Raw genomic sequence first — 115,343 nt, 5'->3', positions numbered from 1 at the left:
TGGGGGATCCAGCCACCATTTTCCGCATCCGTGCCCATATACCCCACAAGCGCACCCGCCTCCAGGCGATCACCGGGTTTGAGCCGCGCCAGCGCTTCATGGGCCATGTGCCCCCACAGCGTCAGGAATGGCGGACAAGCTTCTGGCGAATGCTCGAGCATGATCAAACCACCGTAGCCCAGCGGGTCGCCCTCGACTTCGACGCTGCGCACCACCCCGGCAACAGGGGTATACAGAGGCGTCCCCGCGGGCATGAGCAAGTCGACACCAACGTGAATGATCCGACGCTGCCCTTCAATGAACCGCGATTCGAACGCCGTATCGGTATAGATGGTTCTGGCCTCGCCCCATGGCCCGATGCCCAGCGGCACCTTATGCCCGGCAGAAAATTCATTCCACCACCTGGCGGCCTCTGCAGGACGCTGCTCGGCGGAAGCGATGGTCATCACGTGGGATGCATCTGCAAACGGCGCAATGGCCTTGTTCATGGTCGCCGCAGACGGATGCACGATATCCGCGAAGGATTTGCTGTTTTCGCCCATCCAGCGGCGAACCGCACCGGCGCCCTCGATCGCATCAAACCCGCAGGCTTTGCGCAGGATCGCCGTCGCCAGGCGCGGGTTCATCCGGTCCATTCGCTCCAGAAGGCGCCAGGCCGGCGCTTCGCTGATGGCCAGGTAGGGATTGTCCTCGGTCTGGCCGCAGCGCAAAGCCGACAAGGTGACGCTTGTCACCAGGCGCATGGCAATCAGATTGAAGAGAACATCAAGCTCTTGCGGTTGCAGCGGGTACTTCTCATGGAAACCGGCAGTCAGGGCAGCTGCTGCGCCGACCGGATCTTCCATGTCGAGAATGGAATACGCGCAGGTGATGGCGACTTCGGCAATCAGAATGGTATGGACCGCATCGCCAAAGTCGATGATGCCTGAGACCTTCTGCGGGTTCCGCGGATCGACCAGGATGTTCCAGTCATTACCGTCGTTGTGAATGACCTGGGTGCGCAGACGCGCAAGCCGGGGTTGCACGGAATGTTCAAAACGATCGATGAAGCGTTCCAGAATGGCTCTTCTGGCAGGGTCCTTGATGAAGTGCAGGCGTGAACGCGAACGTGCGGCGTGACGCAGATCCCAGTCCAGATCCCGTACCGCGCCGGGATGTATGAAGCCTTGAAGGGCCCGGTCTATATCACCGAACGATTGGCCCAGGCTGCGCATCAATTCGAACGTGCGCGGAACCTCGGCCAGGGGCGTGCCGTGCAACCAGCTAACCATGCGCACTGCATGGGTTTCACCGGAGGGCGCCACTACAGAGGCCAGAAAGTCACCTGTCAGGCTTTTCTTGAGTGAAGGCACGGTGAGTTCAGGGCTGTAGCTGGCGAGGTGGCTGAGAATGGCGGCCTGAAACTCGCTTTCGACTCGCGGTTCAGTCGAGTTGACCACTTTCAGAATCCATCCCGCACCGGTTCCTGTCTGCAACCGGTAGTTGCGGTCGCGCTCGCCATCCAGAGGCGCAGCCGTACCTGTAACGTTGAAAAGCTGCTCGCCGAGCTTTTCGGCATCAGCCATCGAGAACCGGGGGGCGGGATGGGAAAGATTAGTCATGGTAATTGTTTTCCAGGCCATTTTTTTCAGATAGCTTGGCATGCGAAACCTTGCAGGACAGTAGGTATGCGGTCGGCTTTGGCCTGCATATTGCCGGAATCAACCGGCACAAATTCGGTAGCAGAATCGGGGAGTTCCAATGCGCGAGCTGGACACGAAAGATCGCGAAATACTCGAAATTCTTTCTAAAGAGGCTCGAATTGCCCTGAAGGCCCTGGCAGCGAGAATCGGTCTTTCAAGAAGTGCTACCAGCGAGCGGGTCATCAACCTTGAACGCAACGGGGTGATCAGAGGCTACCGGGCCGATATCGGCGAAATCGATGCCAACGTGATTCGCGCAATCCTCCTGGTGTGCCTCAAGCGCACGCCTGCAATGGGCCTGCTTGACCTGCTTGCACAAAACTCCCAAGTGCGACGCATCTCTTCGGTCAGCGGTCAGCTCGACCTGGTGATTGAGGTCGAGTCACGCACCATTGATGATCTGAACCGGGTGCGGGATGCAGTCGCCAGCCATGAATCCGTTGAAGACATCACCACCGCCGTGGTGCTTCGCCGCGATATTGACCGGCAGTCCTGAGGCGTCAGCGACTCCAGATTCAAACCGTTACCCGGGGTCTCATAGATGACCCCACGTCATCTGTCCCTTGAGGATCCATCCTTTGTCAGCCCCCTGAGATGTAACTTCTAATTGCTGGAAGCAAAGTGACTCCGATCACTGATTTCAACAATAAAAGCGCTTCCAGGAGATTCCATGCACAGTGCTACCACTCTATTGCTGGTGTTGTTTTGTGCCATTGCTCTGATTGTTTTTCTGATCGTCAAAGTCCGCGTCCACGCCTTTCTGGCCCTGACTGCCGCCAGCTTTGTGGTGGGTATTGGTTCAGGCATGCCGCTGACGCAACTGGCTGCTTCCTATGAAAAAGGTGTCGGCGGCACGCTCGGGTTTCTGGCAACCATCATTGGTCTGGGCGGGATTCTCGGCAAGATGCTGGAAGAGTCAGGCGGCGCCGAGCGCATCGCTCAGACACTGCTCAAGGCCCTGGGTAAGGAGCGCGCCTCCTGGGCCATGATGCTCGTAGGATTCATAGCCGGCATCCCGGTGTTCTTTGAAGTAGGTTTTGTTCTGTTGATTCCGTTGATCTATGTGGTCGCGAAAGAAACCAGAATCAATCTTTTGTACCTGGGCGTGCCCCTAGCCGTGTCGCTGATGGCCGTGCATTGCATGTTGCCGCCCCACCCGGCCGCGATGGCAATTACCGGGTTGCTGGGTGCCGATGTCGGCAAAGTGATCATCTATGGCCTGATTGTCGCCCTGCCGACCGCCATGATCGCCGGACCGCTGTGGGTCAAGCTGGTCTGCAAGCGCGATGCGCCGGACTCTCAGGAAGCGTTTTTGAACGAGCATTGCGATGACAGCAAAACCCGGGAGCTGCCAGGCCTTGGCCTGACCCTGCTGACCATTATGTTGCCCCTGCTGCTGATGGTGGGGAAAACCTTCGCTGCCGGGCTGCCCCACGACTCCATGGCATTCAGCGTTATTTCATTTCTGGGCACTCCCCTGATCGCCCTGTCCATTGCCGTGGTGTTTGCCTATTGGTCGCTGGGCTTGCGCCGCGGGCTGAGCATGGCTGAGCTGCTGGCTCACACCCAGAAGAGCTTCCCGCCTCTGGCCAGCATTCTGCTGATCATCGGTGCCGGCGGGGCCTTCAACGGCATTCTGGTGGACAGCGGCGTGGGTGACGCACTGTCCGCCACCCTGACCCAATTGAATATGAACCCCATCGTTCTGGCATGGCTGGTGGCCGGCCTGATGCACTTCGCCGTCGGTTCGGCAACGGTGGCCATGATCAGTGCGGCGGGCATGATCCTGCCCATGCTCGGTGCCCATCCCACGGTGAGCAAGGAAATCATCTGCGTAGCCATCGGCGCCGGTGCCATGGGCTGGACCCATGTCACGGACTCGGCCTTCTGGGTGGTCAAGGAGTACCTGGGGGTCTCGCTGACCGACGCACTGAAGATATTTACCACCGCCACGGTACTGGCCTCGTTGATCGCACTGGGCCTGACCCTGGTGCTGTCGCACTTTGTTTGATCCAACCCGTATTTTTCAGCCTTATTGTTTAAAGGGACCACGTCATGATTTTGGGAAAAACCCTTGAAAGCTGGTGTGCCAGCTACCCTCTGATTCGCGATCTGGTCGCGCTGCAAGAAACCACCTGGTTCAATCCCGGCGTGGCCCCGGTCGCCCAGGCCATTGGCGATGTGGGACTGACCGAAGCCGATGTCGCCGATGCCAGCGCCCGGCTCACGCGATTTGCTTCTTACCTGCGCCAGGCGTTCCCGGAAACGGCCAGCAGTGGCGGGATTATCGAGTCGGACATTGTGCCGGTGAGCCATCTGCAGCAACTGCTCGGCGAGCGCTACAACCAGGTATTGACGGGCTCGCTGTGGCTCAAGCGCGACAGCCATCTGCCCATTTCGGGTTCGATCAAGGCGCGCGGCGGGATCTATGAAGTGCTCAAACATGCCGAAGATCTGGCACTGGCCGAGAATTTCCTGACCCTCGAAGACGACTACGCGGTGCTGCACAGCGACAAGGCCCGGGCGTTTTTCGGGCAGTACAAAATAGCCGTCGGCTCCACCGGAAACCTCGGCATGTCGATCGGGATCATGGGCGCAGCCCTGGGCTTCCAGGTCACCGTGCACATGTCGGCCGATGCCCGCCAATGGAAGAAAGACAAATTGCGCGCTCACGGCGTAACCGTCATCGAATACGCCAGCGATTACAGTGTGGCCGTGGCCCAGGGCCGTGAACAGGCAGAGGCCGACCCGGCCTGCCATTTCGTCGACGATGAAAACTCGGTCAATCTGTTTCTGGGTTACGCCGTCGCCGCCGAGCGTCTGAAGCAACAATTGGCAGCAGCGCAAATTACCGTGGATGCGCAACATCCGCTGTTTGTGTATTTGCCCTGTGGCGTGGGCGGCGCACCGGGTGGTGTGGCTTTCGGCCTGAAGCTGGCGTTCGGTGATGCCGTGCACTGCATCTTCGCCGAACCCACCCATTCACCCTGCATGATGCTGGGCGTCTATACCGGCCTGCACGATGAAGTCAGCGTGCAAGACTTCGGCATTGATAACGTAACCGCTGCAGACGGCCTGGCGGTTGGCCGCGCTTCCGGCTTTGTGGGCAAGGCCATGCAGCGCCTGCTTGATGGCTTTTACACCGTCAGCGATGAAGAAATGTACAGCCTGCTGGCACTGATGGAGCGCAGCGAAGGTCTGCGCCTTGAGCCCTCCGCGCTCGCCGGCGTACCCGGGATTGCCAGGGTGCAGGCCGATCAGCAGGGCTACCTGGCCCGCGCAGGCCTGGACGCCCATGCCATGGCCAACGCCACTCACCTGATCTGGGCTACGGGCGGCAACATGGTGCCTGGCGACGAGATGGACGCTTATCTGGGCAAGGGCCGTGAATTGCTCGCCAGGGGCTGATCCTGCCCGCTGACTCAAAGGCTGGACCGGATGTGGCAAAATGCACCCATTGCCACATCCGGCAAGCCTTACCGGTTTTTGGCTTGAGGGGAAACAGCCGTGCTCAACCTTCCGCCCCGCATCAGTTCCAGACTCAACAGCAGCCAGTTCGCCAATTTGCATACGTTTCTGGTTGCCGCACGCCATCTGAGCTTCGCCCGCGCCGCAGAGGAACTGTGCCTGACCGCCAGCGCCGTCAGCCACCGTATCAGCCGGCTGGAAACAGCCCTGAACATGAAGCTGTTCCAGCGCCTGACCCGCCAGGTCAGTCTGACCGACGAAGGCGAACGCATCTTCGAAATACTGCAGAACGCGATGGGCGAACTGTCCGAGGCCCTTGAACAATCGTCACAGGCAGAAATTGCCGGCTCCATTGCGCTTTATGTCCGGCCTTCGGTCGCCCAATGCTGGCTGGTGCCCAGACTGGCGGATTTCGTCGAGCGTTACCCGCTGGTCTCACTGGATCTGCGGGTGGGCAATGACAATGTCGACTTCCGCACCCGCAAAATTGATCTGGCCCTGTATTACGCCAACGGTGAATTTCCCGGCCTGACCAGTCACCGCCTGATGCAGGAACGTCTGGCCCCTGTATGCAGCCCGCAATACGCGCAACGCCACGGCCTGCTGCAAAGCCCGGAGAACTTGAGACACTGCACGACCCTGCACGACTCCCTGGCCTGGGATCATGCCGCCTTCGATGCCGAGTGGACGTTGTGGGCCGAACAACACAACATGCTTGCAGCCCTGCCCAAGCGAACCCTGACCTTCGATCGCTCCGACCTGAGCGTGACCGCAGCCATGAACCACGCCGGCATCGCCATCGGCCGCCAGCAACTGGTCCAAAAACGCGTTGATCGTGGCGAACTGGTGCTGCCCTTCGCCGACTTCAGCGTGTGCGGCCACTACGATTATTATCTGGTTCACCCTCCCCTCAGCACCCTCCCCAAGCGCTTGCTGGTGTTTATGAACTGGCTCAAAGAATGTGCGCGGCAGTCATCGCCACCACTCTGACCCGCGCGCCGGGCTCGCGCATCATGGCGCCCGTCCTGAATCGAAGGACGCCGGGCCGCTGTCTGCAAGCGCCGCCACACAGCGACCCGATCCATCCCGTCAAAAACGCCCTTGCATAAACAGCGTGCCATCACGACAATGCGATCGATTACCATTTACTCACTGGTGGCATTCTCATGTCGGCGCTCGATCGCTCAGCTCTTCATCAGTTGTACAACGACCACAACAGTTGGTTGAAGGGCTGGTTGCGCGTGCGCCTGGGCAATGCTGCCGACGCCTCTGATCTGGCTCAGGATACGTTCCTGCGGGTCATGACCGCTCGTAACGCGGCCCCGATTCGCGAACCACGAGGCTACCTGTGTGCCATCGCACGTTCACTTTTGATTGATAAATCTCGCCGGCGCACCATTGAGCAGGCTTACCTTCACGCGCTGTCGCAAAGGCCGGAGCCCATGGATGTTTCACCAGAGATCCGTTTGTCGATCATCGAAATGCTGGTCTCCATTGATCGCCTGCTCGATGAACTAGGTGCCCGTACCCGGGAGATTTTCCTCGCGGTCCAGCTTGAGGGATTGACCTATGTAGCGGCGGCCGAACGGTTCGGTGTGTCGGTCACGACGGTGAAAAATCATTTGATTCGCGCCATGACCCGGTGCCTGTTGCTGGTTGATAACTGATGAGCGGTAGCCTGGACCTGAAAACACTTGAGGCTGCCGCCACGTGGTACGTGCAGCTCAATGACGGTGAACTCAGCGAAGCCAGGATCCGTGCCTGGCAAGTGTGGATGCAATCCGGTCCACAGAACGCGGCAGCCTGGGCCCGGGTCGAGAAGCTCCAGCAGCAATGGGCCCTGATACCCCGCCGGGCAGCCTTGTCCAGCCTCGGTGCAGCCAGTACGCAACGCCGCGATGTATTGAAAATACTTGGCCTGCTGCTGGCCACCGGCGCCTGTTCATGGCTGGCCGTTGAACAATTGCCCTACCGCCCGATGCTGGCTCAGCAACGCACGGGCTTGGGCGAACGTCGCTCGCTGCAACTGGAAGATGGCTCGCAACTGCAGCTGAACGCGGACACGGCGCTGGATATCCGCTTCGACGCAGAGCAACGGCTTATCCAGCTGTGGCGTGGCGAAATTCTGATCGAGACCGCCAGGGACCCCGCACGGCGTCCATTCATCGTGGATACCGGCGAAGGGCGCGTGCGGGCACTTGGCACCCGTTTCAGCGTCCGCCAATTGGCCGGGCGCACGCGAGTCGGGGTGCTGCAAGCCGCGGTGCAGGTCTGTGCAAACCGGCATCCCGATCGGGTCGTGCGGCTGGAGGCAGGCCAGCAGGTCTCGTTTGACCGCGATGCGGTGCATGACATTCACCTTTTACCCGCCGGCTCGACCGCGTGGGTACAAGGCATGCTGAGTGTCGACAACTGGCGCCTGGGCGACTTTATCGAGGAGCTGGACCGCTATCGGCCGGGTGTTGTGCGCTGTGCGCCAGGGGTGCAGAACTTGAACATATCAGGCGCTTTTCGTCTCGATGACACGCAAACAGTGCTGGATAACCTGAGCAAAACCCTGCCGGTGAAGGTTCGCTACCTGACCCGCTACTGGGCAAGTATCGAACCGGCATAAGCCCGGCGACAAATGACTGGACGGTTAACCTTGCTGATTTCGATTCTCATCCGTCAATGACATAAGCCGCGATCGCAGCGAGTTTCTGACATGACAACGCAAGGATCCCCGAATGCCCCTGCTCGCCCCCAACCCCACAACTAAAATAACCCGCGCTGTTCGCCTGGCGGTGTTTGGCGTAACCCTTGCCAGCCTGTCCGGCCTGGCGCTGGTGCCCACCCGGGTTTGTGCCCAGAGCCAGGCGACGTACCAGATCAGCGCTGGCCCGCTGGGTAGCGCCCTTACCCAATTTGGCATACAGGCGGGGGTCACGATTTCGTTCGATCCCAAACAGACCGGCCACCTCAATAGCGCTGGCCTGCAGGGCCAATACAGCGTCGATGAAGGCCTGCAACGGTTGCTCGCCAACAGCGGATTGCAAGCAGAGCGCCAGAGTAACGGAGGCTATGTGCTGGTCGCCGGCAGCCCTGAAACGGCACTGGAACTGGGGGCAACTCAAGTTTCCACCAACCAGCTGGGCACTGTTACCGAAGGCACCGGTTCTTACACGCCGGGCTACATCGCCACCGCCACCCGCATGGTGCTCAAGCCCCGGGAGACGCCGCAATCGATCAGCGTGATCACCCGTCAGCACATGGATGACTTCGCGCTCGACAATGTCGACGACGTGATGCGCCACACACCGGGCATTACCGTATCGGCCTACGACACTGACCGCACCAACTACTACTCCCGCGGTTTTTCGATCAACAACTTCCAGTACGACGGCATTCCTTCTGCCGTGCGCAACGTCGCCTATTCAGCGGGCAACACCCTGAGCGACATGGCGATCTATGACCGTATCGAGGTGCTCAAGGGCGCTTCAGGCCTGCTCAGCGGAGCAGGTTCGCTGGGTGGCACCATCAACCTGGTACGCAAGAAACCGACCAGCGATTTTCACGGCCATATCACCACGGGAGCAGGCTCCTGGAACAATTACCGCACTGAAGCGGACGTCAGTGGCCCCTTGACCGAATCCGGTAATGTGCGCGGGCGCGCAGTGGCGGCCTATCAGGACCGACAGTCGTATATCGACCGCTACTCGAATCAGAGCTCGGTGTTCTACGGCATCCTCGAAGTCGACCTGTCGCCCGACACATTGCTGACCGTGGGCGCCGACTACCAAGACAATAAACCCCAGGGTTCGACCTGGTCAGGCAGCTTTCCGCTCTACAACTATGCGGGTGAGATCAACAGTGCCAAGCGTTCCTTCAGCAACGCCACCGACTGGAGCAGCTGGCAGCAATACACCCGCACCGTCTTCGCCACCCTGGAACAGGATCTGGGCAGTGGCTGGGTAGGCAAGTTGCAGCTGGACCACAAGCTCAATGGCTACGATGCGCAGTTGGGAGCCATCCAGTTCGACCAGCCCGCGGCTGACGGCACCGCCAAAATCAACGCCCAACGTTACAAGGGCGAAACCACCAGCGACGCAGCCGATCTGTATGTCAGCGGCCCCTACGAATTTCTGGGCCGTGAACACGAACTGGTGCTGGGCGGCTCGATCAGTACCGCGAACTGGAAAGGCAAAGGTTACTGGGACGTGACATTCGGCACGCCGAACATTGTCGATTACTTCAACTGGAACGGGCACCTGGCCAAACCCGACTGGGGCAATGCGTCGCAAATCAGCGATGACACCGTGCGCCAGACGGGCATATACGCGACCACGCGCCTTAACCTTACCGATGAGCTGAAACTCTTTGTGGGCGGGCGGGTAGTCGACTACACACTGACGGGCACCACCAACACTTACCGCGAGTCGGGGCGCCTGATTCCCTACGCCGGCCTCACCTACGACCTCACCGACTATCTGACCGCGTATGCCAGCTACACCGATGTGTTCATGCCCCAGGAGTTCTACAACCTGGACCGCCACAGCAAGATGCTTGACCCGGACCAGGGCGAGAACTATGAAGTCGGGCTCAAGAGCGAGTTTTTCGATGGCCGCCTGAATGCCAGCCTGGCGTATTTCGAGGTCAAGGAAAGCAATCGCCCCATCCCCGACGATGCCTGGAACAACCTGTCACCCACCCCGCCCAACTACGCCTTCAAGGGCACAGCCGCGAGAACCAAGGGCTACGAGCTGGAAATATCCGGAGAGCTGAGCCCTGGCTGGAGCCTGCAGGCCGGGTACACCCACAAGGTGGTGCGCGATGACAGCGGTAAAAAGATTTCGACCTTTGAACCCGAGGATCAACTGAGCTTCTACACCATCTACAAACTCAAGGGCGACCTGAACAAAGTCTCGGTGGGCGGTGGCGCACGCTGGCAGAGCACTGCCTGGCAAGAGATGTACAACAGCCCCAAGGACAGATACGAAGATTTTTCGCAGAAACCCTACTGGGTGGTGGATCTGATGACCCGTTATCAATTCACTGAAAACCTGTCGACCACCCTCAACGTCAACAACGTTTTCGACAAGTATTACTACACCAACATCGGGTTCTATAACTCTGCGATTTATGGTGAACCGCGCAACTTCATGCTGACCACGCGCTGGGACTTCTGACCCCAATGCGTCTGCAGGAGCGAGCTTGCCTTGCGACAGGTGCCAACGACAATCTGTGTGTCGTTGAGAACACCACGAGGCACGCTCGCTCCTGCAATTTGTGGGTTGAGGAAGAAAACACGACCCATCGTTTCAAATTACACAACTATCGTATCGAATCCGGCCTCATGAACAAATTCCATATCAATATTGCCGAGTCTGATCAACCACGTACTGTTTTGCTGATAAACAATGGCACTGTAATTCTTCGGCAAAGCATTGCCCCCGCCAAGCGCGACCTTACTTATACAATCAATGGCGAACAGGTTTTTTACAACATCTGTACACCGCCCCCCAAAAAAGCAGGAAACCTTTCCTCTCGTTGTGGGGGGCTCAAGACTCGACACGCACAATAACTCACGCTGAAACTAAAACGCCCCGAACATCAGGACCTGATGTTCGGGGCGTTTCTTGTTCAGATGTCCGGCCTGTTCAGCAGACCGGTGGCATCAGAAAATGCTGATCGGGTAATCAACAAATACCCGTACTTCGTTACCGCCGACGTTGTAGTCGCTGGCGTTGTTCGAGACACGCAACCACGAACCGCGCAGACGCACGCTCAGGTCCTTGACCGGGCCGCTTTGTACGACGTACTTGGCCTGGTTGAAGATTTCACGCTCGGTACCACGGCCACGGTCGGAACCGTCGTCGATATTGGTGCCGCGCACGTAGGCGATGTTGTAGGTCAGGCCTGGAATGCCAACGGCACCGAAGTCGAAACCATAACCCAGCTGCCACGAACGTTCGTCCTTGGCGTTGAAGTCGGACCAGTAGGAGTTGGCCAGCAGGATGGTGTTGCCGCCATCGCCCACGCCGCCTGCATTGCGGTAGCCGCCATACGGGTAGCCGATTTCGCCGGTGCTGCTCTGGTAAGCCAGGGTCAGGGTGTGTGCGCCAAACGCGTAGGTGGTCGCCAGGCTCCAGATCTTGTTGTCCTGACCGTCTACTTTCAGCACGTCGCGAGCGTAGTCCTCTTTGACGTGGGTACGGTAGCCGTTGAAGTCAAACGTCAGGGACTGTTTGTCTTGCAGCGGCATGACGTAGTTAACACCCACGTACTGCTTGTTCAGCTCGTCTTCCATCTGCGAGCCGTACAGCGAAGCCGACAGGTTGTCGGTGAACTTGTAGCTACCGCCGAACACATTGATGCTTTTCAGGTCGCCGCTGTCTCGTGCGTCAGCGCTTTTACGCGATTCGGCGGTGAAACGGCCGACGTTGAGCTCAAGGCCGTTGATTTCCTTGGAGGTCAACAGTGTACCGGTGAAGCTCTCTGGCATCAGACGCGAGTTGTCGTACATCAGTACCGGCAGAGCAGGCATCTGGTCGCCGTACTTGAGCACAGTGTTGGATACCCGGAACTTCACTGCAGCGCCAGCCTTGGAGATATCGTCAGCGGCTTTGCCGTCGGCACCCTGCTTGAAGAAGTCGATGCCGCCCGCGCCGCTTTTGCCACGGCCGCCATCCAGACGCAGTGCGTAAATGCCGAAGGCATCCACACCCACACCCACTGTGCCCTGGGTGAAGCCCGAGCTGAACGTGCCGAGGAAGCCCTGGCCCCATTCAGCCTTGTCCTGTTTATGGTTTTTGTAGTCACGGCTGATGTAGGCGTTGCGCGCCAGTACATTCAGGTGGCTGTCTTCTACAAAACCTTTTGCATCAGCTTGATCGTTAGCCATGGCCTGGGTAGCACTAAGTACGCCCAACGCGAGCAGGCCTATCCGTTTGTTCAACATATTATTTTCCTTATTTCTGAATACGAAGCGCGCTGTGGGTATCAAGCTGAAACATTGAGTGGTGGTTGCTTCACATAAACAAAAAAGACCCGCGCGAAGACTCGTGCGGGTCTTTCGAAAAGTTGGTGTATGGCTAGTCGCCACAGGCGTTGGCGGGAATCCTATCCGGCGTGAAGGCAAAGTGTCAATTTCGTGAAAAATTTGTTAATTGCCAAAGTTTTCCTGAAGTTTGACCAAGACGTCAGCAATTACTCATCACAGCCATTCAGGCCGCAGGCGGGAGCTGAAACGTTTGAGTCGCACACAGCTACACCATCCAGCTGGCGCAACCAGTCGGCAAAGGCCCGGGGCTGGCCCAGATACTTACCTGAATCGATCACCTGATACTGACCGGACTGCTCCAGTACGAGCGTCGGGAACCCCTGAGCACCGACCCGCGCCAGCAGCGCCCGACTGTCTTTGAAGTGTGCTTGTGTCATGTCACCCCTGGCCGCAATAAAAGCCGCCTTGAATGCCTCGGCATCCAGTCCGATTTCAGCCGCCAGCTCCAGCAACAGATTTTCATCGGCAATACGCCGGCCTTCCACGTAGTGAGCCGTTTGCAGACGCCCCAACAGCTCAAGTCCACTCCCTGCCACTTGCTGCGCTGCCAATATGGCGGTGGTCGGCGGCTCTGAATCAAAAACCGCCGTGGTATCACGCAGCAGACCGTCAAAGTACGCCTCGCCAAAGGGCTGGCCAGTCAGTTCGGCAATCCGCCGATCGTGGGGCATCACGTAGTCCCGCAACTGGGCCGTCACCGGGCGGCGATGGGCACCGGTCATCATGCCGCCGCCATGGGCCACAACCGGCAAGATGCCGCGTGCAGCTTCAATCAAGGGTTTGGCGCCATAGCACCAGCCGCACAAAGGGTCGTAGATGTAATGCAAGACAGGGGTGGTGCTCACGGGTCGCTCCAAATGTTCAACAAGACAGGGCGCCAGCTTAGCTTTGGCTCACAAGAGGAAAAACGCCGGTATGGCTTTTAGTGTGTTTCGCGAATCGGGCGAATCAGATACAGCAAGGGCCTGGTGCTGGCGAAACAAATTGATACATATCTGCCGGGCGGGCGAATGGCAATAATTAACATTAAGCAACAAGAACCATTACCATTCGCACCCTAAAAAATATAACCCCCGATCCCACCCGCCCGGACACTTCTCAACCATGCTCTCCCCTTGCCGCTTCACGCCTCTGAATCTGGGGCTGTGTGCCTTGCTGTACGCCGGATTTGGCACGGCTGCCACCACCCTCCCCGAGCTGTCGATTAACGCCAGCGAAGCCGAGGCCGATGACCCCCGGGTCAGAGATGTCACCACTGCCACCCGTACCTCGACCCCTGCGCGTTATGTGCCGCAAGCCATCGATTCGGTGAAAACCAGCAATGTGCTGGATTACGGAATCAACACTCTGGGCGAAGCCCTGAGCGGTATTCCCAACGTCAGCAGCACGGCTGATACCCGTTTCGACAGCCTGCGCATTCGCGGATTCGACGCCAGCAACGACTTCTATCTGGATGGTATTCGCGACGACAGCCAGTACGTTCGCGACCTGCATAACATCGAGCGCATTGAAGTGCTCAAAGGCCCGGCAGCGGTACTGTACGGGCGTGGCAGCCAGGGCGGGATCATCAACCGCGTGAGCAAGATGCCGCAATTCGGGCGTCAATCAAGCATTCAGGCCCAAGGTGGCAGCGAAGACTTGCGCAGCCTCTATGCCGACCTCAGCGCGGACCCGAGTGACACCGTCAGCCTGCGTTTGAACATGGGCAACGAAGACAAAAACAGCTTCCGTGATCACGTCAGCGGCAATCGCCAATTGTTCGCGCCATCGATGAACTGGCAGATCACCCCGGACCTGAACTGGCTGGTGCAATACGAATACAGCCGTTACAACCGCACCCCGGATCGCGGCATCCCGAGCATCAACGGCCGGCCGGCAGATGTCAGTCGCGGCACATCCTATGGCGGGCAGAATGATTTTATCGATGACAAAACCCAGAATCTGCGCTCACGCCTGAGCTATGAATTGAGCGACAACTGGCAACTGCGCCACACCTTGGGCGTGTTCAAGCTCGACAGCCAGTTCGAGAACACTTACCTGGTGGGCTACGACCCGAAAACGGACAAGGTCAATCGTCAGAGCTGGCAGCAGGACATGACCACCCGCAACCTTTTCAACAACCTCGAAATCGAAGGCGGTTTTGACACCTTTGGCCTTGAGCACCGCCTGTTGACCGGCCTGGAAATCGGCAGCCAGCGCCGTGACCCGAAGCTCTATAGTGCCAAGGACGTACCCGCAGTCGACGTCTACAACCCGGATCGAAACCTGCGCCCGAGCGGACCGATGCTGATTTCCAGCGACAACCACACCGAAGTCGAAAGCCAGGGCCTCTATGTTCAGGACCAGATTCGTCTCAACGATCAATGGCAAGTGCTGGCAGGCTTGCGCTATGACCGCTTTGAGGTCGAGTCCACCAGCAATCTCAAGGACATCACCGAAGAACGCAAAAGCCACAGCACCAGCCCGCGGCTTGGCGTGGTCTGGACACCGCTGCAAAACCATTCGTTTTACGCCTCCTGGACCAAGACCTTTTCGCCAGTGGGTGGTGGCCTGATCGGCATCACGCCGGGCGCAGCAGGGAACGCCAACGATCTGAGCCCGGAGCTGACCAAGCAGAAGGAAATCGGGGTCAAAAGCGACTGGCTGGATGATCGTTTGAGCACCACGCTGGCCGTCTACGAACTGGAACTCTACAACCGTCGGACCAAGGATCCGGATGACCCGACCATCACCCTGCTCTCGGGCCTGCAACGTTCACGGGGCATTGAGCTGACCGCCAGCGGCAAACTGGGGGGCAACTGGTACATGCGCGGTGGCATTGGCCTGCAGGATGCAACGGTGGTCAAGGACAACAACGGCTTTGAAGGCAAGCGCATCAACGGCGTAGCCAAGCACAATGGCAGCGTGTTTTTGACCTGGAAACCGGAAATGGGTTGGTACGCAGAAACAGGCCTGACCCTGGTGGGCCAGCGTTATGCGGACAACCAGAATACCGTGGTATTGCCGGGGTACGGCCGCTGGGATGCACTGGCGGGCTATCGCGAAAAGGACTGGGATGTAACCGGTGCGCTGACCAACCTCACCGACCGTTACTACTACGCCTCAGCCACCAGCGGCTCCCAGATCATGCCGGGCGAGCCCCGCAGTCTGGTGATGACCGGGACCTATAAGTTTTAAACCCTGTAGTCGCTGACGAGGCTGCGATCGGGCCTCATCCGCGGCTACAGGAGCCGTGCATTACGCCTTGCGCGGCGCCGGTTGTTGCTGGGTCAGGCAATGGATATTGCCACCGCCCAGCAGCAATTCGCGGCCCGGCACCATCACTACTTCGTGTTGCGGGAAGAGGTTTTGCAGGATGACTTTGGCCGGCGCGTCCATCGGGTCGTCAAAGCTGGGGGCGATAATGCCGCCGTTGACGATCAGGAAGTTCACGTAAGACCCGGCCAGACGTTCTGACGGGTTGCGGTCCTGACTGCCTGCCACTTTATCCACGCCGTCGCATTCTTCCTGGGTCGCAAACATCGGGCCCGGGATCGGCATTTTGTGCACGACAAAAGGGCGACCCTTGGCATCGGTACTGCTTGCCAGTACGTCCATTGCGGCGTGGCAGCGCGCATAGTTGGGGTTCTGTTCATCGTCAGTCCAGGCCAGCAACACTTCGCCCGGAGCAACGTAGCAGCAGAAGTTATCCACATGGCCGTCGGTTTCGTCGTTGAACAGACCGTCCGGCAGCCAGATGATCTTGTCCACCGCCAGATGCGAGCGCAGCACGTCTTCGATCTCTTCACGGGACAGGTGCGGGTTGCGGTTACGGTTCATCAGGCACTCGGTCGTGGTGATCAGCGTGCCTTCACCATCCACGTGGATCGAGCCGCCCTCAAGCACGAAACCTTCGGTGTGATAACGCGCACTGCGTTCGATTTCGAGGATCTTGCTACCCACCTGGCGGTCGCGGTTCCACGGGGAGTACAAACCGCCATCAAACCCGCCCCAGGCATTGAAGTCCCAGTTAACGCCGCGCACTTCACCGCTGTCATTGATGACAAAGGTTGGCCCGCTGTCACGCACCCAGGCGTCGTCGCTGGACATCTCCACCACTCGAATATTCGGCACATCGAGGTGCGCGCAAGCATTTTCGTACTGGCCGGCCGACACGCCGACGGTCACCGGCTCGAAACGCGCAATGGCCTTGGCCACGGCGACGTGTGCCGCCTGTGCCGGTTTGCCTCCCAACCGCCAGTTGTCCGGACGCTCGGGCCAGATCATCCAGGTCTGGGTTTGCGGAGCCCATTCGGCCGGCATGTGAAAACCGTCAGCGCGGGGCGAACTGTGCAAAGTGGTCATCGGGATCTGGACTCCAGGGAGGCGGTATAGGGGAAATCGAACACGACTAATTCTGAAACAGTGGACACAGGGCAACCATGCGTCAACCACAGGTGCTTTTATAATCGATAAATATCGGCAATAAAACGTTTATTTAATTATTTTCAAAAACCTCGATAGGCGGTTCATCCGGGGCTTTGGCCCTCCCCTTGTCGCGCTCTGCAGGCCAATGCCACCAAGCACGTAGCCATTGCCACCCAGTTTGTGGGCGGCGCTCAGCGCCATGCCCCGTGAATGTTGCTGGCCAGAGAACAGGATTAGACATAAATACCGATATAAATCGATATTCATAAATACCTCCCGTTCAGGCGCGGCCCTGCCCGCAATGACTGCTGTCAACTTGTACTTGCACCACCTCGCACCTGCCCACAAGCTACGTGCCATACGTTTGAAGTCCATCTGGGAATAAGGGATATCCACATGCGCATTTTAGTCACCGGCGGCGCCGGATTTATTGGTTCGGCACTGATCCGTCATCTGATCCGGAACACTGCGCACGAAGTGCTCAACCTCGATAAGTTGACCTACGCCGGTAACCTTGAATCGCTGCAAAGCATTGCCACCGACAGCCGCTACGAATTCGTCCAGGCCGACATCGTCGACCAGGCCGCGGTCAGTGCAATCATCGAACGTTTCCAGCCCCAGGCCATCATGCACCTGGCTGCGGAGTCCCACGTTGACCGTTCCATCGACGGCCCGTCGGATTTCATCCAGACCAACATTGTCGGTACTTACAGCCTGCTGGAAGCCACCCGCGCCTACTGGCTGACCCTCCCGGAGCCGGCCAGGAGCGAATTTCGTTTCCACCATATTTCGACTGACGAAGTGTATGGCGACCTGCATGGCGTCGACGATCTGTTCACCGAAACCACGCCTTATGCGCCAAGCTCGCCGTACTCGGCCAGCAAAGCGGCCTCCGACCACCTGGTCCGCGCCTGGAACCGCACTTACGGCTTGCCGGTGTTACTGACCAACTGTTCGAACAACTACGGTCCTTTCCATTTCCCGGAAAAACTGATTCCGCTGGTCATTCTCAATGCGCTGGCCGGTAAACCGCTGCCGGTGTATGGCAACGGCCTGCAAGTGCGTGACTGGCTGTTCGTTGAAGACCACGCCCGCGCCCTGCTTAAAGTGGTGACCGAAGGTGTGGTCGGCGAGACTTACAACATCGGCGGCCACAACGAGCAAAAGAACATCGACGTGGTGCGCAGTATTTGTGCCCTGCTCGAGGAACTGGCGCCAGAGCATCCGCCAGGGGTTGCACAGTTTGCCGACCTGATTACCTTCGTGACTGACCGCCCTGGCCACGATCAGCGCTACGCCATCGATGCCAGCAAAATCGAACGTGAACTGGGCTGGGTTCCTGAAGAAACGTTCGAAACCGGCCTGCGCAAAACCGTGCAGTGGTACCTGGATAACCTGGAGTGGTGCAAGCGCGTTCAGGATGGCAGCTACCAGGGCCAGCGCCTGGGGTTCACCGAGGCCAAGGATCTGCTGGCATGAGTAACGGCGCAGCGCCCTTGAAAATCCTGATCAGCGGCAAAACAGGCCAGGTCGCCATCGAACTGCAGAAGCACCTTGCCGGCCTGGGCCAGCTGATAGTGCTGGGTCGTGACGAGCTTGATCTGAGCAAGCCCGAGCAAATCCGCGCGCAGGTTCGGGCCCACCAGCCTGACCTGATCATCAATGCGGCCGCGCACACCGCGGTGGATCTGGCCGAAAGCGAGCCTGAGCTGGCATTTGCCATCAATGGCATCGCGCCCGGAGTGTTTGCTGAAGAAGCGGCGGCCCTGGGCATTCCGCTGATTCACTACTCCACTGATTATGTGTTCGACGGCAACAAGCCTGCGCCCTACACCGAAGACGATGTTCCCAACCCGTTGGGTGTCTACGGCAAGAGCAAGCTGGCGGGCGAGCAGGCAATTGCAGCGACCGGTGCTGACTGTCTGATTTTGCGCACCAGCTGGGTGTACTCCACCCACGGCAAGAACTTCCTGCTGACCATGCAGCGCCTGCTGCAAGAAAGACCGGAGCTGCGGGTGGTGGCGGACCAGGTCGGGGCGCCTACCTGGGCGGGCACCATTGCCCGCAGCACGCGCCTGTTGATTGAGCGCTGGCAAGCCGCAGAAGCCGGAGCATGGGGGATTTACCACCTTACGGCCCAGGGCGAAACCTCGTGGTTTGGTTTTACCCAGGCCATTGCCGAACACCTGTCAGCCCAGGGCAAGCCTTGCGCAACCCTGGAGCCGATCCCGGCCAGCGCCTATCCGACACCGGCTGCCCGGCCACAAAACTCGCGTCTTGATTGCAGCCGCCTTGAGCGCGAGTGGCACGTCGCTCAGCCCGCCTGGCAAAACGCATTACGTGAGTGCCTGGCCGCGCAGCACTGACCTGCACAGAAACTGCTGCCAGCATCGCTGGCAAGCCAGTTCCTACAACAAAGGCCGGGTATAACTGCCCTGCGCAAACCCTGTGGGAGCTGGCGCTACAACAAAGGCTGGGTTTACTGTGGGAGCTGGCTTGCCAGCGATAGCCGCAACACGGTCCGCCAGTGCACCCTCGCCGTCTGCATCGCTACAACAAAGGCCGGGTATAACTGCCCTGTGCCAACCCTGTGGGAGCTGGCGCTACAACAAAGGCTGGGTTTACTGTGGGAGCTGGCTTGCCAGCGATAGCCGCAACACGGTCCGCCAGTGCACCCTCGCCGTCTGCATCGCTACAACAAAGGCCGGGTATAACTGCCCTGTGCCAACCCTGCGGGAGCTGGCGCTACAACAAAGGCTGGGTTTACTGTGGGAGCTGGCTTGCCAGCGATAGCCGCAACACGGTCCGCCAGTGCACCCTCGCCGTCTGCATCGCTACAACAAAGGCTGGGTATACTGCGCCGTACTCTCGCGGCGCATTATTCGATGATCACGACCCCTTCAGTTCCTCGCAGACCCCGATGGCGCAGCCTGGCCTTGCTGGCATTGTGTCTGGCGCCTTTGCTGTGGCCGCTGCAACACCTGGCCGAGCGCTATTACCGCAGTGAACTGGCCGGGCAAAATCGCCAGACCCTCGATCTCTATGTCGCCAACCTGCTGGGCACCCTGCATCGTTATGAAGTGCTGCCGCAGATCCTCGGCGAGCTGCCTGCGTTGCGTGCCGTGCTGGCAAATCCGGAGGACCCGCGGGCCCAGGCCAGGGCCAATGAGTTGCTCAATGACATCAGCACCCAGACCGGCGCGGTGGTGATGTATCTGCTGGACACCCATGGCGACACCCTGGCCACATCGAACTGGGATAAAAACGACAGTTTTATCGGCCGCAATTTCGCCTTCCGCCCCTATTTCAGCGAAGCGATGGAAGGCAAGCTGGGGCGTTTCTTCGGGCTGGGTACCACCTCCGGCAAACGCGGCTATTACTTTGCCGCACCGGTCCTGGAAGGCGATAAAAAAATCGGTGTACTGGTGGTCAAGGTCGACCTCGATCACACCGAACAGCTGTGGGGCAAGACCCCCGAACAACTGCTGATGACCGACCACAACGGTGTGGTCATTCTTACTTCTCGTCCGGAATGGCGTTTCCGCGCCACCCGCGATCTGTCACCAGAAGAGCGCGAGGCCATTTTCGCCATCCTGCCCTACCCGACCCGCGACCCGCAGCCGCTCAAACTCGACTTGAGTGCCTGGCTGGTACAGACCCAGAAAATCGACGAAACCGGCTGGAGCGTCAACATTCTTGCCCCACGTACCCTGATCGACCGGCCGGTACGCACGGCACTGGCCATCGGCGGCGCAACCTTGCTGGTGGTGATGCTGTTGATCAGTTTGATGATGCAGCGCCGGCGCCATTACCTTGAACGCATCGCCTTCGAGGGCAAGGCGCGCCGCGAGCTGGAAATGCGTGTGGCAGAACGTACCAGTGATCTCGAAGGCCTCAACCAGCGGCTGCGCAAGGAAGTGCTGGAGCGCGAACAGGCGCAACAGGAGCTGGTGCGCGCTCAGGACGATCTGGTGCAGGCGGGCAAACTGTCAGCGCTGGGTACCATGTCCGCCAGCATCAGCCACGAACTCAATCAACCGCTGGCGGCCATTCGCAGCTATGCCGAAAACGCTGAAGTGCTGCTCGATCACCAGCGCATCGAAGACGCGCGCGGCAATCTCAAACTGATCAACGAACTGACTGGCCGCATGGCGTCGATTATCGCGCACCTGCGCGCCTTCGCCCGCCGTGATCGGCATGCGCCGGAAAGCGTCGCCCTGCAACCGGCGCTGGACGATGCCCTGGCGTTACTGGCCAAGCGCCGGCGCAGCATGGAGGTGGAGCTGATTCGCGACTTGCCTGCCGCCACGCTGTGGGTCGAGGCCGGTGAAACACGTTTGCGCCAGGTGCTGGGCAACTTGCTGGCCAACGCGCTCGATGCCCTGACCGAGAAAGGTCCGCCCCGGCGTTTGTGGCTAAGTGCCCAATCCACCCCGGAAGGCGTCACCCTGTACATTCGCGACAATGGCCCGGGGTTTTGCATGGAAGCCCTGGGCCGCGCCGGCGAGCCTTTCTACACCACCAAAACCCGTACTCAGGGGCTGGGGCTGGGGCTGGCCATCTGCGACACGCTGATCCGCGCGTTTGGCGGCGAGTTGTTGTTCGCCAACCACAAGGAAGGCGGTGCCTTAATTACCCTACGTCTGCGCGCAGGTGCGCCGGGCGTCAGCTTGCAAGCTTCCGAGGACTCCAGGTCATGAGCCAGCCCATCGATCCCCACGTACAGATCATCCTGATCGATGATGACCCGCATCTGCGTCAGGCCCTGTATCAAACCCTGGACCTGGCGGGCCTCAAGGTCTTGCCACTGGCACAGGCCAGCGGCCTGGGTGAGCGTATCGGCCGGGACTGGCCCGGAGTGGTGGTCAGCGATATTCGTATGCCGGGCATGGACGGGCTTGAGTTGCTGGCCCAACTCCACGCCCAGGACCCGGAACTTCCAGTGCTGCTGATTACCGGCCACGGTGATGTGCCGCTGGCAGTGCAGGCGATGCGTTCAGGGGCCTATGACTTCCTGGAAAAACCCTTTGCCAGCGATGCACTGCTCGACAGCGTGCGCCGGGCACTGGCCCTGCGCGCCCTGGTGCTGGACAACCGCAGCCTGCGCCTGGCCCTGAGCGATCGCCAGCAACTGAGTACCCGACTGGTGGGCCATTCACCGGCCATGTTGCGCCTGCGCGAGCAAATCGGCGCACTGGCAGCGACCAAAGCCGATGTACTGATTCTGGGCGAAACCGGTTCTGGCAAAGAAGTGGTCGCACGGGCACTGCATGATCTGTCGAGCCGGCGCAATGGACCTTTTGTGGCAATCAACGCCGGCGCACTGGCGGAGTCGGTGGTTGAAAGCGAGCTGTTCGGCCATGAACCCGGGGCGTTTACCGGTGCGCAAAAGCGTCGTATCGGCAAGTTTGAGTTTGCCAATGGCGGCACATTGTTCCTCGATGAAATCGAAAGCATGAGCCTGGACGTGCAAGTCAAACTGCTACGCATGTTGCAGGAACGGGTGGTTGAGCGCGTGGGGGGCAATCAGTTGATCCCGCTGGATATCCGGGTGATCGCCGCCACCAAGGAAGACCTGCGCCAGGCCGCTGACCAGGGCCGGTTCCGCGCCGACCTGTATTACCGGCTCAATGTCGCCCCCTTGCGCATAGCCCCCTTGCGCGAGCGCGGTGAGGACGCCTTGATGCTGTTCCAGCATTTCGCCGACGAATCCAGCAGTCGCCACGGCCTCACACCCAATGTGCTGCAGCCGGCGCAACGCGCACTGTTATTGCGTCACAACTGGCCGGGCAACGTGCGCGAACTGCAAAACGTGGCCGAACGCTTTGCCCTGGGTCTTGAGCTGGCGCTGGACGATGACTCTGCCGATGGCTCGCCCTCGTCCGCCGGTGAAGTTTCGGGAGGCTTGAGCGAGCAGGTCGAACACTTTGAAAGAAGCCTGATCGCCGCCGAACTCGAGCGCTCCCACAGCTCCATGCGCAGCCTGGCTGAAGCGCTGGGTGTACCGCGTAAAACCTTGCACGACAAACTGCGCAAACACGGGCTGAACTTCGAGAGTGGCAGTCACCCGCACACCGATGAACTTGATTGAAGAGGCCATGGCATGAATCGCGACAGTCGTTATCTGGAATCCGTCCTCCATCACGACATTCCGCTTACCCGTGAAATGGGCCTGAAGGTCATAGGCTGGCACCAGCACCAACTGCGCCTGCAGATGCCGCTGGCGGCCAACATTAACCACAAAAGCACCATGTTCGGCGGCAGCCTGTACTGCGGCGCGGTGCTTGCAGGCTGGGGCTGGCTGCACTTGAGCCTGCGCGAGGCGGGGATTGAAGACGGGCATATCGTGATTCAGGAAGGTCACATCAGCTACCCGCTGCCCGTGACCCGGGACGCTATCGTGCTATGCGATGCACCGGCCGATGCGGCCTGGAACAAGTTTCTGGCCATGTACCAACGCCATGGCCGCGCACGCCTGACCCTCGAGACCCGGGTCATCAATGCCGAGGGTGCAGAGGATGCGGTGAGGTTCAGCGGGCAGTATGTGTTGCACCGCTAAATCACTGATCCTGTAGGAGCGGGCTTGCTCGCAAGCTGGCAGAAGATCGCCGGCAAGCTCGCTCCTACAGCTTGTTTTGCGCCAGGGCCAGCAGCTGTTGGCGCCACGGCGCCCTGGCCGGCAATGCCAGAAAATGGTCATTGAGCAGCGACTCACGCGGCGGATAGCAGAACGGTTCGCCATCCAGTTGCAGTACCACCCCTCCTGCACCTTCAAGCACGCCTTGAGCCGCCGCCGTGTCCCACTGTGAAGTCGGCGCCAGACGCGGATAACAATCGGCGGCTCCCTCGGCCAGCAAGCAAAACTTCAACGAACTGCCTACGCTGGTCAGCTGCAACTCGCCCAGCTGCTCGCTTAAACCCGCCAACAAGCGCTCTTGCTGAGGGCTGGAATGCCGGCGACTGGCGACCACCGTTAACGGCTGGCCTGCAGGCGGGGTGTTGCGCACGCTGATGGGCGAGCTCACGCCGCCATCCTCACGCCATGCACCCAGCCCTGCACCACCGTAGTAACAACGACCGCTGGTGGGCATTGAGACCACGCCGAAGACCACACGACCGTGTTCGATCAGCGCAATATTGACGGTGAATTCTTCACTGCCTGAAATAAATTCCTTGGTGCCATCCAGCGGATCAACCAGCCACCAGCTGGTCCAGCCGGCGCGCACGCTCTGTGCAATATTGGCGTCTTCTTCAGACAGTACCGGGATCTGCGGGGCCAGCGCCGTCAAGCCATCGAGCAGCACATGATGGGCCGCCAGATCAGCAGCGGTAACCGGCGAATCATCCGCCTTGGCGGTCACGGCAACGTCGGCACGCCAGAACGGCAAGATCGCGTCCCCTGCGGCATGGGCCAGGGCGATGACGCCTGCAAGCAACGGGTGGGGAAAATCGCTCACGGCACGAATACTCCGCGCTGGGTCAACAAATCCCGCGCCAGATACAGTGCAGCCAGAGCACGGCCTTCGCTGAATTGCGGGTTTTGCACCAGACTCGACAGCTCACGCAGATTGACCCGCTCAACCCGCATCGGCTCGGGTTCATCACCTTCCAGACGCTCTTCATAGAGGTCGGTGGCCAGCACCACCTGGATCTTCTGACTCATGTAACCCGGCGACAGCGACAGCTCGGTGAGGTGTTCCAGCTGGCGGGCGCCATAACCGGCCTCCTCCTTCAGTTCACGCTCGGCGGCGGCCAGCACATCTTCGCCCGGCTCAATCAGGCCTTTGGGCAAAGACACTTCGTACTCATCGGTACCGCCGCAGTACTCTTCAACCAGAATCGCGTGTTCGGAATCGATCATGGCCACAATCATGACCGCGCCATAGCCGTTGCCACGCCCCACCAGCCGCTCGTAAGTGCGCTCGACACCATTGGAAAAGCGCAACTGCACTTCTTCGACGCGAAACAATCGGCTACTGGCAACAATTTCACGGGCAAGTACGGTGGGTTTTTGGCGCATAGCGGCTCCTCAATATGAACGGGTTACTATACCCCGGCTTTTCCGATTGTCTGTGTCGGAAGTTTTTCAACTGCGGGAGAAGTTTTGCATGACAGCGTTACCTTGGGGCGACATTGATACCGTACTGCTCGACATGGACGGCACCCTGCTCGACTTGCATTACGACAATCACTTCTGGCTGGAACACCTGCCCCAGCGCTATGCCGAGTTGCATGGCATCAGCCGGGCAATGGCCGACCTGGAGCTGACGCCGCTGTTTGAGCGCAATGCTGGCCAGTTGCAGTGGTATTGCCTGGACTTCTGGAGCACCGAGCTGAAGATCCCGGTGCGCGAACTCAAGCTCGAAACCGCCAACCTGATTGCCTTGCGGCCCGATGCCGACACCTTTCTGGCAGCGACCAGACAGGCCGGCAAGCGGGTGATCATGATCACCAACGCGCACCGCGATTCGTTGTCGTTAAAAATGGAGCGGATCGAGCTGGCGCCGTACTTCGAGCGCCTGATCAGTTCCCACGATTATGGGTTCCCCAAGGAAAGCCCGGCTTTCTGGCATGCCCTGCAAGCCGATATCGGCTTTGACCCATCCCGCAGCCTGTTTATCGATGACACCTTGCCGATCCTGCGCAGTGCCCGTGATTTTGGCGTGGCCCACTTGCTGGCGGTGAAACAGCCGGACAGCAAAAAGGGCCCGAAAGATACCGAGGAGTTTGCTGCGCTGGGGGATTACCGGGATTTGCTGCAAGGGCTTTGAGAAATTACGCCCTGTCCATGCAGGAGCGAGCTGTTAAAGGCTCGCGAGCAAGCTCGCTCCTGCAAATGAGTGACGGGGTTACTCAGGAATCCGCAGTGTCTGCCCCGGATAGATTTTGTTGACGTCTTTGAGCAGTGGCTTGTTGGCTTCAAAAATCTTGTTGTACTGGTTGGCATTGCCGTACACCCGCAGCGAAATCGCGCTGAGGGTGTCACCTTTTTCTACCACTACAAATTTGGAAGCCACAACCACCGGCCCGGTGACGGTGATCTTGTCTTCAACACTGGCTACACCGGCAATGTTGCCCGCGGCCAGAATGATTTTTTCTTTCTCTTCCTGAGTGGCCACTTCACCGCTCACCGTCACTTTGTCGCCGTCAACGGTGGCCGTAATGTTCGGGTTGCCCAGACCTACCTGTTCAACGTGTTTCTTGAGCTCTTCACTGGCATTGGCATTGCCCGGGGTCAGCAGGTCGATCAATTTCTCGCCGGCTTCTTTCACAAAGCTAAAAATACTCATGAATCACGCTCCAAGGGTTGAGATATCCAGATCCACTAGCGTAGACCATCATTGGCGAAGCAGGCTGCGAACCAGGCGCGCTAGAATCGGCCCGTGAATAGCGCGTGGAGCGACGATGGACATCAAACAGCTGAAATTCCTCATAGCCCTGGACGAAACCCGGCACTTCGGCCAGGCCGCCGCCCGCTGCCATATCACCCAGCCCACCCTGTCCATGCGCCTGCGCAGCCTTGAGCAAGAACTCGACCTGCAACTGGTCAACCGCGGCCAGCGTTTCGAGAGTTTTACCGCTCCCGGCGAGCGGGTGCTGGCCTGGGCCAGAACTGTTCTGGCCGCCTACGACGGCTTGCAGGCAGAGGCCGCTGCATGTCGCGGCAATTTGATTGGGACGTTGCGTCTGGGTGTGGTGCCGCTCTCAAGTTTTGATCCGCTGCCTTTATTACAGCGCCTGCATCAGGAGCACCCCGAACTGCGTTTTGAGCTGTCAGCCCTGAGCTCCGAGCAAATCCTTGAACAGCTCGCCAGTAACAGGCTGGACGTGGGCGTGTCCTATCTGGACCGCCTGGATCAGGAGCGCTTTGATTTTCAGGCCCTCGGGGAAACACGCATGGGGCTGCTTTACGACCAGCGGCACTTCAACTTCGGCGAGCAACCCCTGAGCTGGGAGGCACTGATTGAATTGCCCCTTGGCCTGCTGAGCAGCGGTATGCACTTTCGCCAGTCCATCGATCACAACTTCCATAGTCGTGGCCTCACGCCCCGGCCCATCCTGCAAACCGATGCCGTTCATCAACTGTTGCAGGCCGTACACGGCGGTTTTTGTTGCGCGGTAATGCCGCTGGAGGGCGGGCTTGAAGCTCTGACCGACAACCTGCGCCTGCACCCGATTCAGGACGCCAATACCTTGTCCCGCCTTGGCCTGATCATGCGCCGGGCCGCCCCCCGTTCGGCGCTGGCCGAGGCCTGCTTCGGGATGTACCAACAATCAGCCAAGCCTTCTTGATCGACGCTATCTATCAATAGATAAGGACTAGCGATTAGACGTGACACTGTGTCGCGCCTAGGCTTGTACTGACCCAAATGTCGGTACTGCCCTATGAACGCCAAGCGCCCCCAGTGCGCGGCACCCGCCTCTGTGACTCCCGCTGCCAGCCAGAACTACCACTACGTCACGCTGGACCACAGCAGCGGCGCTGAAACCGCACTGGCCGAAGAAGTTGCCCTGGCCATCGCCTATAACGGCATCAGCCAGGCCGTGATGCTGGTCACGCCCACTGACCTTGAAGACTTCATCGTCGGCTTCAGCCTGGGCAGCGGAATCATTAAAGACGCCAGCGAAATCTACGACCTCAAGCTCACCGGCGCAGGCCCGGCCCAATACGCACAGGTCGAAATCGCCAGTCGGGCGTTCTGGAATCTCAAGCAGCAGCGCCGGCAACTGGCGGGCACCAGCGGCTGCGGGCTGTGTGGGGTGGAAGCGGTGGAACAAGCCCTGCCCGAGCTCAACGTACTTGCAGGGGCGCCCTTGCCGCCCGCCCAATGGCTTGAGGGTTTGCGCCAGCGCATCAGTGAATTCCAGCCGCTGGGCCAACACTGCGGTGCGGTCCACGCAGCTGTTTATATGGACGCGCGGGGTGAGTTGCTGATGGGTCGCGAGGACATCGGCCGACACAACGCCCTCGACAAATTGATCGGCGCACTGGTACGCCAGAACATCGACTTCAGCGGCGGTGCGGCAATAGTTACCAGCCGTTGCAGCCTTGAACTGATTCAAAAAGTGTTGCGCGCCGGTATCCAGACCCTGATCAGCCTGTCCTCGCCTACCGGCCTGGCGCTGCAATGGGCCCGACGCCACAACCTCAACCTCATTCATCTGCCACAAAAAAGCGCACCACGGGTGTACAGCCCGGCGCAGGAGAGTCAAGCGTGAGCACTCATCATCAAGCCGACCAGACCCCTACCCCACGCTACAAGCCCTACAAAGGCCCGGCAGGTGGCTGGGGCGCGCTGATCAGTGTGGCGCAGGCCTGGTTGACCAGCGACAACGCGCTGAAAAACCTGCGCATGATGCTCAAGACCAACCAGAACGGCGGTTTCGACTGTCCGGGTTGTGCATGGGGCGACTCGCCGGAAAGCGGCCTAGTCAAGTTCTGCGAGAACGGCGCCAAGGCGGTGAACTGGGAAGCCACCAAGCGCCGGGTGGATGCCCCGTTCTTCGCCAAACACAGCGTAACGGCCTTGCTCGAGCAGAGCGATTACTGGCTGGAATACCAGGGTCGTCTGACCGAGCCGATGGCTTACAACGCTGAGACCGACCACTACACGCCCATCAGCTGGGACGCTGCGTTCGCATTGATCGCCAGGCACTTGCTGAATCTCTCCAGCCCCAATCAGGCCGAGTTCTACACCTCGGGCCGGGCCAGCAATGAAGCGGCGTATTTGTATCAACTGTTCGTGCGCGCGTTCGGCACCAACAACTTCCCGGACTGCTCGAACATGTGCCACGAGGCCAGCGGCGTAGCCCTGGCGCAAAGTATCGGGGTGGGCAAAGGTACAGTGACGTTCGACGACTTCGAGCACGCAGACGCTATATTCGTGCTCGGGCAGAATCCGGGCACCAACCACCCGCGCATGCTCGAGCCATTGCGTGAAGCGGTTAAACGCGGTGCCCAGGTGGTCTGTGTCAACCCGCTCAAGGAGCGCGGTCTGGAACGTTTTCAACATCCGCAGCATCCACTGGAAATGCTCACCAACGGCGACCGGCCAACCAACACCGCCTACCTGCGCCCTGCACTGGGCGGTGATATGGCGCTGTTGCGCGGTATGGCCAAGTTTCTGCTGCAATGGGAGCGCGATGCCCAGGCGGCTGACCTGCCTGCCGTGTTTGATCACGCTTTTCTGAATGAACATACCGATGGCGTGCTCGACTACATCGCCAGCCTGGATGCCACCTCGTGGGATCACATCGTCGAGCAATCGGGCCTGCCCCTGGTCGACGTCGAACGTGCTGCGCGCATGTACCTCAAGGGCAAAAACGTAATCATGTGCTGGGCAATGGGTATCACCCAGCACCGGCATTCGGTGCAGACGATCCAGGAAATCGCCAACCTGATGTTGCTGCGCGGCAATATCGGTCGCCCGGGTGCCGGGCTGTGTCCGGTACGTGGCCACAGTAACGTGCAGGGCGACCGCACCATGGGCATCAACGAGCGCCCGCCGGTGGCTTTCCTTGACTCCCTGGAGCGTCGCTTCAAGTTCAAGGTACCCCGTGACAATGGCCACAACGTGGTCGAAGCCATTCACGCCATGCTCGAAGGACGCGCCAAGGTGTTTATCGGGCTGGGCGGCAACTTTGCCCAGGCCACCCCGGACAGCCCGCGCACCGCCGAGGCGCTGCGCAATTGCGACCTGACGGTGCAGATCAGCACCAAGCTCAACCGCAGCCATCTGATGCACGGCAAGCAAGCGCTGATTTTGCCGTGCCTGGGCCGTACCGATATCGACATCCAGGCTGAAGGCCCCCAGGCGGTCACAGTGGAAGACTCATTCAGCATGGTCCACGACTCCAACGGCCAGTTGCAGCCATTGTCGAATCAGATGCGCTCGGAACCTTCGATCATTGCCGGTATCGCTGCCGCCACCCTGGGCACCCATCCGGTTGACTGGAACTGGGTGGTGGCCGACTACAGACGCATTCGGGAGCTGATTGCCGACACCATCCCCGGTTTCAAAGATTTCAACACCCGGATTCAGCACCCGGGCGGCTTCTACCTTGGCAACTCTGCCGGGGCGCGGCAGTGGAATACCCCGACCCGGCGCGCCAACTTCCGGCCTAACGTGCTGCCCCAGGATCTGGTGGATGCCCGCACCCGTGCGACCGGGAAACTGCCTGACCTGATCCTGCAATCAATGCGCTCCCACGATCAGTACAACACCACCATTTATGGTCTGGATGACCGCTATCGCGGGGTTAAAGGTCAGCGTGACGTTCTGTTCGTCAACGAAGCCGATATCATTCGCCTGGGCTTCAAGCCGGGGCAGAAAGTCGACATCGTGTCGATCTGGAACGACGACCGTGAGCGCCGGGTCAAAAACTTCACGCTGCTGGCTTTCGATATACCCGCAGGCCAGGCTGCCGCCTACTACCCCGAGGTCAATCCGCTGGTGCCGCTTGAAAGCACGGGGGATGGCAGCCATACGCCGACTTCCAAGTTCGTGGCAATATGCCTTGAAGCAGCGAGCCCGTCGAAGCTGATCATGGCCAGGACGGGTTAACCCGACCTGAATCTGCAAAGCTGGATTGCTCGCCCCTGCAGAGCGGCTGAGGAATTCCAGGCACAAAAAAGGCCGTTTCCTGTGAAAACGGCCTATGCCAACTAATTAAAAGACCCCCGAAAACCCATTAAGTTCCCGATAAAAAACAACAAGTTATATAATTGTGTACAACTCGTGTTACTGGTCGGAATTCGATTGTCACCACTCCCCGGCAGCCTCAGGATCGCGTCGTCATCCCTTTGAGGCTCACTTATGAAGCTCACCTCGATTCTCTTGTTGTCCCTTGGCCTGGTCAGTGGCGTAGCCTCGGCCGGTGGCACCACCGAAGCCGGTGTAGGCGGCGCATTAGGCGGGGTACTCGGTGCCGTAGTCGGTCAACAACTCGGCGGCTCGACCGGATCAGCGATTGGTGCTGGCGTCGGCGGCGCAGCGGGTAGTGCCGTAGGCGCCGACAAACGCAGCCGTGGCGAAGCGGCCATTGGCGGCGCCCTCGGCGCAGCTGGCGGCAACGTACTGGGCCGCAGTGTCGGCGGCAGCACTGGCGGCCTGGTCGGTGCAGCGGCTGGCGGCGGCGCCGGTGGCGCGCTGGGTAACTACATGGGCAATAAAAGCGACGCCGATGATCGCCGCTACAACAGCCGCGATAACCGCCGTTACTACCGTGACGACAACCGTGGTCGCGGCCATGCCTATGGCCATCGCAAGAAAAACAAGCATCGTCATCATTGATCGACCGCTTGAGAACGGGAGCCGCAAGGCTCCCGTTTTTCGTTTCGGTTCAGCCCTATCCCGCAAAATTGTTTCAATGCATTACGCCCGCCTGTTTACCCCCAATCATGCAACCTGCATGACCGTGCATTTCGTTAAAACTTCTAACTAATTGAAAAATATGAAACTGCTGCCAAATATTTAATTGGCATATCCCCTGCAATCTCTTGAATGAACGCTGCACTTCCTTCCATTCAGGAGCACAACAACAATGATCGGGACAACTGAGCACTATCCCGCTGCCCTGCAAGACTCTTCTGGCCACTCAGGTGTTTCCTGGGCCGCCATTTTTGCCGGCGCAGCAGCAGCTGCCGCACTCTCCTTGCTACTCATCATGCTGGGTGCCGGCCTGGGCTTCTCGGCGGTTTCACCTTGGGCGAATGAGGGAGTGGGAGCAAAAGGTCTGGGCATTACTGCCATCATCTGGCTGGCCGTGACGCAGATCATCGCCTCAGGCATGGGCGGCTATCTGGCAGGCCGGCTGCGGGTCAAATGGGCCAACATGCATGGCGATGAGGTGTACTTTCGCGATACAGCCCACGGCTTTTTGGCCTGGGCAGTAGCCACGCTGGTTACCGCCATGTTAATCGCCAGCTCGGTCAGCAGCGTGATTGGTAGCGGCGTTCAGGCCGGAGCCAGCGTTGCCTCGGGCGCCGCCACCGCCATGAGCAGTGCCGCCGGCAGCGCTGCAGGCAGCAACGCCAGCCACGGTTCGGGCAATAGCTCGGACTATTTCATCGACACGCTGTTTCGCGATGATCGTGGCACCGCCGTCAGCGAAGACGCGGCCCATGGTGTGGTGACCCGCATCTTTGTCCGCAGTCTGGGCAACGACGGCCAACTGAGTGCAGAGGACCGTACTTACCTGGCACAAATTGTCGCCCAGCGTACCAACCTCAGCCAGCCTGAAGCCGAACAACGGGTTGACCAGGTCTATGCCAAGGCCCATCAAGCAGTTGCAGACGCCAAAGTAAAAGCCAAGGAAGCAGCAGACACCGCTGCCAAAGTAGCGGCCTGGACCACCCTGTGGATGTTTATCAGCCTGTTGCTCGGTGCGTTCTTCGCCAGCCTGTGCGCCACCTTTGGCGGCCGTCGCCGCGATGCAGTGACGTATCTGACCACTACCACCACACCCCTTGTTTAACCCCGGACCTTTTGCTTACTGGAGAATAAAATGCGCTCACTTCTGCTGCTATTTCTCGGCATTCCCATCCCGATCATCATCCTGATTGCGCTATTTGTTCACTGATTCAGCGGATCAACCTGACAACGGCCTTCCTTGTGAAGGCCGTTTTTTATACCGGCAAGCAAGTGGTGGATTTGATCTCGGACAAGGCAACAATCGAGTTCACCTCTTGAATGCCGGGCACCATCGACAGCTTTTCGAAGAAAAACCGTTCATAGGCTTCAATGTCAGCGGTGACGATACGCAGTAGAAAATCCACCGCGCCCATCAGCACGTAACACTCAAGGACCTCAGGAAAGCCGCGAATGGCATCGGTAAACTCGGTGAAGTTGGAACGACCGTGGGCGTTGAGTTTGATCTCGGCAAAAATCTGCGTATTGAGGCCGATTTTCTTACGATCGAGCAGGGTCACCTGGCCGCGGATAATCCCTTCGTCTTTCATCCGCTGAATCCGCCTCCAGCAAGGCGATTGCGACAACCCTACCTGCTCCGCGATTTGCGCACTGGACAGCGAGGCGTCCTCTTGCAGCAGCGCGAGAATGCGCCGGTCATAAGCATCCAGCTCGATTCGCATAGAAATACCTCTTTATGACGTATTTAAGACTTGATCCAGTCTTAATTTCGTTTAACTCCTGCATCTTAGATAAAAAATTCCCGCCCTGGCGTGTAAATATTTCTCCAGCCTAATCAGGAGTTTTAGCATGCCGCCTCTGCAAGCCGTCAGCCACTCAGTCCGCCCAGACGTCTGGGCCAGCAACGCCGCCCCATGTCCGGTGCACTTTTATATTCAGGCCGAGGCAGAAGCCGATGTGCTGTGCCGCGTACTGAATCTGTTTGCCTTGCAGCAACTGACTCCCCGATCGGTCAACGTAGAGCGCGACAACGACAGGTTAAGCATTGAAATTCTGAGTGATGAGCAAAGCTGGCACCGGGCTCAGGTGATTGGCGAAAAACTGCGCAACCTGGTCAGTGTCTTCGAAGTGCAATTGCTACCGGCCAAATCCCGGGACGCTGATTTCAAGGGTGGCGCCATGAGCCACCAGCGCGTTGCCGGGTAATAGCTCGCAACCATTGGCCAGGCCTGGGTGATGGGCCAGCAACTAGGCTTTGGACTTCACGGCCCGGACAGGGATATGTCGGGCCGATGCTTTAAAGCCCAAGGAGCTTGTATGCACTTCGCCCCCGCCCATGACCACTGGCTGGATCTCAACGACCTGGTCACCGCACTCCTCGCCCAAGGCCGCCTGCACAAAGGTGGCGCAGAGCAGGCATTGAACGCCGGCCGCGAGCCTCGTCACAACGCCGTGCATCCACTGGTGTTGCTGGCCAGCCTGCAGCTCATCGACCCCGGTCGCCCCGGCAAGGCCCTCGACCTTGAGACCCTCACCGCCTGGCTGGCGGAGCAATGCCAGCAGCCTTACATGCGCATAGATCCACTGAAAATTGATGTCGTGACGGTTACCGGACTGATGTCCCTGGCATTTGCCCAACGGCATGAAATCCTCGCGGTGGCGGCAGATCAACAGTCCATTACCATCGCCAGCGCTCAACCCGGGGTCAGCCGCTGGGAAGCGGATCTCAAGCAAGTGCTCAAACGGCCCATCAAGCGTGTGGTTGCCAACCCTCTGGATATCCAGCGCCTGAATGTGGAATTTTTTCAGCTGGCCAGATCGGTCAACGGCGCCACGCTAAATGATCATAAAACCAGCAAGCAGGCCAACCTCGAACAACTACTCACCCTCGGCGGCGGCCAGACGCCCGATGCCAACGACGCGCATATTGTGAATATCGTCGACTGGCTGTTTCAGTACGCCTTCGAGCAACGCGCCAGTGACATCCACATCGAGCCGCGTAGTGAGCAGGGCGGCGTACGCTTTCGCATTGATGGCGTGCTGCATAACGTTTACCAATTTCCGACACAGGTGACGACGGCCGTTGTCAGCCGCCTCAAGAGCCTGGGCCGGATGAATGTCGCCGAAAAGCGCAAACCCCAGGATGGCCGGATCAAAATCAGAACCCCGGCCGGGGCACAGGTTGAACTGCGGCTCGCCACCTTGCCCACCGCCTTTGGCGAAAAAATGGTGATGCGTATTTTTGATCCGCAGGTGCTGCTCAAGAGTTTCGACCAGCTCGGTTTTACCCCGCAAGACCTGCAACGCTGGCAGCACATGACCCGCCAGCCCCACGGCATTATTTTACTCACCGGCCCCACCGGTTCGGGTAAAACCAGCACCCTCTACGCAACCCTCAAACAGCTGGCCACAGAACAGATCAACCTGTGCACCCTTGAAGACCCCATCGAAATGATTGAGCCGGCGTTCAATCAAATGCAGGTGCAACCCGGCATCGACCTGACTTTCGCCAGTGGCGTACGCGCCCTGATGCGCCAGGATCCGGACATCATCATGCTCGGCGAGATACGCGATCTGGAAACTGCCGAAGTCGCGATTCAGGCCGCCCTGACCGGCCATCTGGTGCTGTCGACCCTGCACACCAACGATGCTCCCAGCGCCATCAGTCGCCTGCAGGAACTGGGCGTCGCGCCTTATTTGATCAAGGCCACGCTGCTGGGGGTCATGGCACAACGACTGGTGAAAACCTTGTGTCCCGAATGTAAAAACGAGGAGCCATTGACGCCGGACGACTGGCAGAGTTTCGTCAAACAATGGCCGGGACCAGCACCGGAGGGTACCTGCAGGGCGACGGGCTGTGCTGTGTGCCGGGATACGGGCTACCGTGGCCGGGCCGGTATCTACGAAATAATGCTGATGAATGACAGCCTCAGAACCCTGATCGATTCCCGGACCGACTTGAACGCCGTACATCGCGCAGCGTGCGCCGCAGGCATGCAGCCCTTGCGACTGGCGGCAGCCCATAAAGTGGCCACAGGCATGACCACGCTGGAGGAAGCTTTGCGCGTTACACCTGCGTGATGATTCGTTTTGACTAAAATCTAAACAGTTGCACCGTTTACATGCAGGAGTGAGCTCACGAGCCTTGGCCGTTGAGTCCATACAATCAGGTCGGTTCTTTCCCCTTACACCTCGAACAAGGAATTGTCATGCAAGTGGGTACAGTGGTCCTGTTATTTGTCGCCTTGGCTATCGCCGTGCTTTTCATGGGGTTCAAGGTCGTGCCCCAAGGTTATCAGTGGACAGTAGAACGCTTCGGCCGCTACACCAACACCCTGAAACCGGGCCTGAATATCATCATTCCGGTCATGGATCGCATCGGACGCAAGATCAACGTGATGGAAAGCGTGCTGGATATCCCGCCCCAGGAAGTCATAACTGCCGACAACGCCACCGTACAAATCGATGCCGTGTGTTTCTTCCAGGTGGTCAACACGGCCCAGGCGGCATATGAGGTCAATAACCTCGAGCATGCCATTCGTAACCTGCTGCAAACCAACATCCGCACGGTGCTCGGCTCCATGGAGCTGGATGCCATGCTGAGCCAGCGGGACGGCATCAATGAAAAACTGCTGCGCACTGTTGATGAAGCCACGGCGCCATGGGGGATCAAGATCACCCGTATCGAGATCAAGGACATCAGCCCGCCTGCAGACCTGATGGCCGCCATGTCCGGCCAGATGAAAGCCGAGCGCATCAAGCGTGCGCAAATCCTTGAGGCTGAAGGCCTTCGGGCCTCGGCAATTTTAACCGCCGAAGGTAAAAAGCAGGCGCAGATCCTCGAAGCTGAAGGCGGCCGCCAGGCGGCTTTTCTCGAGTCCGAAGCCCGGGAGCGCCAGGCCGAAGCCGAAGCCCGGGCGACCCAGGTAGTGTCCGAAGCCATTGCCAATGGCAACGTGCAGGCGATCAACTACTTCGTCGCGCAAAAATACATCGATGCCCTGGGCAAGCTGGCCTCTGCCAATAACAGCAAGGTCATCCTCATGCCGCTGGAGGCCAGCCAGGTCATCGGCGCGGTGGGCGGTATCGGCGAAATCGTTAAAGCCACCTTCGATAACAAAAAGGTCTGAGGCATGTGGGAGTTCCTGCAAAACCTGAACTACTGGGACTGGCTGGCACTGGGTACGGTGCTGCTGATTCTGGAAGTGTTCGGCGCCGGTGGTTATCTGCTTTGGGCAGGCATTGCCGCGATCATCGTCGGGGCCGTGACCTTCCTGATACCGGGTCTGACCTGGACCCTGCAGTTCCCTCTGTTTGGCGTACTGGCGATTCTCACCGCGCTGTACTGGTGGAAACGCCAGCGTGGCGCTATCGCCAGTAGCGATCAACCGGACCTGAATCGCCGGGGACACGAGCTGATCGGTCGCACCTTTGTCGTTCAACAGGCGATAGTCGGGGGAAGGGGTAAAATCAAGGTCGGTGACGGGGTATGGATGGTGACAGGGCCCGATGCTGACGTCGGCACCCGGGTTCGGGTAACAGCCCAGAACGGGACGGTGCTAAGCGTAGAAGTTACTGCATGAGGTTACGGAACTCCCGGCCGTTAACTAGAATCAAAGTTGGTAATTAACCTATTCGGAGTCACTGTCATGCGTCTCAAATATGCTGTCGCCGCGATCGCCCTGCTATCCCTTCCTGTTGGTTCTGCAATGGCCGACACTTTTTGGCGCAATGTGCTGTCTTCCGGCGCGACCACCGGCTCCACCTACCTGACCTTCAAAAAAGACCGCAAAGTAATCGCCGCCCAGGATGACGCCGGGAGCTTTGTTGCCAGCAACGGTTCGATCCGCGGCCCTTATCTGGAATCCGCCATGCAGCAAGTGCGTGCCGATAACCCGCAACTGAAAGTCAGTGACATGGATCTGGCCAACGCCATCCTGGCGAAAAACGCGACTGTCGAGTAACGCCTCTAGCCACTGGCGCTGGTTGCCATGGAATTGCTGGGCCGCTGCCCCTGGCGGCCCTGAAGACCAGGCACCCGGGCCAGCAGCTCAGGACTGGTCATTCAGCCCCTAGACAGAAATTTCACCCGATGTGAGCCATGCTATGGGTATGCTTTGCCCACCCAAACTCACATCGGACGTATTGCTTCCATGAGCTCACTGCCTTTCCTGCCGTTTTCCAAACCCACCATTGATGAAGCCACCATTGCTGCGGTTGGCGACGTGCTGCGCTCAGGCTGGATCACCAGCGGGCCCAAGGTTCAGGCTTTCGAAGCACAGCTGTCCGAGTACTTTGGCGGTCGCCCGGTGCGTACCTTCAACTCCGGCACCTGCACCATGGAAATCGCTCTGCGCATCGCGGGTATCGGTGCCGGTGATGAAGTGATCACCACTTCTATTTCATGGGTCGCCACGGCCAATGTGATCCTCGAAGTAGGCGCCACACCGGTGTTCGCCGATATCGACCCGGTTACACGCAATATCGACCTGGCCCAGGTCGAGGCCGCCATCACCCCGCGTACCAAGGCCATCATTCCGGTGTATTTGTCGGGCTTGCCGGTGGACATGGACGCGTTGTACGCGCTGGCCAAAAAATACAACCTGCGCGTAGTCGAAGATGCCGCCCAGGCTCTGGGCTCCAGCTGGAACGGGCAACGCATCGGCGCACGCGGCGATTTCGTTTCTTTCAGTTTTCAGGCCAACAAAAACATCACCTCGTCCGAAGGCGGGTGTCTGGTGCTGAACAATGAAGAAGAAGCGCGGCTGGCCGAGAAATATCGCCTGCAAGGGGTTACTCGTACCGGTTTCGACGGTCTGGATGTCGACGTGCTTGGTGGCAAGTTCAACATGACCGATATTGCAGCGGCTATTGGCTTGGGCCAGTTTGCCCATATCGAAGCCATTACCGCCCATCGCCGGCAATTGGCAAAACATTACTTCGAATGTTTTGGCCCTGACTTTGAAGCCGAATACGGCGCGCAACTGCCGGTGGCTGACTTCAACAATACCAACTGGCATTTGTTCCAGCTGGTGCTGGCGGAGCGCAAAGATGGCGAACCTGCCCGTGCCACCTTCATGAAAGACATGCAGGCACTGGGCGTCGGCGTGGGCTATCACTACCCGCCGATTCATTTGCTGAGTTTGTATCGTGCGCAAGGCTTCAAGGAGGGGATGTTGCCGATTGCCGAGCGCGTGGGCCGGCTGATCGTGTCGCTACCGATGTTTACCGCCATGACCAAGGCCGATGTGGAACGCTCTGTAGCGGCGGTCAAAGCGGTGTTGAAAGACGCTTGAGTATTTAGAACAACTGCAGGAGCGAGCTTGCCTTGCGCTCTTTTGATCTTCTGAAAGATCGCGAGCAAGCACGCTCCCACAGTAACAGGCCGGGGTTACTCGCCGATTGCGGCTTTGTAACCGGCAGCATCCAGCAGTTTTTCCAGTTCCGCGGTGTTGCTTGGCTTGAGCTTGAAGATCCAGCTGGCGTAGGGTTCGCTGTTCAGCGACTCAGGGCTATCGGCCAGTGCTTCGTTAACGGCAATGACTTCGCCCGACACCGGCGAGTAGATATCCGAAGCAGCTTTTACCGACTCCACGACTCCCGCAGTATCACCGGCGGCAAACACTTTGCCGACTTCGGCCAGCTCAACAAACACCACATCCCCCAAGGCTTCCTGAGCGTGATCGCTGATGCCGACAGTAACCGTACCATCAGCTTCCAGACGGGCCCACTCATGACTTTCAGCAAAGCGCAGGTCAGCAGGGATATCGCTCATATTCAGTGTCCTCAAGAAGAAATTTCAGCGGCTCACACAGCGTGTTTGCCCGCCAGTAAACATTAGATCAAGGCTTTGCCAAGACGCACAAAAGTCGGTTTAACCACGCGAACCGGATACCACTTACCACGAATTTCGACCTCGGCACGATCGGCCGTTGCCACTGGAACCCGTGCCAAAGCAATCGATTTGCTCAGCGTAGGAGAGAAACTACCACTGGTTATCTCTCCTTCGCCAACATCAGCGATACGAACCACCTGATGAGCCCGCAGGACACCCCGCTCTTCGAGTACCAGACCCACCAGTTTGAGCTTCACTCCGCTGGCCTTTTCGGCCTCCAGCGCTTCGCGGCCAATGAATTTTCGCGAGGACGGTTCCCACGCGATGGTCCAGGCCATGTTGGCGGAAAGTGGCGAGACAGACAGATGAATATCCTGTCCGTAGAGATTCATGCCGGCTTCAAGACGCAAGGTATCGCGAGCGCCCAGGCCAATAGGCGAGATACCGGCGCCCACCAGGTCGTTAAAGAAAGCCGGTGCCTGATCGGCCGGAAGCAGAATTTCCAGACCGTCTTCGCCGGTATAGCCGGTGCGCGCGATAAACCAGTCACCACAGCTCTGCCCTTCGAAGGGCTTGAGTTGCTGGATCAACTGGCTGCGGGCCTGATTCACCAGCTCGGCCACCTTATGCCGGGCCTGAGGTCCCTGAATTGCCAGCAAAGCCAGTTCGGAACGCTCGTGCAGCTCAACGGCATAGCCTTGAGCCTGAGCCGCCATCCAGGCCAGATCCTGATCACGGGTAGCGGCGTTGACAATAAGCCGATAGCCCTCGGGCATGAGGTAGACAATCATGTCGTCGACCACACCGCCCTGCTCATTGAGCATGGCGCTGTAAAGAGCACGGCCGGGCGTGTTCAGACGTTCGACATCGTTGGCCAATAAATGCTGGAGCCATTCCTTGGCCTGATTACCGGTGACGTCAATCACGGTCATATGCGAGACATCAAAAACTCCACAGTCGCGGCGCACCTCATGGTGTTCCTCGACTTGCGAGCCGTAATGCAAGGGCATATCCCAACCGCCAAAATCGACCATCTTCGCGCCAAGGGCGAGATGCAGGTCATACAGAGGCGTACGCTGTCCCATGGGTTTCTCCTTCCGGGCTTGGCGAAGGTGCGGACAGGCTTGTTTTGGGCCCCAGCCCTCTTAAAGAGGGCTTGATGCGTTTAACAGAGAACCTGGCCTGACAGACAGACCGCACCGAATGCCGCGCATTGTATCCACATGGGGAGGGACTGGCACCTAACCGATTCGATGTGCCGAGCGACGGATCAGCCCGATGACCGGCAATAAACCGACCAGCACCAACGTCAGCGCCGGTAACGAGGCCCGCGCCCACTCACCTTCACTGGTCATCTCAAAGATCCGAACCGCCAGCGTGTCCCACCCGAACGGGCGCATCAGCAAGGTAGCAGGCATCTCTTTGAGCACATCGACAAATACCAGCAGCGCAGCACTCAGGGTGCCCGGCAGCAATAACGGCAGATACACTTTGATAAACAGTCGCGGGCCACTCACTCCCAGACTGCGGGCCGCTTCCGGCAAAGAAGGCCGGATGCGCGCCAGGCTGTTTTCCAGCGGGCCGTAAGCCACAGCAATAAAGCGCACCAGATATGCCAGCAGCAAGGCCGACAGGCTGCCCAGCAAGAGCGGCTTGCCTGCTCCTCCGAGCCAGCCTGATACCGGGATCACCAGTTCACGATCCAGATAGCTGAAAGCCAGCATGATCGATACCGCCAGCACCGATCCCGGCAATGCATAGCCCAGGTTCGCCAGACTGACCCCGGCGCGGATAGCCGGAGTGGGCGCCTGTCGTCGGGCAAACGCCAGCACCAGCGCCACGCTGACGGTGATCAGGGCGGCCATGGCGCCCAGATACAGGGTGTGCAGAATCAGGCCGGTATAACGCTCATCAAGATCAAAGCGTCCGCGCTGCCAGAACCACACCACCAATTGCAGCATCGGGATCACGAAAGCGCAGGCGAACACCAGCAAGCACCAGCTGCTGGCCAGCCACGCCTTGGCCCCCCGCAAGTGATACAAGGCCTTGGCCCGGGGCCGCTCGTTACTGGCGCGGCTGGCACCCCGGGCCCGGCGTTCGCCATAGAGCACGAGCATCACCACCAGCAGCAGCAAACTGGCCAGTTGCGCAGCGGTGGACAGGCTGAAAAAGCCGTACCAGGTTTTGTAGATGGCCGTGGTAAAGGTGTCGAAGTTGAACACCGACACGGCGCCGAAATCGGCCAGGGTCTCCATCAGTGCCAGCGCCACCCCCGCACCAATTGCCGGGCGTGCCATTGGCAGTGCCACACGCCAGAACGCCTGCCACGGACTCTGGCCCAACACCCGGGCCGCTTCCATCAGGCCTTTGCCCTGAGCGAGAAATGCGCTGCGCGCCAACAAGTAAACGTAGGGGTAGAACACCAGAATCAGCACGATAATCACGCCGCCGGTGGAGCGCACCCTTGGCAGCCGCAGGCCCATGCCGAACCATTCCCGCAGCAGGGTTTGCACCGGACCGGCAAAGTCCAGCAGGCCGACAAAAACAAATGCCAGCACATAGGCAGGAATCGCGAACGGCAGCATCAGCGCCCAGTCCAGCCAGCGCCTGCCGGGGAACTCGCACAGGCTGGTTAACCACGCCAGGCTCACGCCCAGCAGCGTCACGCCTATGCCGACCCCCACAATCAGGGTGAGGGTATTGCCCAGCAGGCGCGGCATCTGCGTATCCCACAGGTGGCTCCAGATCTGTGCATCAATGCTTTGCCAGGACAACAGCAGAACGCTCAGCGGCAACAGCACCAGAGCGGCAATGACAAAAACCAGTGGATACCAGCGACGTTGGGCAGGATGGGCCACGAAAAACTCTCGGAAGTTGTTTGGAAGTACCGATAACAAATATGGGAGCGGGCATGCTGGCGATAGCCTCAGCCCGGTCTCCTACAGAAACCACGCTGATGCTATCGCGGGCAAGCCCGCTCCCACAGGTAAAACTTCAGTTTTTTATCAGTTCCAGCCAGCACGATCCATCATGCGGATAGCTTCTGCCTGGCGCTTGCCTGCGACTTCAACCGGCAGTTCATCGGCCTTGAAGTTACCCCAGCTGGCCACTTCGGCTGAAGGTGCAACAGTCGGGTTGGCCGGGAATTCCTGGTTGGTCCCGGCAAAAATCGCCTGGGCTTCAGGGGTGGTCATCCACTCCACCAACGCCTTGGCCGCTTCAGGATGCGGAGCGTATTTGGTCAGGCCAATACCCGACAGGTTGACGTGAACGCCGCGGTCAGCCTGGTTCGGCCAGAACAGTTTCACCGCCAGATCCGGCTTCTGCTTGTGCAGGCGGCCATAGTAGTAAGTGTTGACGATGCCGACGTCGCACTGCCCGGCGTTGATCGCCTCCAGCACTGCGATGTCATCCGAGAACACATCGGTAGACAGGTTATTCACCCAGCCCTTGAGGATTTCTTCAGTTTTCTGCGGGCCATTCACTTCGATCATGGTGGCGGTCAGCGACTGGTTATAAACCTTCTTGGCGGTGCGCAGGCACAGGCGGCCTTCCCACTTTTTGTCCGCCAGGGCTTCGTAAGTCGACAGTTCTTCAGGTTTGACCCGGTCAGAGGCGTAGGCAATGGTTCGCGCACGCAAACTCAAGCCTGTCCACTCGTGGGAGGAAGAGCGGTATTGAGGCGGGATATTTTTATCGATCACGTCAGATTTGAGCGGCTGCAAAATGCCCATTTGCTCGGCCTGCCACAGGTTGCCGGCATCCACAGTCAGCAACAGGTCAGCAGTAGCGTTCTGCCCTTCGGCCTTGATGCGCTGCATCAGCGGCGCTTCCTTGTCGGTGATGAACTTGACCTTGACTCCGGTTTTGGCGGTGTATGCGTCAAATACCGGCTTGATCAGCTCGTCGATGCGCGAGGAGTAGACCACCACTTCATCGGCAGCAAAGGCGCTGCTCCCGAAAATAGTAAGGGCCAGGGCAGTCAGTAGACGCTTGGGTACCAACATGGAGGGCGGTCTCTCTTAATGCGAATCGGGCGTAAATGGTAGTGAATCACATTTGCCATCTCAACCTAACTCGCCCTAGAGCCGTTACCAGATGTTGCAAGAAACGCCTTCTGCAGGTCTCAGGCTTTGGCCAGCGGCGGCAAGTCGCCGGTCAGGCCCAGCGCCTGACGCACAAACAGCGCTTTGGCTTCGGGCATTTGATTGACCCATTTCAATCCGCTGTTACGCAGCAAGCGGGCGGTCAACGAATCTGACTGGAACAGGCGCTCAAAACCTTCCATCGCCGCCATCAACGCCAGGTTGTGCGGCATGCGGCGGCGCTCGAAACGGCTCAGTACCCGCACATCCGCCAGCCGTTCGCCGCGATCCACCCCATGCAACAGCACATCTGCCAGCACCGCTGCATCGAGGAAGCCCAGATTCACCCCCTGCCCGGCCAAGGGGTGGATGGTGTGTGCCGCATCACCGATCAATGCCAGGCCTTCGGCCACATAACGCTTGGCGTGACGCTGGCGCAGAGGCACGCAGACCCGCGGGTCTGCACTCACAACCTTGCCCAGCCGGCCTTCGAAGGCCAGCTCCAGCTCGCGGCAGAATCCCTCGTCATCCAGCGCCATCAGGTGCGCGGCCTGCTCAGGGGTGGTCGACCAGACGATTGAGCACCAATCCTGCTGGCCATCACGCTGCAGTGGCAAAAATGCCAGTGGCCCGTGATCGGTAAAACGCTGCCAGGCGGTCTGCTGATGGGGTTCTGCGCACCGCACGCTGGTGACGATGGCGTGATGCTGGTAATCCCACTCACGGGTCTCACAGCCGGTCAGGCGGCGCACAGCCGAGTTGGCACCGTCGGCGGCAATCACTACCGGTGCCCGCAGGGTGCGTCCATCTGCCAGGGTCAGCAGCCAGTCGTCAGCGGAACGACGCATTTGCTCCAGCCGTGCATTGGCCAGCAGTTGGATATCCGTGGCTTGCAGGCACTCCAGCAGCGCATCCTGGATCACCCGGTTTTCAACGATATGGCCCAGCACCTCGGCATGCACACTGGCCGCCGAGAAGTGGATCTGCCCCGTGCCGCTGCCATCCCACACGTGCATGTGCGAATACGGACTGGCACGCCGCCGGGCAATCCCGTCCCAGGCTCCCAGGCGTTGCAGGATGCGCTGACTGGCGGCCGACAAGGCACTGACCCTGGGTTCAAACGGGGCCTGCGGGCTGAACGGTTTGACATCCAGCGGGCTGCCATCGAGCAGCAGAATTTTCAGTCCGCTGTCCTTGAGCGCCAGTGCCAAAGCACTACCGACCATTCCGGCCCCGACAATCAGCAGATCTGCGCGCATTTCCATGCTTTAAGCCTGTCTCGCTAGCGGCATACGCCGCACTTGAAAAATGGTCCGACACGGGGCATGCCCCGGCCGTCATTATTAACTGTCGGCGCGGGTGCCCAGCCCCATCGCCTGGCGGGCAAACCAGCGTTTGGCCGGCGGCAACAAATCGAGGCCGAGCAAGCCAAGGTTACGCCCCAGCGAGACCAATGGCTGCTCACTGCCGAACACCCGGGTTACCTGGTCCGAGAAGCCAATTGTCAGTTGCTGGTCGAGTTTTTGCCGCTGTTGATAACTCAGCAGCGTGGCAAAATCACCGGGCTTTTTGTCGCTCGCCAACAAGGCGTCGGCCAATGCCTGCGCATCGCGCAAGGACAGGTTGAAACCCTGGCCGGCAATCGGGTGCAGGCTGTGAGCCGCGTTGCCCAGAATAGTCAGGTGCGGGCGTACCTGCTCTTCGGCTTCGACCAGCGAAAGCGGGTACAAATGCCGTGCGCCGACCTGCTTGAGGGTGCCCAGGCGGTAGCCGAATACAGCCTGCAACTCGCTGAGGAAGCTGCGCTCATCCAGTGCCGCCAGGCGCCGGGCATCCATCCCAAGACGGGTCCATACCAGCGCACAACGGTTGTCGGGCAATGGCAGCAAGGCCATCGGACCTTCATCGGTGAAACGCTCGAACGCCATTCCGGCGTGGGGCTGGCTCGGGGTGATGTTGGCAATTAGCGCACTTTGATCGTATGGCCGCTTGCGCACATGAATCCCCAACTGCTCGCGCAAGCCCGAGCGACCGCCATCGGCCAGCACTGCCAGGTCGCAGTCGAGCGTGGTTTCGTCATTGAGCGTCAAGCGGTAGCCATCTTCGAGCGGCTGCATGTGGATAACTTCAGCCGGGCAACGCCAGCTGATCACGTCCGGGTCCAGACTTTTCCACAGGCTTTGGCCGAGCCAGGTGTTTTCGACCACATACCCGAGCGCCGGAACCCCTTCTTCGCTGGACGACAAACGAGCCGTGGAAAAACGCCCGCGATCGGACACGTGAATGTCCTTGATCGGCTCGGCACGCTCGGCAATGGCTTGCCAAAGCCCCATCCGCTCGTAGATTTGCCGCGCACCATAACTAAGCGCCGACGAGCGAGCATCGTAGCTCGGCTGATAACTGTTGCCGGGAGCAAACGGCTCGATCAATACGATTTTCCAGCCCCGGGCCTTGGCCCCGGCCTGCAGCGCCAAGGCAAGACTGGCACCGACCAGTCCGCCACCGATGATCGCCAGACTGACCCGGTTCATACCGCGCCCGCTCGTGCTGCAGCCATCAAGGCTTCGATATCTGCGACGGTTTTCGGCACGTCGCCGGTCAAGACCTCACAGCCCTGTTTGGTGACCACTACGTCGTCCTCAATGCGCACCCCGATGCCGCGCCATTTTTTGGCGACATTCAGATTATTCGGGCTGATGTAGATGCCGGGCTCAACCGTCAGGGTCATGCCGACTTCCAGCACGCGCCATTCACCGCCCACCTTGTATTCACCCACGTCATGCACATCGAGCCCCAGCCAGTGGCCAGCGCGATGCATGTAAAAGGGTTTATAGGCTTCGCTGGCGATCAGTTGATCCACATCGCCCTGCAACAGGCCCAGTTCAACCAGCCCCGCCGTGATCACCTGAACCGTGGCTTCGTGGGCCTGGTTCCAGTGTTTGTCGGGCGCGATCTGGGCAAACGCGGCTTCCTGGGACGCCAGCACCAGTTCGTAAATGGCTTTTTGTTCAGGCGAGTACTTGCCGCCGACCGGGAATGTACGGCTGATATCACTGGCGTAGCAGTCGATCTCACACCCGGCATCGATCAATACCAGGTCGCCATCCTTGAGCAGGGCGTCATTTTCCTGGTAGTGCAGGATGCAGCTGTTATCGCCAGAGGCGACGATCGAGCCATAGGCTGGCATTTTTGCCCCGCTTTTACGGAATTCATAATCCAGTTCGGCCTCGAGGCTGTACTCATGCAAACCGGCACGGCTGGCCTGCATGGCGCGCACATGGGCGCGAGCCGAGATTTGCGCCGCATGGCGCATGACCTTGATCTCTGCCGCCGATTTATACAGGCGCATGTCATGCAGCAGATGATCCAGAGCAACGAATTCGTTGGGCGGCTGAGCACCGAGGTTCGCCTTGGAGCGGATCGTGTTGATCCACTCCATCAGGTTGCGATCAAAATCGGGGTTGCTGCCCATCGCCGAATACACCCGGTCACGGCCTTCAATCAGCCCCGGCAGGATGTCGTCAATGTCAGTGATGGGAAACGCATCGTCTGCGCCGAAGTCGCGGATCGCGCCTTCTTGCCCGGCCCGCAAGCCGTCCCACAGCTCACGCTCGGCATTGCGCTCGCGGCAAAACAGTACGTATTCACCGTGAGCCCGGCCCGGAATCAGGACAATCACCGCCTGGGGCTCTGGAAAGCCGCTCAGATACTGGAAATTGCTCTCCTGGCGGTAAACATGTTCGACATCGCGATTACGAATTGCCACTGGCGCAGCAGGAAGAATCGCAATGCTGTTGGACTCCATCTGCGCCATGAGCGCCTTGCGGCGACGTGTGTATTCCGATTTCGGGATATGGATCATGGGCAGACGGGTTCCCTCTTGACGATCAATCAGTGCAGCGAAGGCTTGGCAGCCGCAGGCTCAGCAGTTTTTTTGGTTTCAGTGAACAGCAACAGCGGCGCGACGCGCAGGTATTCCATCACTTCCATGTAGTCGCTTTCGCCGTCTTCGGATTCTTCCAGGGCATCTTGCACCTGGGAAATGGCCGCCAGATCGTTCAGCACTTCTTTACCTTCAAGACTCAAGGCATTGTCACGGTAGTTCAGGCCGAAACCGGCCAGGAAACCCTGACACCACTCACCCAGGGCGATGGCGCGTTCAGTCAGCGGCGCATCATCGGTAGGCAACAGCAACACGACGGTCATGTCGTCGCCGGTCAGTTCGCCTTTAACCATTTCTTGCAAACCGATCAGGGCATTGCGTACGTTGTCACTGATTTCATTTTCGCTTTGGAACAGCTCTTTGGCATCCGCCAGCCAGCCGTCGTGGTCAAAGCCGGCGCCAGCAGCGCTGCGACCCAACAACAGGCCGTGCAGTTCTGCAGGCGAAACATTATGGCCGCTGGAGGTCAGCAGGGTGGCAAAGGCTTGATACGGGGAATTCTGAATAGGCATGGTCAGCTAGGCGCCAAGCGGCGCTATGTCTAGAATGGAGGCCTTGTATCCTAGCATCGGCAGACGTGCCAGACCATCGAGGCGTCAACTCGTTTGACGGTTACCATCCATCAGAAAATACACAGTAGGACACAATGGAAGACACCGACCTGCATGCACTGATGGCCAGGCTCGAGCTGCTGATCAGCCGCGTCGAGCAACTTAACCGTCAAAACGGACTCTTAGTAGCTCAGGAAAAAACTTGGCGCGAGGAACGCGCGCACCTCATTGAAAAAAACGAAATCGCCCGACACAAGGTGGAATCGATGATTTCGCGCCTCAAAGCCCTGGAGCAAGACTCATGAGTACTAGCAGCAGCGTCACCGTGCACATCCTCGATAAAGAATATTCGATCATGTGCCCCCAGGAAGAACGCACCAATCTGGTGAGTGCCGCCCGCTATCTGGATGGCAAAATGCGGGAAATCCGCAGCAGCGGCAAAGTTATTGGCGCCGACCGTATCGCCGTAATGGCCGCCCTGAATATCACCCACGATCTGTTGCACAGACAGGAAATCGCCGAAGTTCAGCCCAACGGCTCAACTCGCGAACAGGTGCGCGACCTGCTGGAGCGCGTCGATCTGGTGCTCGCCACTGATCCGAACGAACGTCAGAGCTGATTCAAAAGGTTTCTTTGGGGTATACTCGCGCCACTCCCTGGAGTATTCGCCAGTTAGCGATGTCCCTGAGCCGATTCGCACTACCCTGGAGCTTGCACGTTGGACCGGTGTGCATGTCCGCTCGACGGAAAGCCTTAAGGTCTACTGCAACTTCCACCTTGAACTTTCGGGTTCAAGGGCCAAGCCGACAGCGGTACGTCGGGGAGCCTGATTTCCAGCGCAATGCCGGCCATGAGCTGGCATTGCCTTTCACGAGCCAACCGTCCGGTGAACTCGATCTTGAACAGCACCATGACCGAACCTGCGACACGCCCGCAACTTCGACGACTGCTGCGCAAAGCCCGCCGCGAACTTTCGCCCTGCGAGCAACGCCAGGCTGCCCGCGGCCTGTACCGGCAACTGGCGCAACACCCGCTGTTTCGCCGCGCCAGACATATCTCGCTGTACCTGCCCACTGACGGTGAAATCGATCCGCGCCTGCTGCTGCGTGAAGCACAGCGTCGGGGCAAGATTACTTACCTGCCCGTGCTCAGCGCATGGCCACGAACCAAGATGGTGTTTCAGCGCGTTGCACCCGGTGAAAAACTGATCCCCAATCGCTTTCGAATTCTCGAACCCCGAATCAACCGCGCACGCCAGCGCAAGGTCTGGGCACTGGACCTGGTGCTGTTGCCGCTGGTGGGGTTTGATCAAGCCGGGGGACGACTGGGCATGGGCGGCGGTTTTTATGACCGCAGCCTGGCCTATCTGGCCCGTCGCCAAAGATGGCGCAAGCCGACACTGTTGGGGCTGGCCCACGAATGTCAGAAAGTAGAGAGTCTGGCCCAGGCCAGTTGGGATGTGCCGCTACAGGGTACGGTCTCGGACAAGCAGTGGTACGTAGCCCACTGACTGCCAGGGCGTCTCTGTCAAATTGACTGGAAGTGTCTAGCGCTTGAAAGGTTGTACCTGTTGCTGCGCCAGTTCCATCGAGGTGTCGGTCGAAGTTGACCAGAGGCTTTGCGCATAACCCGTTGTAACCACGCCCAAACCGAACAAAATAACCAAAATCCACAGTAAATCCGGTTTGCGTTTCATCGATTGCCCCCCTTCAGGCAAATCAACACGATGACAGCAACGGTTTTTGTTATAGGCCGTGCAGCAGCGTCAAGCTTAAAATCCCGGCATTCTGAGGCAACACGAACTGACACGCAAACGCTGGCGTCAACCGACTGTCGGTTTACAAATATCTTGCCAGACAAAATGACCAGGCAGCATTTGAGGAGCAGTGAAAATGGCCTATTGGTTGATGAAATCCGAGCCCGACGAGTTCTCTATCAAGGATTTGCAGAAGATTGGCGAAGCGCGCTGGGATGGCGTGCGTAACTATCAGGCGCGCAACTTTATACGGAGCATGAGCACCGGCGACGAGTTTTTCTTCTACCATTCCAGCTGCCCCGAGCCTGGGATTGCCGGGGTTGGCCGAATCGTCCAGTCCGCGTATCCGGACCCCACGGCCCTGGACCCCGAAAGCCACTATTTCGACCCCAAGGCCAGCGCCGAAAAAAACCCGTGGAGTGCATTGCAAGTGGCACACGTGCAAACCTTCCCCAGGGTCATCAAGCTCGACTACCTGAAACAACAAAGCGCGCTGGCCGAAATGCCACTGGTACAAAAAGGCAGCCGCCTCTCAGTCATGCCCGTAACTGCCGAGCAATGGGCAGTGGTGCTGGGCCTGCTTTAGTAACACCCGGCTCCCGGGTTGAATCCGCCCCGGCTCCGGCAACATCCTGTATTAGCGTCTAGGCTCTCAACTTCCTTTGACTGGCATCAAGCCTGCGCGGCCTTGAAACAGTCAAACTAGAGCGCTCTGTGACACAGGATGTCGGCATGTCTAAGAATCACCGTCTTTCCCATTACTTCGTTATTCCTTTGGCAATATTGCTGATTGCCGCAGGCGGGTTCGGTTACTGGAAATCCCTGCACGACCGCCTCCCTGAAGGGATCAGCATGGGCAACGGTCGACTCGAGTCCACGGAAGTGCAGATCGCCGCGAAGATTCCGGGCCGCCTGGCCGAGGTTCTGGTCGATGAAGGTGATCACGTGACCAAGGGCCAGTTACTGGCCCGCATGGACACCCGCACCCTTGAAGCCACCCGCGCCCAGGCCCAGGCCGAAGTACAGCGCGCACGTGAGGCCCTGGCGGCCAATGAAGCCAACGTGCAATTGCGCCAAAGCGAAAAACTGCTGGCCAGTCAGGAGCTCAAACGCTTTCGCCAACTGTCCGAACGCGGTTTTGCCAGCGCCCAGCTGCTAGATCAGCAACAGGCAAAATTCAATACCAGCAACTCCGCGGTGGTTGCCGCACAGGCTCAAGTTGCCGCCGCCAAAGCCGCCATCGTGTCCAGCGAAGCGCACGTCGCGCAACTCACCAGTGAAATAGAAGACAGCAGCCTGCGAGCGCCAATCAACGGGGTGATCCAGTTGCGCCTGGCCGAGCCCGGCGAAGTGCTGGGCTCCGGTGGGCGGGTATTCATGCTGATCGACCCGAGCGACCAGTACATGAATCTGTACTTGCCCGCCTCGGTGGTCGGCAAGCTGGCGGTTGGCGCTCAAGCCCGCATCGTGCTCGACGCCCTGCCCGATCAGCCACTGCCGGCAAAAATCTCCTTTGTCGCCGCCAAATCGCAGTTCACCCCCAAAGAAGTCGAAACCCGTGACGAGCGGCAAAAACTGGTGTTCCGGGTCAAGCTGCGCCTGACCGACCCGGCCGCCGTACCTCAAGCAAAACCGGGTATGCCGGGAGCCGGTTATGTTCGGACCAGCGACGTGAACTGGCCGGCTAACCTGCAATGAGCGACCTGGCGCTCAACGCCAGTGGCATCAGCCACAGGTACGGCAAACAACAAGCTCTGCTAGACATTGCCTTCAGCCTGCCAAAAGGCACGCGCTGCGGGCTGATTGGCCCGGATGGCGCGGGCAAGTCGAGCTTGCTGGGGCTGATTGCCGGGGTCAAAAAACTACAGCAAGGCTCACTGCAAGTGCTTGGCGGCCCCATTGACGACCGTCGCCATCGCAACACCCTGTATCCGCTGATTGCCTTTATGCCCCAGGGCCTGGGCGGCAATCTTTATCCGGAATTGTCGATCAGCGAGAACATCCGTTTTTTTGGCACTCTGTTTGGCTTGTCCAGAGATGACTGCGAACAGCGTATGGCGCAGTTGCTCAAAGCTACCGACCTTGAGCGCTTTGCCGAACGCCCCGCAGGCAAGCTGTCCGGCGGGATGAAGCAAAAGCTCGGGCTATGTTGCGCGCTGATCCACGAACCGGACCTGTTGATCCTCGACGAACCCACCACCGGTGTCGACCCGCTGTCACGGCGACGTTTCTGGGAGCTGGTGGATGACGTACGCAGTCAACGCCCACAACTCACATTGCTGGTCGCTACGGCCTACATGGAAGAGGCCGAGCAATTCGAACACTGCCTGATGCTGGATCGCGGCAAGTTGATTGCGGCCGGATTGAGCCGGGAACTGGCAGCCGTCACCACTACCGGCAAGCTGGATGAAGCCTTTACCCACTACCAGGGCGACAGCGCTCATAACAATGAACCGCTGGTGATCCCGCCACGCACCAGCGACAACAGCGACATCGCCATTGAGGCCCACAACCTGACCCTCAAATTCGGCGACTTCACCGCGGTCAACAACGTCAGCTTTGCCATTGGCCGGGGCGAGATTTTCGGCTTTTTGGGCTCTAACGGCTGCGGCAAGACCACCACCATGAAAGTGCTGACCGGCCTGATGCCCGCCACGCAAGGCAGCGCCAGGCTGCTGGGTAATCCGGTTAACGCCAAAGACCTGGCCACCCGCAAGCGCGTAGGTTTCATGTCGCAGAGCTTCTCGCTGTACGGCGAATTGAGCGTACGCCAGAACCTGGTATTGCATGCCCAGCTCTTCGACTTGCCCAAGGCGCAAAGCCAGACCCGGATCGAGGAGCTGATCCAGCGCTTCGACCTCGCAGAGGTTGCCGAGCAACAATCCGGCGAACTGCCATTAGGTCTGCGCCAGCGCTTGTCCCTGGCAGTGGCGGTGTTGCATCGCCCCGAAGTGCTGATCCTCGATGAGCCCACCTCCGGCGTCGACCCCGCCGCGCGGGATGACTTCTGGCGCCTGTTGATCGAACTGTCCCGCGAGCAGGGGGTGACGATCTTTCTGTCCACCCACTTTATGAACGAGGCGCAACGCTGTGACCGGATTTCGCTGATGCACGCAGGCAAGGTACTGGCCTGCGACACCCCGGATGCGCTGCAAAAACAGTTCCACGGCGACACCCTGGAGGCGGCATTTGTCACCTGCCTGGAAGAAGCGCAAAACGATCCGGCCGCCAACGTGGCAACCCAAGCCGAGCCGCCACCGGCAGCTGCCGTGAATGCACCACCGCCACCGGGCAAAACCGGCTTCAGCATGGCCCGGCTGATTGCCGTCGCCAGCCGCGAATCCAAAGAATTACTGCGGGACAAGGTGCGCATGGCGTTCGCCCTGCTGGGCGCGGTGTTCATGATGGTCATTTTTGGCTACGGTATTTCCCTGGATGTGGAAAACCTCGCCTTCGCCGTGTACGACCAGGATCAAAGCCCCCAGAGCCGCGCCTACCTTGAAGCCTTTCGCAGTTCGCGTTATTTCGAGGAGCACGCGCCCATCCAGAGCGCAGACCAATTGCACGAACGCCTGCAGCGTTCCGAAATCAAGATCGCCCTGGAAATCCCGCCGGGCTTCGGTCGTGATCTTTACGCCGGACGCCAGCCCACCGTGGCCGCCTGGCTCGACGGCGGCATGCCGTTTCGGGCCGAAACCAGCCGCAACTATGTCGAAGCCGTACACTCGGCCAACCTTGAGCAACTGGCCGCACAAAGCAGCCTGGCGCAAAACAAGCAGGTAATGGCCAGGCTGGAAACCCGGTTCCGCTATAACCAGGACGTGATCAGCGTGAATGCCATCGGCCCCGGGGTGATGGCGCTGATTCTCGCGTTTATCCCGGCGATGCTCACGGCACTGGGCATCGTGCGGGAAAAAGAACTGGGCTCGATCACCAACTTTTACGCCACGCCGCTGACCCGGCTGGAATTTCTGCTGGGCAAACAGGCTCCCTACCTGGCGGTGAGCCTGGTCAACCTGGCATTGCTGGTGGCGATGAACCGCTGGCTGTTCGGCGTGCCGTTTAAAGGCAGCGGACTCACACTGGCATTGGGCGGACTCTTGTATGTACTGGCCACCACCAGCATGGGCCTGCTGATCTCCGCATTCACCCGCACCCAGATCGCGGCAATCCTGGGCACCATGATCATCACCAGCCTGCCGACCATTCAGTTCTCCGGGCTGATCGTGCCGCGCTCCTCCCTCGACGGATCTGCGGCGCTGATGGGCATGCTGTTCCCGGCCGGACACTTTCTCGACATAGCCGTAGGCACCTTCACCAAAGCCCTGGACCTTCGCCAGCTGTGGCCGCAATGCCTGGCACTGCTGGGGTTCTTTGTCGTGTTCACCGGACTGAGCCTGATCATGCTCAAGAAGCAGGAGGTTTGATGCACAAGCTCTCGCACATCCTGCGCCTGGGTCTTAAAGAACTCACCAGCCTGCGTCACGACAGTGTCTTGCTCCTGTTTTTGCTCTATGCCTTCACCGTAGCTATCTATATGCCAGCGGCCGGCTCGATCATCGGCGTGCATAACGCCAGCGTGGCCATCGTCGATGAAGACCACAGCCAGTTATCGCGCAAACTGGCGGAGTCGCTGCTACCGCCCGAATTCCAGGCACCGCAGGACTTGCCTTACGATCAGCTGGACCAGTCGATGGACAGCGGCCGCTACACCTTTGTGATCAACCTGCCGGCCAACTTCCAGGCCGACTTGCTGGCCGGACGCGAACCGGGCGTACAGGTCAACGTTGATGCCACGGCCATGAGCCAGGCATTTATGGGGGCGGGGTATATCGGCCGGATCTTCCAGCGCGAACTGCTCAACTACACCGGGCAGGCCGATGCCGCGGCCAATACGCCGGCGCTGCTCAGCAGCCGCGCGTTGTTCAACCCCAACCTGGAGGGCGGCTGGTTTCTGGCGGTGATCCAGATCGTCAACAACATCACCATCCTGGCCATCGTCCTGACCGGCACTGCGCTGCTGCGCGAGCGTGAACACGGCACCCTCGACCACCTGCTGGTCCTGCCACTGACGGCACTGGAAATCATGCTCGCAAAAATCTGGAGCAACATGCTGGTGGTGGTGCTGTGTACCTGGATATCGCTGGAAGTCGTGGTGAAATGGGCCCTCGGCGTGCCGCTGGCGGGGTCGTTGACCCTGTTTTTACTGGTAACGGCACTTTACCTGTTTGCCAGTACCGCACTGGGAATCTTCCTCGCGACCCTGGCCCGCTCAACGCCGCAGTTCGGTTTGCTGGCGATCCCGGTGATCATTCCGATGCTCCTGCTATCGGGCGGGAGCACCCCGCTGGACAGCATGCCCGAGTGGTTGCAATGGGTGATGCAGTGCTCGCCCTCAACGCACTTTGTGAGCCTGAGTGCGGCGATATTGTTTCGCGATGCGGGGGTAGAAGTGGTGTGGCCGGACCTGTTGGCACTGACCACTATTGGCCTGGTATTTTTCGCCATTGCCCTTGCGCGGTTTCGCAAGAGCCTGGCGTCTTAGTCATGGGACTGAACACATGCCTGCAGACGCCAGGCCCGGGCACTTACTGAACGATTAAATTGTTAAACAGCAAATCCTCGATCATCGGCTTGCCGGTCTCTTCGAGCATCACCTGCTGAATCTGTTTCAAGGCCTCCTGGCGCAGCTTCTCCTTGGCTTCAACACTGCCCAGGCTTTCGCTGGTCTGCTGGGTAAACAAACCCACCAACTGATTACGAATCAACGGATCATTGGCTTTCACCGCCTTGGCCGCCTCGGCTCCGGACACGCGCAACGAAATGTCCGCCTTGTACACCTTGAGCCTGGAACTGCCATCGAGCCCGTAGTTACCCACGAACGGCGGGTTCAGGGTGACATAGCTGACCTTGGCCGCGCCCTCTTCGGCTTCTTCTGCAAGCGCCACCATCGGCCAGGACAGGGCCAGCATCAATACAATCCACGCTTTCACAATTCGCTCCTTGGTACGGGTTGAAGAAGCAGCCGGGGCTGCTTGCACATCTATTTCTGGTTATCGGCCAGTTAGCGCAAAGCCGTAGGGCTCCGATCCTGGCGTGAGACAGATCCGAATAAACGGACAGACCTGCCCTTTAATTTTTTATCCACAGCCCGTTTCTCCAGGCCTGTGGACAGTTTGACCCGTTGCGTCTGCCAAGCGGGCTGTGGAAGGTTTCACCCCCGGGCAACAGGTTCACAAATGAAAGTGCTCTATGGGATTTTTCCTATAACAGCAGAAAGTAAGGCCTGTCATTTTCAGTAACGAAAATGTAACGTTCGCGCTCGCTGATATAACAAGAAATTTGGAGCTCTTGAATGTTTGCTTTCTTTCGACCTGCCGCACACCAGGCGCCCCTGCCTGAAGAAAAAATCGACAGTACTTATCGACGTCTGCGCTGGCAGATTTTCGCGGGTATTTTCTTTGGCTACGCGGGTTATTACCTGCTGCGCAAAAACTTCTCGCTGGCCATGCCGTACCTGATTGACGAGGGTTACACCCGGGGTCAACTGGGTCTGGCCATGTCCGCGATTGCCATCGCTTATGGTTTGTCCAAGTTCCTCATGGGGCTGGTGTCCGACCGCTCCAACCCGCGCTTCTTCCTGCCCTTCGGCCTGCTGATTTCAGCAGGCGTGATGTTCATTTTCGGTTTCGCACCCTGGGCCACCTCCAGCGTCACCATGATGTTCATTTTGCTGTTTATCAACGGCTGGGCCCAGGGCATGGGCTGGCCGCCAAGCGGTAGGACCATGGTTCACTGGTGGTCGCAGAAAGAACGCGGCGGTGTAGTGTCAGTCTGGAATGTGGCGCACAACGTTGGCGGAGGCTTGATCGGGCCGCTGTTTTTGCTGGGTATGGCCTGGTTCAACGACTGGCACGCGGCATTCTATGTACCGGCTACCGTTGCCCTGCTGGTCGCGCTGTTTGCGTTTATCACCATGCGCGACACCCCACAGTCCGTGGGCTTGCCACCGATCGAGCAATACAAGAATGATTACCCGGCCGGTTACGACTCCAGCCACGAAGACGAATTCAGCGCCAAAGAAATTTTCGTCAAATACGTGCTGCGTAACAAAATGCTGTGGTACATCGCCCTGGCTAACGTGTTCGTTTATTTGCTGCGCTACGGCGTCCTGGACTGGGCTCCGACTTACCTCAAGGAAGCCAAGCACTTCACCGTGGACACCACTTCGTGGGCGTACTTCTTCTATGAGTGGGCAGGTATTCCGGGCACGCTGCTGTGCGGCTGGATGTCAGACAAGATCTTCCGCGGCAATCGCGGCCTGACCGGCATTGTGTTCATGTCGCTGGTGACCGTCGCCACGCTGGTTTACTGGCTCAACCCGCCGGGTAACCCGAGCATTGACATGATCGCGCTGTTCTCCATCGGCTTCCTGATTTACGGCCCGGTGATGCTGATCGGCTTGCAGGCCCTGGAACTGGCGCCGAAGAAAGCAGCCGGTACTGCCGCAGGCTTTACCGGGCTGTTCGGCTACCTGGGCGGTTCGGTGGCAGCCAGTGCGGCCATGGGCTATCTGGTTGACCACTTCGGCTGGGATGGCGGCTTTGTACTGCTGATCAGCGCATGCCTGTTGGCGATTGCGTTCATGATCCCGACCCTGCGCCACAAGAATGTCGCCAGTGCCGAGCGGGCAACCGACGCTTAAGACAACGACATGCAACGCTTGAGCCGCGCCTCCAGATTCAGATCTGGCATGGCGTGGCTACGCAGGGCGCTTACGGTCTGCTCGACATAATCGCGAGTAGTGCCGTAACGCCCGTTGGCGTTGGCCAGTACCTGGCTGAGTACACCGTCCGACAGGTTGCCCGCATAGCTGGGTAGATGTCGCTCCAGCACAAACCCCAATGCCTGCACCTGACTGCCATCCTCCAGCCGGCAAGTGAGCCAGTGCGGCCGATAAGACGGCACCGGCATTTCACGCAGCCACAGGGCATAGAGCGAGGCATCGAGGTTGTCTTCAGGCAGCCGATAGGCAAAACCGCTGCACGAACCGCCCCGGTCCAGACCAAACACCAGCCCCGGCCATTGCGGCGTGCCACGATGTTCGTGGGACCACAGATACAGCCCGCGATGATAGCCATGCACCCGCCCGCGCTTGCGTTCGACCGCCGAACACTCGGGGCGCCAGATCAGTGAGCCATAGGCGAATAACCAGACGGGGCCGCCTTGATGACAGGCCATGGTGGCTTGCAAGGATTGCTGAAGTTGTTCTGGGGTCAACGGCGCCCCAAGATCGAGTCGCGGAGGGTAATCCGGGTTTAAACACACAGATTCAATAACAGTCATAACTAAGGCTTTTGGATCCTGCTCGCATTACATGATGTAAACGAAAGTAACGACCTGAATGGTATAGCACTAAAAAGCAAATGACTTGCAGGTCCGGACCTGTGGCAACCTAGAAAAACCGGCCTGGCTTATTACACTTGTGTAAGGCGCAGGTTCAGGTAACTGGCACCACAGATCTCTATAGTGTTGCGCCCCAATATAATGACAGAGGCCACCCTATGAGAAAGTCAGGAATCTGTTGCCTGTTTATGTTGGCTCATGCCAGCTTTGCGCTGGCCCAGGATGACACGCAGCAAAAAGACAAAGACTTCTGGTACGTGCAGACCAGTGTCTATACCAGACACTTTTCGCCAGACCCCGAGCACAATAACAATCAGGATCTGATCGGCCTGGAATATAACGACGCTTCAGGCTGGCTTGCGGGCGGAGCAACTTTTCGCAATTCATTTAGCCAGCGCTCTTATTACGCCTATGCCGGCAAACGCTTTGACAGTGAAAACTACCCGGTCTATTTGAAGCTGACCGGTGGCTTGCTGGAAGGCTATCACGGCGAGTATCAGGACAAGATCCCGCTCAATCGCTTCGGAGTTGCGCCGGTGATTATCCCCTCGGTCGGGGCCTATTACGGGCCCGTGGCGGCCGAGCTGGTGTTGCTCGGTTTCAATGCCGCCATGATCACCGCCGGACTGCGGATCTAAGGCTTAAAAACCTGCAGGAGCGAGCTGTTGGAAGCTCGCTCCTGCACAGATTTCAAGGGCGCGGGCAGTAGGCAAATACATCCGCGCGCATCTGGTGCGGGTCCATCCCGGCATTGACCAGTGCATCGAGGGTTCCATAGATCATCGCCGGGGAACCGCTGGCATAGACATGCACCGCCTTCAGATCGCTGATGTCTTCACACACGGCTTCATGCAACAGACCACAGCGGCCCTCCCAGCCACACAGGTCACTGACGACCTTGTGCAGGAACAGGTTGGGAATCTTCTGCCAGGCGTCCCATTCCTCCAGGGTGTAGAAGTCTTCAGGGCGACGCACCCCCCAATACAAGTGCACCGGGTGCTGGAAGCCCTTCTCACGGCAATGCTCGATCAGGCTGTGCATTTGCGCCATGCCGGTACCGGCTGCGATCAGGACCAGCGGGCCGTCCGGCAACTCGGACAGGTGCGTGTCGCCAAACGGCAGCTCAAGGCGGACCATCCTGTTGCGCTGCAACTGCTCGATCAGGCTGCGGGCGCTGTCTTCGCGCACCAGTACGTGCAGCTCAAGATCACGCCCGGAGTGCGGGGCACTGGCCAGGGAAAAAGCCGATTTCTCGCCATTTTCCCGCTCCAGCATCACGTACTGTCCTGCGTGATAACGCGGCGGTTTGCCCGCCGGCGCACGCAAACGTACGCGCCAGACATCGCCGCCCATATCGACACATTCAATCAACTGACACGCCAGGCTACGCACCGGTAACTCTCCCAACGCAAGCACCCCGTCCCACAACACCACGCAGTCTTCAAGCGGCGCTGCCAGGCAGGTATAAAATTCGCCGTGATCGCGGACTTCTCCCGCCTGCTCCACCTGGCCTTCAACCAGCAAGGCCGCACAGACATGACAATTACCATTGCGGCAACTTTGCGGGCATTCATAGCCCAGGCGTTGCGCCGCATTCAGAATCCGCTCTCCAGGCAAAGTTTCCAGCACCGCGCCTGAAGGCTGCAAGGTTACACGCATCAATCTATTCCTAATTGATTCCAGATGTCATCGATCCGGCGTGTGACCGCCTCATCCTTGACGATGACCCGACCCCATTCACGGGTGGTCTCACCCGGCCATTTGTTGGTTGCATCCAGCCCCATTTTCGAACCCAGACCGGAAACCGGCGAAGCGAAATCGAGGTAATCGATTGGAGTGTTGTCGATCATTACCGTGTCACGCTTGGGATCCATGCGCGTGGTAATGGCCCAGATCACGTCATTCCAGTCCCGGGCATTGATATCGTCGTCTGTCACGATGACGAACTTGGTGTACATGAACTGGCGCAAGAACGACCACACACCCAGCATGACGCGCTTGGCGTGGCCCGGATATTGTTTCTTCATGGTCACAATGGCCATGCGGTACGAACAACCCTCTGGCGGCAGATAGAAATCGGTGATTTCCGGGAACTGCTTTTGCAGAATCGGCACGAACACTTCATTGAGCGCCACACCTAAAATCGCTGGCTCATCCGGTGGCCGGCCAGTGTAGGTGCTGTGGTAGATCGGTTTGATCCGATGGGTGATGCGTTCAACGGTGAACACCGGGAAGCTGTCGACTTCGTTGTAGTAGCCGGTGTGGTCGCCGTAAGGACCTTCGGGGGCCATCTCGCCAGGGTGGATCACGCCTTCAAGGATGATTTCGGCAGTGGCAGGCACTTGCAGATCATTGCCACGGCACTTCACCAGCTCGGTGCGATTGCCCCGCAGCAAGCCTGCAAAGGCGTACTCGGACAGGCTGTCAGGCACCGGCGTTACGGCACCGAGGATGGTCGCCGGGTCTGCACCCAGGGCCACCGCTACCGGGAACGGCTGACCCGGGTGTTTCTCGCACCAGTCACGATAGTCCAGCGCGCCGCCACGATGGCTCAGCCAGCGCATGATGACTTTGTTGCGGCCAATCACCTGCTGGCGATAAATACCCAGATTTTGACGGTCCTTGTTCGGACCCTTGGTCACGGTCAGGCCCCAGGTAATCAGCGGCGCCACGTCGCCCGGCCAGCAATGCTGAACCGGCAGCATGGCAAGGTCGACATCGTCACCTTCAATGACCACTTCCTGACACACCGCGTCCTTGACGACTTTCGGGGCCATGGCAATGATCTTGCGAAAGATAGGGAGCTTGGACCACGCGTCTTTCAGACCTTTAGGCGGCTCAGGCTCTTTGAGGAAGGCCAGCAGCTTGCCAATTTCACGCAACTCGCTGACCGACTCGGCCCCCATGCCCATGGCCACGCGCTCAGGCGTGCCAAACAGGTTGCCGAGTACCGGGATCGTATGTCCTGTCGGGTTTTCGAATAGCAGCGCCGGGCCCTTGGCCCGCAGCGTGCGGTCGCAGATTTCTGTCATCTCCAGCACAGGAGACACGGGAATCTGGATGCGTTTCAACTCTCCGCGCTGCTCTAACTGCTGCACGAAATCCCGAAGATCCTTGAATTTCATTGACGTTGGCACCCTCAAAATAGGCGTACATCCTACCTGCTATGGCGTGAGCTGGCAGCTTATCGCTGCTCAGCGGGCCGTATTCACCTCACTCACGCCGGTCAACTCTTGAGCTGCCGCCTCTTCGAACACCGGCGCCAACACTGGCAGCATTAACCGGGCACCCGCCTCTGACAGATGATTGTCGTCGGTGTACAACGAATGACCATCGCGCTGCGCACGACACAGACCCGAGGCGTCGCAAAGCGCCGGGGTCGGATCCAGCACCATGACACCGGCGTCAGCTGCTGCAATTTGCGCGAACAAGCGGTTAATGAATGCTTTTTGCTTGAGGTGGTCGGCCAATGGAAATCCAACGTCGGCTGTCGGTTTATGCAGCATGGCCAGGCGGCTTAGTCGGTACGGCGGATTGAACGGCTGCAGCGGTACATCTTTCATGAGCCAGACCCGATAGCCGGCCTTGCGCAACTGCTCCACCCTGGCCCGCACGCCGTCAGCAAGCCTCTGCTCGGCAGCTGCAGGGTCATAACGGCCATCGGCACCCTTCAATGCATGGCCGTGATCGCCCTTGGCGTCGCCATACAGGTACAGGCCCCAACGGGCCACCAACAATACATCCGTGAACGGTTCCGTCTTCAGGGCCTGCTCCACACGACGGTTGTAATTGGCACAGCGCTCGCCATGTTCCAGCCCCTCAAGGGGCAAACAGCCCGCCGAACTGGCCAGCATCACGTTAACCCCGTGCTGCCGGGCGTTGGCGTCCAGCGCCGGAATCAATGCCGTGGCATGACTGTCCCCCCAAACCAGCAACTGCGCGGGCTCGAACCCGGAAGCGCTATTGCCGTAGCGGCAAAAAGGCGTATCGGCGGGGCTCTTGTCGTCGGTGATACAGGCCATCAACTCAGGACGCCAGTGGCTGGCATTGGCGTACTGCAACGCATGCTCGGACAAGCGGGACGGCAAACCGTCAGTCCAGCGCAGCGTTTGCCCGGCCAGCCCCAGAACCAGGATACCCAGACCCGCAGCGAGCAGAATCTGACGCCGCCCTGCCAACAATCGACGCTCACGAAACGGGGTTTCGATGTAGCGCCAGGACAAATATCCAAGTACCAGTGTCAGTGCGATCAACGCACCGGTGAGGACGGGACCTGGCTCATCCACGTCGGCATAGCTGGCGAAAACAAACACCGGCCAATGCCACAGGTACCAGGAATACGAGATCAGGCCGAGCCCTACCAGCAGGCGGGAACTCAAAATACGCCCTACCCAGGTGCTGTGATGCTCATTGGCCCAAATCAGGGCAACCACACCCAGCACCGGCAACAGTGCTGCTGCTCCAGGGAACGGGGTGTTTTTGTCGTAAGCGAAAACCGCGATAAGGATCAGTCCGAGCCCGAGCAAGCTTATGCATTGCGCGGCGGCGGCTGTAAGGCGCGTCTTACTGACCGGTGCGACCGCCAGCATCGCGCCAGCCAACAGCTCCCAGGCCCGCATCGGTAACAGGAAAAAGGCCTTTTCAGGGTGTTGCGCAACAGCCCACACGCTTAATCCGAACGAGATCAGCAACACACCAAACAAGGCCAGACGCCAATGCCTGAAGCGACTGGCCAACAGGGTCAGTAGCAGCGGGAAAACAATATAAAACTGTTCTTCAACCGCCAGCGACCAAGTATGAAGCAGCGGTTTTAAATCGCTGGCCACATCGAAATAGCCATCCTGGCGCATGAACAACAGGTTGGAGGCGAACATCACCTGGTATCGAACTGACTGGCCCAGTTGCTCGTAGTCCTTGGGTGCCATCAAGAACCAGCCCACCGCGAGCACGACTGCAATCATGGCGAACAGTGCGGGCAGGATACGCCGCGCACGCCGGGTCCAGAACTCGACGAAACTGAAGCGACCGGCCTCGCGCTGGCGCCAGATGATCGAGGTGATCAGATACCCCGAGATCACGAAGAATACGTCGACCCCGACGAACCCGCCGGTCAGCCCCGGCACCCCGAAGTGAAACAAGACGACAGCAATGACGGCAATGGCGCGCAAGCCATCGATGTCCCGGCGATATACAAGAGAGCTCATCAATGTCCAAATCCAGAAATATTGTTTTTATTGACCGGTACCAGCCCAAAAGCTTCCTTTTAAATGCAAAAAAATGGCGCCCCTAGGGACGCCATTTTTTAAGACCCGAAAACGTATTACTTACGCTTCATCGACAAGAAGAACTCATCGTTGGTCTTGGTCTGCTTCAACTTGTCGATCAGGAACTCGATGGCTGCAACTTCGTCCATCGGGTGCAACAGCTTGCGCAGGATCCACATGCGTTGCAACTCGTCATCGGCAGTCAGCAACTCTTCGCGGCGAGTGCCGGAACGGTTGATGTTGATCGCCGGGAAGACGCGCTTTTCAGCGATCTTGCGGTCCAGAGGCAGTTCCATGTTGCCGGTGCCTTTGAACTCTTCGTAGATCACTTCATCCATCTTCGAGCCGGTTTCAACCAGCGCGGTAGCGATGATGGTCAGCGAGCCGCCTTCTTCGATGTTTCGCGCAGCACCGAAGAAACGCTTTGGCTTCTCAAGGGCGTGAGCATCGACACCACCGGTCAGTACCTTGCCGGAGCTAGGGATAACGGTGTTGTAGGCACGAGCCAGACGGGTAATGGAGTCGAGCAGGATCACCACGTCTTTTTTGTGTTCGACCAGGCGCTTGGCCTTCTCGATCACCATTTCAGCAACCTGCACGTGGCGGGTTGGTGGCTCGTCGAACGTGGAAGCAACCACTTCGCCGCGAACGGTACGCTGCATTTCGGTAACTTCTTCCGGACGCTCGTCGATCAACAGAACGATCAAGTGCACTTCTGGGTTGTTACGCGAGATGTTGGACGCGATGTTCTGCAGCATGATGGTCTTGCCCGCTTTTGGCGGAGCAACGATCAGACCACGCTGACCTTTACCGATCGGGGCGCACAGGTCGATCACACGACCGGTCAGATCTTCGGTGGAACCGTTACCGATTTCCATCTTCATGCGTACGGTCGGGAACAGCGGGGTCAAGTTCTCGAAGAGAATCTTGTTTTTCGCGTTCTCTGGACGATCGTAGTTGATCGTGTCGACTTTCAGCAGGGCGAAGTACCGCTCGCCTTCTTTTGGCGGACGGATTTTACCGACGATGGTGTCGCCGGTGCGCAAGTTGAAGCGTCGAATCTGGCTTGGCGAGACATAAATATCGTCTGGGCCGGCCAGGTAAGAAGCGTCAGCGGAACGGAGGAAGCCGAAGCCGTCCTGGAGAATCTCCAGCACGCCATCACCGGAGATTTCCTCGCCGCTTTTCGCGTGCTTTTTGAGCAGGGAGAAAATCACGTCCTGCTTGCGCGAACGGGCCATATTTTCTATGCCCATCTGTTCGGCCAATTCGAGCAGTTCGGTAATCGGCTTTTGCTTGAGTTCAGTCAGGTTCATATAGGAATGACGTAATCATTTATGGAGGGGGAAATTAAGCTTTTGGCTTAATGAGGCCGCGCCGCAGAGAAGGCGACAGGATCGCGTACTAATTCGATAAGGAGTGCGTCGGCGACGGCTTGCAGGGGGCAGTGGAGAAACCAGTGCGGGGCCGAATGTACCACTTGAGTTTCATAGCGTCTAGTCCCTGAGCCATGAAAAAGCCCCGCATTTTGCGGGGCTTTTATCGACGCTTAAATGTTGGCGTCGAGGAATGCTGCCAGCTGCGACTTCGACAATGCACCAACCTTGGTGGCTTCGACGTTGCCGTTCTTGAACAACATCAGCGTTGGAATACCACGTACGCCGTGCTTGGCCGGGGTTTCCTGGTTCTCATCGATGTTCAGTTTGGCAATAGTTAACTTGCCTTTGTAAGTCTCGGCGATCTCGTCCAGAACTGGCGCGATCATTTTGCAAGGGCCACACCATTCAGCCCAGTAGTCGACCAGTACAGCGCCTTCAGCCTTGAGAACATCGGCCTCAAAGCTAGCGTCGGTGACGTGTTTAATAAGATCGCTGCTCATGGAAGTCTCCGTGGTTGTAAGCAAAAACGTAGCACATCATAGCTGTCATCACCGCGTTCAGGAAGCTGACCCTTGATTGACTCTTACTATAGAGCTGCTTGAGCAAAGGTATCGCCCGTACCTTTGCCCCGGCGCCATCGACGGGACGGGCCCGATTGCGGCGACCCATGAAATGCGCTTCGCCCGGGAAGTCGGGGACAAACGGGGGGTTTATGCATCGGGGTAAAGCCCACGGAGCTGGCGAATTTCATCGGCACCAACCCGCTGCAGGAACGAGCCTGCTCGCGAGCCGTGCAAAGGGATTAACAGCACGCTTCTACAAAAAAGAAGAATCGCACAGCAAAATACGAACCCGCCGGGAGCAGCTAACGTCATTGCTTACGTGCGCCACATCAATGCATCTGATACTACGCGTTGGCGCGAGCGTTTGATCGTGGCACGATGGCGAAGTTATCGACCGAGACCCTTCAACCATGCCCCAATCCCAAAGCAAGAATCCATCCCTGATCGCCGCTATTGATCTGGGTTCTAACAGCTTTCACATGGTGGTGGCCAAGGCCCAGAACGGAGAAATCCGTATCCTGGAGCGACTTGGTGAGAAGGTTCAATTAGCTGCCGGCATCGACGAAGAACGCAAACTCAACGAAGAATCCATGCAGCGCGGGCTTGATTGCCTGAAGCGCTTTGCCCAACTGATCAACGGCATGCCGTTGGGCGCCGTGAGAATCGTGGGCACCAACGCCCTGCGAGAAGCCCGCAACCGCAACGAATTCATCGTGCGCGCAGAAGAGATCCTGGGTCACACCGTCGAGGTCATTTCTGGCCGAGAAGAAGCGCGCCTCATCTATTTGGGCGTATCGCACACCCTCGCCGATACTCCGGGCAAACGCCTGGTCGCTGACATCGGCGGCGGCAGTACCGAATTCATTATCGGCCAACGCTTTGAACCGCTGCTGCGCGAAAGCCTGCAAATGGGCTGCGTGAGTTACACCCAGCGCTATTTCCGCGACGGTAAAATCACTCCGGCCCGTTACGCCCAGGCCTATACCGCTGCCCGCCTCGAAATCATGAGTATTGAGCACGCGCTGCACCGCCTGACCTGGGACGAGGCTATCGGCTCCTCCGGCACCATTCGCGCCATCGGCCTGGCCCTCAAGGCTGGCGGACACGGCAACGGTGAAGTCAACGCCGAAGGGCTGGCCTGGCTCAAGCGCAAACTGTTCAAACTGGGCGAAGCGGACAAAATCGACTTTGAAGGCATCAAGCCTGACCGTCGTACCATTTTCCCGGCGGGCCTGGCGATTCTTGAGGCCATCTTTGACTCCCTCGAGCTGCAGCGCATGGACCATTGCGACGGCGCGCTACGTGAGGGCGTGCTGTATGACCTGCTGGGCCGTCATCACCATGAAGACGTGCGTGAGCGCACCCTCAGCTCGCTGATGGACCGCTACCACGTAGATCGCGAACAAGCCGCAAGGGTCGAGCGCAAAGCGCTGCGTGCCTTCGATCAAGTGGCCAAGTCATGGGAGCTCAAGGACGGGATCTGGCGTGAACTGTTGAGTTGGGCGGCCAAGGTGCATGAAGTCGGGCTGGATATCGCCCACTACCACTACCACAAACACGGCGCCTATCTGATCGAGCACTCCGACCTCGCCGGGTTCTCCCGCGAAGACCAGCAAATGCTCGCGCTGCTGGTACGCGGCCATCGCCGTAATATTCCCAAGGACAAATTCGCCGAGTTCGGCGCCGAAGGCATCAAGCTGATTCGCCTGTGCGTGTTGCTGCGCTTTGCGATTTTGTTCTACCACATCCGTGGCAATCAGGAAGCGTCGCAGGTGAAGCTGCGTGCCGAGGGCGACCATCTCGAGGTGATCTTCCCCGAAGGCTGGCTGGAGCAAAACCCCTTGACCCAGGCCGACTTCGAGCAAGAAGCCCAATGGCTGACCCGGGTCGGGATTGTTCTGACAGTGTCCTGATCAAACAAACACTTCTGCAGAAACCAGCTTGCCTGGCGATGGTATCAACGCGGTGCTAAAGAATAACCGCGGCGTATTCATCGCCAGGCTGGCTGGCAGGCTGCTGCAGGGCCGGGGCTTACACCGACGGGCCGGTGCTCACTGTCAACACCGGCAGGCTCAGACGCTCCAGCAGGGTTGCCTGGGCACTGCGCGGGTTTTGATTCCCGGTGGGCGTGTTACGAATGTAACGGCCGTCCGATTGCAGGCTCCAGCTGTGGGTGTTGTCCGTCAGATAGCATTCCAGCTCCTTCTTGACCCGCAGAATCAGCTTTTTGCCCTCCACCGGGAAGCAGGTTTCGACCCGCTTATCCAGGTTGCGCTCCATCCAGTCAGCGCTCGACAGGAACATCTGCTCTTCGCCGCCATTGAGGAAGTAGAACACCCGCGTGTGCTCCAGGAAGCGACCAATGATCGAGCGCACATGAATGTTATGCGAGACCCCCGGAATACCCGGCCGCAGGCAACACATCCCGCGCACTACCAAATCGATCCGCACCCCGGCCTGGCTGGCCTTGTACAGCGCCCGGATGATTTTCGGGTCGGTCAGGGAGTTGAACTTGGCGATGATATGCGCAGGTTTGCCCTCCGACGCGAACTGGGTCTCACGGGCAATCATGTCGAGCATGCCCTTCTTCAGGGTGAAGGGTGCATGCAAGAGCTTTTTCATGCGCAAGGTCTTGCCCATGCCGATCAACTGGCTGAACAGCTTGCCGACGTCTTCGCAGAGCGCGTCATCCGATGTCAGCAAGCTGTAGTCGGTGTAGAGCTTGGCGTTGCCCGCGTGGTAGTTACCAGTACCCAGGTGCGCATAACGCACGATCTCCCCCGCCTCACGGCGCAGAATCAGCATCATTTTGGCGTGGGTCTTGAAACCGACCACGCCATAGATCACCACGGCACCGGCAGCTTGCAGGCGGCTGGCCAGCTGCAGGTTGGACTCTTCGTCAAATCGCGCACGCAGTTCCACAACGGCAGTCACTTCTTTGCCGTTACGCGCAGCATCCACCAGCGCATCAACGATTTCAGAGTTGGCACCGCTGCGATACAGGGTCTGGCGCACAGCCAGTACATGCGGGTCTTTGGCGGCCTGACGCAACAAATCAACCACAGGGGTGAACGACTCAAACGGGTGCAGCAGCAAAATATCCTGCTTGCTGACGACGCTGAAAATGTTCTCGCTGTTCTGCAACAGCTTCGGAATCGCCGGAGTGAATGGCGTGTATTGCAGCTCGGGATGGCTGTCCAGACCGGTGATGCTGAACAGGCGCGTGAGGTTTACCGGGCCATTGACCGTATACAGCTCGGTCTCATGCAGGTTGAACTGCTTGAGCAGGTAATCGGACAGATGTTTGGGGCAAGTGTCGGCCACTTCCAGACGCACCGCATCGCCATAGCGACGCGAGAACAACTCGCCGCGCAGGGCGCGGGCCAGGTCTTCTACATCTTCAGTGTCCACCGACAGGTCAGCGTTGCGGGTCAGGCGGAACTGGTAGCAGCCCTTGACCTTCATGCCCTGGAACAGGTCATCGGCGTGGGCATGAATCATCGAGGACAGGAACACGTAGTTGTCCCCTGTACCGCCGACGTCTTCAGGCAACTTGATCACCCGCGGCAACAGGCGCGGGGCCGGGATAATTGCCAGACCCGAATCACGGCCGAAGGCGTCGATGCCTTCCAGCTCGACGATAAAGTTCAGGCTCTTGTTGACCAGCAACGGGAAAGGATGCGTCGGATCAAGGCCGATCGGGGTGATGATGGGCGCAATTTCGTCGCGGAAAAACTTGCGCACCCAGGCTTTGATCTTGGTGTTCCAGTGGCGGCGGCGAATGAAGCGCACCTGATGCTTTTCAAGCTCGGGCAACAGGATATCGTTGAGGATCGCGTACTGGCGGTCGACATGGCCATGTACCAGCTCACTGATCCGCGCCAGCGCCTGATGCGGCTGCAGGCCGTCAGCGCCCGCCTGCTCACGGGCGAAGGTAATTTGCTTCTTCAAGCCCGCGACACGAATCTCGAAAAACTCATCCAGGTTGCTGGAGAAGATCAGCAGGAACTTCAATCGCTCCAACAACGGATAGGACTCATCCAGCGCCTGTTCCAGCACGCGAATGTTGAACTGCAACTGCGACAGCTCGCGGTGGATATACAGACTGCTGTCATCCAGACCCGGAATGGCAATCGTCGGGTGCGCCGCAGGCGCCTCAGGCACGACAGCGACGTGACCTTGCGGCACGGGCGGGGTCTGAGCGACCGGTTCAACAACCGGCTCGGCCTCTGTAGCAACGAGTTCTGTCTGTCCTTCGGTATTCATTGAGTGTTCCTGTAAGAGCGGGTTTGACTCTCGTAACAGTTAAGCGGCGCGTGCAATCGAGCTGCCAGAATGCCACCAACGCCAGTGGGTTTAAACCGCTCGAAGTCGCTTTATGCGGGCTGGAGCCGAGTTAGAGGGTGATTTGTCGAAATTGTTCTGAGCTATGGCCGCGATCTTCAGTGAGCCGGCCTGCCGGCGACCGTGACTGCCCGGCGTTGCAGGATCGTGGGCCTGCCAGCCGCCACAGGTTGAGCACTCAAAACAGCTACGCGCGATGGTTATATCCACCCGCCATGAACACTAGATGACAACACCAATGATGTAAGTCAAATACACACCATTTGTAGGAATTGTTAACGCCAAGACACATTTCGATACTTTCCTGAATGTCCCTTAAGGCGTAGGCTGCGCGTTCATTTCGCCAGCATCCAGACAATGCTCCAACAATTTCTTCAAGAGTTTGGCTACTTCGCCCTGTTCCTTGGGACGTTCTTTGAAGGTGAGACCATTCTGGTTCTCGCAGGCTTCCTGGCGTTCCGCGGATACATGGACCTCAAGCTGGTGATGATCGTGGCATTCCTCGGCAGTTATGCCGGCGACCAGCTGTGGTACTTCCTGGGGCGCAAGCACGGCCGCAAATTACTGGCGCGAAAACCGCGCTGGCAACTCATGGGCGACAAGGCACTGGAGCACATTCGCAAGCACCCGGATATCTGGGTCTTGAGTTTCCGCTTCGTCTACGGCCTGCGTACCGTCATGCCTGTAGCCATTGGTCTGTCGGGCTACCCGCCGGGCCGCTACTTGCTGCTCAACGGTATTGGTGCAGCCATTTGGGCCATTGCCCTGGCAACCGCCGCCTACCACTTCGGTGCCGTGCTTGAGGGCCTGCTGGGCAGCGTCAAGAAGTATGAGCTATGGGTGCTGGGCGCCTTGCTGGTACTGGGCCTGGGCTTGTGGGCGCGTCGGCGCTTCAAAAATGCCCGTCTGACCAAAAAGGCTGCTCTCGAAGAAAAAATCCGGGCCGCTGAAGAAGCTAACAACCCGCCAGCTGAGTAACCCGGTTTCTGCACATATAGAGACCGGCCACGCTTAACAGGCTGTAGCTGAACAGGCCGGCCCAGCCCAGTGCGCTGGCCGGCCATAGTCCCGCCCACGGGGCGAGCCACAGCAGTGGCAGGTTCAGCGCCAGGCGCAGCCATTCAAGCTTCAGTGCCCAGGGCCGGTTCTCCAGCCCGGCCCCCAGCACAAACAAACCCAGCCCCATATATCCCCACCCCAAAATCAACGCCGGCGGCGGCAAAGTCTCGCCCAAATTCAGCAGATAACTGCCGAGCGCCACATAGACCACAAATTGCAGCGCGATATACAGCTGCTGGCGAGGCGGCAATGCCACTTCGAATTTCTCGAACTGGCTCAGGTCCGACTTGTGCAGCGGGTACCTCGCGGCGACATCCGCAGGCCGCCAACCGGTGGGCATAAACCAGATACGCAACTTGTCCCGCCAGCGTTGGGTGCGCCGCGCATCCGCCAGCAACTGACCATAGAACTGCCAGTTGGCCCACAGCGGATTCCAGCTCTTGAGCGGTGTCGTGACCCCGAAAATCACTGGCTCGGCGTCGTCCTCTTCCTGAAAGGTGCCAAACAGGCGATCCCAAAAAATGAACACCCCGCCGTAATTGCGATCCATGTAGAGAGCATTTTGCGCATGGTGAGCCCGGTGATTGGACGGCGATACAAAGAACCACTCGAACCAGCCCAACTTGGGGATATGCCGCGTGTGGACCCAGAATTGATAGAGCAGATTGAGGGTCGCCACCGTAACGAACACCAACAACGGCACCCCCAAAACGGCCATTGGCAGGTAGAAAATCCAGCCAAATATAAAGCCGGTGCTGGTTTGGCGCAGGGCCGTGGACAGGTTGTAGTCCTCACTCTGGTGATGCACCGAGTGCGCGGCCCACAGCACGTTGCGCTCATGCCCCAGACGGTGATGCCAGTAGTAACAGAAGTCGTAGAATACAAAGGCAAACAGCCAGACCCACAGGCTGTCTTCAGGCAGTTCGGTAATTGCCAGATATTTCAGGGCGACGCCGTAAGTAACCAGTCCTACACCCTTGGTCAACAACCCGGTGGTGGTCGACAGCACCCCGGTGCTCAGGCTGTTGATCGTGTCTGCAAGGCGATAGGTAGGCATTGCACGCCAGCGGTCGACCAGCAACTCCACCGCGATCAGCACAAAGAAGAACGGCACTGCATACAGAATCAGCTTCATTGCACACCTCACCCCAAGATCAACCAAGCGTAGGCGTTCCCGGGACAACCCCCTATGGCGTCAAACGCCAAATCAGGCGACATTAACGCCACGAACAAGGAGACCCAACATGACCCACAAAAAAGTTGCCGTGATTCTCTCTGGCTGCGGCGTCTACGACGGTGCCGAGATCCACGAAAGCGTCATCACCCTGCTGCGCCTGGACCAGCGCGGCGCCAAAGTGCAGTGTTTCGCACCCGACATCGCCCAGCATCATGTGATCAACCACCTGACCGGCAACGAGATGCCCGAGTCGCGCAACGTGCTGGTGGAGTCGGCGCGGATCGCGCGCGGTGAAATCAAGGATATTCGTGAAGCCAATGTCGATGACTTTGATGCGCTGATCGTCCCGGGCGGGTTTGGCGCGGCAAAAAATCTTTCTGACTTTGCCGCCAGGGGCGCCGAATGCACCGTGCAACCTGACGTGCTGGCCCTGGCCGAAGCCTTTGCCCAGGCCTGCAAGCCAGTGGGGTTGATGTGTATCTCTCCGGCCATAGCCGCCAAGATCTACGGCCCTGGCGTGACCTGCACCATCGGCAAGGACCCTGAAACAGCAGCAGCCGTGGGCAAAATGGGTGCAACCCACAAAGAGTGCGAAGTGACTGACATTGTTGAGGACAAAGCCCGCAAACTGGTCAGCACCCCGGCCTATATGCTCGCCCAATCGATCAGCGAAGCAGCTTCAGGCATCAACAAAATGGTCGACCGGGTACTGGAACTGACCCACGAGGCCTGATCAGCCCCGCGCCAGCCGGGTCAGGATCCGGTCCAGTGAATTGGCGAACGCCTGTTTTTCGCGTTCGCCATAGGCGCCCTGCCCGCCGCCCATCTGGCCTTGCTCGCGCAGATCAGTAAACAGATTACGCACCGCCAGCCGCTCGCCCATGTTTTGCGGGTCAAACTCCTTGCCCCGCGGGTCCAGCGCGGCCACGCCCTTCTTCACCAGCCGGTCGGCCAAGGGCACATCGCTGCAAATCACCAACTCACCGGGCACCGCGTGCTCCACCAGATAATCATCCGCCGCATCCGGGCCGCTGGGCACCACAATCAGTTTGACCAGCGCGTACGTCGGCTTGACCTGGCTTTGCCCCGCCACCAACACCACCTCAAACTGACGTTTGAGCGCGAATTTGATTACTTGATCCTTCGCGGCCTTGGGGCAAGCATCTGCGTCAATCCAGACACGCATGGGGAAACTCCTTTATCAAATGACTTGCAGGCGCGAGCTGTTGAAAGCTCGCGTCTACAAGATATGGGGGCAATTACGCGGTGTGCACGGGGCGCTTGCCACCCGGCTTGCTGCGGCCGTAGAGCACAATAATCGCCACGATTGCCAGCGCCTGCGCGCCCAGCGAGTAAGCGTCGGCATGAATGCCCAGCCAGTCAAACTCGAAGAATGCCACTGGCCGCGTGCCAAAGATCCCGGCTTCTTGCAGTGCTTTGACGCCGTGACCGGCGAACACCACCGACAGTGCGCACAGCAATGCGGCATTGATGCCGAAGAACAGGGCCAGCGGCAATTTGGCCGAGCCGCGCAGGATAATCCACGCCAACCCCATCAACAGCACCAGCGCCGTGGCACCGCCCGCCAATACCGCGTTGTGGCCTGCCGGACCTGCTTGGAGCCACAGGGTCTCGTAGAACAGGATCACTTCGAACAACTCCCGGTAAACCGAGAAGAACGCCAGGATCGCAAAACCGAAACGCCCACCACCACCGACCAGGCTGCTCTTGATGTAGTCCTGCCACGCTGCCGCATGGCGGCGGTCGTGCATCCACACCCCCAGCCACAGCACCATGACGCTGGCAAACAAGGCCGTGCAGCCTTCCAGCAGTTCGCGCTGGGCGCCACTGACATCAATCACATAGGCCGCCAACGCCCAGGTCGCAAGGCCTGCAACCAGAGCCAGGGCCCAGCCCGCATTGACGCTGCGCACCGCCGATTGCTGGCCGGTGTTACGCAGGAAGGCGAGGATCGCCGCCAGCACCAGAATCGCTTCCAGGCCTTCGCGCAGCAGAATCAGCAAGCCCGAGATAAAGCTCAGGGACCAGCTCAGACCATCGCTGCCCAATAGCCCGGCGGACTGCTTAAGCAAGGCTTTGGCCGCGTCCAGACGCTGCTCCACCTGTTCGGTGGGCAAGCCGTCCTGCAACGATTGCCGATAAGCCATCAAGGCTTTTTCGGTACTTTTACGCACGTTGCTGTCGACGTTATCCAGCGAACTTTCGACCAGCTCAAAACCTTCCAGGTAAGCCGCTACCGACAAGTCGTAGGCTTGTTCGCGATCACCGGCACGATAGGCCGCCAGGCTTTTGTCGAGGGTTTGCGCGGTGTAATCGAGCAACTGCGCCGGGCCGCGCTTGACCTGTGGTGGCACGGCGCGCTGAGCACGGAAAGTGGCGGTCGCTTCAGGCCCCTCAGCAACCAGCACCTCGTTAGGTGTGAGACGGGCAAGGTCTGCCAGGTTGTACGTCTTGTCCGCTTTGGCAGCCGCCGGATTGACACTCAACCCCGCGATATAGGTCGCCAGGTCCCAACGCTGACGCTCATCCAGCTGATCGGCAAACGACGGCATATCAGTGCCTTCAATGCCCAGGCCCAGGGTGTTGAAAATCCCATAGAGGCTGAGACGATCAAGGCGTTGTGCATCGCGCAGGTTGGCCGGTGGTGGCGTCATGCCGACGCCTGCCGGGCCATCGCCAGCCCCGGTCGGGCCATGGCACACCGAACAATGCTGGGCAAACAATGGTGCACCGCGGGTCGGATCCGGGGTGATGACAGGGGCCTGGCTGACCTCGTAGGCCAGTGCCAGTCTGGCGCCCAACTGGCGCGCCTCGCGGGCCACGCTCGCACCATCGGTACGCTGCTCAATGGCTGACTGCAAGGCACTGACGCCCTGCACCAGTTCCGCACGCTCAGGGCGTTGCGGCAAGTCTGCGACCAGACCCTTGAGAACCGTCAAAAACTCCAGCTGTTCGCGGTACTCGGTGTCATCGATGACCTTGCCATCTTCAACTGTAGGCGGGTAGTCCGCACCGATGTAGTCGATCAGATGCAGCGCTTGTGAGGCGCCTTCCGGGGAGTTGGCAGACACAGCAAGGCTGCACAACGCGAACACTGGCACTATCAGCCAGGCTAAAAAACGCGAGCGGGCGGTCATTAATAAATCCGGATGGAAATGAGAAGTAACACATTGTTCACTTCCAATGACCGTGACTCAAGATCTTTAGCTGGTGGCGCGGTGCAGCGTCGCCAGAAAGCCTGCCGCACCGACGAACAAACCGGCAAAAGTGCGGTTCATGCGCCGCTGTTGTGTGGGCGTGCGCAGCAAGCGCAGGACTTTCGAAGCCAGACCGGTGTAGCCGGCCATGACAATAAGGTCGACACAAATCATGGTCACACCCAGGGTCAGGTACTGGCTCACCAGAGGTGCACTCGGGTCGACGAACTGCGGCAGGACCGCAAGCATGAATACCAGCGCCTTGGGGTTGCTGACATTCACCAGAAATCCTCTGAAGATCAGCGCCAGCGGCTTGCCAATGGGGCGCACGGCAGCGTTATCGCTGAGGTCCGCCGGCAATGCACGCCATTGTTTGACCGCGAGGTAAACCAGGTAAGCCACGCCAAACCATTTGATCGCATAGAAAGCGGTGGACGAGGCGGCGAGCACTGCGCCAACACCGGCGGCAATAATCGCAATCTGCAATGCCAGACCCAGTTGCAGGCCCAGGGCGTTCCAGTAACCACGCCAGAAACCGTATTGCAGGCCACACGACATCGAAGCAATAGCACCCGCACCGGGCGACAGGCTGATGACCCAGCAAGCAGCGAAAAAGGCCAACCACGTTTCCAACGACATCCCACACCTCGGACAAATGCTGTAACAAGTCCTTAAGCTAATGCGCTGGCTGAAAATTGACCACTGATTTTTGTAGTTGGCCGCTTCCTGTGGGAGCAGGCTTGCCGGCGATGCTCACGACACGGTCTGACCGGGCTGCTGCAGGGTGCTATCGCTGGCAAGCCAGCTCCCACATCGGGCAGGGTCAAAGATCGCCTTCGCGCCAGCGCCGTACAGAGCGCTGGAAGAACAGGCTGTTGGGCACTTGCACCATGCTGCTGCCACTGCCGGATTCTGCAGGCTCGATCAGGGTGGTGTAGAGCAGGTTGATGGCCACGACCCGGCCTTTGACCCCTGGCTTGTCCAGGGTGTCGAGCAGTTCCACCACGTCGCCAATCCGAAACGGGCCCACGGTGAAGATCAACACCGCACACAGCAGGTTGGACAGCACGCTCCACATGGCGAAGAAGGCAATCGCCGCAACCGCGACAAAACCCGAGAGGGCCGTCCACAGCACCGTGGCCGAAACGCCGAGGCGCTCGAGAACGAAGATCAAGGCACTGCCCATGATGAACCAGCGCAAGCCGCCCCGCAGCGGCATCAGCAGCTGCGGCGGGAACGGATAACGCTCGCTCAGTCGGGTCAGGAACCGGGCCACGATGCGCTGCGAGAAGTACCCCGCCAGCAGGATCAGCAAGATCTGCAGGGCAAGCCACAGCGGTGCTATCAGCTCGGCGGGGACTGGCAAATGCAGGGCTTCCATCAGGACAGTGCTTCCAGCTCGGCCTGCAGGGTTTCCAGCAGCTCCAGGGCTTCCATCCAGCGCTCTTCGAGCTGACCTTCCAGCTGTTTGAGCTTGGCCTGATCGGCCAGCAACTCGCGCAATTCGTCTTTGCGCGCGGCTTCGTAGACGCCGCTGTCGCCCAGACTGGCTTCAATTTTGGCCAGCTTTTCATTGACCTTGCCCAGTTCGCTTTCAAGCTTGTCAGCTTCGCGCTTGTGCGGTGCCAACTGCTGACGCAGCGCTGCAGCAGCCTGACGCTGAGCCTTTTTATCGGTCTTGTCAGGATTGACCGGCGTGTTGCTGGCCGGCGCGTTGCGCAAGCGATAATCAGCCAGCCAGCGGGCGTAGTCTTCGAGGTCGCCGTCGAATTCCTGCACCTTGCCGTCTGCCACCAGCAGGAACTCATCCGTGGTGCTTTTGAGCAAATGCCGATCGTGGGACACCACCAGTACCGCACCGCTGAACTCTTGCAGAGCCATGGTCAGCGCCAGACGCATTTCGAGGTCAAGGTGGTTGGTGGGTTCGTCGAGCAGCAGCAGGTTCGGCCGGCCCCAGGCGATCAGCGCGAGGGCCAGACGGGCTTTTTCGCCACCCGAAAAATTCAGTACCGGCTCGTCGATGCGCGCACCACGGAAGTCAAAACCGCCCAGGAAGTCGCGCAGGGTTTGCTCGCGCTCGGCCGGCGCCAGACGCTGCATGTGCAACAACGGGCTGGCTTTTGAGTCCAGCGAGTCGAGCTGATGCTGGGCAAAATAGCCGACAACCAGGTTCTCGCCTCGGGCCAGACGGCCCGACAACGGCTCCAGCTCGCCTGCGAGGTTTTTGATCAAAGTCGATTTACCGGCGCCGTTGGGGCCGAGCAAACCGATACGGGCGCCCGGGACCAACTGCAGCTTGACCTTCTCCAGGATGGTTTTGTCGCCATAGCCCAACCGGGCATCGGACAAATCCAGCAGCGGGCTGGACAGTTTGACCGCCTCGCGGAACACGAAATCGAACGGCGAGTCGACATGGGCCGCGCTCAGCTCTTCCATGCGTTCCAGGGCTTTGATCCGGCTCTGGGCCTGACGTGCCTTGGTGGCCTGGGCCTTGAAGCGGGCAATGTAGCTTTCCATGTGCGCACGTTGCGCCTGCTGCTTCTCGTAGGCCTGTTGCTGCTGGGCCAGACGCTCGGCACGGGCGCGTTCGAAGGCGCTGTAACCACCGCGGTAAAGGGTGATTTTGCGCTGGTCAACGTGGGCGATGTTGTCGACCACGGCATCGAGGAAGTCCCGATCGTGGGAGATCAGCAGCAAGGTGCCCGGATAATTCTTGAGGAAGTCTTCGAGCCACAGGATGGCGTCGAGGTCCAAGTGGTTGGTCGGCTCATCGAGCAGCAACAAGTCGGACGGGCACATCAAGGCCTGCGCCAGGTTCAGGCGCATCCGCCAGCCACCGGAGAAATCGGCTACCGGCCGATCCATCTGTTCGTTGGTGAAGCCCAGCCCGGCGAGCATTTTGCGGGCGCGGGCATCGGCGGTGTAGCCGTCCGCGCTGTCCAGCTCGGCATGCAGGCGCGCCTGTGCGGCGCCATCCTCGTCGGCTTCGGCCTTGGCCAGATCGGCCTGCACCTGGCGCAGGCGCAAGTCGCCATCGAGCACGTAATCGATCGCGATGCGGTCGAGGGTGTCGATTTCTTGCCGCATGTGGGCAATCCGCCAGTCGGCCGGCAGCAGACAATCCCCGGAATCAGGCGTCAACTCACCCAGCAACAAGGCGAACAAAGTGGATTTACCGGCGCCGTTGGCGCCGACCAGACCGGCTTTGTGGCCGGCGTGCAGGGTCAGCTCGGCGTCTTCTAGCAGACGTTGCGGGCCACGCTGTAAAGTCAGGTTCTGAAGTCGGATCATAATGGCGGCGGAGTCTACCAGCTTCCCTCTCAACTGGCGCGAATTGCACTATGCAGAATGACCTGTGGAATTACTGTTTGAACCTCTATGCCCGGCCCGGGGTAGAGCAAGCGTGTCTGAGCCTGCAAGCGCAGGGCCTGGATGTGTGCCTGTTGCTCTGTGCGGCCTGGTTGCAAGAGCGCGGGGTGGCTTGCAGCGAAGCGCGCCTTGAACATTTAAAAGTCTGCGCCGGACCATGGCAACGCGAAGTGGTGCAACCGTTACGCCAGCTGCGGATCCGGTGGCGCGATGCGGCCGCACAGGATGATTCGCTGAGCGCGCTACGCATGCAAGTCAAGGCTTTGGAGCTGGAGGCTGAGCGTACGTTATTGCAACGCCTGGAGGCGGCGACACAAGGCTGGTCGTCAACCCGGTCCGGGGACAATTGCGACTGGTTGAACAAGATGGCGAGCAGTGCCAGCCATCCTGATTGCGACGCGCTGCACAGGCTGCGCGCCGCAATCAACCGCGCTTAGGAAGCGCTGGAGGGGGTTGTAGCCGGGGTTGCTGCAGGTGCCGGAGTTGGCGCCGGCGCAGTGGCCACTGGTGCCGCAGCGGGGGTTGTAGCCGGTTTGGCAGCAGTGGCGGCCGGCTTGGCTGCCACAGGCTTTTTAACAGCCGGTTTGGCTGGTGCCTTGGCGGCCGGTTTAACCACAGGCTTGGCCGGCGCTTTGGCGGCTACGGCAGGTTTGGCGGCAGCAGGTTTTGCGGCGGGCTTGGCCGCTACGGCAGGCTTGGCTGCTGGTTTGGCCGCAGGCTTGGCGGCAGCGGTTTTGACCGCAGGTTTGGCCGCGACTTTGGCAGGGGCTTTAGCCGGTGCTTTGGCCGCAACCGCTTTGGCCGCTGCCGGCTTGGCCGCAGGTTTTGCAGCAGCTGTTTTGGCGGCTGCTGGCTTGGCGGCAGGGGCTTTGGCTGCTACCGGCCTGGCCGCAGGCTTCACTGCCGGCTTTTGTGCAGGCGCTTTGGCGGCAGGTTTGGCGGCTGCTTTGACCGGAGCCTTCGCGGAGGATTTTGCGGAGGCTTTTGCTGCCGATTTTTTGCTCGACGCTGCAGGCTTGGCATCGCGAGTCGACAGGGCTTTGCTTACTGCCTCTTTGACCCGGCCAATGCCCTGGGCCAGTTTCAGGCTTTCCTGGGCATCGCGTTTGAGCTGCAAAATGTAGGTACGGGTTTCGGTCTGACGATCCTTGAGTGTATCGAGCAGATGCTCGAGCTCTTTAACCCCAGCCTTGGCTTTGGACTGCGCCTTGGACTTGCCTGCGTTAGCAGCGTCCTGCAGTTTTTCACGCGCCTTGTGCAGTTTTTCCTGAGCTTTGCCGCGCTGTTTTTCAAGCTTGGCGAGCAGTTTCTCAGCATCAGCCAACGCTTGAGAACAAGCGTTTTCCAAATGCTCAAGCAGACTGCCTGAGAGCTGTTGGAGCAGGTGCAACGGCGTATTAACAGGCTTCTTGTTGGCCGACATGGTTTACCTCCTGGCTGAAGTGAGTGCGGCTCATACTAGACCTCTGTAGTAAGCGCCGCTAGGGCATGTTGACACTAACGATAGCTGTGGGTTGCATGGCACTGAGAAACTTGTGCCAGATCAATCTTTAAGCTGCGCCCCGAGTAATTCTGTCGGGTGGCCAAACGTTTTTAAACCCCGAATAAAATCCGGAGTGCGCGCGTCAGCGCTGGCATAATCCCCCGCACTTCAGGCCGGAGAGTGCCCATGCCGCGTTACCTATTCTTGACGTTGTTGTGCCTTGCCCCTTTGACCCATGCGGCCACAACGCCAGGCTCCGATGCTGCCCATGACCTCGCTTACAGCATGGGCGCAAGCCTGGGTGAGCGTCTGCGTCAGGAAGTCCCCGAACTGCAACTGCAGGCGTTGATCGAAGGTCTGCGTACGGCTTACCAGGGCAAACCGCTGGCCTTGAGTGATGAGCGCATCGAGCAGATCCTCACCCTGCATCAGGCCCAGGCCGAAACCGCGTCAGCCCGCCCGCAGAGTGAAATGGCACTCGGCGCCGAGCGTGACTTTTTGTTGAAGGAAAAACAGCAACCACAGGCACGGGAGCTGGCTGACGGCATCATCCTCACCGAGCTCAAGCACGGCACAGGAGCCAGACCCGGCGTACAGGATTCGGTGTTGGTGAACTATGTGGGGCGGCTACCGGACGGCACAATATTCGACCAGAGCACTCAGCCTCAGTGGTTTCGCCTGGACAGCGTTATCGCGGGCTGGCGCAGTGCGCTGGTGCAGATGCCGGTCGGCGCCAAGTGGCGGCTGGCAATACCTTCCAGCCAGGCTTACGGCACAGAGGGTGCGGGAGATTTGATCGCGCCCTACACGCCCCTGGTATTTGAAGTCGAGTTGCTCGATATCAGAAAGTGAGCGGCCCATAACGAAAAATGGCGCGCCATGCGCACCATTTTCAACCCCGCCCCACCTAAGCCTCGATGGCTTGAACTTCTTCTTTTTGCTTGTGCGCGTTGTGCAGCACTTCAATCAGACAGTCTTCGAGTTCAAACCGCTCATGTAGCAGCTCTCCAAGCACCTGGAATTTCGCCGCCAGCTTTTCGCAGTCCGGACGGTGGTCCTTGCCATCGCATTGGTCGTTAAAATCCAGCGCGGCCTGTGTAATGGCTTCAAGTCTTGGGTAAATGGTACTGGCGACTTCAAGGCCTTTATCGTCTTCGAACGCTTTGGCTTCGTCGTTCAGCTGCTCATAAATTTCGAAATGGCCTGCCGAAACGTAATCTACCAATACCTGGCAAAACTCCTTTTGGGTTTTACGCTTGGGATTGGAAGACCTTTGCTCTACATCGACGGCATCGTAAGCCTTCACAAGTTCGCGGCGCTCATGCAACCAGTTATCAATTAGCTTGTGGACGCCATTAAAACGTTCCTGAGCACTCTGACATCTTTCTAGCATGACGGTCTCTCTTCCCTTGTGGGCCCACGCCGCCTGACTGTAGCCAGGCCTGTCTGAACCCAAATGTGCAAAGCGCACCGGTATTGGGCGGCATAATTCCAATAATGCGTGCGGGCCAGATTATGCCCGCACGGCAACTGCTTCAAGGTACCCACGAGAGAATGTTCATACAAGCGTTTAATACTTACTGCTACTCCGGGTCGCAGGCGCACGGGGTTTGCGATAGTAAATCGAGCTGACGACCTGAAAGCCGCCAGCAATACTCAAGCCGACAAAGGCCAGCAGGCTTAGCTCGGGAATGCTCAGATCAAGCACCGTCCAGCTAATGTGTGCGCATACATCGTTTCCCCGATAGATCATCGAGAATATTTCATTCAGGGACAGGTCGCGCCAGATACTGGCCAGATCGGGTTGGCAAAACATCAGCTGTTCGGGCGCCAGACGTTGCATCAGCACCTGCCTCAGTGCGCTCGCAGCGCCACCCAGGGCCAGCAGCATGGACGCAATGGAATAGCCCCACATGCCCGCACGACGCGGGCCATGCACATAGCCCATCAGGTTGACCAGGCATATCCCCAGCAAAAAGCCGCGTTGCGCCTGGCATAACAGGCAGGGCTCGAGCCCCACCCCGTATTCCAGGAACAATGAAGCGCCCATGGTCAAAGCCGCGGCCAGAAACACTAAAAGAAAAATGAACCGTGAGCATGCCAGGGACATGGCTTTTCCGTAACAAAATAGACAGTCGATTACGGTAGATGAAAGCCATCAGCCCTTTCAAGGTCGCCCGCTAGGAACTGTCCGAAAGAACGTACGCAATTGCCAATAGATCAGGTAATCCTTACGAATGGGCTTCGTAAGACATGTCAGCCAGTGTCACGCTATCTGACCTGCAACGTCCGGCTTGCGCCCATGCGCAAGCCGGACTGCGACATTTACAGGCTGGTGGCCGTAGCCGGCAAAGGCAGCGCCAGCAAACGCTCATCCAGCAGATTCAAACCTTCCTGAAACAACTGGTTGCTGCGTGTCGTGTCGCCCAATTGCGCCAACAGTCGCGCCAGCTCGGCACAGGCTTCAGGGTTGCGCTCGATTTTCAGGCTGCTTTCAAGATAGTCCCGCGCCTTGCCCCACAGACTGTTTTGCAGACACAAACGACCCAGGGTGAGCAGTAAACTGGCGTCGCCGGGATGCGTCTTGAGCCAGCCTTCTGCAGTCTGCAACTGCTTCACTGGATCGCTGCCCCGCAGCAGGCCATAGAGGCGCACCAGATGGCTGTCGTAGTTGCGCTTGAGCGCTCCACGCAGGACTTCTTCGGCCTCGGCTTGCGCACCCAGACGGCGCAATTGCTCAGCGTATGCCAGCACCAGAGCGGGCTCCTGGCGCTGGGCTGAGGTGAGTTGTTGCCAGGCGCGCTGAAGCGATTGCAGCCCTGCTTCGCCTTCGGTTTCGCGCTGAGCCGCGAAGCTGAGATTCTTGCCCCAGGCACGACGCTCCAGTTCCGCCAGCTCACTGGCCGGCAGCACTTTGTCTTTGCGTAACTCGGGCAGTAACCGGATCAGTGCCGTCCAGTCACCACGCTGTTGATACAGGCGCTGCAACTGACGCAATACCTGAGCATTGTGCGGATGGCGCTCATGCATGGCCTGCAAGGTGGTCAATGCACCTTGGGTGTCAGCGCGATCCATCTGCAACTGGGCATGACTCAGCGCTATCGCCAGTTCGGCCTGGGGTTGACGCTCCAGAGCACGCTCAAGCAAGTTGTCGCTCTCTTCGTAGTGCCCCAGCTCGCTGGCTGCCCGTGCCGCCCCCAGGTAGTACAGCAAAGGCTGGCGCTCGGCTTCGGCGGCGCGTGTCAGGTGTTTCTGGGCACTGGCCCAGCGCCCTTCAGCGAGGTCAATTTGCCCATTCTCGATGGCAATCTGCGTGCGCCGGCTGCGGTTGCGCCGCGACCACGGATTGACCAGACCGGTCGACGCCGTGACCAGCTCGACCAGCAGCTTGATGCCCCAGACCAGCAACCAGAGCACCACCAGCAGCGCCAAAGTGGCCCATAGGCTGGATTCGTAACGGAAGCTTTTGTAGGCGATTAATACGTAGCCCGAGTCTTCGGCGATTGCCAGGCCGATGCAGGCCGCAGCTGCAATCAACAAAAACACAATCACATAAAAGCGTCTCATGGGCTGGTCTCCTGCGCCGGGTTGGCAGCCGCCTTGCCCGGCTCATCAGCATTCACGTTGCGACGCTCAAGATAGGCCTGTACCGCACTCAAGGTGCCAGCAAGATCCGGGGTTTTCACCGTGACCGGTTGCTTGCTCAGCTCAATCACCTGTTCAAGGATTTTTTTGCTTTGCGTATTGTCCGGATTGAAGTTGCCCTTGAGCACTTCTTGCGCTTGCGCCAAAGCCTGGGCGTAGACCGCTTCCTGGCCGTTCAGGGCGGCCCACTGGGCCTGTTCCAGCGCCAGACTCAGGGCCAGGCGCACCTGCGTCAGGCTCTGACCTGCCAGCAGCGGCCGCACATTTTTATCGGCGTTGAAATCAATGCGGATGTAGTGCGAGATTTCATCCCACCATTGCGCCCAGCGGCTCGCACCATCGCCATCGGCCGTAAGGCCCAGCAGCGAGTCGCCAGCATCCTTGTATTGCGGAGCCAATGCATTGAGGTCTGCCACCTGATCGCGCAAGGCGCCCAGCTTCAGGAACAGCCCGGTACGGTCCGGCTGCTCAACGCTGCGCAATGCGGTCAAGCTTTTGGCCAGCTGTTCACGTGCGGCGAAAGAGCCGGGGTCATTCTGCTCGCGAAGAATGTCATCGGCGCCCTGCACCAGTGCCTGTGCGCTGCTGATGTCCTGCAATGCCGACAAGCGCAGGCTGGCCAGGCGCAGCAAGTGCTCGGCCTCGGCCAGACGCCAATCCTTGCGGCTGGCGCCCAGTACCGTCTCCAGGCGCTGATTGAGGCGCTGTTGATCGCCTTGCAACTGCACGACCAACTGGCGCTGGTTATCCAGCTCGCTGGCGGATGGCAGCTGGTTAAGGCGCGTCAGCAGGACTTGCTCGGTTTGCTTGATCGACAGTGTTTGTGCCGCCAGGGCCTGGACTTCGCCCAGTTGTTGTTCGGTGTTGGTTTGCAGGTGACGCACCTGCCACACCCCCCAACCGCCGACAGCCACACCGGCGGCACCCAGCAGCAGTGCAACCACGGCCAGGCCATTGCCCCGACGCTCCGGCGTCGTAACAGGCTTTTGAGCCAACGCTTCCGGCGCCGGCTGCACGTGTTCTTTTGGCACGACTGTATCGCTATCGCTCACGTATCCATCCTTTGCATTAGAAAGCGGGTACGGGATGCTCCCGTAGCGCCGCCAGCAAAGCCGTGGCACTTGCGCCACGACAATCCACAACGTTTTTCGCCCCTGCGCTGCGCGCTATCTCGGCAACCCGAGGGCTTGGAACAAACAACGGTAAACGTGCCAACCCGGGCCAGGCAAGGCCCGACAAGCGGTGTAAATGTTCAAAGCCCTGCCCACTGCTGACCACCAGACCGTTCAGGCGTTCCACTTTGACCCGCTCGGGCAGTACCTGCGCCGGGTATGACGGCAACTCTCGACGGTAAAGTTCAAGGTAGTCGACCCGGGCACCCAGACCTCGAAGGCGGTCAGCCAGCAGCTCTCTGCCGCCCTCGCCACGCAGGATAAGAACCCTGGGATCAGCACACCCGACTGCCTGGATAAACACCGGCAGCGCCAACAGGGCTTCGCTGTCGTCACCGCTTTGAGGGTAGCTAACATCAAGGCCGTGGTCGGTGAGAATCTGCGCCGTGGCGGCACCGACGCTGAACCACTTTTGAGCGGGCGCTTGCCGCCAGTACTGCTTGACCAGCGCAACGCCAAGGCGGGCCGCCGGCTTGCTGACCACAATCACCGCGCAATAGCGGTCAATATTGGCAATCAGCTCCAACTGCTCATCAGTCAGCGCCAGCGGATGGATTGCCAGCAAGGGCAAGCTGCTGCTGAAAACCCCGGCGGCGGCCAGCTCGCTCGCCAAAACCGCCGACTCGTCAGCGGGCCGGGTCAGTAACAAGCGCCAGCCTGTCACTCGTGCCCTGCCTCACCGTAGACCGCCTGCAGAATGGCACCCGCTCCTTGAGCCAGCAGATCTTCAGCCACCTGTACCCCAAGCTCCGTAGCGGCACTTTGCGGGCCACGCGCCTCGGCGCTCAGGAGCAGTCCTCCGCCAGGGTCGCCCACCAGGCCCCGGAGCCAGACTTGCTCACCTTCGAGCACCGCATAGCACGCAATCGGGACCTGACAGCCACCGTTCAAATGCTTGTTCAGCGAGCGCTCGGCAGTGACCCGCACAGCCGTGTCGGCATGGTGCAGCGGCGCCAGCAAGGCGTGAATTTCAGGGTCGCTGCTGCGGCACTCAATACCGACCGCGCCCTGCCCACCTGCCGGCAGACTGTGCTCAATGCTGATTGGCGAAGTGATGCGATCTTCAAAGCCCAAACGAATCAGGCCCGCAGCAGCAAGGATGATGGCGTCATATTCACCCGCATCCAGCTTGGCCAGACGGGTATTGACGTTACCGCGCAGGAAGCGGATTTCGAGGTCCGGGCGACGGGTTAAAAGCTGGGCCTGGCGGCGCAGGCTCGAGGTGCCGACAACACTGCCCTGGGGCAAATCGTCGAGGCTGGCAAAGGTATTGGAGACAAAGGCATCGCGCGGGTCTTCGCGCTCACAAATGCAAAACAGGCCCAGACCTTCAGGGAAGTCCATGGGCACGTCTTTCATCGAGTGCACTGCGATGTCGGCTTCGTTTTCGAGCAAAGCCGTTTCAAGCTCCTTGACGAACAGACCCTTGCCGCCGATTTTCGACAGTGGCGAGTCCAGCAGCTTGTCGCCACGGCTGACCATGGGCACCAGCGTCACCACAAGAGCCGGGTGAGCCTGCTCCAAACGGGCTTTGACGTATTCGGCCTGCCACAGAGCCAGGGCGCTTTTACGGGTAGCGATGCGGATTTCGCGAGAGGACATGGATCAATCCGTACTGAAAAGATACGGCTGATAATAACAGCTCAGCCAAAACAGCTTTGACTTGTATCAGAAGTACCCGGCCTCCCTGGCCCAAAACCCGGCCCCGCGCCTGTTGGCGCGGGTTAGAGTTGCTGCATCATTTTGCGAACACCCGCGACATGCCGGCGGCTGACAATCAGCGCATCGCCATTCAAGCCCCTGAGAAACAACTGGAAGTGCCCCAGCGGCGTTCGCTGCAGACGCTCGATCCGGTCACGGGCGACCAACGCATTACGGTGGATCCGTACGAAGCGCTGACCAAACTCGTCCTCAAGGGCTTTGAGTGGTTCGTCGAGCAGGACTTCGCCGCCTTCGTGGCGCAAGGTCACGTATTTATGGTCAGCAATAAAGTAAATCACCTGGTCGATAGGAATCAGCTCAATCCCTTTACGGGTTCTGGCACTGATGTGACTGCGTGGGCCACTGCCGGTTTGCGCGGCAGGACGGGTGAGGGCCGCCAGTTGAACGCGGTTGGGCCGGTGCGCCTCTTTCAATGCAGCACCCAGGGCTTCGGCGGTTGCCGGCTTGAGCACGTAGCTGACACCGCTCTCTTGCAGGGCCTGCAGGGAAAATTCGTCAGGGGCCACGGAAAAGACAACCGAGGGCGGTAATTCGCGCTCACATAATTTGGCTGCAACCTGCAGCCCATCGAGCCCCGGCAGGCGGATATCAAGTAACACGACATCCGGCTTGAGGTTTTCGATCAGGCTCAATGCCTCTTCGCCATGAGAGGCGCCAGGCTCCAGCAACGTGTAACCCCCGAGCGTACGGAGCACATCGCTCAAGTGCTCGCGGGCCAGAGGTTCGTCATCAACGATCAGGACATTCATATAGCGCTGTATTCCTGCGTGAGTCTCGCACAAGGATAGCGTAGACAGGTGATGTGACGGCTGTCACGGCGATCCACGCTAAGACTAGCGAAAAGGCCAAAAAGTGCCGCAAACCTCGCAGCAAAAAATCACCTGCATCTGTTGCTCGATTTAATACCGGATGCGTCTGGCATTCTACAAAGACATGCAATGACTCATCCATACGAGCAACTGTAGACGGTTGCCAAGACGAAAGTACTCAATCAATACATTTCGTTCCGGTATTTGTTTATACCTTACTTCCCCTGAAACCTGCCGACCTGGGTCAACGCCACGATTGGCAACCCTGTTATGATCTGCAGTAACTTTCTGTGTAACTCCCCTCAGCCGATTACGAGCGAATCCATGAGCACCGACAAGACCAATCAGTCCTGGGGCGGCCGCTTCAGTGAACCCGTCGACGCCTTCGTTGCGCGCTTCACTGCCTCCGTCACTTTCGACCAGCGCCTTTATCGTCACGACATCATGGGCTCCGTGGCCCACGCCACTATGCTGGCCAAGGTCGGCGTGCTGACTGATGCCGAGCGTGACAGCATCATCGAAGGCCTGAAAACCATCCAGAGCGAAATCGAAGCCGGCACCTTTGACTGGCGCATCGATCTGGAAGACGTGCACATGAACATCGAAGCGCGTCTGACCGACCGCATCGGCGTAACCGGCAAGAAACTGCACACCGGACGTAGCCGCAACGACCAGGTCGCCACCGACATCCGCTTGTGGCTGCGCGACGAGATTGACCTGATCCTGTCTGAAATCACACGTCTGCAAAAAGGTCTGCTGGAGCAGGCCGAGCGCGAAGCCGAGACCATCATGCCCGGCTTCACTCACCTGCAAACCGCCCAGCCGGTGACATTCGGTCACCACATGCTGGCATGGTTCGAGATGCTCAGCCGCGACTACGAACGTCTGGTCGACTGTCGCAAACGCACCAACCGCATGCCGCTGGGCAGCGCGGCACTGGCCGGTACCACCTACCCGATCGACCGCGAATTCACTGCTCAGTTGCTCGGCTTTGATTCCGTGGGCGGTAACTCGCTGGACAACGTGTCCGATCGCGATTTCGCCATCGAGTTCTGCGCTGCGGCCAGCATTGCAATGATGCACCTGTCACGCTTCTCCGAAGAACTGGTGCTATGGACCAGCGCCCAGTTCCAGTTCATTGATCTGCCAGACCGCTTCTGCACCGGCAGTTCGATCATGCCGCAAAAGAAAAACCCGGACGTACCGGAACTGGTTCGTGGCAAAAGCGGCCGTGTCTTCGGCGCTCTGATGGGCCTGCTGACCCTGATGAAAGGCCAGCCACTGGCCTACAACAAGGACAACCAGGAAGACAAGGAACCGCTGTTCGACGCGGCTGACACCTTGCGCGACTCGTTGCGTGCGTTTGCAGACATGATCCCTGCGATCAAGCCCAAGCACGCGATCATGCGTGAAGCGGCATTGCGCGGCTTCTCGACCGCCACTGACCTGGCCGACTATCTGGTTCGCCGTGGCCTGCCGTTCCGCGACTGCCACGAAATCGTCGGCCACGCCGTGAAGTACGGCGTGGAGACCGGCAAGGATCTGGCTGAAATGAGCCTCGAAGAACTGCGCCAGTTCAGCGATCAGATCGAAGACGACGTCTTTGCCGTACTGACCCTGGAAGGCTCGGTCAATGCCCGCGACCACATCGGTGGCACTGCACCTGCACAGGTCAAGGCTGCGGTTGTTCGTGGCAAGGCACTGCTGGCCACTCGCTAACGCTATAACCGCTGCTGCAGGCAGCGGCTACAAGGTTTTGCGGGTTATAAAAAAACGGGCGCCATTTGAGCGCCCGTTTTTTATTGCCCTGCAAATCCCGGCAGGGTTATTTCTTGCTGCTGATCCAGGCCAGAAATTGCGGCATGGCCGCTTCCTTGTCGGCCACAATCCGCTGCACGTGGGGGTTGCGCTGCAGACGCTCCAGCAGTGCCCGGGCTGCCGGATGCTCTGCCAGCAGGTCCAGGCCGAACACCTTATGGCCAACAGCACAGGCCAGATCGACGCTGAACACAAAGTAAATGTCCGCCAGACTCAGCGTGTCACCTGCCACATAAGGCGCGAACTTGCCGTGTCGGCCCAGAGCAGCAATGCCCTCCAGCAACTCGACCCGGGCTTTGTCCCTGATCGCCTCGGGCACTTGCATGCCAAAGAAGGCTTCTCCATAACAGGCGCGCGCCGGCAATTCGATATACAACTCGATTTCCTTGGTCAGCGCCAACACCTGGGCACGCTCAAACGGATCGGACGGCAGCAGTTTTTCCCCCTGCTGGGTCTGTTCCAGGTATTCAAGAATCACACTGGTTTCGTTGATGAAGCCCTGATCGACGCCCAGCACCGGGACCTTGCCACGCGGACTGATCGCAAGTGCCTGCGGGGTCTGTTCGGCAAAAAACGGGACTTCTTCGAATGGGACGCCCTTCTCCAGCAACGCCAGCTTGACCATGTTGTAGTAGTTGCTGACTGCGAATCCATAAAGCTTGATCATTACAAAGCCTCCAGGCCGTATCGGGGTTGGCAGCCGTTGTTATAGAACTTCGCCGCTACACTGGCTAGCAGCATCAGCCACGTGAATACAGTTAGACTGCCCGCCTTTACTTGAGGAGCCTGCCCATGAGCGAGCCAGTTGATATCGATAACGACGAAGAAGAGTTCGCCGAATCCACACTGATCCAGGCGATTGAAAACCAGATCGAAAGCGACAACCCGCCTGCAGCCAAAGCCACGTTCAACAAGTTGACGCTGGTGGGCTACGAACGCGAAGAAATCCTGCAGATGATGGCCCACGTGCTGGCCGTAGAGATTGACGCGATCCTCGAAGAAGATCGCGCCTTCAACACCGAGTGGTACGAAGCAGCCCTGCGTGCACTGCCGACCCTGCCACCCGAGAAAAACTGAGTCGCGGCTCAGGGCCCAATGGCGGGGGCTCGCTGCCAGTCCAGTTCACTGGCAGGCATCGGGCGCCCAAACCAGTAGCCCTGGCCCAGATCACATTTCAAGTCGAGCAGGAACTTCGCCTGCGCGGCTTGCTCGATACCCTCGGCATGTACTTGCAGGCCCATGCTTTGCGACAACGCGATGACCGCCCGGACAATGGCCACATCGTCATTGTCATCCGGCAGCCCCGCGACAAACCCCTGATCGATCTTGAGTTTCTGCACAGGCAATTGCTTGAGCCGCAGCAGTGATGAAAAACCCGTTCCAAAATCATCGATGGCCAGTCTCAAACCCAGCTTGCGCAAACGGTGCATCTGCTCAAGGGCCCCCTGGGAGTCCTCCATCACGGCACTTTCAGTGACTTCCAGCTCCAATAGCGCCGGGTCCAGACCGGTATCGGCCAGCACCGTGGAGACCAGGTTGTACAGCTCGGGACGGGCAAACAACCGGCTGGAAATATTGACCGCGACAAACGACAACTCTACCCCGGCAGATTGCCACTGACACATCTGCCAACAGGCCTGTTCCAATACCCAGGCGTCGATTTCGGCAATCAGCCCGGTACGTTCGGCAATGGGAATAAATTCCCCCGGCGCCACCAGCCCGCGCAGTGGATGTTGCCAGCGCACCAGTGCTTCGACGCCGATCAGTCGACTGTTCTGCAGGTCGTGAACCGGCTGGTAGTACACACGCAGCTCTTGCTGCTCCAGGGCCCGGCGCAGATCGCTGGCCACCTCGATCCGGTACTGCGCATGGACGGTCAACTCTTCGGTGTACAGGGCGTAGCCTTCGCGGCCCGATTTTTTGGCCTTGAACAGGGCCGAGTCGGCGTTGCGCAGCAGTTGTTCAGCGTTCACTGCATCATTGGGAAACACACTGATGCCAACACTGGCACTGACAAACAACTGATGTTTATCGATCTCGAACGCGCCCTTCATCAGCTCCAGCACCTGCTGTGCCAGTGCGGCAGCCTGAGTCACCTGGGGACAACTTTCGACCAGCACGGCAAACTCGTCACCGCCCAGTCTGGCCACGGTGAAACCTTTGCCAAACACGCTCTGCAAACGCTCGGCAACAGCCTTGAGCAACAGGTCGCCGACGTTATGGCCTAGGCTGTCATTGATGATTTTGAAATGATCGAGATCGATCATCAGCAACGCACAGCCCGATGCGTGACGTTGTGCCGAGGCCAGCGCCTGTTCGGTACGATCGGTGAACAACAGTCGATTGGGCAGCTCTGTCAGTGGGTCGTGGTGCGCCAGCCGCGCCAGTTCGGTCTGGGATTTTTTAATCGCCGAGATATCGGTAAAGACCGCGACGTAATGGGTGACTTGCCCCTTGGAATCGGTGAGCGCACGCACGATTTGCCACTGCGGGTAGATCTCGCCACTTTTGCGCCGGTTCCAGATCTCGCCTTGCCAGTCACCGTTTTCCTGCAATGACTTGAACACCGCCTGATAGAACTCGGGGCCATGGCGCCCCGACTTGAACATGCTGGGCCGCTGGCCCAGAACTTCTTGTGCCGGGTAGCCGGTGATTTCAACCAGTGCGCGATTCACATGCACAATCACGCCATTGCGGTCGCTTACCAGCACTCCTTCGCGGGTACAGTCAAACACCACTGCGGCTTGGCGCAGACGCTCTTGATCCTGCCGTTGACGCTTCAAGCTGACGCCCTGCCCCAGAAAACCGGACAGGCGGCCAAGGGCGATAAAAATCAGGAAGGTGCTTATAAATGCCCAAACGTAACCATTTATGAGCTGCCAGTGGGCCAACTGCGCTGAATCATCGAAATAACTGTTCAATAAATGATCAGTTATTTGCAGCCATAAAACCGATAACAGCCCGTATGACAAGGCCGCGCGCAAGGCATCGCGATAAGAAACCGACATAAGAAAGTCAAAGTACCTACAAAAAAAGGGGGATTATAAAGTAAGAAACATCAAGGCACTCTTATCTGAAAGGGCGACTGGTTTTATCTGGCTGCATGGGGATAATGCGTGTTGCAGTTTTTTTTATCTTCCCGAGGGCCAAACAGCCTATGTGGTACAACGGTTTTCTCGACTTGTCAGCCTGGCAGCTGGTTGCAGTCACCCTGTTGATGACCCACGTGACCATTATCGGCGTCACGGTTTATCTACACCGCTATTCAGCGCACCGCTCCCTGGAGCTTAACGGTGGCCTGAAACACTTCTTCCGTTTCTGGCTGTGGCTGACCACGGCACAAAATACCCGCGAGTGGACAGCCATCCACCGTAAACACCATGCCAAGTGCGAAACCGCTGATGACCCCCATAGCCCGGTCATCAAAGGGTTATCGACCGTTTTGCGAAAAGGTGCAGAGCTATATCGCGAAGAGGCGCAGAACCCCGAGACGTTGCGTATTTACGGCAAAAACTGCCCTGAAGACTGGATTGAGCGCAATCTTTACTCGCGCTACAAAATGCTGGGTGTCAGTTTGATGCTGGTCATCGACCTGCTGCTGTTCGGTGCCATCGGCCTGACAATCTGGGCCATCCAGATGATGTGGATCCCGGTATGGGCAGCGGGCGTGGTCAACGGCCTGGGCCATGCAGTGGGCTATCGCAACTTTGAATGCCGCGATGCCGCGACCAATCTGGTGCCATGGGGCATCATCATTGGCGGCGAAGAACTGCACAACAACCACCATACCTACCCCAACTCGGCCAAGATGTCGGTCAAGAAGTGGGAATTTGACCTGGGCTGGGCCTGGATCAAAGTCTTCAGCTTTTTGCGTCTGGCCAAGGTTCAGCGTGTTGCTCCGATCGCCCACCGGGTTGAAGGCAAGGGCAGTCTGGACATGGACACCGCGATGGCGATCCTCAACAACCGTTTCCAGATCATGGCCCAGTACCGCAAGCTGGTGATCGCGCCGCTGGTGCAACAAGAACTGGCCAAGGTTGATCATTCGGTTCGCCACCAGTTCCGCCGCGCCAAGCGCCTGCTGTCGCGCGAAACCAGCCTGCTGGAAGAACGCCATCACCAGCGTATCGAAACCATGCTCGAGCACAGCCACTCGCTTAAAGTGATCTACGAGAAGCGTCTGGCCCTGCAACAGATCTGGCTCAAAACCAGCACCAATGGTCACGACATGCTGGCGGCGATCAAGGAATGGGTACATGAGGCAGAAGCCAGCGGAATTCAGTCGCTGCGCGAGTTTGCCCATCAGCTGAAAACCTACTCGCTGCGCCCTGCAGCGGTGTAAAGGCTACACAGCTCCCGCATGTCCCTGTGTGGGAGCTGGGTTGCAGCTCCCACAAGGGGTTCGATGACTCAGACGCAGCCCTCTGGCGCCTGGATCAGCCGCAACAACTCTGGCGTGCCGATTCTCAGCAAACGTGCCGTTTTGCAGTTGGCCAGTTCACTGATCTCCTCTTCAGTCGTCAGTTTCACCATCTGGCCCACAAGGTTCATTACCAGCGCCTCACGGGAATAGACCCCTCCGCCCAAGTGATAAATCGCCGCAATCAACTCTCGCAGTTCCAGCGGCAAGCGCCAGCGTGTGCGCAAGGCCGAGCCATAGGCTGCTCCGAATTCGGCCAGTGACTCGTCAATGACCCTGGTGTCGAGCGCACCACCGGCCAGCTGCCACTCCTGCAAGCAGCGCAACACCGCCAGGTCACCCAGGCGGTGCAGCAGCCCCGCGCAATAGCAGCGTTGATGATCAAGATTGAGCATCCGCGCCAGCGCGTAAGCATATCCGGCCGCACGCCGCGACACGGCCCACTGCTGTTCGGCGTAGTCCGAAAGACAAGGATCACTCAGTTGCCCACGCTGCTTGAGGGTCAGCCCCAGCACCAGATTCATGCTTCGACCCGGACCCAGGCTCTGCAGCGCTTGTGACAGCGTCTGCGCCGGGCTCACAGGGTGCCGGGCCGCACTGTTGGCCGCGGCAATCAAGACGGCACTGATTTGCGGATCGGTCCGCACTTGTTGCTCAAGCAACGCGAGATCCGGTCCGACGGGGCCGATACTGTGTCTGACTGCCGCCTCTGCATCAATCATTAGCGGCGCACCATCGGATGTTGCACGGTGCTGCGCCAAAAAGCGTATCAGGGTCATGCCGGGCGCCAACCCCGGCACCCCACACAAGACTTCTTGCCCGGCACTCAGCAACAGACCTTGCAAGCGCCGGGTCAGCCCACTGATATCCAGCGGTTTCGTCAGGTAGGCCGTGGGGGCCAATGGCAAGACCTCACGCACACTGGCAATGTCGCTGCGATCGCTGAGCAAAATAAACGCCCGCACTGGACTGCTCCGGCGCTGGCGTACCGTGCGCAGCAAGTCCAGACCGCCCATTGCGGGCAAGTCTGCGTCGGCGATCACCAGGTCATAGGTTTTCTGGCTCAACAGGGTGAACGCCTGCCGACCTTCTTCACACACATCCAGCTGCACATCACAACGCACACTCAGTACTACGTGTTTGAGCAAATCCCGGGTCCACGGATCAGACTCGGCAATCAGTACGCTCGGTACTGCCATTGAATCTACAACTGTCATGCATTTAGCTCCCGGCGTAAGGCCTGCACCTTAGTCAAAGGCAGCCGGTGGATACACCCGAATGAATCGCTCAAAGCAAAAAAAACCGCCGAAGCGGTTTTTTTTGTCTATCGAGTCACAACTTGCGAGTCAGGACTCAAGCCAGTTCAGCGAAGCACTCTTCGATGATGGCCAGGCCTTTGTCCAGCTGCTCGTCCGGCGAGGTCAGCGGCACCAGCACCCGCAGCACGTTGCCGTAAGGGCCGCACGACAGCAGGATCAGACCCTTGTCACGTGCCTTGGCAACGATTTGAGCCACGGCGGCTGCGTTTGGCTTATGCGAATCACCGCCTTCGAACAACTCGACGGCGATCATTGCGCCCAGCGCACGGACATCACCGATGACCGGGTGCTTCGCCTGAATGGCCTTCAGGCCGGTGACCAGACGCTCGCCAACTGCCTTGCAACGGTCCAGCAGGTGCTCTTCTTCAAACACTTCGAGCACTGCCAGCGCAGCCGCGCAAGCAATCGGGCTACCGGCGTAGGTGCCGCCCAGGCCGCCTGGAGCGATGGCGTCCATGTACTCGGTCTTGCCGCATACACCGGCCAGCGGGAAGCCGCCAGCGATGGATTTGGCGAATGTGGTCAGGTCGGCAGTAACGCCCATTTGTTCCATGGCGAAGAAAGTGCCGGTGCGGCCAGCGCCGGTTTGCACTTCGTCCGCGATCAGCAGGATGCCGTGCTTGTCGCACAGTTCGCGCAGGCGGGCCATAAACGCTTTCGGAGCCACGTAGAAACCACCTTCGCCCTGTACCGGCTCGATGATGATTGCAGCGATATCTTTAGGCTCAGCGTCATTTTTGAAGATGCGTTCGATGCTGGCGATGGAATCGTCAACGCTGATGCCGTGCAGTTCACACGGGTAAAGGGCACGGAAGATACCGCCTGGCATCAGGCCCATGCCGGCCGAGTAAGGCACGACTTTACCGGTCAGGCCCAGGGTCATCATGGTGCGGCCGTGGTAAGCACCGGTAAAGGCGATCACACCGGCACGGCCAGTGGCAGCACGGGCAATTTTCACGGCGTTCTCGACCGCTTCGGAACCGGTGGTGACCAGCAGGGTTTTCTTGTCGAAATTGCCCGGCACCTTGGCGTTGATTTTTTCGCACAGCTCAACGTACGGCTCGTAAGCCAGTACCTGGAAGCAGGTGTGGGTCAGCTTGGTCAGTTGCTCTTGCACGGCGGCAATGATTTTCGGGTGCAGGTGACCGGTGTTGAGTACTGCGATACCGCCGGCGAAGTCGATGAACTCACGGCCTTCTACGTCAGTAACCGTGGCGTTCTTTGCCGACTCGGCGAAGATCGGGTGAATCTGGCCAACACCGCGCGGGACAGCGGCTTCACGGCGTTTCATCAGGGATGCGTTGGTCTTGTTGCTCATAGTGTCCTCATTCGCCGCGAATCAAACGGCGTGGTTCAAGGCTGACGCGCCAGGGAGACAGCAATGCCAGCATGCGATGATCGACTGGCATGGGGCTCCCGGCCACAGAAATTAACGATTTGAAACACAGAGGGGGCAGCGCTCTCGTGCCCCTCCTGCTGAACCACCCGCCGGGTTAGATGCCCAGGCAGAGATATTTGATTTCCAGATAGTCTTCGATGCCGTACTTGGAACCTTCACGGCCCAGGCCCGAGGCCTTGATGCCGCCGAACGGTGCGACTTCGTTGGAAATCAGCCCCGTGTTGACGCCAACCATGCCGTATTCCAGGGCTTCAGCCACACGGAACACACGGCTCAGGTCACGGGCATAGAAGTACGACGCCAGACCGAATTCGGTGTCGTTGGCCATCGCGATCACTTCGGCTTCGTCTTTGAAGCGGAACAGTGGCGCCAGCGGACCGAAGGTTTCTTCCTTGGCCACGGCTGCGTTTTTCGGCACGTTGATCAGAATGGTCGGCTCGAAGAAGCTGCCTTCCAGGCTGTTACCACCGCTCAACAGAGTGGCGCCTTTGCTCAGGGCATCGGCAATGTGCTCTTTGACCTTGGCTACGGCCTTGTCGTCGATCAGGGGGCCTGTGGTGGTGCCTTCGTCCAGACCGTTACCGATCTTCAGCTTGGCCACCGCCACTTTCAGTTTTTCGGCGAACGCGTCGTACACCGAGTCCTGAATGTACAGACGGTTGGCACAGACGCAGGTCTGGCCGTTGTTGCGGTACTTGGAAATGATCGCGCCTTCGACGGCCTTATCCAGATCCGCGTCGTCGAACACGATAAACGGCGCGTTGCCGCCCAGTTCCAGCGAAACTTTTTTGATGTCCTTGGCGCATTCAGCCATCAGCTGACGACCGATTTCGGTCGAACCGGTGAAGGACAACTTGCGCACGATCGGGTTGCTGGTCAGCTCGCCGCCGATGTCGCCAGCGCTGCCGGTAACTACGCTCAGCACGCCTTTGGGGATACCGGCACGATGCGCCAGCTCAACCAGGGCCAGGGCCGAGAACGGGGTTTGCGAAGCAGGCTTGATGACCATGGTGCAGCCAGCGGCCAAAGCCGGGCCTGCTTTACGGGTGATCATCGCGGCCGGGAAGTTCCAGGGCGTGATTGCAGCCGTCACACCGATAGGCTGCTTGATCACGATCAGGCGCTTGTCCGGCTGGTGACCCGGGATCACGTCGCCATAAATGCGCTTGGCTTCTTCAGCGAACCACTCGATGAACGAGGCAGCGTAGACAATTTCGCCCTTGGCTTCGGCCAGTGGCTTGCCTTGCTCCAGAGTCATCAGGCGACCGAGGTCATCCTGATTTTCAATCAACAGTTCAAACCAGCGACGCAATTTGGTTGCACGCTCTTTGGCGGTCAGTGCGCGCCAGGCCGGCAAGGCCTTGTCGGCAGCTTCAATCGCGCGACGGGTTTCGGCTGCGCCCATTTTTGGCACGGTACCGATGATTTCACCGGTAGCCGGGTTGTTGACCTTGATCGTCTGACCACCGTCCGCATCCACCCAAGCACCATCGATGTAGGCTTGTTGGCGGAACAACTGTGCGTCTTTGAGCTGCATGTTGGCTTTCCTTAACAGCACCGCGCAGGCGCGGAGCGAATTATTGATAGTAGAAAGGCGCCATGGAAGGCTGCCGTCAGGAAGTCATTCACTGCCAAAGTATCTAAATAACGCACTAAATTTTAGCCGTGCGGTTCAGCACTCAGACAAGAGCGTTTGAAATCTCAAACGAATCCTAGGATCAATGGGGGTAAAGGACAATAGGCTGTTCGAAAAAAAGAACAAGCGGCTGTCTATTACCCATTTTTCCCCCGGCATCCATTAATAGCCCAAAACGCGTCCGGAAACACCTGACGAATCAGCAGCATGGACGGACGCCACACAGATGAGTATTATGGCGCCCGCATTGCACCAGTAGCTCAGCTGGATAGAGTACTGCCCTCCGAAGGCAGTGGTCGTGGGTTCGAATCCCGCCTGGTGCACCATCTTCTTTCCCTTGTATTACAGGGGATAGCGCTACTGACAGAAACCTGTCCTGGTCCTGAAAGTCGTTTTTGCCAAAAAATTTCCACACTTGAACGTGGCGGGAATGGTCGAAATGGCAACCATCAGGAATCGCGGCGAGTATCAGTGGTAAGCGCAGATCCGTCGCAAGGGCTATCCAGCCCAACGCAAAACCTTCGAAACCAAATCCGACGACGCTCAAGCCTGGGCACGAATGATCGAAAGCCACCTTTCTGATTCAACTCTCGAATGTGCGCGTGCGAAAAACCGAGAACGAATAGAGCGGCAACATCGTCACAATGTCAGCGCTCGATTTGCCGAGCGCATCGTGTCGTTGGCCTGCTTCAGTTGAACTGATATCTACTTGCCATGTATCCCCAGCGGCTATGTCGGTCATAGGCCTGCTCCGGATAGGTGAGTAATGGCTCCATCAGCCCATTGGGTGTCGAACACTGCATGAAGCCACGCCTGCGTGCTGATCACCTCCGTCGGTCTCAGCGCTTGGCTGAACGCGTGGATAGCCAGATCATTGGTTAACAGCCCCAATTGATGATAGGTGGGAGCCAGAAAAAACCACCACAACCAGCAAAAGCGCGCCGACCGGCAAACACCCCGCCGCCCATGCCACTCGAAATAGCCCCCATACCAGTCTTATGCCGCCTCCTGAATCAGTGAGTGGAGGCAAAATAACTGGAAATCAGATATAGCTTGATCAGCCGCACCTTGCCCGGATACGGCTATGAACAAGGCTACTTATCACAGGTGTTTAAATTCTTCTTTCAGCAACTCGGAAAACTTATCTTTTGCACGATGAAATTCAACGTTTTTGTTCGATATGAAATAATTTTGCACAGGCAATAAATCTTCAAACATATATTCACTTATACTTCCGAACCGCCCGAACTGCTCAAACAAACCTTTCGGAACTAACGACACGCCTGCGCCGGAACTTACGCACCCCAGGATTGTGCCATAACTGGCTATGCTTGTTATGGGGATTGATACTTCATGCCTCTCCAGCCAACTTACCAACGCCTTCCTGTAAGGGCATCCTTCAGGCCACATGAATATATCAGTGCCACTCAAGTCCTGCGGCTCATTTATCCGCCCCGCAGCCGGAGAGGCGATCAAGGCCAACTCCTCCTTGTAAATCTCAATGATTTCAAGATCCGGGTGCTCAGGCCTGACAGCGATGATTGCTCCATCCAGTTCATGGCTGACCACATCGTTTGATAATTGCGACCAATCCCCCGTACTAAACTGCATTTGTACAGAAGGATAGAGCTGATGGAACTTTGATAAAAGCTTGGGCAACCTGCCTGTGGCGGATGACTCTATAGCGCCAATTTTCAAGTTTCCCGACGGCGCTGCGGCGGGATCGAGGGCTCTTTTTGATTCCTCACTCAAAGACAGGATCTTGTTAACGTAGCCAAGAAACAACCGCCCGGAAGGGCTGATTACAAGCCCCCGGCCTTTCCTTATAAATAACGAGACCCCGAGTTCTCTTTCTAAATGCTTGATTCTGTTTGTGATGTTTGACGGAACACAGTGCAACAGTTCAGAGGCGCGGATAATGCTTCCTTGATCGGCCACTGCTTTGAACATCGCTAACTGAGACAACTCCATGTCATTGCTCACTTAAAGTGAATGATGGAATAACTATAAGTCACTTGTTGCAAGCATTCAACTCGTTTAATTTGTAGATGACGGTATGTACGGTTACATGACCGCAGCGTTTGGTGCCACGGCCTGGGTTGAAGACAAATATAAAATACGCGAATGAAACGAATTTTCAGAGTTTCTGTACAACACCGGCGTAGCAAAACATAAGGCAGCTTTGAGTTCAGCCGAGCATAAATACTCAATCATGGAGGCGATGATGGTTTCTATCGCTTCAGAGATTTGGAATGGTCCAGAGTACAACTTCATTGCCCAATACATAGAGGACAAGTTACTCACCCTCAATCCTTCTCTGAAAACGAACACTCAGAGTTTGCGTAACGCTAAAGGATAGGTCATGGGACATTCTGGTGAAGTGGAAAACAAGCATGGCTTGCATGCTTTAGCTGCAGCACAAGCATATGCTCGAACGGCCGATATAACTTTCAAGTTGGGTCGACTGAAAGGAACTATGCTCAATTACAATGAAAGAGTAGGAAACGCTTTTGCGGCTATGCACCAAGCCCTGACCTCATAGAGCCAGTTTCTATAGCCAGAGGGATATACCGATTATCTTTCTTCAAACGAGCCATAGGCTAATCGGTATATCTCGAAAAATGCAGAGCTCAAACCAAGAGAAATGTCATGGTTTATTGTTGGAAATTTAAGTTGCACAAGGATCCATTATATGGATCTTGAACAAACTTTGATCGCGCTAGGTTTTTTTGCCTTTTGCGGCGGCTTGATAGATGCTGCAGTCGGTGGTGGCGGGCTTGTACAACTGCCGGCACTTTTGCATGCCCTCCCTCAGCAAAGTCTAGCTACTGTTTTCGGAACTAACAAACTGGCTGTTTTGGCGGGCAATTTATCTTCCATATTCAGCTATGTAAAGCGAATAAAAATCATGTGGAAGTTAATGCTTCCCACCATGCTTTCCGCATTTCTATTTGCCTTTCTTGGTGCCTTCTCAGTATCTATCGTGCCAAAAAAACTAATGGAGTTTGTTGTTTTTTTCATCCTGATAGCCATGGCCATTTATACTTTCACGGAAAAAAAATTAGGCTTGGTGGCTTCTAATAAACATTGCGGATCAAAGGAGATTATCTCAGGGGTTTTGTTTGGTGGCCTCATTGGTTTCTATGATGGTGTCTTTGGCCCTGGCAGCGGTAGTCTTCTGCTTTTTATATTTGTAAAATTTTTTGGCTTCGATTTTTTAAACGCATCGGCCTCTGCAAAACTGGTTAATCTGGGTACGTTTAGCGCAGCGCTTATGTTTTTTGTTCCGTCTGGCAACGTCTTATGGACTATCGGCGGTGTAGTTGCTCTGTGCAATATGGCAGGTTCTCTCACCGGTGTTTTCTTGGCACTCCGTTACGGAAGCGGCTTTATCAGGATATTTTTCCTGATTCTGCTTATATTTTTGATAGGCAGAATGGGCTTGTCTCTATTTTCGTAGGGGATAAGCTCAAGCTTTAATCCCTGCGGCCAGCCACTCGCTTCGACTGATCACCAGTTGGGGGTATGACTCGGATGGATCCTCCGGACACATGCAACCCGACAAAGCCCGCCCTGTGCGGGCTTTGTCGTTTCTGCCTGCCGTCTCCTCTCATGCTGTGGCTGCCCCGGACATTGCCGGCAGGACGGTTCAGTCCTATCGTTCCCCGGTCCTGCTGAAGCTGCACGCCAGCAGCCTCAATCGCACAAAACAAGGAGCGAAACCATGAAGCAAGCCCTGGCCACCAAGGATCGTGTGCGAATCCAGCAAGTTGAAGTGCTGTCGGACAACTGGTACGTGCTGCGCAAGACCACCTTCGACTTCCAGGGACGGGACGGGATCTGGCGAAAGATGTCCCGGGAGACCTATGACCGCGGTAACGGTGCGACGATCCTGCTGTACAGCCCGCTGAAAAAAACCGTGGTGCTGACCCGCCAGTTCCGCTTCCCCGCCTTCGTCAACGAACATGACGGCATGCTGATCGAAACCTGCGCCGGACTGCTGGATCAGGATGATCCACACACCTGTATCCGTAAGGAAACCCAGGAGGAAACCGGTTATCGCATTGAAAATGTACGCAAGGTGTTTGAAGCGTTCATGAGCCCCGGTTCGGTTACCGAGCGCCTGCATTTTTTTGTCGGGGAATACTCTGACCAGGACAAGGTCAGCGAGGGTGGAGGCCTTGAAGCCGAGGGCGAGGAGATCGAAGTTCTGGAGTTGCCTCTGGACGACGCACTGGCAATGATCGACACGGGAGAAATCAAGGACGGCAAGACCATCATGCTCTTGCAATACGCGAAGCTGCACGGACTTGTGGATTGCTGAGTTTTTCACTTCGGGAGATTGCTTATGTATAGCCATATCCAGATCGGCGCGCGGGATGTACCGGCGCTGGCAGTCTTTTACGACGGGGTGCTGGCCACTCTGGGCCTGGTGCGCATTGTTCATGATGATGAAGACCGCGGGCCTGCGGGTGCGGGCTGGCAGCGCCCCGGACTTTACTGGCCGCAGTTTTACATTCAGTCGCCGATCAATGGTTTGCCCGCGACCTGGGGCAATGGTGTGCAGGTGAGTTTTGCCGCGCACTCGATCGAGCAGGTGCAAGCGGCCTGGGATACGGCCTTGCGCCTCGGCGGCACGGATGAGGGTGCTCCGGGCAACCGGCCACAATATGGCGACGATTATTACGGCGCCTATTGCCGTGACCCCGAAGGCAACAAGCTGTGCTTTGTGTTTGCCAGGTCGATGGCCATTGCGTAGGAGCGAGCTTGCTCGCGATCTTTCAGCCAATGGAAAAGATCGCGGGCAAGCCTGCTCCTGCAGATCAGCGGGGTTTACAGGTGGTCGGGGCCACTGCCAAAGCGGGTCATCATCACGTTGATGAAGTCTTCAAGGCTCATTTTTTGACCATTGAAATCCACTTCCCCAGCGGCATAGTTGAGGGATGCCAGGATGTTGTTGCCATCCACTTTTGCCAGGCCCGTTTGCACGGCCATGACACCCGCCATTTCGCTGTTGGCGCTGGCCATTTTCGCGATGGTTTGCGGGTCGGTCTGGCCGGCCAGTTGTGCCTGAACGGCGGACAGGTCGGCAATCATGGGTTTGGACAATTGCAGCTTGGCGTCCAGGGAGGTCAGCGTTTGCTTGGTGACTTCGATAGGCGGCTGCTCGAACGAAGTCGGCTGAGCCAGGCTCACCGCAAGGTTGAACTGACTTTCGCCATTGGTGGTTTTAAGGGTGAGTTTTTCCAGCGCCAGCTGTGGTTTGGCCGCCAGCAGTTTTTCGACCTCGGCTTGCATCTGCGCTTGCTCTGCCGGGGTCAACTGCGCCATAGGCATTGTGCCGTCGGCTTGAGGCTCGAATTTGGTTTGGTAGATCTGCAACAGCGATTGCATGGCCGGAATGTCCAGGCTGCTGGCCGTCATGACCATTTGCGCGCTGCCCACCGGCTTGTCGTCCAGGGTGATGTCGCCCACGTTGTACGACAGACGCCCTGACATCAGGCTGCCGTTGGCAGAAGCCGAGCCGGCATATTCGAAGTTTTTGATCTTGGCCACCGACTGGCGCTCGCCAAAGGTCAACTGGCCCTCACTCAGCTCCAGCACGTTCTGCCCCAGGTAGAAGCCATAGCTGCTTTTGGTCAGGTCGCTGGCCAGGGTCAGACCATTGAGCTCGACGCGAACTGGCGGTTGCCCGGGCGTGGCGGCCTGAAGCACCAGATGGTCCATGTAGCCTTTGGCCTTGAGGTTTATGCCCTCGGCATCTGTCTGGCCATCCATGGTCAACCCGGAGAAGCTGATGCTGGAGTTCTCGTCAACTTGGGCTTCAAACGGCAGCAGCTCCATGCTCCCGTCAACCGAGCGGTTGTAGCCCAGGGTAACCTGGCCTTTGAGCGGAGACTGGTCCTTGGCGGCGGCGAACCATTTTTCGGTGTACGGAGTTTTTTCCAGCGAATAGTTGCTGGTCGCCATCACTGGCATCCACTTGAACGTCTTGATCCGCGACCATGGCAACGGACCATGTTCGATATTGTCCACAAACAGCAGTTCTACCGGCTGGGCGTCCGGGCCTGCGGCGTCGTCCTGCAGATTCACACGGTAGTGCGCAGTGCTGCTGTACAGGTGGCGGTCAAGGGAAACCAGTTCGATAGTGCCGTGGGTGGTGGTGCCTTGCAGCTGGGACGCCAGTTCCTTGTTGGCTTCCTGGATCGAGGTCTTGAGTACATCCTCAAGCTTGGTGCCGGTGTACCACGCGCCTGCGGTGTTCAGGGCACCTGCAATAACAACAATCCCTACCAGTACGCCTAATGGTTTATTCATCAATTGACCCGTTCAATGTCCGTTGTGTTGAAAGATATGCGGTCTTCAGCAAGCCCGTCATAGGCCGAAAAGTGCAAGCAGGTTAACACTGGCAACGGGCTGGACGCTGTTTTTCGGCACCGTCCGATATGGCGCAGATCACGCGTAGCGCAGCTCCATTTCGTCGAGTTGATGATCGAAGCTCTTGAGGCTGGCGCTCCAGGTATACACCAGCACTTCCAGCTCGTGGTCGACCGAGGTTTCGCCGACAGCGTTGAGTGATATGCCTGAGTAATCCAGTTGATAGCGTTCCCGGGCCATGGCTGAGGCTACATCTGAAAGCGCATGGGCGTGGTCGAGCCATTCACGATCCTCAGGCGCCAGGGCCCTGTCGAGTTTCAGACATTGGGATTTCAGGGCCTCGAGGCTTTTTTCCAGCGGGGTGCCGGTGAGTTCACCCATGAATTCCTGGAAGGTGCGGCCCGGCTGCCAGTAGCTGCCCCAGAAATAGCGGTCGAATACGGTTTCAACCCGGCGCAGCGCGACTTTGGTGTCCCAGATCATGACCCGCGTCTGGCCCTTGTCTATTTGCCGCTGCTGGATTTGCCTGGTTTGCACCGACGCCCAGGCCACAACGACGATGGCCAGCACGGCGATCAGGGCACTGGCACTGTCGAGGAAGACCATCGCCTTGTCGATCTGGTGCGCCAGCATGATGCCGTAGAAGTAAGTCGCAGAGAGCAGCACCAGGGCTGCGACTGCGCACCAGAAACCGGGAGCATATGGATTTTTCATTATTAGTATCCCCATCAAGCACTGCTTGCGCGATGGGGAGGACTTGAGACCCGCGTATGCCCTGAACCATCGTTCCGATACCGACCCTCCAAAGCATAGCAACCCTGTCAGGGTTTAGCGTGCTCCGGGGCTTTCGCCTGTGCATTTTCCCAGCCGCCACCGAGGGCCAGAAACAAGTCGATCTGGCTCATGGCAACCTGGGTGTTGGCGGTGGCCAGTTGCGCTTTCACGTCGGTGTAAGTGCGGGTGGCTTGCAGGTCTGCAAGAAACGATTCACGCCCGGCGAGGAAGAACTGGTGCGTTTGCTCGGCAGCCGTTTTAGCCGAATCGCCTGCCAGGGCCAGGGCATCCCGACGCTGGAGCAAGGCAGTGTATTGCACGAGACTGGTCTGGGTCTCACGAATGGCGTTAAGCACCACGCCGTCAAACCTGGCCAGCGCGCCCTGGGTCACCGCCTCGGCTTCACGAATACGGGCCCGCGAACCGTTGGTCGGGATGGTCCAGCTCAGCAACGGGCCAAAGCCCCAGCGGTTGGTCGGTGCCGTGCCGAGGTTTTCCAGCAGGCCCACGGTACCCACGGTCGCGCCGATACTGATGTCCGGATACAGCGAACCGGTGGCTACACCGATCTCGGCCGTGGCGCTAGCCAGATGACGTTCGGCCTGACGTACGTCTGGCCGACGCTTGAGCAGCGCTGCGCCGTCGCCCACGGGCAGCAGTTGGGCGATGTGTGGCAGTTCTGCGCAATCGGCAACGCCGGCGGGCAGTTGGTCGAGGGGTTTGGCAATGAGCATCGACAGGCGAAACAACCCTGCCTGACGCAGCGCCTGGTAGCGCGGGAGTTCGGCGCGTAATGATCTGAATTGAGTTTCGGAACGCGTTACCTGGGTTTCGTCGCCCCGGCCCGCATCGCGCAGACGCTGCGTCAGCTGGGTACTCTGCGATTGCAACTGCAGCGACTCTTCGGCGATATGTCGCTCTTCATTGGCCGCGCAAACTTGCGTATAGGCGCGCACCACGTCGGCCACCACTGTGATACGTGCGGTATCGGCTGCCGCCTGGGTTGCATCGGCATTGGCCTGCGCCGCTTCGATACCGCGTTGCAACGTGCCCCACAGGTCGAACTGATACGAGGTGCTGAGGCCAAGGTCACCGACGTTGGCTACCGGGACCTTGTCCGTCAGCAGGAAGGCTTCACCGGACTCCTGAAGACGCTGGGCGCCCGCCTTCGCCGAACCGCTCCAGCCACCCGCAGACTGCGCCTGTTCAACTTGAGCCCGCGCCCGCGACAGGTTGGCCGCCGCCACGCGCAGATCCGTATTGGAAGCCATGGCCTGGCGCACCAGCTCGTCAAGTCTCGGGTCCTGATACAGTTTCCACCAGTCGGCCGGTACAGGCGCCGACACCACATTCGCGCCCTCACCCGCCAGCTCGCCCTGTAAATCAGGACGCTGCATGGCCGAGTCCTTGGGCAGGTGGTAATCCGGCCCCAGCATCTGGCAGCCGGACAGCAGCAAGCCCAGCCCCAGGGCTGCCAGGTGGACCGCTTTCATTGCGCAGCCTCCTGCGCCGGTTTGTCTTTGACCTTGTCCGCGACGATCGAAACGGTCGCGGTACGCCCGGCGATCATGCGGAAATCGGCTGGCACATCATCAAACACGATGCGTACCGGAATCCGCTGCGCCAGCCGCACCCAGCTGAATGCCGGGTTGACGTTGGGCAGCAGGTTCTGGCCGCTGGTGCGGTCGCGGTCTTCAATACCGGCCACGATGCTTTCGACATGGCCACGCAAGCGAGCATTGTCGCCGATCACGCGGATCTCGACGCTCTGACCGACATGGATGCCGTCCAGTTTGGTTTCTTCAAAATAGCCGTCGATATGGAACGAGCTGCTGTCGACAATCGACAGCACGGGCTTGCCGGCCGTGACGAACTCATTGACCCGGGGAGCGCGGTCGTTGACGTAGCCATCAACCGGGCTGCGCACGACGGTGCGATCCAGATTGAGCTGCGCGCTGTCCACGGCGACTTCGGCTTCAGTCAGGGCTGACTGCGCACGCAGTTCCCGGGACTGGCTTTCTTCAAGCAGCTCGCGGGCTACCAGATTGCCCAGCCCGCGGTTGCGTTTGCTTTCGCGCTGGGCCTGGGCCAGCGTCTCCTTGCGATCGGCAACCACTGCCTGGGCCTGGCGCAAGGCCAGACGGAAACGCTCCTGATCGATGATGAACAGCACCTGATCACGGGTGACGGGCTGGTTGTCACGCACATCCACCTGCTTGATCAGGCCCGACACATCGGGGGCAATCTGCACCACGTCGGCGCGAATGTGGCCATCGCGCGTCCAGGGGGCAAACATGTAATACATGGTCATGCGCCAGACCACGACGCAGGCGAACGCCACCACCAACAAGGTGAGAACGACACGGCCCAAGGTCAATAGAGGTTTTTTCATGTCATTAGATATCGACTAAACGAATCCACAACGCCGAGTAGCAAAGCGTAGAGACCGACGTTGAATAAAGCCCGGTGCCAGACCAGGCGGTAAAAGTGCATACGCGTCAGGAGCGCGTGAACCAGCAAAAACAATATGTAAGTGATGCCCATCAGCACCAGGAGCGTGGGCAGAAACACCCCGCTGATATCTACGTCACCGATCATAGCGGCGCTCCGTCAATGCCATGGGCATGGGACTGTGGCAGGTCGTGCTCATCAACGATGAACTCCACACCCGGTAATAGGGCCAGGCGCAAACCGCTCAAGGCGTGGAGCAAGTGCACCCGGGCCTCGCCCTCGTCCTGCATTTCGCGGGCGTTAAGCGCACGGCGGGTGCGGTCCAGGGTCATTTGCAGACCATTGGGCATTGGCAGGCGTTCGCCGGCCTTGAGGCAAGCGCTGAAGTACTCCCCCACCTCGCTGACTACCTGGCCCAGCAGGCGTTGCCGCTCGCCGGTGACCCGGGGTGAGTAGGCCAGCAAATCCAGGAGGTTGAGCGCCACTCGCAAGTCACGCAGGGCGCTGCCTGTGTCCTGGCCGGTCATCGCCAGACGCGGCAGGTGCTGCATCAGCCGATCAAGCATTTGCGCGCCCATGTGCCGGTGCTCGGCCAGGGTTGCGGGCCGGGTCAGCGTGACGATATCGCGCCAGCTGAAACGCGTCAGGCGTTTAGCCGCCAGTTCGGCGCCAAAGGGGCGGGCGATAAGGGTCCAGACGAAAGCAAAGAGCAGGCCGATGGGGCCGGCCAGGTTGGCGTTGATGAACACCATGAAGTCTGCGTCGTAGGCCCCCTGAATGCTGATGAATGAGGCCGTGTTGACGATGGTCAGCAAGGTCCCCAGGTAAAAGCGCGGTTGTACCGTCAGCGTACCGACACAGATAAAGGGCACGGCGAACGCCAGGACCAGCATCGGGAAATCGTGCAGGTTGGGCAGGATCACAAACAGGTACAGGCTGGCGAACAGTACCGACAGCGAGGTCCAGAAAAAGAACCGGTAGATCTGCGGCGCCGGGTCGTCCATCGCGGCAAAAAAACTGCAGGCCACGGCCGCCAGAATCACCGCGCTGGCGCCGTCCGTCCAGCCGAGCAAGATCCACAACACCGAGGCGACAACAATTGCCGTCACCGTGGAAAATGCGGAGTAAAGCATCAGGCCCCGATCCAGAAACGGTGTCAGCCGGCCCAGGCGCCAATGCCGGTAAACCGCGCGCCAGATATCCTGACTGCCCGTTGCAATCGCCTGTTGCAGGCTGCGGCAGTCTTGCCACAAATCAATCCACTCGCCCAGCCGGTAGAGCGCATTGGAGAACACCAGCTGGCGTCGCTCATCCAGCGCTTCGGCACTGGGCTGCAAGAGTTCCAGTTCATGGCGCAGAGCCTTCCAGGCCTCGACAGGGGCGCCTTCGCGAGTGCTTTCGAGCCAGTCCCGGCTTTTCGCCAGCAAGGGCGCTATTTTGTCCACCAGCTCGGGGGTACGCCGCTCCAGGGCATACAGCGCGTCATCCAGCGCGTCGACCACCGGCAGCAGGTTGATCATGCGCCCGCGCAGTTCTTTGGTGTTGCGCACGGTCTGCGGCAACGCACCTTCGTGGGGCAATTGACCGATCATCAACTCCAGGCTGTTGAAGGTTGCCACCATAGATGAGCGCAGGCCGCTGGCTTTACTCGGCTCTACGTCGCGGGCCAGAAAATGCTTGCTGTAGCTGGCGGCGTCGCCAAACCACTTGGCGGCGGAATCAACAAACACCGGGGCCAGCCGCCGGGGCCAGAACATGCTGCCCACCACGGCCGCACAGACAATCCCGAGGAGGATTTCTTCGGTGCGCGAGACAGCGATGTCGAATACGTTGAGCGGGTTGTCCACGATCGGCAAGGCGATCATGGGCATGGTGTAGCCCGCGAGCATGAAGATGTAACTGTTGGCCGTGCGCAGGTGCAGCGACAGGAACAACAGGATGCCGGTCCAGAGCGCGACCACCAGCACCAGCAAAAACGGGGTTTGTACAAACATGGGTACAAAAAATACCGCCGCCGAAGCACCCAGTAGCGTGCCCAGGGCGCGGTACACGGCTTTGGAACTGGTGGGGCCGACGAAGGGGCTGGAGACGATGTAGACCGTGGCCATTGCCCAATAGGGTCGGGGCATTTCCATCCACAGGGCGATGTACAGCGCGATCATCGAGGCGGCAAAGGTGCGCACGCCATAGAACCAGTCGCGGGCGGGCGGCATGCTGCTGAAAAAACCGTTCAAGAAGCGGCTCCATCAGGCAATTGGCCGGCAGCTTCGAAGGCCTTGATGACGCGTAATGCGGCTTCCTGATCTGCCACTGAGACCCCCGCCAGCGCTGTACGCCTGAGTTGTACAAGCTGCGCTTCAATCGACTGCACCAGGGAGCGCCCGGTGTCAGTCAGGCTGAGGGTTTTGGCCCGGCGATCGCTGGCGTCTTCATGACGCAGCACGTAACCGGCCTTGCACATCTGATCGAGCAAGCGCACCAGCGACGGGCTTTCCATACCGGCGGCCTGGGCCACGGTGACCTGGCGTGCGCCTTCTCCCAGACGGCCGATAATCAGCAACGGCATGGCGCAGGCTTCGGAAATTCCGTAATTGACCAGCGTGTTCTGGCAGACGCGACGCCAGTGGCGAGTCGCAACCACCATACCGGTGCTGATGCTCATCTGGAGTTGATCAAGAGTGTCAGGCAAGGGGTATCACATAAAGTTAGTTTGCTAACTATTAATATTGCGCGGGCAAATGATCTCAGTCAAGTGTTACCAGTTAATTCTGCTTACCGGTGACCGGTTTTGTGCGCAGCATCAGATTCAATTGATCAACAACCTCTGCCCAGTCGGCGTCTTCATTTATTTCATCGCGCAGGAAAGCCGCCTGAGCCGGCGTCCAGAAAAACGCCTCGTGCAACTTCAGATCCGGCTTGAGTGGCGAGTGCGAAGAGACAAATTTCTCAATGTCTGCTGGCTCGTTGGGCAGACCCAGCTGCTTGAACAATGAGGGAAGACTATGGGTGGGTGCTTGCATCAGAAAGACTCCGGTAAGGCGGGACGCATTCGGCGCCCGCGCAGGTCAAATATAGTCGAGCCTGCGTGTCATCGACGGTTAAGTCCTGAGCTTTGTGCCAACCCGGTGGAATCGGTGCAAAGTCGTCCGGTTGCACCTTGCTGCTGATTAACCAGATACGCCCTGTACCCGCAGGCAAGTCCACCAGGCGATCAACGTAGATTTTCGCGCCATTGGCGTTCACCAGCGTACCAAAACCGTAATTGTTCGGACGCCCCGATGAGCCATGCTCCAGCGGCGGTGTGTAGAGCATGGGCACAGACCCGGTCTTGTTGTAATAGACGTAGCTGAAGTACCAGAACAGGTCACTGACCACGATTCGGTCACCCGGTAAAAACTGCTGATTCACATGCTCAACCAGACGATCGAAATGATCGGCATCGCTGGTGAAGTTGCTGCGCAAACCCACCATCTCGGTACCGGAAAACAGCGTCAGCAATACGATGGCCAGCGCGCGCCGGTGTTTGAGCAGGCGATCCACCGCTATCGCAACAATCAGCGGCAGGCCCAGGGCAGCAAACATCACGTAGCGCTCGATGAACAGCGGTGAGGCAAAAGAGATGGCGTAAATGGCCAGGATCGGCAGCAGGGTGTAGATCACGATCAGCCTGGTGAATCTATGGGGTGTTGCATCCCTCACCGCCATCCATACCGCCCCGACAAGCAGGACAAGCGGTGCCAGCCAGAACAATGGCCAGGCAAGGCTGTCGCCTTCGTCCTGAATCAACAACTGCCAGGTCATGGCCGGTAGCGAGCGGGCATCAACCCCGGGCTCCCAGCCCACATCGCCCCCGGTCTTGAGTTCACCCATGTGTTGCAGCAGGTCTACCAGCCCCGGAAGCCAGGGCATGAACAACAACATGATGCAGGCGTTGGCGACCCACCAGGCAGGGCGTTTGATCAGTCCGCCGGTACTGCGACCACTCAGCAGCAGGTACAACCAGTGGGCAATCACACAGAAGGCGGTGAAGTAATGGGTGTAAAACCCGGCAGCCATCAGCACGCTGTAGATAACCAGATAGCGCTTGTTGTCGGGCGCTTTAACCCAGTAAACCAGGGCAATCGTTGCCGCGATCAGCCATAACCCCATCAGTGAGTACATCCGCACTTCCTGGCTATAGCGCACGGCGGTCGGCAACAACGCCAGAAGCAGGCCGGCCAGCAACGCAGCCCTGCGGGTCGCAATCAGCCGGACCAGCCACATCCCCAGCAGTACTGTGGCTACCCCGGGCAAAACACTGAGGGCGCGAATCGAAACCAGACTGTCGCCGAACAGCGCCATCCAGCCGTGCAACAGCATGAAGTACAACGGTGGATGAACATCGTGTGCGGCGTGGAACCAGATGCCCGCGAGCGAGTAGTCGCTCAGCATCAGACTTGAGCCTTCATCACACCAAATGGCAGAGGCGGTAGCCCCATAGAAACGCATCGCGCAGGCCAGTAACAAAATGGCCCATACCCATGGCTGACGAAGCAATCCGGCCAGTAGGTTGTGAGGCGATTCAAGGACGCGAAGCATTTTTTCGTCCACACCATTACTACTGAGTACGCCCATCCTTCACCTGCAGCTGCGCATTGACGCTGCACTCGGGCAGCTTGATCTCCGGCGATTGTAGGGCAAGGGGCAGCTGTGTGGTGGGGCCGGATACAAGAAAAGAAGGTGGCAAGATGAAATCACTCGCGCGCAGTCGCGCTAAACTAACTGTTACAAGGTTTGACAAGGATCAGGTCAGTACCTAGCTTTTAATTGGATCCAAATTAACGTACTGAACTGCCGTAGGTAGTGCCAACGTGGCTGTCAAAAATAACCCTTTAAGCAGTATCGAAGTAGCCGGCCCCATACCTGCCCATTTGGCCCGGTCGGTGATTGAAGCGTCCTTGCGCAACGCCATTCTTGATGGCCGGTTGCCCTGTGGCACCGCTATTCGGCAACAGGCCCTGGCGACTTTGTTTGGTGTCAGTCGCATGCCGGTTCGCGAAGCGCTGCGTCAGCTTGAAGCCCAGGGTTTACTGCAAACCGTGCAGCACAAAGGGGCAGTGGTCGCGCCTTTGATCGAGGACGACGCGCTGGAAACCTATGAACTCCGCTTGCTGCTCGAGACACAAGCCCTGCGCCTGTCACTGCCGTTGTTGAGTGAGGAAGATTTTGAAGTGGCTGCCGGTTATATCGAGGCTCTCGAAGTGGAAACCGACTGGAGCAGGATGGGCACTCTCAATCGGCAATTTCATCAGGCGCTTTACTGCAAGGCACCGAACAAAAAACTGCTGGCGCTGATTGATGAAGGGCTGATTGAAGAAGAGCGCTTTCTGCGCTTTAACCTTGAGCAGATGAATTTGGGCAAGCTGTCTCAGGACGATCACCGCGCCTTGCTGCGTCATGCCCGCGCCCGGGATATCGAGGCGTGTATCAAAGAGCTGGAGCTTCATCTACACCGCGGGGTAAAAGCCATTACCCACTATCTCGACAAGCAAAAAACAAAACAGCCCTGACGTTCAAAACGCCAGGGCTGTGGATATGTCTTTGATCAGCGCGCAGAAACCAGGGCTCCCCGCGCGCCTGCACCTCAGATTTTAAAGCTGTCGACCAGCTGTTTGAGGCGGCTGGCCTGCTGCGAAAGCGCATCGCAGTCTTTAAGGGTTTCGTTGAGGTTGACCACACCCTGCTGGTTCAGCAAATTGATCTGGTTGATGTCCACATTAAGGGATTCGACCACGGCGGTCTGTTCTTCAGTTGCCGCGGCAACTGACTGGTTCATGCCGTCAATTTCTTCGATACGCTGGGTCACGCTGATCAAACGCGCGCCGGCCTGGTTGGCCACCTCAACACTGTCCTCGCTGGATACCTGGCTGGCATTCATGGTGCTGACCGCTTCGCGGGAACCCACTTGCAGCGAGGTGATCATTTTATGAATCTCCTCTGCCGACTCCTGAGTGCGGTGAGCAAGGTTGCGTACTTCATCCGCCACCACGGCAAACCCGCGGCCCGCTTCGCCCGCACGCGCGGCCTCAATGGCTGCGTTAAGGGCCAGCAAGTTGGTTTGCTGGGAGATCCCTTTGATCACATCCAGAATGTGCCCAATGTTGTCGGTGCTGGCATTCAGGGTTTCGATCTGGGCACACGACAGGCTGATCTTCCGGGAAAGTTCAGTCATGGCCTGAATCGTCTGCTCAACGACTTTGCGCCCATCATCTGCCTGTTCACTGGCGCCGCTGGCATGCTGCGAAGCATCTGCGGCGTTGCGCGCGATTTCCTGGGTGGCTGCGCCCAGTTCGTTGATGGCTGCGGCAACGCTGTTGGTGCGCGCGCTTTGTTCATCGGAGCCAATGATTGACGCGTTTGACGATGCCATTACGCGCTGGGACAAATCATGGACCTGACGGGTCGCGGAGGACACTTCGGAGATCGACGCGTGAATACGCTCCACGAACTGGTTGAATGAACTGGCCAACTCGCCAAATTCATCCTTGTTTTCAATCACCAGACGCCGTGTCAGATCGCCTTCACCCTGGGCGATATCCTGCATGGCACGTCCCATGGTGGTCAGCGGCCGCATCAGGACCCGGATCAACAGGCTCAGAAGCAGAGCAATCACTGCCACCGCAATAAACATTGCGATCAACGCAGAGGTGCGGAACTTAGACAGAGGGGCGTAAGCTTTTTGTTTGTCCAACGACTGGCCGATGTACCAGTCTGCAGAGGGCAAGCCTGTGACCGGGGTAAAGGAGATGATTCGCTCCTGGCCATTGAGTTGCACCTCTTGAACGCCCTTCTCGATCTTCAGGTTGCTGGACGGGTATATATCCTTCAGGTTTTTCATGACCTGGTCTTTGTCCGGGCTGACGATGACCTGGCCATCACCGCTCACCAGAAATGCGTAGCCCAAACCGCCGGAATCCACCGAGTTAATAATTTTAACCAGACTGTCCAGGCTCAGGTCGCCTCCCACTACGCCCAGCAGTTGACCGTCTTTCTTGACGGGCATGGCAATGGTCACGATCAAACCGCCAACAGCTGCCATATAAGGCGGTGTGAGCATGGTCTTGCCGGCGCTTACAGCCTGTTTGTACCAAGGGCGCTCACGGGGGTCATAGCCCTCTGGCATTTTGGCGTCAGGTCGCTGTGTGAACACGCCATTAGCTTGACCAACGTACGTGAACTGGAAGTTCGAGGTGAACGCAGGCTGGTCGACCAACCCTGGCAAATCAGCCTGGCTGCCCTGGTGAGCAACGCTTTGTGCAAGGCTCTCCAGCACCAGGATACGACCGCTCAACCAATTCTGGACGCTACTGGCTGTCAGGTTGCCAGCCTGCTCCACCGACGACTCGATATTTTGGTTGATCGTATTTCGCTGCAGATAGTCGTTGTACAAAGTGAACAACGCAAACGCCAGAACCACGACGCCTGAAGCGGCCAGAAGAATTTTATGGCTGAACTTGAGATTCATTGCATGGACTTCTTATGCCGAAAGGTGGGATGCGTGCGGGTACAAAATTCCGTGTAGCACTTGAGACAGCCAGCGGGGATAACTGTACTGAATGCACGCATTGCTCATAAGGCTGTCGGCACCGACTGCGGAAAACTTAGCTGTATTTTTAAAACCCGACGGGAGTACGACCTGGCTTGTCGTTACCTGGATTTTGAGGGAGGACGCAGGGGGGGTCCGAAGACAGGAGGCGGCGCCAGAAATTTTCCCGGCGCAAAAACAAAACCCCTGTCTGCGTTGAGCAGACAGGGGTTTCGGAATTCAATCTTGACGATGACCTACTCTCACATGGGGAAACCCCACACTACCATCGGCGATGCATCGTTTCACTTCTGAGTTCGGGATGGGATCAGGTGGTTCCAATGCTCTATGGTCGTCAAGAAATTCTGTAGCAGATCCGTTATCAAAACGTGCCTGCGAAAACTTGGGACTTCTATAAAAACAAAATCCCCGTCTGCGTGAGCAGACAGGGATTTTGGAATTTAATCTTGACGATGACCTACTCTCACATGGGGAAACCCCACACTACCATCGGCGATGCATCGTTTCACTTCTGAGTTCGGGATGGGATCAGGTGGTTCCAATGCTCTATGGTCGTCAAGAAATTCGGTAGCCAGCGCGTTTACCTTGCGGTCAACGTTCCAGCGAATGGGTATGTAATAGATTTGTGTGTTGTGCAAACTTTCGGTTTGTATCGTCTTCACACACCGCAACTTGTCTGTTCTTGTCATCAAGAACGCAAATTGCTTGGGTGTTATATGGTCAAGCCTCACGGGCAATTAGTATTGGTTAGCTCAACGCCTCACAGCGCTTACACACCCAACCTATCAACGTCGTAGTCTTCGACGGCCCTTTAGG

At 58.5% G+C, this 115,343-nt stretch carries 104 protein-coding genes, 1 tRNA gene, 3 rRNA genes, 1 other RNA gene and 2 pseudogenes (1 of these 111 running past the window's edge); 49 read left to right on the top strand and 62 right to left on the bottom strand.

All coding sequences use genetic code 11. From position 1 onward, the window contains the following. Positions 1-1,601: the 5' portion of an aminotransferase class III-fold pyridoxal phosphate-dependent enzyme gene (locus tag WG29040_RS03475; RefSeq protein ID WP_127195671.1), read on the bottom strand. The gene continues 1,447 nt to the left of window position 1, outside the view; the window shows 1,601 of its 3,048 coding nt (coding positions 1-1,601); the start codon lies at positions 1,599-1,601; the stop codon falls past the left edge of the window. Between the two features lie 139 nt (positions 1,602-1,740). Here WG29040_RS03475 and WG29040_RS03470 point away from each other — a divergent pair, with 139 nt between their 5' ends. From WG29040_RS03470 to WG29040_RS24295, 8 genes are all read left to right on the top strand, one after another. Next, positions 1,741-2,178, top strand: a complete 438-nt coding sequence (locus WG29040_RS03470; RefSeq protein WP_003438435.1) for an Lrp/AsnC family transcriptional regulator — start codon at positions 1,741-1,743, stop codon at positions 2,176-2,178. A 174-nt stretch (positions 2,179-2,352) separates the two neighbouring features. Next, entirely contained in the window at positions 2,353-3,693 is a 1,341-nt protein-coding gene (locus WG29040_RS03465; RefSeq protein ID WP_010656850.1) for a gluconate:H+ symporter, read from the top strand. Positions 3,694-3,737: 44 nt separating this feature from the next. Beyond that, positions 3,738-5,090 (top strand): D-serine ammonia-lyase, encoded by a 1,353-nt coding sequence (gene dsdA / locus WG29040_RS03460; protein ID WP_003438432.1) that lies wholly within the window; start codon positions 3,738-3,740, stop codon positions 5,088-5,090. Positions 5,091-5,189: 99 nt separating this feature from the next. Further along, positions 5,190-6,140: a DNA-binding transcriptional regulator DsdC gene (dsdC, locus tag WG29040_RS03455; RefSeq protein WP_003438430.1), complete on the top strand. Its 951-nt coding sequence runs from the start codon at positions 5,190-5,192 to the stop codon at positions 6,138-6,140. 176 nt (positions 6,141-6,316) lie between these two features. Continuing rightward, positions 6,317-6,817, top strand: coding sequence for a sigma-70 family RNA polymerase sigma factor (locus tag WG29040_RS03450; RefSeq protein ID WP_003438428.1), 501 nt, complete (start codon positions 6,317-6,319; stop codon positions 6,815-6,817). Continuing rightward, positions 6,817-7,764: a FecR domain-containing protein gene (locus WG29040_RS03445; RefSeq protein WP_003438427.1), complete on the top strand. Its 948-nt coding sequence runs from the start codon at positions 6,817-6,819 to the stop codon at positions 7,762-7,764. The genes WG29040_RS03450 and WG29040_RS03445 overlap by 1 nt, the downstream gene beginning before the upstream one ends. A gap of 112 nt (positions 7,765-7,876) precedes the next feature. Beyond that, positions 7,877-10,315: a TonB-dependent siderophore receptor gene (locus tag WG29040_RS03440; RefSeq protein ID WP_127195670.1), complete on the top strand. Its 2,439-nt coding sequence runs from the start codon at positions 7,877-7,879 to the stop codon at positions 10,313-10,315. Positions 10,316-10,320: 5 nt separating this feature from the next. Continuing rightward, a complete protein-coding gene (locus WG29040_RS24295; protein ID WP_165878344.1) occupies positions 10,321-10,710 on the top strand; it encodes a TagA domain-containing protein in 390 nt (129 codons plus the stop codon). 93 nt (positions 10,711-10,803) lie between these two features. Here the strand turns inward: WG29040_RS24295 and WG29040_RS03430 are convergent, their stop codons facing one another. Together WG29040_RS03430 and WG29040_RS03425 are read right to left on the bottom strand one after the other, a co-directional pair. Then, positions 10,804-12,087: an OprD family porin gene (locus WG29040_RS03430; protein ID WP_010656855.1), complete on the bottom strand. Its 1,284-nt coding sequence runs from the start codon at positions 12,085-12,087 to the stop codon at positions 10,804-10,806. Between the two features lie 248 nt (positions 12,088-12,335). Continuing rightward, complete coding sequence (locus WG29040_RS03425; RefSeq protein ID WP_127195669.1) at positions 12,336-13,034, bottom strand: DsbA family protein; 699 nt, start codon at positions 13,032-13,034, stop codon at positions 12,336-12,338. Positions 13,035-13,293: 259 nt separating this feature from the next. On the opposite strand from WG29040_RS03425, the gene WG29040_RS03420 reads away from it, so the two are divergent. Next, the gene (locus WG29040_RS03420) at positions 13,294-15,366 is read left to right on the top strand and encodes a TonB-dependent siderophore receptor (RefSeq protein WP_003438412.1); all 2,073 of its coding nucleotides are present in this window, start codon (positions 13,294-13,296) and stop codon (positions 15,364-15,366) included. Positions 15,367-15,426: 60 nt separating this feature from the next. Here WG29040_RS03420 and aguA read toward each other — a convergent pair whose 3' ends face one another. Beyond that, the gene (aguA, locus tag WG29040_RS03415) at positions 15,427-16,533 is read right to left on the bottom strand and encodes an agmatine deiminase (RefSeq protein WP_127195668.1); all 1,107 of its coding nucleotides are present in this window, start codon (positions 16,531-16,533) and stop codon (positions 15,427-15,429) included. Positions 16,534-16,662: 129 nt separating this feature from the next. Continuing rightward, the gene (locus WG29040_RS03410; RefSeq protein WP_177412917.1) at positions 16,663-16,863 is read right to left on the bottom strand and encodes a hypothetical protein; all 201 of its coding nucleotides are present in this window, start codon (positions 16,861-16,863) and stop codon (positions 16,663-16,665) included. A 129-nt stretch (positions 16,864-16,992) separates the two neighbouring features. On the opposite strand from WG29040_RS03410, the gene rfbB reads away from it, so the two are divergent. The 5 genes from rfbB to WG29040_RS03385 all read left to right on the top strand — a co-directional run bounded on the left by rfbB (position 16,993) and on the right by WG29040_RS03385 (position 23,155). After that, complete coding sequence (gene rfbB / locus WG29040_RS03405; RefSeq protein WP_003438409.1) at positions 16,993-18,075, top strand: dTDP-glucose 4,6-dehydratase; 1,083 nt, start codon at positions 16,993-16,995, stop codon at positions 18,073-18,075. Between the two features lie 17 nt (positions 18,076-18,092). Beyond that, a complete protein-coding gene (gene rfbD / locus WG29040_RS03400; RefSeq protein WP_003438405.1) occupies positions 18,093-18,962 on the top strand; it encodes a dTDP-4-dehydrorhamnose reductase in 870 nt (289 codons plus the stop codon). A 519-nt stretch (positions 18,963-19,481) separates the two neighbouring features. After that, positions 19,482-21,296, top strand: a complete 1,815-nt coding sequence (locus WG29040_RS03395) for a sensor histidine kinase (protein ID WP_003438402.1) — start codon at positions 19,482-19,484, stop codon at positions 21,294-21,296. After that, positions 21,293-22,687, top strand: coding sequence for a sigma-54 dependent transcriptional regulator (locus WG29040_RS03390; protein WP_003438400.1), 1,395 nt, complete (start codon positions 21,293-21,295; stop codon positions 22,685-22,687). The genes WG29040_RS03395 and WG29040_RS03390 overlap by 4 nt, the downstream gene beginning before the upstream one ends. Before the next feature lie 12 nt (positions 22,688-22,699). Next, positions 22,700-23,155: a YiiD C-terminal domain-containing protein gene (locus tag WG29040_RS03385; RefSeq protein ID WP_010656861.1), complete on the top strand. Its 456-nt coding sequence runs from the start codon at positions 22,700-22,702 to the stop codon at positions 23,153-23,155. 64 nt (positions 23,156-23,219) lie between these two features. Here the strand turns inward: WG29040_RS03385 and cysQ are convergent, their stop codons facing one another. Together cysQ and nudE are read right to left on the bottom strand one after the other, a co-directional pair. After that, positions 23,220-24,053: a 3'(2'),5'-bisphosphate nucleotidase CysQ gene (cysQ, locus tag WG29040_RS03380; protein ID WP_127195667.1), complete on the bottom strand. Its 834-nt coding sequence runs from the start codon at positions 24,051-24,053 to the stop codon at positions 23,220-23,222. Beyond that, positions 24,050-24,616 (bottom strand): ADP compounds hydrolase NudE, encoded by a 567-nt coding sequence (gene nudE / locus WG29040_RS03375; RefSeq protein ID WP_003438392.1) that lies wholly within the window; start codon positions 24,614-24,616, stop codon positions 24,050-24,052. Before nudE ends, cysQ begins: the two co-directional genes overlap by 4 nt. A gap of 88 nt (positions 24,617-24,704) precedes the next feature. Between nudE and yrfG the strand changes: the two genes are divergently transcribed. Next, positions 24,705-25,367 carry a GMP/IMP nucleotidase gene (gene yrfG, locus WG29040_RS03370; protein WP_003438390.1) on the top strand — a complete coding sequence of 221 codons (663 nt, stop codon included), beginning with the start codon at positions 24,705-24,707 and terminating at the stop codon, positions 25,365-25,367. A gap of 78 nt (positions 25,368-25,445) precedes the next feature. Here yrfG and lysM read toward each other — a convergent pair whose 3' ends face one another. Continuing rightward, entirely contained in the window at positions 25,446-25,886 is a 441-nt protein-coding gene (gene lysM / locus WG29040_RS03365; RefSeq protein ID WP_003438388.1) for a peptidoglycan-binding protein LysM, read from the bottom strand. 115 nt (positions 25,887-26,001) lie between these two features. Here lysM and WG29040_RS03360 point away from each other — a divergent pair, with 115 nt between their 5' ends. The 5 genes from WG29040_RS03360 to WG29040_RS03340 all read left to right on the top strand — a co-directional run bounded on the left by WG29040_RS03360 (position 26,002) and on the right by WG29040_RS03340 (position 32,073). After that, positions 26,002-26,889: a LysR family transcriptional regulator gene (locus tag WG29040_RS03360; RefSeq protein WP_003438386.1), complete on the top strand. Its 888-nt coding sequence runs from the start codon at positions 26,002-26,004 to the stop codon at positions 26,887-26,889. Between the two features lie 93 nt (positions 26,890-26,982). Continuing rightward, entirely contained in the window at positions 26,983-27,816 is an 834-nt protein-coding gene (gene fdhD, locus WG29040_RS03355) for a formate dehydrogenase accessory sulfurtransferase FdhD (protein ID WP_003438382.1), read from the top strand. Next, positions 27,813-30,161, top strand: a complete 2,349-nt coding sequence (locus tag WG29040_RS03350) for an FdhF/YdeP family oxidoreductase (RefSeq protein WP_003438379.1) — start codon at positions 27,813-27,815, stop codon at positions 30,159-30,161. Before fdhD ends, WG29040_RS03350 begins: the two co-directional genes overlap by 4 nt. Positions 30,162-30,413: 252 nt before the next feature. Continuing rightward, a complete protein-coding gene (locus tag WG29040_RS03345) occupies positions 30,414-30,890 on the top strand; it encodes a glycine zipper domain-containing protein (protein WP_003438376.1) in 477 nt (158 codons plus the stop codon). 250 nt (positions 30,891-31,140) lie between these two features. Continuing rightward, positions 31,141-32,073 carry a hypothetical protein gene (locus tag WG29040_RS03340; protein WP_010656864.1) on the top strand — a complete coding sequence of 311 codons (933 nt, stop codon included), beginning with the start codon at positions 31,141-31,143 and terminating at the stop codon, positions 32,071-32,073. A gap of 151 nt (positions 32,074-32,224) precedes the next feature. Here WG29040_RS03340 and WG29040_RS03335 read toward each other — a convergent pair whose 3' ends face one another. Beyond that, positions 32,225-32,689, bottom strand: a complete 465-nt coding sequence (locus WG29040_RS03335; protein WP_003438371.1) for an Lrp/AsnC family transcriptional regulator — start codon at positions 32,687-32,689, stop codon at positions 32,225-32,227. Positions 32,690-32,816: 127 nt separating this feature from the next. Between WG29040_RS03335 and WG29040_RS03330 the strand changes: the two genes are divergently transcribed. The 6 genes from WG29040_RS03330 (at position 32,817) to WG29040_RS03305 (ending at position 38,263) form a co-directional block, all read left to right on the top strand. After that, positions 32,817-33,173 carry a hypothetical protein gene (locus WG29040_RS03330; RefSeq protein WP_127195666.1) on the top strand — a complete coding sequence of 119 codons (357 nt, stop codon included), beginning with the start codon at positions 32,817-32,819 and terminating at the stop codon, positions 33,171-33,173. Positions 33,174-33,284: 111 nt separating this feature from the next. Further along, positions 33,285-35,048: a GspE/PulE family protein gene (locus WG29040_RS03325; protein WP_127195665.1), complete on the top strand. Its 1,764-nt coding sequence runs from the start codon at positions 33,285-33,287 to the stop codon at positions 35,046-35,048. Positions 35,049-35,176: 128 nt separating this feature from the next. After that, on the top strand, positions 35,177-36,097 hold the full coding sequence (locus WG29040_RS03320; protein WP_003438363.1) for an SPFH domain-containing protein: 921 nt from the start codon (positions 35,177-35,179) through the stop codon (positions 36,095-36,097). 3 nt (positions 36,098-36,100) lie between these two features. Continuing rightward, positions 36,101-36,550, top strand: a complete 450-nt coding sequence (locus WG29040_RS03315) for an NfeD family protein (protein WP_127195664.1) — start codon at positions 36,101-36,103, stop codon at positions 36,548-36,550. A gap of 66 nt (positions 36,551-36,616) precedes the next feature. After that, entirely contained in the window at positions 36,617-36,931 is a 315-nt protein-coding gene (locus tag WG29040_RS03310) for a DUF2388 domain-containing protein (RefSeq protein WP_003438359.1), read from the top strand. A gap of 189 nt (positions 36,932-37,120) precedes the next feature. After that, positions 37,121-38,263, top strand: coding sequence for a DegT/DnrJ/EryC1/StrS aminotransferase family protein (locus WG29040_RS03305; protein WP_127195663.1), 1,143 nt, complete (start codon positions 37,121-37,123; stop codon positions 38,261-38,263). Positions 38,264-38,358: 95 nt separating this feature from the next. Here WG29040_RS03305 and gcvH read toward each other — a convergent pair whose 3' ends face one another. The 8 genes from gcvH to WG29040_RS03265 all read right to left on the bottom strand — a co-directional run bounded on the left by gcvH (position 38,359) and on the right by WG29040_RS03265 (position 47,342). Next, on the bottom strand, positions 38,359-38,742 hold the full coding sequence (gcvH, locus tag WG29040_RS03300) for a glycine cleavage system protein GcvH (protein WP_003438354.1): 384 nt from the start codon (positions 38,740-38,742) through the stop codon (positions 38,359-38,361). Positions 38,743-38,804: 62 nt separating this feature from the next. Then, positions 38,805-39,887 (bottom strand): glycine cleavage system aminomethyltransferase GcvT, encoded by a 1,083-nt coding sequence (gene gcvT, locus WG29040_RS03295; RefSeq protein WP_010656869.1) that lies wholly within the window; start codon positions 39,885-39,887, stop codon positions 38,805-38,807. A gap of 156 nt (positions 39,888-40,043) precedes the next feature. Next, positions 40,044-41,660: an iron ABC transporter permease gene (locus WG29040_RS03290; protein WP_003438348.1), complete on the bottom strand. Its 1,617-nt coding sequence runs from the start codon at positions 41,658-41,660 to the stop codon at positions 40,044-40,046. A 147-nt stretch (positions 41,661-41,807) separates the two neighbouring features. Next, positions 41,808-42,809: an extracellular solute-binding protein gene (locus tag WG29040_RS03285; protein ID WP_127195662.1), complete on the bottom strand. Its 1,002-nt coding sequence runs from the start codon at positions 42,807-42,809 to the stop codon at positions 41,808-41,810. Positions 42,810-42,928: 119 nt separating this feature from the next. After that, on the bottom strand, positions 42,929-44,146 hold the full coding sequence (locus WG29040_RS03280) for a 2-octaprenyl-3-methyl-6-methoxy-1,4-benzoquinol hydroxylase (protein ID WP_177412925.1): 1,218 nt from the start codon (positions 44,144-44,146) through the stop codon (positions 42,929-42,931). Positions 44,147-44,230: 84 nt separating this feature from the next. Beyond that, a complete protein-coding gene (gene ubiH / locus WG29040_RS03275; protein ID WP_010656873.1) occupies positions 44,231-45,418 on the bottom strand; it encodes a 2-octaprenyl-6-methoxyphenyl hydroxylase in 1,188 nt (395 codons plus the stop codon). Beyond that, positions 45,415-46,749: a Xaa-Pro aminopeptidase gene (gene pepP, locus WG29040_RS03270; RefSeq protein ID WP_127195660.1), complete on the bottom strand. Its 1,335-nt coding sequence runs from the start codon at positions 46,747-46,749 to the stop codon at positions 45,415-45,417. Before pepP ends, ubiH begins: the two co-directional genes overlap by 4 nt. A 29-nt stretch (positions 46,750-46,778) precedes the next feature. After that, positions 46,779-47,342, bottom strand: coding sequence for a YecA family protein (locus tag WG29040_RS03265; protein WP_003438334.1), 564 nt, complete (start codon positions 47,340-47,342; stop codon positions 46,779-46,781). A 134-nt stretch (positions 47,343-47,476) separates the two neighbouring features. On the opposite strand from WG29040_RS03265, the gene WG29040_RS03260 reads away from it, so the two are divergent. From WG29040_RS03260 to WG29040_RS03245, 4 genes are all read left to right on the top strand, one after another. Beyond that, a complete protein-coding gene (locus WG29040_RS03260; protein ID WP_003438332.1) occupies positions 47,477-47,686 on the top strand; it encodes a TIGR02449 family protein in 210 nt (69 codons plus the stop codon). Then, positions 47,683-48,000 carry a cell division protein ZapA gene (locus tag WG29040_RS03255; RefSeq protein ID WP_003438329.1) on the top strand — a complete coding sequence of 106 codons (318 nt, stop codon included), beginning with the start codon at positions 47,683-47,685 and terminating at the stop codon, positions 47,998-48,000. Before WG29040_RS03260 ends, WG29040_RS03255 begins: the two co-directional genes overlap by 4 nt. Before the next feature lie 31 nt (positions 48,001-48,031). After that, positions 48,032-48,209: non-coding RNA, 6S RNA (ssrS, locus tag WG29040_RS03250), on the top strand. Between the two features lie 82 nt (positions 48,210-48,291). After that, a complete protein-coding gene (locus WG29040_RS03245) occupies positions 48,292-48,891 on the top strand; it encodes a 5-formyltetrahydrofolate cyclo-ligase (RefSeq protein WP_127195659.1) in 600 nt (199 codons plus the stop codon). A 36-nt stretch (positions 48,892-48,927) separates the two neighbouring features. Here the strand turns inward: WG29040_RS03245 and WG29040_RS03240 are convergent, their stop codons facing one another. Further along, complete coding sequence (locus WG29040_RS03240; protein WP_003438323.1) at positions 48,928-49,077, bottom strand: hypothetical protein; 150 nt, start codon at positions 49,075-49,077, stop codon at positions 48,928-48,930. 196 nt (positions 49,078-49,273) lie between these two features. On the opposite strand from WG29040_RS03240, the gene WG29040_RS03235 reads away from it, so the two are divergent. The 4 genes from WG29040_RS03235 to WG29040_RS03220 all read left to right on the top strand — a co-directional run bounded on the left by WG29040_RS03235 (position 49,274) and on the right by WG29040_RS03220 (position 54,682). After that, positions 49,274-49,723, top strand: coding sequence for an EVE domain-containing protein (locus WG29040_RS03235; RefSeq protein WP_003438320.1), 450 nt, complete (start codon positions 49,274-49,276; stop codon positions 49,721-49,723). Between the two features lie 146 nt (positions 49,724-49,869). Continuing rightward, positions 49,870-50,835, top strand: coding sequence for an HlyD family secretion protein (locus WG29040_RS03230; RefSeq protein WP_003438317.1), 966 nt, complete (start codon positions 49,870-49,872; stop codon positions 50,833-50,835). Continuing rightward, positions 50,832-53,564 carry a ribosome-associated ATPase/putative transporter RbbA gene (gene rbbA / locus WG29040_RS03225; RefSeq protein ID WP_003438315.1) on the top strand — a complete coding sequence of 911 codons (2,733 nt, stop codon included), beginning with the start codon at positions 50,832-50,834 and terminating at the stop codon, positions 53,562-53,564. Before WG29040_RS03230 ends, rbbA begins: the two co-directional genes overlap by 4 nt. Next, the gene (locus WG29040_RS03220; protein WP_010656875.1) at positions 53,564-54,682 is read left to right on the top strand and encodes an ABC transporter permease; all 1,119 of its coding nucleotides are present in this window, start codon (positions 53,564-53,566) and stop codon (positions 54,680-54,682) included. The genes rbbA and WG29040_RS03220 overlap by 1 nt, the downstream gene beginning before the upstream one ends. A 43-nt stretch (positions 54,683-54,725) precedes the next feature. On the opposite strand, the gene WG29040_RS03215 is transcribed toward WG29040_RS03220, so the two are convergent. Further along, the gene (locus WG29040_RS03215; RefSeq protein ID WP_003438309.1) at positions 54,726-55,130 is read right to left on the bottom strand and encodes a flagellar basal body-associated protein FliL; all 405 of its coding nucleotides are present in this window, start codon (positions 55,128-55,130) and stop codon (positions 54,726-54,728) included. A 362-nt stretch (positions 55,131-55,492) separates the two neighbouring features. Here WG29040_RS03215 and glpT point away from each other — a divergent pair, with 362 nt between their 5' ends. Further along, complete coding sequence (gene glpT / locus WG29040_RS03210) at positions 55,493-56,842, top strand: glycerol-3-phosphate transporter (protein WP_003438307.1); 1,350 nt, start codon at positions 55,493-55,495, stop codon at positions 56,840-56,842. Here glpT and WG29040_RS03205 read toward each other — a convergent pair. After that, positions 56,839-57,483: a gamma-glutamylcyclotransferase gene (locus WG29040_RS03205; RefSeq protein ID WP_003438305.1), complete on the bottom strand. Its 645-nt coding sequence runs from the start codon at positions 57,481-57,483 to the stop codon at positions 56,839-56,841. The two genes, glpT and WG29040_RS03205, sit on opposite strands and share 4 nt — an antisense overlap. 248 nt (positions 57,484-57,731) lie before the next feature. On the opposite strand from WG29040_RS03205, the gene WG29040_RS03200 reads away from it, so the two are divergent. Beyond that, positions 57,732-58,181 carry a hypothetical protein gene (locus WG29040_RS03200; RefSeq protein ID WP_010656878.1) on the top strand — a complete coding sequence of 150 codons (450 nt, stop codon included), beginning with the start codon at positions 57,732-57,734 and terminating at the stop codon, positions 58,179-58,181. Between the two features lie 52 nt (positions 58,182-58,233). On the opposite strand, the gene WG29040_RS03195 is transcribed toward WG29040_RS03200, so the two are convergent. The 5 genes from WG29040_RS03195 to trxA form a co-directional block, all read right to left on the bottom strand. Next, positions 58,234-59,202 (bottom strand): CDP-6-deoxy-delta-3,4-glucoseen reductase, encoded by a 969-nt coding sequence (locus tag WG29040_RS03195; protein WP_003438302.1) that lies wholly within the window; start codon positions 59,200-59,202, stop codon positions 58,234-58,236. Further along, on the bottom strand, positions 59,202-60,668 hold the full coding sequence (gene ubiD / locus WG29040_RS03190) for a 4-hydroxy-3-polyprenylbenzoate decarboxylase (RefSeq protein WP_003438295.1): 1,467 nt from the start codon (positions 60,666-60,668) through the stop codon (positions 59,202-59,204). Before ubiD ends, WG29040_RS03195 begins: the two co-directional genes overlap by 1 nt. Before the next feature lie 69 nt (positions 60,669-60,737). Beyond that, positions 60,738-62,747: an acyltransferase family protein gene (locus WG29040_RS03185; RefSeq protein WP_010656879.1), complete on the bottom strand. Its 2,010-nt coding sequence runs from the start codon at positions 62,745-62,747 to the stop codon at positions 60,738-60,740. 116 nt (positions 62,748-62,863) lie between these two features. Then, positions 62,864-64,123, bottom strand: a complete 1,260-nt coding sequence (gene rho / locus WG29040_RS03180; RefSeq protein ID WP_003438291.1) for a transcription termination factor Rho — start codon at positions 64,121-64,123, stop codon at positions 62,864-62,866. Positions 64,124-64,356: 233 nt separating this feature from the next. Continuing rightward, on the bottom strand, positions 64,357-64,686 hold the full coding sequence (gene trxA / locus WG29040_RS03175) for a thioredoxin TrxA (protein WP_003438289.1): 330 nt from the start codon (positions 64,684-64,686) through the stop codon (positions 64,357-64,359). Between the two features lie 473 nt (positions 64,687-65,159). Between trxA and ppx the strand changes: the two genes are divergently transcribed. Then, positions 65,160-66,662, top strand: coding sequence for an exopolyphosphatase (ppx, locus tag WG29040_RS03170; protein WP_003438287.1), 1,503 nt, complete (start codon positions 65,160-65,162; stop codon positions 66,660-66,662). A 118-nt stretch (positions 66,663-66,780) separates the two neighbouring features. On the opposite strand, the gene ppk1 is transcribed toward ppx, so the two are convergent. Next, positions 66,781-69,015: a polyphosphate kinase 1 gene (gene ppk1 / locus WG29040_RS03165; protein ID WP_003438285.1), complete on the bottom strand. Its 2,235-nt coding sequence runs from the start codon at positions 69,013-69,015 to the stop codon at positions 66,781-66,783. A gap of 435 nt (positions 69,016-69,450) precedes the next feature. Between ppk1 and WG29040_RS03160 the strand changes: the two genes are divergently transcribed. Beyond that, entirely contained in the window at positions 69,451-70,071 is a 621-nt protein-coding gene (locus WG29040_RS03160; protein WP_003438283.1) for a DedA family protein, read from the top strand. On the opposite strand, the gene WG29040_RS03155 is transcribed toward WG29040_RS03160, so the two are convergent. Continuing rightward, positions 70,049-71,287, bottom strand: coding sequence for a sterol desaturase family protein (locus WG29040_RS03155; RefSeq protein ID WP_003438282.1), 1,239 nt, complete (start codon positions 71,285-71,287; stop codon positions 70,049-70,051). The two genes, WG29040_RS03160 and WG29040_RS03155, sit on opposite strands and share 23 nt — an antisense overlap. Before the next feature lie 109 nt (positions 71,288-71,396). On the opposite strand from WG29040_RS03155, the gene elbB reads away from it, so the two are divergent. Next, on the top strand, positions 71,397-72,062 hold the full coding sequence (gene elbB / locus WG29040_RS03150) for an isoprenoid biosynthesis glyoxalase ElbB (RefSeq protein ID WP_003438276.1): 666 nt from the start codon (positions 71,397-71,399) through the stop codon (positions 72,060-72,062). Here the strand turns inward: elbB and WG29040_RS03145 are convergent, their stop codons facing one another. The 5 genes from WG29040_RS03145 to WG29040_RS03125 all read right to left on the bottom strand — a co-directional run bounded on the left by WG29040_RS03145 (position 72,063) and on the right by WG29040_RS03125 (position 77,838). Then, entirely contained in the window at positions 72,063-72,515 is a 453-nt protein-coding gene (locus tag WG29040_RS03145) for a YaiI/YqxD family protein (RefSeq protein ID WP_003438273.1), read from the bottom strand. A 73-nt stretch (positions 72,516-72,588) separates the two neighbouring features. Beyond that, positions 72,589-74,487: a cytochrome c/FTR1 family iron permease gene (locus WG29040_RS03140; RefSeq protein ID WP_010656882.1), complete on the bottom strand. Its 1,899-nt coding sequence runs from the start codon at positions 74,485-74,487 to the stop codon at positions 72,589-72,591. A gap of 66 nt (positions 74,488-74,553) precedes the next feature. Then, entirely contained in the window at positions 74,554-75,186 is a 633-nt protein-coding gene (locus tag WG29040_RS03135; RefSeq protein ID WP_003438269.1) for a LysE family transporter, read from the bottom strand. 184 nt (positions 75,187-75,370) lie between these two features. After that, entirely contained in the window at positions 75,371-75,928 is a 558-nt protein-coding gene (locus tag WG29040_RS03130; RefSeq protein WP_003438267.1) for a mechanosensitive ion channel family protein, read from the bottom strand. Next, a complete protein-coding gene (locus WG29040_RS03125) occupies positions 75,928-77,838 on the bottom strand; it encodes an ATP-binding cassette domain-containing protein (RefSeq protein ID WP_003438265.1) in 1,911 nt (636 codons plus the stop codon). Before WG29040_RS03125 ends, WG29040_RS03130 begins: the two co-directional genes overlap by 1 nt. 50 nt (positions 77,839-77,888) lie before the next feature. Between WG29040_RS03125 and WG29040_RS03120 the strand changes: the two genes are divergently transcribed. Further along, positions 77,889-78,353 carry a TIGR02444 family protein gene (locus tag WG29040_RS03120; protein ID WP_010656883.1) on the top strand — a complete coding sequence of 155 codons (465 nt, stop codon included), beginning with the start codon at positions 77,889-77,891 and terminating at the stop codon, positions 78,351-78,353. On the opposite strand, the gene WG29040_RS03115 is transcribed toward WG29040_RS03120, so the two are convergent. Further along, complete coding sequence (locus WG29040_RS03115) at positions 78,350-79,339, bottom strand: AlgP family protein (protein ID WP_127195658.1); 990 nt, start codon at positions 79,337-79,339, stop codon at positions 78,350-78,352. The genes WG29040_RS03120 and WG29040_RS03115 overlap by 4 nt on opposite strands. A gap of 246 nt (positions 79,340-79,585) precedes the next feature. On the opposite strand from WG29040_RS03115, the gene WG29040_RS03110 reads away from it, so the two are divergent. Next, positions 79,586-80,251, top strand: a complete 666-nt coding sequence (locus tag WG29040_RS03110) for an FKBP-type peptidyl-prolyl cis-trans isomerase (RefSeq protein ID WP_003438256.1) — start codon at positions 79,586-79,588, stop codon at positions 80,249-80,251. Positions 80,252-80,306: 55 nt separating this feature from the next. Here the strand turns inward: WG29040_RS03110 and WG29040_RS03105 are convergent, their stop codons facing one another. From WG29040_RS03105 to WG29040_RS03070, 8 genes and pseudogenes are all read right to left on the bottom strand, one after another. Then, the gene (locus WG29040_RS03105) at positions 80,307-80,792 is read right to left on the bottom strand and encodes an Rsd/AlgQ family anti-sigma factor (RefSeq protein ID WP_003438254.1); all 486 of its coding nucleotides are present in this window, start codon (positions 80,790-80,792) and stop codon (positions 80,307-80,309) included. A 177-nt stretch (positions 80,793-80,969) separates the two neighbouring features. Beyond that, complete coding sequence (locus WG29040_RS03100; protein ID WP_010656885.1) at positions 80,970-81,509, bottom strand: disulfide bond formation protein B; 540 nt, start codon at positions 81,507-81,509, stop codon at positions 80,970-80,972. Between the two features lie 215 nt (positions 81,510-81,724). Continuing rightward, positions 81,725-82,966, bottom strand: a complete 1,242-nt coding sequence (locus tag WG29040_RS03095) for a heme biosynthesis protein HemY (RefSeq protein ID WP_003438249.1) — start codon at positions 82,964-82,966, stop codon at positions 81,725-81,727. Continuing rightward, complete coding sequence (locus WG29040_RS03090; RefSeq protein ID WP_003438247.1) at positions 82,963-84,096, bottom strand: uroporphyrinogen-III C-methyltransferase; 1,134 nt, start codon at positions 84,094-84,096, stop codon at positions 82,963-82,965. The genes WG29040_RS03095 and WG29040_RS03090 overlap by 4 nt, the downstream gene beginning before the upstream one ends. A 16-nt stretch (positions 84,097-84,112) precedes the next feature. Next, positions 84,113-84,880 (bottom strand): uroporphyrinogen-III synthase, encoded by a 768-nt coding sequence (locus tag WG29040_RS03085; protein WP_003438244.1) that lies wholly within the window; start codon positions 84,878-84,880, stop codon positions 84,113-84,115. After that, complete coding sequence (gene hemC / locus WG29040_RS03080; RefSeq protein ID WP_003438240.1) at positions 84,877-85,818, bottom strand: hydroxymethylbilane synthase; 942 nt, start codon at positions 85,816-85,818, stop codon at positions 84,877-84,879. Before hemC ends, WG29040_RS03085 begins: the two co-directional genes overlap by 4 nt. A 122-nt stretch (positions 85,819-85,940) precedes the next feature. After that, the gene (locus tag WG29040_RS03075; RefSeq protein WP_003438237.1) at positions 85,941-86,687 is read right to left on the bottom strand and encodes a LytTR family DNA-binding domain-containing protein; all 747 of its coding nucleotides are present in this window, start codon (positions 86,685-86,687) and stop codon (positions 85,941-85,943) included. Further along, positions 86,684-86,806: pseudogene (locus tag WG29040_RS03070) on the bottom strand (sensor histidine kinase); the annotation flags it as partial. The gene WG29040_RS03075 and the pseudogene WG29040_RS03070, both read right to left, overlap by 4 nt. A gap of 265 nt (positions 86,807-87,071) precedes the next feature. Here WG29040_RS03070 and argH point away from each other — a divergent pair. Continuing rightward, positions 87,072-88,466, top strand: a complete 1,395-nt coding sequence (argH, locus tag WG29040_RS03065; RefSeq protein ID WP_003438234.1) for an argininosuccinate lyase — start codon at positions 87,072-87,074, stop codon at positions 88,464-88,466. Between the two features lie 106 nt (positions 88,467-88,572). Here the strand turns inward: argH and WG29040_RS03060 are convergent, their stop codons facing one another. Next, positions 88,573-89,232, bottom strand: a complete 660-nt coding sequence (locus WG29040_RS03060; RefSeq protein ID WP_127195657.1) for a glutathione S-transferase family protein — start codon at positions 89,230-89,232, stop codon at positions 88,573-88,575. 125 nt (positions 89,233-89,357) lie between these two features. Between WG29040_RS03060 and WG29040_RS03055 the strand changes: the two genes are divergently transcribed. Then, positions 89,358-89,642, top strand: coding sequence for a hypothetical protein (locus WG29040_RS03055; RefSeq protein WP_003438228.1), 285 nt, complete (start codon positions 89,358-89,360; stop codon positions 89,640-89,642). Between the two features lie 8 nt (positions 89,643-89,650). On the opposite strand, the gene dibA is transcribed toward WG29040_RS03055, so the two are convergent. Continuing rightward, positions 89,651-91,573, bottom strand: a complete 1,923-nt coding sequence (gene dibA, locus WG29040_RS03050; protein ID WP_003438225.1) for a phosphodiesterase DibA — start codon at positions 91,571-91,573, stop codon at positions 89,651-89,653. Between the two features lie 149 nt (positions 91,574-91,722). Between dibA and desA the strand changes: the two genes are divergently transcribed. After that, complete coding sequence (gene desA / locus WG29040_RS03045) at positions 91,723-92,907, top strand: delta-9 fatty acid desaturase DesA (protein ID WP_003438223.1); 1,185 nt, start codon at positions 91,723-91,725, stop codon at positions 92,905-92,907. Between the two features lie 68 nt (positions 92,908-92,975). Here the strand turns inward: desA and WG29040_RS03040 are convergent, their stop codons facing one another. The 3 genes from WG29040_RS03040 to gabD form a co-directional block, all read right to left on the bottom strand. Beyond that, positions 92,976-94,202: an HDOD domain-containing protein gene (locus WG29040_RS03040; RefSeq protein ID WP_127195656.1), complete on the bottom strand. Its 1,227-nt coding sequence runs from the start codon at positions 94,200-94,202 to the stop codon at positions 92,976-92,978. A 136-nt stretch (positions 94,203-94,338) separates the two neighbouring features. Continuing rightward, positions 94,339-95,622, bottom strand: coding sequence for a 4-aminobutyrate--2-oxoglutarate transaminase (gabT, locus tag WG29040_RS03035; protein WP_003438216.1), 1,284 nt, complete (start codon positions 95,620-95,622; stop codon positions 94,339-94,341). A gap of 175 nt (positions 95,623-95,797) precedes the next feature. Continuing rightward, entirely contained in the window at positions 95,798-97,240 is a 1,443-nt protein-coding gene (gabD, locus tag WG29040_RS03030) for an NADP-dependent succinate-semialdehyde dehydrogenase (protein WP_003438213.1), read from the bottom strand. A gap of 348 nt (positions 97,241-97,588) precedes the next feature. On the opposite strand from gabD, the gene WG29040_RS03025 reads away from it, so the two are divergent. Next, positions 97,589-97,665, top strand: a tRNA-Arg gene (locus tag WG29040_RS03025). Between the two features lie 257 nt (positions 97,666-97,922). On the opposite strand, the gene WG29040_RS24290 is transcribed toward WG29040_RS03025, so the two are convergent. Continuing rightward, a complete protein-coding gene (locus tag WG29040_RS24290; protein ID WP_158525128.1) occupies positions 97,923-98,081 on the bottom strand; it encodes a hypothetical protein in 159 nt (52 codons plus the stop codon). Between the two features lie 359 nt (positions 98,082-98,440). Beyond that, positions 98,441-99,310, bottom strand: a complete 870-nt coding sequence (locus WG29040_RS03015; protein WP_127195655.1) for a LysR family transcriptional regulator — start codon at positions 99,308-99,310, stop codon at positions 98,441-98,443. A 721-nt stretch (positions 99,311-100,031) separates the two neighbouring features. Between WG29040_RS03015 and WG29040_RS03005 the strand changes: the two genes are divergently transcribed. The 3 genes from WG29040_RS03005 (at position 100,032) to WG29040_RS02995 (ending at position 102,098) form a co-directional block, all read left to right on the top strand. Further along, positions 100,032-100,799, top strand: a complete 768-nt coding sequence (locus WG29040_RS03005) for a TSUP family transporter (RefSeq protein WP_127195654.1) — start codon at positions 100,032-100,034, stop codon at positions 100,797-100,799. Positions 100,800-101,063: 264 nt separating this feature from the next. Then, entirely contained in the window at positions 101,064-101,663 is a 600-nt protein-coding gene (nudK, locus tag WG29040_RS03000; RefSeq protein ID WP_003438202.1) for a GDP-mannose pyrophosphatase NudK, read from the top strand. A 24-nt stretch (positions 101,664-101,687) separates the two neighbouring features. Next, the gene (locus tag WG29040_RS02995; RefSeq protein ID WP_003438199.1) at positions 101,688-102,098 is read left to right on the top strand and encodes a VOC family protein; all 411 of its coding nucleotides are present in this window, start codon (positions 101,688-101,690) and stop codon (positions 102,096-102,098) included. Between the two features lie 74 nt (positions 102,099-102,172). Here WG29040_RS02995 and WG29040_RS02990 read toward each other — a convergent pair whose 3' ends face one another. The 9 genes from WG29040_RS02990 to WG29040_RS02950 form a co-directional block, all read right to left on the bottom strand. Beyond that, positions 102,173-103,657, bottom strand: coding sequence for a YdgA family protein (locus tag WG29040_RS02990; RefSeq protein WP_127195653.1), 1,485 nt, complete (start codon positions 103,655-103,657; stop codon positions 102,173-102,175). A 138-nt stretch (positions 103,658-103,795) separates the two neighbouring features. Beyond that, entirely contained in the window at positions 103,796-104,431 is a 636-nt protein-coding gene (locus tag WG29040_RS02985) for a hypothetical protein (protein WP_003438193.1), read from the bottom strand. A gap of 107 nt (positions 104,432-104,538) precedes the next feature. Next, positions 104,539-105,984 (bottom strand): efflux transporter outer membrane subunit, encoded by a 1,446-nt coding sequence (locus tag WG29040_RS02980; protein WP_003438190.1) that lies wholly within the window; start codon positions 105,982-105,984, stop codon positions 104,539-104,541. Further along, on the bottom strand, positions 105,981-106,883 hold the full coding sequence (locus WG29040_RS02975; RefSeq protein WP_127195652.1) for an efflux RND transporter periplasmic adaptor subunit: 903 nt from the start codon (positions 106,881-106,883) through the stop codon (positions 105,981-105,983). The genes WG29040_RS02980 and WG29040_RS02975 overlap by 4 nt, the downstream gene beginning before the upstream one ends. Continuing rightward, complete coding sequence (locus tag WG29040_RS02970; protein WP_003438187.1) at positions 106,880-107,089, bottom strand: DUF1656 domain-containing protein; 210 nt, start codon at positions 107,087-107,089, stop codon at positions 106,880-106,882. Before WG29040_RS02970 ends, WG29040_RS02975 begins: the two co-directional genes overlap by 4 nt. After that, on the bottom strand, positions 107,086-109,176 hold the full coding sequence (locus WG29040_RS02965; RefSeq protein ID WP_003438184.1) for an FUSC family protein: 2,091 nt from the start codon (positions 109,174-109,176) through the stop codon (positions 107,086-107,088). Before WG29040_RS02965 ends, WG29040_RS02970 begins: the two co-directional genes overlap by 4 nt. Continuing rightward, positions 109,173-109,604, bottom strand: coding sequence for a MarR family winged helix-turn-helix transcriptional regulator (locus WG29040_RS02960; protein WP_003438183.1), 432 nt, complete (start codon positions 109,602-109,604; stop codon positions 109,173-109,175). The genes WG29040_RS02965 and WG29040_RS02960 overlap by 4 nt, the downstream gene beginning before the upstream one ends. Positions 109,605-109,704: 100 nt before the next feature. Next, a complete protein-coding gene (locus WG29040_RS02955; RefSeq protein WP_003438182.1) occupies positions 109,705-109,962 on the bottom strand; it encodes a DUF2789 domain-containing protein in 258 nt (85 codons plus the stop codon). Continuing rightward, a complete protein-coding gene (locus WG29040_RS02950; protein ID WP_256681512.1) occupies positions 109,943-111,520 on the bottom strand; it encodes a glycosyltransferase family 39 protein in 1,578 nt (525 codons plus the stop codon). Before WG29040_RS02950 ends, WG29040_RS02955 begins: the two co-directional genes overlap by 20 nt. Positions 111,521-111,792: 272 nt before the next feature. Between WG29040_RS02950 and WG29040_RS02945 the strand changes: the two genes are divergently transcribed. After that, a complete protein-coding gene (locus WG29040_RS02945; RefSeq protein ID WP_127195650.1) occupies positions 111,793-112,491 on the top strand; it encodes a GntR family transcriptional regulator in 699 nt (232 codons plus the stop codon). A 74-nt stretch (positions 112,492-112,565) separates the two neighbouring features. Here the strand turns inward: WG29040_RS02945 and WG29040_RS24675 are convergent, their stop codons facing one another. The 5 genes and pseudogenes from WG29040_RS24675 to WG29040_RS02925 form a co-directional block, all read right to left on the bottom strand. Further along, positions 112,566-113,351, bottom strand: coding sequence for a methyl-accepting chemotaxis protein (locus WG29040_RS24675; protein ID WP_369826399.1), 786 nt, complete (start codon positions 113,349-113,351; stop codon positions 112,566-112,568). Positions 113,352-113,420: 69 nt separating this feature from the next. After that, a pseudogene (locus WG29040_RS24670) lies at positions 113,421-114,446 on the bottom strand (cache domain-containing protein); the annotation flags it as partial. A gap of 304 nt (positions 114,447-114,750) precedes the next feature. Next, positions 114,751-114,866: ribosomal RNA gene (rrf, locus tag WG29040_RS02935) — 5S ribosomal RNA — on the bottom strand. Positions 114,867-114,971: 105 nt separating this feature from the next. Next, positions 114,972-115,087: ribosomal RNA gene (rrf, locus tag WG29040_RS02930) — 5S ribosomal RNA — on the bottom strand. A gap of 156 nt (positions 115,088-115,243) precedes the next feature. Next, a 23S ribosomal RNA gene (locus WG29040_RS02925) occupies positions 115,244-115,343 on the bottom strand; the annotation flags it as partial.

This window comes from Pseudomonas sp. PAMC 29040, assembly GCF_003994535.1.
Classification (GTDB): Bacteria; Pseudomonadota; Gammaproteobacteria; order Pseudomonadales; family Pseudomonadaceae; genus Aquipseudomonas; species Aquipseudomonas paraversuta.
This window is presented reverse-complemented; position numbering and strand designations above follow the sequence as displayed.

Coding starts and splice junctions, on each gene's coding strand:
- rho (WP_003438291.1), bottom strand. CDS start 64,123: ATGAACCTGACTGAACTCAAGCAAAAGCCGATTACCGAACTGCTCGAA.
- WG29040_RS02995 (WP_003438199.1), top strand. CDS start 101,688: ATGTATAGCCATATCCAGATCGGCGCGCGGGATGTACCGGCGCTGGCA.
- WG29040_RS03255 (WP_003438329.1), top strand. CDS start 47,683: ATGAGTACTAGCAGCAGCGTCACCGTGCACATCCTCGATAAAGAATAT.
- WG29040_RS03185 (WP_010656879.1), bottom strand. CDS start 62,747: ATGAGCTCTCTTGTATATCGCCGGGACATCGATGGCTTGCGCGCCATT.
- WG29040_RS03390 (WP_003438400.1), top strand. CDS start 21,293: ATGAGCCAGCCCATCGATCCCCACGTACAGATCATCCTGATCGATGAT.
- WG29040_RS03105 (WP_003438254.1), bottom strand. CDS start 80,792: ATGCTAGAAAGATGTCAGAGTGCTCAGGAACGTTTTAATGGCGTCCAC.
- WG29040_RS03240 (WP_003438323.1), bottom strand. CDS start 49,077: ATGAAACGCAAACCGGATTTACTGTGGATTTTGGTTATTTTGTTCGGT.
- ubiD (WP_003438295.1), bottom strand. CDS start 60,668: ATGAAATTCAAGGATCTTCGGGATTTCGTGCAGCAGTTAGAGCAGCGC.
- pepP (WP_127195660.1), bottom strand. CDS start 46,749: ATGATCCATATCCCGAAATCGGAATACACACGTCGCCGCAAGGCGCTC.
- WG29040_RS02970 (WP_003438187.1), bottom strand. CDS start 107,089: ATGATCGGTGACGTAGATATCAGCGGGGTGTTTCTGCCCACGCTCCTG.
- WG29040_RS03110 (WP_003438256.1), top strand. CDS start 79,586: ATGCCGCGTTACCTATTCTTGACGTTGTTGTGCCTTGCCCCTTTGACC.
- rbbA (WP_003438315.1), top strand. CDS start 50,832: ATGAGCGACCTGGCGCTCAACGCCAGTGGCATCAGCCACAGGTACGGC.
- WG29040_RS03115 (WP_127195658.1), bottom strand. CDS start 79,339: ATGTCGGCCAACAAGAAGCCTGTTAATACGCCGTTGCACCTGCTCCAA.
- WG29040_RS02985 (WP_003438193.1), bottom strand. CDS start 104,431: ATGAAAAATCCATATGCTCCCGGTTTCTGGTGCGCAGTCGCAGCCCTG.
- WG29040_RS03155 (WP_003438282.1), bottom strand. CDS start 71,287: ATGAAGCTGATTCTGTATGCAGTGCCGTTCTTCTTTGTGCTGATCGCG.
- WG29040_RS02975 (WP_127195652.1), bottom strand. CDS start 106,883: ATGAAAAAACCTCTATTGACCTTGGGCCGTGTCGTTCTCACCTTGTTG.
- WG29040_RS03265 (WP_003438334.1), bottom strand. CDS start 47,342: ATGCCTATTCAGAATTCCCCGTATCAAGCCTTTGCCACCCTGCTGACC.
- WG29040_RS02955 (WP_003438182.1), bottom strand. CDS start 109,962: ATGCAAGCACCCACCCATAGTCTTCCCTCATTGTTCAAGCAGCTGGGT.
- ppk1 (WP_003438285.1), bottom strand. CDS start 69,015: ATGAATACCGAAGGACAGACAGAACTCGTTGCTACAGAGGCCGAGCCG.
- WG29040_RS03200 (WP_010656878.1), top strand. CDS start 57,732: ATGTTGGCTCATGCCAGCTTTGCGCTGGCCCAGGATGACACGCAGCAA.
- WG29040_RS03340 (WP_010656864.1), top strand. CDS start 31,141: ATGATCGGGACAACTGAGCACTATCCCGCTGCCCTGCAAGACTCTTCT.
- fdhD (WP_003438382.1), top strand. CDS start 26,983: ATGAACGCCAAGCGCCCCCAGTGCGCGGCACCCGCCTCTGTGACTCCC.
- gabT (WP_003438216.1), bottom strand. CDS start 95,622: ATGAGCAACAAGACCAACGCATCCCTGATGAAACGCCGTGAAGCCGCT.
- WG29040_RS03145 (WP_003438273.1), bottom strand. CDS start 72,515: ATGCGTGTCTGGATTGACGCAGATGCTTGCCCCAAGGCCGCGAAGGAT.
- WG29040_RS03285 (WP_127195662.1), bottom strand. CDS start 42,809: ATGTTGGTACCCAAGCGTCTACTGACTGCCCTGGCCCTTACTATTTTC.
- WG29040_RS03345 (WP_003438376.1), top strand. CDS start 30,414: ATGAAGCTCACCTCGATTCTCTTGTTGTCCCTTGGCCTGGTCAGTGGC.
- WG29040_RS03100 (WP_010656885.1), bottom strand. CDS start 81,509: ATGTCCCTGGCATGCTCACGGTTCATTTTTCTTTTAGTGTTTCTGGCC.
- WG29040_RS03245 (WP_127195659.1), top strand. CDS start 48,292: ATGACCGAACCTGCGACACGCCCGCAACTTCGACGACTGCTGCGCAAA.
- elbB (WP_003438276.1), top strand. CDS start 71,397: ATGACCCACAAAAAAGTTGCCGTGATTCTCTCTGGCTGCGGCGTCTAC.
- WG29040_RS02960 (WP_003438183.1), bottom strand. CDS start 109,604: ATGAGCATCAGCACCGGTATGGTGGTTGCGACTCGCCACTGGCGTCGC.
- WG29040_RS03385 (WP_010656861.1), top strand. CDS start 22,700: ATGAATCGCGACAGTCGTTATCTGGAATCCGTCCTCCATCACGACATT.
- WG29040_RS03335 (WP_003438371.1), bottom strand. CDS start 32,689: ATGCGAATCGAGCTGGATGCTTATGACCGGCGCATTCTCGCGCTGCTG.
- WG29040_RS03325 (WP_127195665.1), top strand. CDS start 33,285: ATGCACTTCGCCCCCGCCCATGACCACTGGCTGGATCTCAACGACCTG.
- dibA (WP_003438225.1), bottom strand. CDS start 91,573: ATGTCGGTTTCTTATCGCGATGCCTTGCGCGCGGCCTTGTCATACGGG.
- WG29040_RS03440 (WP_127195670.1), top strand. CDS start 7,877: ATGCCCCTGCTCGCCCCCAACCCCACAACTAAAATAACCCGCGCTGTT.
- WG29040_RS03095 (WP_003438249.1), bottom strand. CDS start 82,966: ATGAGACGCTTTTATGTGATTGTGTTTTTGTTGATTGCAGCTGCGGCC.
- glpT (WP_003438307.1), top strand. CDS start 55,493: ATGTTTGCTTTCTTTCGACCTGCCGCACACCAGGCGCCCCTGCCTGAA.
- WG29040_RS03465 (WP_010656850.1), top strand. CDS start 2,353: ATGCACAGTGCTACCACTCTATTGCTGGTGTTGTTTTGTGCCATTGCT.
- WG29040_RS03015 (WP_127195655.1), bottom strand. CDS start 99,310: ATGGAGTTGTCTCAGTTAGCGATGTTCAAAGCAGTGGCCGATCAAGGA.
- WG29040_RS03075 (WP_003438237.1), bottom strand. CDS start 86,687: ATGAATGTCCTGATCGTTGATGACGAACCTCTGGCCCGCGAGCACTTG.
- WG29040_RS03395 (WP_003438402.1), top strand. CDS start 19,482: ATGATCACGACCCCTTCAGTTCCTCGCAGACCCCGATGGCGCAGCCTG.
- WG29040_RS03235 (WP_003438320.1), top strand. CDS start 49,274: ATGGCCTATTGGTTGATGAAATCCGAGCCCGACGAGTTCTCTATCAAG.
- argH (WP_003438234.1), top strand. CDS start 87,072: ATGAGCACCGACAAGACCAATCAGTCCTGGGGCGGCCGCTTCAGTGAA.
- WG29040_RS03125 (WP_003438265.1), bottom strand. CDS start 77,838: ATGATCCGACTTCAGAACCTGACTTTACAGCGTGGCCCGCAACGTCTG.
- WG29040_RS03005 (WP_127195654.1), top strand. CDS start 100,032: ATGGATCTTGAACAAACTTTGATCGCGCTAGGTTTTTTTGCCTTTTGC.
- yrfG (WP_003438390.1), top strand. CDS start 24,705: ATGACAGCGTTACCTTGGGGCGACATTGATACCGTACTGCTCGACATG.
- WG29040_RS03205 (WP_003438305.1), bottom strand. CDS start 57,483: ATGACTGTTATTGAATCTGTGTGTTTAAACCCGGATTACCCTCCGCGA.
- trxA (WP_003438289.1), bottom strand. CDS start 64,686: ATGAGCAGCGATCTTATTAAACACGTCACCGACGCTAGCTTTGAGGCC.
- WG29040_RS02980 (WP_003438190.1), bottom strand. CDS start 105,984: ATGAAAGCGGTCCACCTGGCAGCCCTGGGGCTGGGCTTGCTGCTGTCC.
- WG29040_RS03220 (WP_010656875.1), top strand. CDS start 53,564: ATGCACAAGCTCTCGCACATCCTGCGCCTGGGTCTTAAAGAACTCACC.
- WG29040_RS03120 (WP_010656883.1), top strand. CDS start 77,889: ATGCAGAATGACCTGTGGAATTACTGTTTGAACCTCTATGCCCGGCCC.
- WG29040_RS03410 (WP_177412917.1), bottom strand. CDS start 16,863: ATGAATATCGATTTATATCGGTATTTATGTCTAATCCTGTTCTCTGGC.
- WG29040_RS03450 (WP_003438428.1), top strand. CDS start 6,317: ATGTCGGCGCTCGATCGCTCAGCTCTTCATCAGTTGTACAACGACCAC.
- dsdA (WP_003438432.1), top strand. CDS start 3,738: ATGATTTTGGGAAAAACCCTTGAAAGCTGGTGTGCCAGCTACCCTCTG.
- WG29040_RS03140 (WP_010656882.1), bottom strand. CDS start 74,487: ATGACCGCCCGCTCGCGTTTTTTAGCCTGGCTGATAGTGCCAGTGTTC.
- WG29040_RS03040 (WP_127195656.1), bottom strand. CDS start 94,202: ATGACAGTTGTAGATTCAATGGCAGTACCGAGCGTACTGATTGCCGAG.
- WG29040_RS24290 (WP_158525128.1), bottom strand. CDS start 98,081: ATGACCGACATAGCCGCTGGGGATACATGGCAAGTAGATATCAGTTCA.
- WG29040_RS03280 (WP_177412925.1), bottom strand. CDS start 44,146: ATGCGCGCAGATCTGCTGATTGTCGGGGCCGGAATGGTCGGTAGTGCT.
- WG29040_RS03230 (WP_003438317.1), top strand. CDS start 49,870: ATGTCTAAGAATCACCGTCTTTCCCATTACTTCGTTATTCCTTTGGCA.
- ppx (WP_003438287.1), top strand. CDS start 65,160: ATGCCCCAATCCCAAAGCAAGAATCCATCCCTGATCGCCGCTATTGAT.
- WG29040_RS03445 (WP_003438427.1), top strand. CDS start 6,817: ATGAGCGGTAGCCTGGACCTGAAAACACTTGAGGCTGCCGCCACGTGG.
- WG29040_RS03260 (WP_003438332.1), top strand. CDS start 47,477: ATGGAAGACACCGACCTGCATGCACTGATGGCCAGGCTCGAGCTGCTG.
- WG29040_RS03130 (WP_003438267.1), bottom strand. CDS start 75,928: ATGGAAGCCCTGCATTTGCCAGTCCCCGCCGAGCTGATAGCACCGCTG.
- WG29040_RS03305 (WP_127195663.1), top strand. CDS start 37,121: ATGAGCTCACTGCCTTTCCTGCCGTTTTCCAAACCCACCATTGATGAA.
- nudE (WP_003438392.1), bottom strand. CDS start 24,616: ATGCGCCAAAAACCCACCGTACTTGCCCGTGAAATTGTTGCCAGTAGC.
- WG29040_RS03430 (WP_010656855.1), bottom strand. CDS start 12,087: ATGTTGAACAAACGGATAGGCCTGCTCGCGTTGGGCGTACTTAGTGCT.
- WG29040_RS03060 (WP_127195657.1), bottom strand. CDS start 89,232: ATGATCAAGCTTTATGGATTCGCAGTCAGCAACTACTACAACATGGTC.
- aguA (WP_127195668.1), bottom strand. CDS start 16,533: ATGACCACTTTGCACAGTTCGCCCCGCGCTGACGGTTTTCACATGCCG.
- WG29040_RS03420 (WP_003438412.1), top strand. CDS start 13,294: ATGCTCTCCCCTTGCCGCTTCACGCCTCTGAATCTGGGGCTGTGTGCC.
- nudK (WP_003438202.1), top strand. CDS start 101,064: ATGAAGCAAGCCCTGGCCACCAAGGATCGTGTGCGAATCCAGCAAGTT.
- WG29040_RS02990 (WP_127195653.1), bottom strand. CDS start 103,657: ATGAATAAACCATTAGGCGTACTGGTAGGGATTGTTGTTATTGCAGGT.
- gabD (WP_003438213.1), bottom strand. CDS start 97,240: ATGCAGCTCAAAGACGCACAGTTGTTCCGCCAACAAGCCTACATCGAT.
- gcvT (WP_010656869.1), bottom strand. CDS start 39,887: ATGGGACAGCGTACGCCTCTGTATGACCTGCATCTCGCCCTTGGCGCG.
- WG29040_RS03160 (WP_003438283.1), top strand. CDS start 69,451: ATGCTCCAACAATTTCTTCAAGAGTTTGGCTACTTCGCCCTGTTCCTT.
- WG29040_RS24295 (WP_165878344.1), top strand. CDS start 10,321: ATGCGTCTGCAGGAGCGAGCTTGCCTTGCGACAGGTGCCAACGACAAT.
- lysM (WP_003438388.1), bottom strand. CDS start 25,886: ATGAGTATTTTTAGCTTTGTGAAAGAAGCCGGCGAGAAATTGATCGAC.
- WG29040_RS03135 (WP_003438269.1), bottom strand. CDS start 75,186: ATGTCGTTGGAAACGTGGTTGGCCTTTTTCGCTGCTTGCTGGGTCATC.
- WG29040_RS03330 (WP_127195666.1), top strand. CDS start 32,817: ATGCCGCCTCTGCAAGCCGTCAGCCACTCAGTCCGCCCAGACGTCTGG.
- WG29040_RS03315 (WP_127195664.1), top strand. CDS start 36,101: ATGTGGGAGTTCCTGCAAAACCTGAACTACTGGGACTGGCTGGCACTG.
- WG29040_RS03470 (WP_003438435.1), top strand. CDS start 1,741: ATGCGCGAGCTGGACACGAAAGATCGCGAAATACTCGAAATTCTTTCT.
- WG29040_RS03310 (WP_003438359.1), top strand. CDS start 36,617: ATGCGTCTCAAATATGCTGTCGCCGCGATCGCCCTGCTATCCCTTCCT.
- WG29040_RS24675 (WP_369826399.1), bottom strand. CDS start 113,351: ATGGCATCGTCAAACGCGTCAATCATTGGCTCCGATGAACAAAGCGCG.
- hemC (WP_003438240.1), bottom strand. CDS start 85,818: ATGTCCTCTCGCGAAATCCGCATCGCTACCCGTAAAAGCGCCCTGGCT.
- rfbB (WP_003438409.1), top strand. CDS start 16,993: ATGCGCATTTTAGTCACCGGCGGCGCCGGATTTATTGGTTCGGCACTG.
- ubiH (WP_010656873.1), bottom strand. CDS start 45,418: ATGAACCGGGTCAGTCTGGCGATCATCGGTGGCGGACTGGTCGGTGCC.
- WG29040_RS03195 (WP_003438302.1), bottom strand. CDS start 59,202: ATGCGTGTAACCTTGCAGCCTTCAGGCGCGGTGCTGGAAACTTTGCCT.
- WG29040_RS03055 (WP_003438228.1), top strand. CDS start 89,358: ATGAGCGAGCCAGTTGATATCGATAACGACGAAGAAGAGTTCGCCGAA.
- gcvH (WP_003438354.1), bottom strand. CDS start 38,742: ATGAGCGATATCCCTGCTGACCTGCGCTTTGCTGAAAGTCATGAGTGG.
- WG29040_RS02950 (WP_256681512.1), bottom strand. CDS start 111,520: ATGCTTCGCGTCCTTGAATCGCCTCACAACCTACTGGCCGGATTGCTT.
- WG29040_RS03320 (WP_003438363.1), top strand. CDS start 35,177: ATGCAAGTGGGTACAGTGGTCCTGTTATTTGTCGCCTTGGCTATCGCC.
- WG29040_RS03360 (WP_003438386.1), top strand. CDS start 26,002: ATGGACATCAAACAGCTGAAATTCCTCATAGCCCTGGACGAAACCCGG.
- desA (WP_003438223.1), top strand. CDS start 91,723: ATGTGGTACAACGGTTTTCTCGACTTGTCAGCCTGGCAGCTGGTTGCA.